This is a genomic window from Antribacter gilvus, from assembly GCF_003946865.1.
Lineage (GTDB): Bacteria > Actinomycetota > Actinomycetes > Actinomycetales > Cellulomonadaceae > Antribacter > Antribacter gilvus.
The window spans coordinates 742697-825155 of the sequence record NZ_QXTH01000001.1; the positions used below are offsets into that span (position 1 = coordinate 742697).

The window sequence follows — 82459 nt, forward strand, 5'->3', positions numbered from 1 at the left end:
CGTCGCGGCACGAGCTGACGCGCTGGGCGGCGGCGCGGCGGCTGCTCTGACGCCCCCCGCGCCGGTGCCGGGTGATCAGGCCGTCGCGGTCCAGTGGGGCGACAGGCGGACCACGTCGCCCACCACGATGATCGCCGGCGGGCGCACGCCCGCGGCCTCGGCGAGGGCGGCGATCGTGCCGAGGGTCCCGACCGTGACCCGCTGGCGCGGCCCGTAGCCGTCCTCGATCACGGCGACGGGCGTCCCGGCGGGCCGCTCGTCCGTGACGAGCGTGGCCGCCGCCTCCGCGAGCCGCGACACGCCCATGAGCAGCACCAGGGTGTGGTCCGGTCCGCCCGGGACGGACCCCGTGTCCTCGTGCCCGGTGAGCACGCTGAACCCGCGCGCCACCCCGCGGTGCGTCACGGGGATCCCGGCCGCCGCGGGCACCGACACCGCCGACGTCACGCCCGGCACCACCTCGACCTCGATCCCGTGCGCACGGCACGCGGCGAGCTCCTCGCCGCCCCGGCCCAGCACGTAGGGGTCGCCACCCTTGAGCCGCACCACGTCGCGCCCGGCCAGCGCGTGCTCGACGAGCAGGGCGTTGATCTCGTCCTGCGGCACCGGGTGGTTCCCGCTGGTCTTGCCGACGTCGATCACGAGGACGTCGTCGGCCAGCTCCTCCAGCAGCATGCGGGGCCCGAGGCGGTCGGCCACCACGACGTCGGCCTGTGCCAGCAGGACGCGGCCACGGGCGGTGATCAGGCCCGGCGCGCCCGGCCCGCCGCCCACCAGCGCCACGCGCCCGGCCCGGGAGCCTGTGGCGCGGACGCGGCGGAGCGGGAGCGCACCTGTCTGCAGCTCGGCAGCCACGGCGTCCCGGACGGCCACGGCGCGTCGCGGGTCGCGCCCGGCGCTCACCGCGACGGTGACCTCGTCGCCGCCCGACCCGACCCGCCCGACGGCGGGGACCCACCCCGTGCCGAGCGTCGCGTCGCCGGCGGTGACGCAGAACGTGCGTGCCGCCTCCGCGTCGGCCGCCACGCGGGCGTCGACGGCGGGGTCCCCCGTCGCGGTGTGTACCAGCCAGACCCCGTCGACGTCGCCGGTGCGGTACTCGCGCAGGACGAGCTCGACGGTGGCGCCGCCCGTGCCCGGGCCGCCCGCACCCGCTGCCAGCGACGCCAGCTCCTCGCACGCCTCGGGCGCCACCACCCGCACGACGGCCCCCGCTTCGACCAGGCCGCGGGCGCGGCGGGCCGCGACGGGCCCGCCGCCCACGACCAGCACGCGGCGGCCGGAGAGCCGGAGCCCCAGCGGGTAGAGGTCGCTCATGAGTTCCTCGGGTCGGTGGTCAGCGATGGTGGAGTGAGAGGGGTCAGATGTGCAGGCCGCACTCGACCTTGTCGGTCCCGGCCCAGCGGCCGGACCGCGCGTCCGCGCCGTTGCGCGGCCGGGCGGTGCACGGCTCGCAGCCGATGGACGGGTAGCCGTCGGCCAGCAGGGGGTTCGCGAGGAGGCCGTTCGCCGCGACGTACGCGGCGACCTCGTCGTCCGTCCAGGCCGCGAGGGGGTTGAGCTTGACCACCCCGTTCTTCGCGTCGTACGTGACGAGCGGGGCGTTGGCCCGCGTCACGGACTCCCCACGCCGCAGCCCTGTGGCCCACGCGTCGTAGTCGCGCAGCGCGTTCCGCATCGGCTCGACCTTGCGCATGGCGCAGCAGTAGCTCGGGTCCCGGGCGAACAGGTCCTTGCCGTAGGCGGCGTCCTGCTCCTCCACGGACAGGGAAGGCCGGACGTCGACCACCACGACGTCGAGAGTGTGCTCGACGGCGTCCCGTGTCCCCGTCGTCTCGGCAAAGTGGTAGCCGGTGTCGCCGAACAGCACGTCGACCCACGGGAGCTGCTGGGACACCAGGTGCGCCAGCACCGGGTCCTGCATGGACGACGCGACGGCGAGCCCCGGCCCGAACTCCTTGACCGCCCATGCGATCACCTCGAAGGCGTCCGCCTCGTGGGTGCGCGCGCCCGGTGCGCCCTCGGGAAGGGCGCCCGGCTGGCCCGGCGCGTGGAGCAAGGCCTGGCCGCGCGCCGCGACGTCCCGCAGCTCGTCGGCCGTCCGACGGGCCCGCTGACCCCCGTCACGGACGGACCGGTGGGCCTCCCGGGCGGCGGCCCGCGCCGTCTCGCGTGCACGGGCCCGGGCGCGGAGCTGCTCGAGGCGGCCGTCGCGAGGCAGCGCGTCGGCCGCGGCGACGGGAGAGACGGGTGTGTCGACCTCGGTCATCGCAATGCCTCCTCGTCGGCCCGGTGCGCCCACTGCGCGAACGTCTCTTCGCCGTCGCGGTCCTTGTCGAACCGCCGGACCACGCGCTCCACGTAGTCGCCGATGCCGTCCGCGGTCACCTTGAGGCCGCGGACCGTGCGGCCCAGACCTGCTTCGCCGCGGTCCTGCGACGCCAGCCCGCCGCCCAGGTGCACCTGGAACCCCGGGACCTGCTCGCCGTCGTCGTCCGTCACGAGCTGGCCCTTGAGGCCGATGTCGGCCGTCTGGATGCGCGCGCACGAGTTGGGGCAGCCGTTGACGTGCAGGCTGATCGGCTTGAGCCGCGAGATGTCGCCGAGGCGCTCCTCGAGCTGCGTGATCGCCGTCGCGGCCGTGGCCTTCGTCTCGACGATGGCGAGCTTGCAGTACTCGATCCCCGTGCACGCGATGGTGCGACGGCGGAACTGGCTCGGGTTCGCCTGGAGGCCGAGCGCGTCGAGCTCCGCGACGATCGAGTCGACGCGTTCCGCCGCGACGTCGAGGACCAGGAGCTTCTGGTGCGGGGTGAGGCGGACCCGCTGCGAGCCGTGCGCCTCGGCGACGTCGGCCACCGCGGCCAGGATGTCGCCCGAGACGCGGCCCACCACCGGCGTGACGCCGACGAAGAAGCGACCGTCCTTCTGCTCGTGCACGCCCACGTGGTCGCCGGGCTGGTCCGGGACAGGTGCCGCCGGGCCGTCCGGCAGGGCGCGGCCGAGGTACTCGGTCTCGAGGATGTGCCGGAACTTCTCCGGACCCCAGTCCGCCATGAGGTACTTGAGGCGGGCCTTGTTGCGCAGGCGGCGGTAGCCGTAGTCGCGGAAGATGCGGACCACGCCGTACCAGACCTCCGGGGCGTCCTCCGGCCGGACGAACGCGCCGAGGCGCTCCGCGAGGTGCGCCGCCGTGGAGAGGCCACCGCCCACCCACAGGTCGTAGCCGATCCCGAGCTCCGGGTGCTCCACCGCGACGAGCGAGATGTCGTTGATCTCGTGGACCACGTCCTGGCTCGGGTGGCCGGTGATGGCGCTCTTGAACTTGCGGGGCAGGTTCGCGAGCTCCGGGTCGCCGATCCAGCGCTGCTGGATCTCCTCGATGATCGGCGTCGGGTCGATGAGCTCGTCCTTCGCGACACCGGCCACGGGGCTGCCCAGGATCACGCGGGGGACGTCGCCGCAGGCCTCCGTGGTGCTCAGGCCCACCGCCTCGAGCCGCCGCCAGATCTCCGGCACGTCCTCGACCTGCACCCAGTGGAGCTGGATGTTCTGCCGGTCGGTGATGTCTGCCGAGCCGCGGCCGAACTCGTGGCTGATCCCGGCGATCGTGCGGAGCTGCTCCGTGGAGAGGGCGCCGCCGTCGATGCGGACGCGGAGCATGAAGTAGCGGTCCTCGAGCTCGTGCGGCTCCAGTGTGGCCGTGCGGCCGCCGTCGATCCCCGGCTTGCGCTGGGTGTACAGGCCCCACCAGCGGAACCGCCCGTGGAGGTCGTCGCCCGGGATGGAGTCGAAGCCGTCGCGCGAGTACGTCTGCTCGATGCGCTCGCGCACCAGCAGAGGGTCGCTCTCCTGCTTGAACTCCTCGTTGTGGTTCAGCGGGGTCGTGCCGTCGACCTTCCACTGACCGTTCGGCTTCGCGGCGCGCGGCGGGCGCACGGCGGCGCGCTCGGCGGGCGCGGCGTGGGAGACGGCGGGGGGAGCGGCGGGGACCTGCGTCATGGGTGTCTCGTCCTCGGTCGGGGCGGGACGCGCGGCGCTGGTTTTCAGCCCGCCCCGGGTGGGCGCGAGGGGCTGAGGACCGACGGCGCGCGCCGCTTCTCAGGGGGGATGCCGGCCCGCACCGCCCGGTGGGCCGGTGCCGGTCGACGGCTGAGGGGGCGCGTCAGCTGCGACAGCAGAGACAGCTGCAGCGAGCGCGACACATTCGCTGCCCACGGCCGACGGCCGTGGGTGTGGTGTGCGCTGCCGTGGTCATGCCGATGACGGTAACCCGGGGAGTTCCTGGGCGGAACCACCCGTCCACATAGTGGAAGTCGATGGGACGCATTGAGGTGGTCGATGGGACGGCCTGGTCGGCGGGCCGAGCCTCCGGCTGGTGGACGTGGGTGTCTGTGGCTGCCGATAGGCTGCCCGCCATGGAGTTCCTCTACGACGTGTTCGTGTTCGTCCACTTCGCGAGCTGGGCGCTCGTGCTCGGCGGGACGATCGCCTCCATGCGGTCCAAGGCCCTGTACAAGGCCGTGTCGCACGGGGCGTGGGGCGCGGTCGGCGCGGGCGTGATCATGACCGGGATCGCCGAGATGTCCGACCTCTGGGCTGACGGTGGGCCGTCGATGGCCAAGATCGGCGTCAAGCTCGCCGTCGCCGTCGTGGTCGCCGTCCTCGCGACGCTCGCGGTGCGCAAGGGCGAGGACGTCTCGCCGGGCCTCAAGAGCGCGGTGCTCGGCCTGACGGTCGTCAACATGGTCGTCGCGGTCTTCTGGCACTGAGCATGAGCTCGTCGGGCATCACCGAGAACAAGGAGAACTGAACAGTGGAGTGGTGGGGCGAGTTGCTCGTCGGCCTGGCGATCCTGATCGGTCTGGTCGGCATCGTCGTCCAGATCCTGCCGGGCAACATCCTTGTCGTCGGCGCGATCCTCGCGTGGGCCTGGATCACCGGCGGTACCGGCGCCTGGGTGGTGTTCGCGATCGCCGTCGCCGCGATCGCCGCCGCCGAGGTGGGCCAGTGGCTGGTCGCCGGCAAGCACATGAAGCGTGCCGAGGTGCCCTGGACCACTCTCGCCGTCGCCGGCATCGCCGGCATCATCGGGTTCTTCCTGATCCCGGTGGTCGGCCTCTTCATCTTCTTCGTGGGCGCGATCTTCCTCCTCGAGCTCGCTCGCCGGAAGGACCGCGGCGCGGCCTGGTCGGCCACGAAGGTGGCCGTGCAGGCCACCCTGATCACCATCGGCGTGCAGCTCGTGGGTGGTCTCTTCGCGGCAGGCACCTGGGTGATCGGCGCGCTGGTCGTCGGCTGACGCCGGGGCCCGCACCCCGGTCTGCACTCCGGCGGGGGCGGGCCCTCGTCCCGGCCGCGGGGAGCGGGTCGGCACCCTAGTCTTCGTGCATGAGCGGAACCACGCCCGTGCTCGCCGAGGAGTCGCCGTCGGGCCCGGTCCCCATCACGGGCACTCTCCGCCGCCTGCTGTGGTGGCTGCTGCCGGCCAACGCGTCCGTCTTCCTGCTGTGGGGCGCCATCCCCGGGACGCTGCTCGCGTGGCAGGTGCAGGACCTGGACGCGGCGAACAAGGAGCACAACCTCGCGATCGTGGCGACGGTCGGGGCCATCGCGGCCCTCCTCGCGCAGCCCATCGCCGGGACCGTCTCCGACCGCACACGGTCACGGCTGGGGCGTCGTGCGCCCTGGATGATCGCGGGCGCCGTCGTGGGTGGTCTGGCCCTCGGGGCCATGGCGCTCGCGCCGACGGTGATCGTGCTCGCGGCGGCATGGACCGTGGCGCAGATCGCCTTCAACTTCGTGCAGGGCCCGCTGTCGGCCGTGCTTCCGGACCGGGTGCCGCGCTCCGTCCGCGGCTCGTTCTCCGGCGTGATCGGCGCCGGGACGATGCTGGGCATGACCCTCGGCGCCGTCGTCGGCAACGCGATGCAGCGCTCCGTGCCGGTGGCCTACCTGCTGCTCGCCGCGGTCGTGATCGCCGTGATGGTGGTGTTCGTCGTCGCCAACCCGGACCGGCCGAGCACGGGCGACCGGTCCGAGCCCTTCCGGCTGGGGACCTTTCTCCGCACGTTCTGGGTGAGCCCCACCCGCCACCCCGACTTCTTCTTCGCGTTCAGCGGCCGGTTCCTGCTGAACATCGGCTACAACGCGGTGACGCAGTACCAGGTGTACCTGCTGCAGGACTACATCGGCCTCTCCCGCGACGCCGCGGCCGGGCTCGCGATCGTGCTCAGCGGGATCGCGGCGGCCGTGATCACCGTGACCACGCTGCTGCTGGGCCGGCTCTCCGACCGGGTGGGCCGCCGCAAGATCTTCGTCTTCGGCTCGTCGGTGACGATCGCGATCGCGCTCGCGATCCCGTGGCTGTCGCCCACCGTGCCCGCCATGTTCGGCTACGCGGTGGTGATGGGGATCGGGTTCGGTGCGTTCCAGGCCGTGGACACGGCCCTGATCAGCGAGGTGCTGCCCTCCGCGCAGGACTACGGCAAGGACCTCGGCGTGGTCAACATCGCGGCGACGCTCCCGCAGGCGGTCGCCCCCGCGCTCGCAGGCGCGATCGTGGTGGGGCTGGGCTACGCGGCCCTGTTCCCGTTCGCGATCGGGGTGATCCTCCTGGCCTCGGTGGCGGTGTTCGGCATCAAGTCGGTCCGCTGAGGCCCTGCGGTCCGACGGCGGCGCGCGGGTCTGTGAGGAGCTGATCCACCGGGCAGCGCAGACGGCGCCATGTCGCCAGGTCAGCGTCCAGCCAGCGCATGAGCTGGTCGACATCCCGGTGGAGCTGTGCGAGGTCGCGGTTGAAGATCGGTTCGTGGTGAGCGATCCGGTTCCTGAGGTCGTTCAGCCGCTGGAGGAGCTTGCTCACCTGGCGCAGGGTTGCATTCAGGTGAGGGAAGGCGCGGTGGAGGCCGACGCGCCACAGCGTGCGGTCGTACTTTGCGGAGACGAGGTAGCGCCAGAACCCGAATGTCAGCTCTGCGATCACGCGCCCCTCGGTCTCGGTTCGGCCGTTCCGCGTCGCGCGGTCGCGTGCGCTCGCAACGTCCGCCTGCGCCCGGAGGTCCAGGAGCGGGGCGAGGCTCACATACCAGGGATCGGAGAAGCGGCGGTCCTGTGCGATCCGGCTGAGCTGTTCGTGCAGGGCATTCCGCAGAACCACCTCCGCGTAGCCGAGGCATGCGTGAAGGGCGCCCCCGACCTCACCGTTCCACTCGTAGAGCGCGAGCCCGTCATCGTCGGACCCGGCTCGGCGGACGTACGGGCCGAGCCGGTCGCGGGAGAGGACGGCGATAACTTCCTCGGTCTTCATGCTGCGGTTGACCTCCAGAGGATCGTGGGATTGAATTGCTCACGAAGACCCCGGTCGCCTCTGACGCTCACGCGTTATGCCGCCGGGGTTCTGCCTTTCCCGGCGACTGTGATGAGCGGCCGGGGCACCTGCCGTCTCTATATGTCTATCCAAGACTAGGGCGAAGGATCCGGTCCCGCGCGGGTTCCACTCGCGGCGCTGTGGATAACCCCCTGGACCTGTCGGGACCACCGCGGGAGACATCACCAGCGCCCCTTCGGCGCGCTCCTGATGGCCGGTACTGTCGCCCCATGCAAGCAGTCGACCTGCCCCTCATCAACACCGTCTCCACGCCTGCGGTGCACCCCTCCGGCGACTTCGCCGTCGTGGCCGTGACCCGGCCAGACCTCGACGCCGACGCCTACGTGGGCCAGCTCTGGACGGTTCCCCTCGTCGGCGAGGAGCCCCCACGCCGCCTCACCCGCGGGTTCCGTGACTCGGCGCCGCAGATCTCGCCCGACGGCTCGGTCGTGGCGTTCCTGCGTGCCGAGCCCAAGAAGGCTCCGCAGCTCTTCGTGATGCCTGTGCTGGGCGGCGAGCCGGTGCAGGTCACCGACCGCAAGCTCGGCGCGGGGGAGTTCCGCTGGTCGCCCGACGGGACCCGCCTCGCCTTCACGAGCCGCGAGCCCGAGCAGGGGCGGTACGGCTCGGTCGAGGGCCTGGACCCCGCCGCGGAGTCGCCGCGCCGCGTGACCACGTGGCAGTACACCCGCAACGGGCTGGGCTACCACCTGGACCGCCCGCAGCAGGTCTTCCTCGTGGACGCGCCCGACGTCTGGGCCGAGCCCGTCGTCCAGCCTGCGCCCACCGCCGACGGCAAGCCCGAGCCACGCCCGCTCGTGGCGGAGCCCCGCCAGATCACGGAGGCGCTGACGGACCACTCGTCGCCCGTCTTCTCGCCCGACGGCGGGACGCTCGCCGTCGTCGCCGCCGTGCACCCCACGAGCGACGAGGACCTGCGGTCCACCGTCCTGCTCCTCGACGTCGCGGTCACGGACGAGCCGGTCGACGGCCCGGCCAAGGCCGTCGACGCTCTCGGCGGGGAGCCCCTCGACCTCAGCGTCGGCTCGACCGCGTTCGGCGACGACGGCACGCTCTACCTCCTGGCGGGCGAGGTGGGCCCCGACGGCAAGGACTTCGTGGCGCGCAACCCCGGCCTCTTCCGGGTCGAGGCGCCGGGCAGCCCCGAGGCCGCCGCCCGCCGGCTGACGGACGCGGAGACGCTCTCCGTGGACGGACCGATCGTCCCCGTGACCGACGGCGTCCTCGTCACGGTCCTCGACCGAGGTGCCCAGCACCTGGTCTTCGTCTCCCCCGAGGGTGACGTCCGGCAGATCACGAACGGTCCGGTGGCGGTCGCGGGCATGAGCGCCGGCCGCTGGGGCGAGGTCGACGTCGTCGCGTTCTCGTACGCCGACCCGGAGACGTACGGCGACGTCGCGTCCTTCACGTTCGGCGGGACCAGCGAGGACGGCGAGGCGGTGCTGGCAGGCGAGTTCCGGCGTCGGACCGACTTCTCCGCCGCGCTCCGCGAGGCGGGCGTGGTGCTCCCCACCGAGCTGACGGTGACGGGCCGCGACGGCTACCCGGTGCACGGCTGGGTCGCCGTGCCCGAGGGCGAGGGTCCGCACCCCACCCTGCTGATGATCCACGGCGGGCCGTTCGCTTCGTACGGCGTGGCGCTCTTCGACGAGACGCAGGTGCTCGTCGACGCCGGGTACGCGGTCGTGTACTGCAACCCGCGCGGGTCGGCCGGGTACGGCGAGGCGCACGGCCGGGCGATCCGGCAGGCGATGGGCACCGTGGACCTGCACGACGTGCTCGACTTCCTCGACGGCGCCGTCGCCTCCGAACCGCGCCTGGACGGGACGCGGACCGGCGTGCTCGGCGGGTCGTACGGCGGGTACCTCACCGCGTGGACCATCGCGCACGACCACCGGTTCGCCGGCGCGATCGTCGAGCGCGGGTTCCTCGACCCCGAGGTGTTCTTCGGGACGAGCGACATCGGCTGGTTCTTCGGCCAGGAGTACGTGGGGACCACGCCCGAGGCCGTGGCGGCACAGTCGCCGCAGGCCGTGGCGGACCAGGTCCGCACGCCCACGCTCGTGCTCCACTCCGAGCAGGACCTGCGTTGCCCCCTGTCTCAGGCCGAGCGGTACTACGCCACGCTCAAGCGGCACGGCGTCCAGACCGAGCTCGTCATCTTCCCGGGCGAGAACCACGAGCTGTCCCGTTCGGGCCGCCCGCGGCACCGGGTCGAGCGGTTCGAGGTCATCCTCGACTGGTGGAAGCGGTACCTGCCGGTGTAGCCGCCTGGTGTGCGCGCCAGACTGCTTCCAGGTCCGCCTCAGGATCGTGAGGCGGACCTGGAAGCAGCCTCGCGCGCACGCCAGCGAGCCCGGTGCGGTCAGGACGGCCGTGTCCGCTCCGGCCGGACCAGGCCCGCCTCGTACGCCGCGACGACGAGCTGGACCCGGTCGCGGCAGCCGATCTTGCGCAGTACCTCCTGACGTGCGGCCGCGTGGGACCATCGGCGGGTGCAGACAGACACCTCCGAGATCCTCGTCGCAGCCCTCGCGGACCTCGACCCCGTCGTCGCCTACGGGGTCTGGAAGCTGCGGCAGGACGTGTTCGTCGTCGAGCAGGACTGCCCGTACCACGACCTCGACGGCCGTGACCTGGAGCCGGCTACGCGCCAGGTCGTCCTCCTTGCCGGTGTCCCCGGCAGCGTGCCGGGCCGCCCGGCGGCAGCCCGCGTGATCGGCACCGCCCGCGTGCTGGACGACGGCGCCGTGTGGCGCGTCGGGCGGGTCGCTCTCGACCTGTCCGCACGGGGCCGTGGCCTCGCCGACGAGCTGATGCAGGCCGCGCTGGCCCATGTGGAGGCGCACGGCGACGGGCGGGACGTGGTCCTCGATGCCCAGTCGCCGCTGGCCGGCTGGTACGGCAAGCACGGCTTCGAGCCCGACGGGCCGGAGTTCCTCGAGGACGGCATACCGCACACGCCGATGCGCCGCCGCCGGTGAGTCTCCGCGCCGTGGGCCTCGGTGTCGGTGAGGACGCCTAGGCTTGTGCCGATGACTTCGCTCTTCGACTCCCTGCCTCTTCCCGGCCTGAACCTTCCGGTTCCGCCGGGCGACGAGTCGCGCCTGCCGCGCACCGCCCCGAGGTGGGACGACGAGCACGGGGACCCGGGCGAGGCGGCCGTACCGGCAGAGCCCGAGTGGCTCGCGGGCCTGCCGCACGAGGACGCGCCGCGCGCTCGTGGCGGGGCGTTCGCCCACCTGGACCCCGACGAGCTCCTCGACGGCCTCAACCCGCAGCAGCGGCTGGCCGTGGTGCACGAGGGCGGGCAGCTGCTGATCGTGGCGGGCGCCGGGTCGGGCAAGACGCGGGTGCTGACGCACCGCATCGCGTACCTGCTGGCGACCGGGTGGGCGCGAGCTGGCGAGATCCTTGCCATCACGTTCACGAACAAGGCCGCCGCGGAGATGCGTGAGCGTGTCGAGAGCCTGGTGGGCCCGGCAGCGAAGCGCATGTGGGTGTCCACGTTCCACTCGGCCTGCGTGCGGATCCTGCGCCGCGAGGCATCGACGCTGGGCCTGCGGTCGAGCTTCAGCATCTACGACTCGGCGGACAGCCAGCGCCTCATCACCCTCGTCACGCGAGAGCTGAACCTCGACCCCAAGAAGTACCCGGCGCGCGGGCTCGCCAACAAGATCAGCGACCTGAAGAACGAGCTGGTGGACCCCGAGACGTACGCGCTGGAGTCGGGGGCGCGGGCCACGGAGGAGGGGCAGGCCGAGCGAGGGGCGAAGGTCCCCGAGTTCGACCAGGTCCTCGCGGACGTCTACACGCGCTACCAGGCGCGTCTGACGCAGGCGCACGCGCTCGACTTCGACGACATCATCATGACCACCGTCAACCTGCTGCAGGCGTTCCCCAACGTGGCGGAGCACTACCGGCGCCGGTTCCGGCACATCCTCGTGGACGAGTACCAGGACACCAACCACGCCCAGTACGTGCTGGTGCGCGAGCTCGCCGGCGTCACCGAGGACTCCGCGGCGGCGCACGCCGGCGAGAACCCGCAGGCCGTGGCGCTGGACCCGGCGGAGCTCACGGTGGTGGGCGACGCAGACCAGTCGATCTACGCCTTCCGTGGGGCCACGATCCGCAACATCCTCGAGTTCGAGGCCGACTACCCCGACGCCACCACGGTGCTGCTGGAGCAGAACTACCGCTCGACGCAGAACATCCTGACGGCGGCCAACGCGGTGATCTCACGCAACCGGGACCGCAAGCCCAAGCGCCTGTGGACGGACGCGGGGGCCGGGGCCAGGGTCATCGGCTACGTGGCGGACGACGAGTACCAGGAGGCCCGGTTCGTCGCCGAGGAGATCGACCGGCTCGGCGACACGGAAGGTGTCCGGCCGGGCGACGTGGCGGTCTTCTACCGCACCAACGCCCAGTCGCGCGCCCTCGAGGAGATCCTGATCCGCGTCGGCCTGCCCTACAAGGTGGTGGGCGGCACGCGCTTCTACGAGCGCCGCGAGGTCAAGGACGCCGTCGCGTACCTGCGGGCGCTTGCGAACCCGGACGACGACGTGAACGTCCGCCGGGTGCTGAACGTCCCCAAGCGCGGCCTGGGCGACCGGGCCGAGGCGCTCGTCGCGGCGCGCGCGGAACGGGAGCGCATCTCGTTCGGCGCAGCCCTGGAGCAGGCCGAGGACATCCCCGGGATGACCACGCGGACGCTCAAGCCGCTGGTGGGCTTCCGGGAGCTCATGGCCGGTCTGCGAGAGCTGGTCGACGACGGCGCGTCGCCCGCGATGATCCTCAGCGCGGTCCTGGACCGCACGGGGTACCTGGCGGAGCTGCGCGCGTCGGACGACCCGCAGGACGCGTCCCGCGTCGAGAACCTCGCCGAGCTGCACGCCGTCGCCGTCGAGTTCGGCGAGTCCGACCCTGAGGGCAGCCTCGCGGACTTCCTGGAGCGGGTGTCGCTCGTCGCGGACAGCGACCAGATCCCCGACGAGGACGTGGCCGACGGTGAGGCCGAGGCCCACAAGCACGACCAGGGCGTCGTCACCCTCATGACTTTGCACACCGCCAAGGGCCTGGAGTTCCCGGTGGTGTTCCTCACGGGTCTGGAGGACGGCACTTTCCCCCACATGCGCTCGCTGCACGACGACGCGGAGCTGGCCGAGGAACGCCGGCTCGCCTACGTGGGCATCACCCGGGCGCGGGAGCGGCTGTACGTGTCGCGGTCGGCGGTGCGGGCGGCGTGGGGGATGGCGAACGAGTTCCCGCCGAGCCGGTTCCTCGACGAGATCCCGGAGGAGCTGTGGGACTGGCGGCGGCGCGAGTCGTCGACCCAGGCGATCCGGTCCGGCGCGTCGTCGTGGGGTGGCGGGCGCGGGAACGGCTGGTCGGGCAGCCGCTCGGGAACGTCCGGCTCGGGCTCTGGTGCCTCGGGTGGGTCCGGGGCGAGCGCGCGGGCGCCGCGTCGCAGCGAGGGGTCGGGCTTCGGGTCCCGTCCCGGTGCGGCTACTGGCGGGGCGTCGTCCGGCGGGGCGCGCTTCGGGTCCGTCAACGTCCGCAAGGACGTCGAGATCCCCGCTCTGGCGGTGGGCGACCGCGTGACCCATGACGCCTACGGTCTCGGCCGCGTGGTGGACGTGGAGCCCAATGCCGTGGTCAAGATCGACTTCGGTAGCGCCGGGACCAAGCGGATCGCGCTGAAGTACACGGTGGTCACCAAGCTCTGAGCCCCAGGAACCCGGGTGCGTGAGTGTCCATGCGCGCCGAGACTCGAGGGGTGAGAGCCCTGACGGTCGCCCCCAGGAAGCCCGGTTCGCTCGAGGTGACGGAGGTCGCGGACCCGGTCCCGGCCGACGGAGAGCTGCTCGTCGAGGGAGTCGCCGTCGGCGTGTGCGGCACCGACCGTGAGATCGCGGACGGGGAGTACGGCTCGGCGCCTCCGGGGCGCGACCGGCTCGTCCTCGGCCACGAGTCGCTGGGGCGCGTCCGGCAGGCGCCGGAGGGCAGTGGCTTCTCGCCAGGAGACCTGGTGGTTGGCGTAGTCCGCCGGCCCGACCCGGTGCCGTGCGGGGCCTGCGCGCGGGGCTTCTTCGACATGTGCCGCAACGGCCGCTTCACCGAGCGCGGGATCAAGGAGCTGGACGGCTGTGCGAGCGAGCTCTGGACGGTCGAGGCGGACTACGCCGTCGGCCTGGACGGGTCCCTCGAGGACGTCGGGATGCTGCTCGAGCCCACCACCGTGGTGGTGAAGGCGTGGGAGCAGGTGTTCGCCGTCGGGGAGCGTTCCTGGTTCGAGCCCGAGACCGCCCTGGTCACCGGAGCGGGGCCCATCGGGCTGCTCGCCGCGCTGGTCGGCGTGCAGCGCGGGCTGGACGTGCACGTGCTCGACCGGGTCGCCGACGGACCCAAGCCGGACCTCGTCCGGGCGCTGGGCGCCACCTACCACGCGTCCTCCGTGGACGACGTCGCTGCCAAGGCCCGGCCTGACGTCGTCATCGAGGCGACCGGCGCCAGCTCCGTCGTCTTCGACGCGATCGCGGCGACCGGCACCTACGGCGTCACCTGCCTGACCGGCGTCACGTCCGCAGGCCGGCGGCTCCGGGTCGACGCCGGCGCGATCAACCGCGAGCTCGTGCTCGAGAACGACGCGGTGGTCGGGACCGTCAACGCCAACCTCAGCCACTTCCACGGCGCCGCCGAGGCGCTCGCCCAGGCCGACCTGGACTGGCTGCGCGGGATCGTCACCCGGCGCGTCCCGCTGGAACGGGCGCCGGAGGCCTTCGCGGCCCAGGACGGCGACGTCAAGGTGGTCGTGGACCTGACCGCGGGCTGACCCCTCCGCGATGCCGAGGTAGTCACCTCGTCCGACGAACTGACTACCTGGGCGAGACGAGCGGTGCCGAGGTAGTGACTTCGTCGGACGAGGTGACTACCTCGGCGTCGGTGGGGCGGCCCGCGAAGGCGGGGATTCGGGCGTTCCGGACAGGCCAGCGGGGCGAGTTCGAACGGGCAACGGTGTGCGGGTACCGTCCGGGCATGCAGTCGCAGCACGACGACACGATCGGCACCGCAGCCGGTTCTCGCGACGATCCCGGACCGGCGCGTCCCGGACCCGCGCGGCAGGAGACCGAGCACACCGGCGCCCGCCGCGCGACCCCGCGCGACCCGTCCCGGGTCCGCGGTCTCGACGGCCTGCGCGCCATCGCCGTCCTCGCGGTGGTGGTCTTCCACCTGGCGCCGCTGTGGCTCCCCGGCGGCTTCCTCGGCGTGGACCTGTTCTTCGTGGTCAGCGGCTTCCTCATCACGACGCTGCTCCTGCGGGAGGTGGCGCGCCGCCGTCGGATCGACCTGCCGCGCTTCTGGCTGCGCCGAGCCAGGCGGCTGCTTCCGGCCCTGATCCTCGTGGTGCTCGTGTCGGTGCCGGTGGCGCGGCTCGCAGAGCCGGACCTGACGGTCGGCATCGGACGCCAGGTCCTCGGCGCGCTCACGTTCAGCACGAACTGGCTCGAGATCGGCGCGGGGACCGACTACTTCGACGAGACGTCGCCCGAGCTGCTGCGGCCGTTGTGGTCCCTCGCCATCGAGGAGCAGTTCTACCTGCTGTGGCCACTCGCCCTGGTGCTCCTGCTCGTCGCGGTCCGTTCGACGGCGGTCCGGGCCCGTGTCGTCGCGGGGCTGGCCGCGGCGTCGGCCCTCCTCATGGCCCTGCTGGTCGTGCCGGGCGCGGACCCGACCCGCGTCTACTACGGAACCGACACGCACGCTTTCGGCCTCCTCCTGGGGGCGGCGCTCGCCTTCCACCTCGCGCGCCGTCGCCCGGGCGAACGCCCCGGCGGTCTCCTGACGGGCCGGGTCGCCCTGTACGCGCCCCCCCTCGCCCTGGTGGCCCTCGGGTTCCTCTTCACGGCCCTGCGCGCAGACTCCGTGCTGACGTACCGCGGCGGGCTGGTGACCGCCTCGCTGCTCGGGGCGCTGCTCGTCGCGGTGTGCGCGGGACCGGCGACGCCGTTCGTCCGGGCGCTCGAGGTGCGGCCGCTGGAGTGGGTGGGGGAGCGGTCCTACGGCATCTACCTCTGGCACTGGCCGGTGATCCGCGTGGTGGACGCGATGGTCGGCGCACAGCTCGGTACGGCCCGGTGGTGGCTGGGCGCCGTGGTGGCGCTCGCGGTGACGTTCGGCCTCTCCGCGCTCTCGTACCGCTTCGTCGAGATGCCGGTCCGCACCCTCGGCTTCCGCGGTGCCTGGCGCGCCTTCGCGGAGCGGGTGGCGGCCCTGCTGGGCAGCGCCCGGGTGCCCGACGCCGTCGGGCTGGCTCCGCGCGTCGCCCTCGCCGCCGTGGTGCTCGCCGTCGTGGGGACGGGGACCGCGGTCGCGACGGCGCCGGAGCGCACGGCCGCAGAGGACGCCGTCGCGCAGGGCCTCGCGGGGCTCCGGACGCCGGCGGGCGTGGCGGGCGACGCAGGCGAAGGCGAGGGCCGGCCCGCGGACCCGACGTCCGACCCGGCCGCGCTCCCGCCGTCGGACGAGGGCTCCACGGCGGGCGAGGGCCCGATCACGCGGCGCGCCGTGCGGGCCGCGGACCCCTCGTCCGACCCGGGCGGCGACCTCAGCGCGTTCGGCGACTCCGTGCTCTCGGCGGCTGTGCCCGCCCTGCTGAACCGCTATCCGGAGGCCGCCATCGACGCCGTGCCCAACCGCACGTGGGCCGACGCGCCGGCGCTCGTGGAGGCTGCGGCGGCGGACGGCACGCTCCGGGACCGCGTGATCCTCGCCTTCGGCACCAATGCCGGCTTCCAGCGGGACGGTTCCGTGGACGCCGCCAAGGCTGCGCTCGACCGGATCGGGCCCGACCGGCAGGTGGTGCTCGTGAACGTGGTGGGCATCAGCTACTGGGTGCCCGACGCGAACGCGCAGCTCGCCGCGCTCGCCGAGGGACGGCCCAACGTGGCCGTCGCGGACTGGAACGCGCTCACGCGGGAGGTGCCGGGCCTGCTCCACTCGGACAGCACGCACCCGAACATGGAGGGGATCGCCGCGTACACGGACCTCGTGGAGCGGACGTTCCGGAACCTGTCGATGCGCTGACCTCCACCCGCTTAAACGATTCGGGATCACTTCAGCCACTTACCTTAGTAACTCTCGGACGCTAGATTGGGCCGGTCCCATCCCGATGCGGCCGGCGCCGACGCCGGTCAGCGAGGTGACCCGGAGGTTCGGCGTTGAGCCCCTTTTCCCGTGCACGTGACGACCGCCCGGCCGCGCCGGGCCTGACCGCACCCGACAGACCAGGCCGCGCTCCGGCGTCGGGCACCAGGATGCCGGGCGCCAAGAAGCTGATGGCCGGGCTGGCCGCCCTCGCCGTGACGGGCTTCGGCGTGGTGCCGCTCGCGACGACCGCGGCCGCCGTGCCGGTCCCGATCACCGACCCGGCCGTCGACCTGGTCGACGCCGACGCGACCCCCGAGACGCGGAGCCTCTTCGCGTACCTGCGCGACGTGCGCGGCCAGGGGATCCTGTTCGGGCACCAGCACACGAACGACGTGGGCGAGACGTTCACCGAGCCCGACGGCGTCTCGTCGGACGTCCTCGCCGCGACGGGCGACCACCCGGCCGTCTTCGGCTTCGACACCCTCGTCATCGAGGGGAACATCAAGCCCGGCGTCTACGGGGGACCCCGGGACCAGAACGCGCTGCTGCTGGCCCAGGGCATCCGCGAGGCGCACGACCTCGGCGGCATCAGCACCCTGTCGATGCACATGGAGAACCCCGTCACCGGCGGCGACTTCTACGACACCTCCGGCGACACGCTGCGCGCCGTCCTGCCGGGCGGCTCGCACAACGCCGACCTGCGCGCGTACCTGGACCTCGTGGCGCTCGCGGCCGACAACGCGCGCGACGCCGAGGGCAACCACATCCCGATCGTCTTCCGGCCCTGGCACGAGAACTCCGGGTCGTGGTTCTGGTGGGGCGCCGCCTACGGCACGCCCGGCGAGTTCAAGGAGCTCTTCCGGTTCACGGTGGAGTACCTGCGCGACGTCAAGGGCATCAACAACCTGCTGTACTCCTGGTCGCCCAACGGCACCTTCGGCGGCGACGCGGAGACGTACCTGCGCACCTACCCGGGCGACGAGTTCGTCGACGTGCTGGGCTACGACTACTACGACGACTCGGGCGCCTCGGCGGCCCGCCTCGCCACCGTCGTGGCTGACCTCGGCATGATCGCGGACGTCGCGGACGCGCGCGGCAAGATCAGCGCCTTCACGGAGACCGGGCCGACGGGCGGCATGAAGCCCGACGGTGAGAACGCCAACACGTCCTGGTTCACCGACCTCCTCGCCGCCATCAAGGCCGACCCGCGCGCCTCGCGCAGCGCGTGGATGCTCACGTGGGCCAACTTCGGCGGGTCGAACACCCCGTGGACGCCCACCGAGGGCGAGATGCTGCCCGACTTCCAGGCGTTCCACGCGGACCCCTACACCTACTTCGCGGACGAGGTCGAGGGCGCCTTCGACGCCGTCACCGCGCCCGTGGCGGCGTCCCCGGTGGCGCACCTCGCGTCGCCGTCGGACGGCTCACGGGTCGCCTCCGGGCCGACGACGCTGCGCGCCACCATCTCGGGCATCGATGCCGAGCGGGCCTTTGTGACGGTGGGTGGTGCCGTGGGCGAGGTCGAGCTCACCCCGCCCGCTGCGGGCGAGCTGTGGTGGACCGGCGAGTGGGCGGTCCCCGCCGACGAGCTGGGCAACGCCACCCGCGCCCTGACCCTCCATGTCGTCACCGCGTCCGGCGAGGTGACCGTGCCGTCGGCGGTGGTCCTCGGGCCCAAGCCGGTCTTCCCGCCCGGAGTGATGGACGACTTCGAGGGCTACGGCGACAACATCGCGCTGCGCGCCGAGTACGTCCAGTACAACGCCAACACGATCACGCTCGAGCAGGCCGCCGCGGGCGGCTCCGTCGGGTCAGGCGGCAACGCGATGCGCCTGGCCTACGACTTCGCGGGCCAGTCGTACACGGGGGTTGGCCGCCAGGTGGGCGCCGACTGGTCCGGCAACTGGGACTTCTCCCTCTGGGTGGACCCCGACACGTCGGGCAACAAGCTCGTGCTGCAGCTCGTCGCGGGCGGCGTCTCGTACGAGGCGTACCCCTCGCTCGCCGGGGACGCGCCGTACGTGGCGACCATCCCGTTCGCGGACTGGCGCCCGGCGCCGTGGGACACCGCCAACGCCGACCGGCGGATCACCCAGGACGACCTCGAGAACGTCAGCCAGTTCAACGTGTACGTCAACGCCGCCGAGGGCGGTGCCACGTCGGGCGCGATCGTCGTCGACGACCTGAAGGCCGTGCTCGGCACCCCGCCGCCGCCCGTCTTCCGCGACACGCCGCGCACGATGCCCGAGTACGAGGCGATCGAGTGGCTCGCCGAGGAAGGCCTGGCATCGGCCGTGGGCTGGGGCGACCGAGGCGGCCGCTTCTACCCGACGCGCGCCGTCAAGGCGGGCGAGCTGGCGGCGCTCCTGCGCGCGTACGACCCGGAGGGCGACATCGCCGACCACGCCGCGCCCCGCGCCGGGGCCACCAAGCTCGCGGTCGCCGAGGCGTTCTGGCGCCTCTACGGCTCGCCCGCCACGGACGTCACCACGGTGTACGACGACGTCCCGGCCGCCTCCGCGGAGGCCGTCGCCTGGGCGGTGGGAACCGGCGTGGTGCCGACGCCGTCGTCGACGTGGTTCGGGGTGGGCTACACCGTGAAGCGGTCCGCGCTCACCGCGATGCTGTTCCGGTTCGACGCGCTGCCGTCGCCGCTCCAGCCTGCCGTCATCGCCGACTTCGAGTCCGGTGACCAGGGCTGGGCGGTGCCGAGCTGGTCGAACGGGACGGCGTCGGCGTCCGGCGGCCTCCTGGTCGTCGAGGCCGGGACCGACGGGGCGTGGGTGTCCGGACCCGGTGGGATCGACCTCACCGGTCGCACCGAGCTCCGGCTCGACGTGGCCGCGACCACCGGTTTCGACACCAAGGTGGCGCTCCAGCTCGGCCCCGACTGGACCTGGTGCGAGACCGGCCAGGCCGGCTGGGTGCAGGAGCCCGGGGAGGTGGTGGTCGACCTGACCACGCTGTCGCCGGAGTGCCAGGCGCTCGTGGGCACGGTCCACGGCGTCAACGTGTTCCTCAACGGAGGCACGCACCGGCTGGACGCGATCACGGTGCACTGACCCGCTCCGCTGTTGGCCTTCTCGCCGAGATAGTGCGCTCGTCCGGGGTGGCGATGACCATCGCCACCCCCGGACGAGGACGAGCGCACTACCTCGGCGAGGAGGCCCAGCGCAGGGTGGGGTGTCCGTTACGGCATCATGTGCGGCATGCGTGAGTCTCTGTCCGTCCTCTTCCGTGCCGGCCGTCTGCTCGGCGCGCACTGGCCCGCGCTCGTCGTGCTGGGCCTGCTCGGCGTGGCGGTGCGCAACGGGGCGCTGTGGGGAGCCGTCGAGCTGAGCCAGTGGAACTCGCCCGTGGCGCAGATCCTGCTGATCGTCGCCCCGCTGGGATATCTCGTGCCGGTCGTCGCGATGCTGCTCATCTGCTCCCGCTCCTTGCCGAACCTCGCCCGGGCACGTGCCGCTCAGGCGCCGATGCTGCCCTCCGAGCGACGCGAGCGGCGGCTGATCGACGTCGCCCTGTCGGTCCTCGTGCCGTTTCTCCTGATCTACGAGGTCGAGGGCAACCTCCAGGCGGACCGCGCGCGGTTCATCAACGAGGTGTCCGCCGACGAGCTCTTCAACGACCTGTTCGCCGCCGAGGGTCAGTTCGACCCCGGGAGCCGCATCGGTGTTCTCGACGGGCCGACCCTCATCGCGATCGTGATCGGGGTGTTCGTGCTCAGGTGGTTGCTCGGCCTCCTCGAGAGCAAGGTCCGGTTCCTGGGGTTCGCCATCCTCGGCGGGTGCATGGAGATCTACTGGACCGGACAGGCTGCGGCCCACCTCGAGCGTCTGAGCATCAAGCTGGAGCCCTTCTTTGAGGAACGCCAGCTCGTGGCGACGGCGACGGCGGCCTTCGGTACCGTCGAGGAGCGTGTCGGGCCCGACGTCGAGGCCGTCCTCGGCATGGCGAGCACGGCTCTCGGCACCGCGATCGAGTCCGTCGACGTCGCGCTCGTCGCGCCGCTCGCCTGGCTCGCGATCGGCGCCGTGGTGCTGGGGCACAAGCTGATGGACCCGCCGTCCACGGAGCACCGGATCCTCGACCGGCTCGGGTGGCTGCCCGCGGGCATCCGGGAGATCCTCGCGTCCCTCACGGAGGACCTGCGCGCCCGGTTCAGCGCGCTGTGGCAGGGGATACGGCTCATCGGGCGCGGGGGTCTCGGCCCGATCGTTCTCTTTGTCCTGGGCTACCTCCTGGCCATGCGCGCCACCGCCGGGGTCGGCTGGCTCGTGCGGGGTATCGGCGGCCCCGTCGAGACCACGACCTGGACGACGTTCTCCGCGATGGAGGTGGGCGCCGGGCTCGTGATCGCGATGGTGCTCGCGGCGGTGCTGATCGCGGCCTCGGTGGACGCGCTGGTCGAGCGGGGCCTCGCGGTACCCGACGACGACAGAGCCGACGCGGGGGGCGGTCCGGCCGCCCCGGCCGCCCCGGCCGACGCCCCGACCGGCCCCCTGGCCGACGCTCCGGCCGACGACCGCACCGACGCGACCGACGAGATCGACGACGTCACGCACGTCCGGTACCCCCGGCCGCCGGTAGCGCCGCCGGTAGCGCCGCCGGTATCCGGGCCGGCGCGCGGTCACGCGCCCCTTCCGGCGGGCCTCCTGCCCGGCTACGGCACGTCGAACGTCACGTAACCAGGTCCGCCGAACCCGAACCGCACCTCGGTGATCACGGCGTCCTCGTCGACCAGGATCGGCGAGGTGATGCTCCACTCCGGCTCGGTGCTGAGGGGGTCGTCGGCGTCGGGGGGCAAGCAGCGGTTCGAGCTGCCCAGCACGTCGGGGCTCTTCTCGCCGTAGCGCGCGCCGTCGTCCCCCAGCAGCACGATCGTGCAGAGCGCGAGGTCGGTCCGGGGCACCGCCGCGAGGCGAAGACTCACCAGGTACGGCACTGCGCCGTCGGGCACCGGGACCGGGTCGCCGTAGTCGGGCTCCGGCAGCTCGTCCACCCGCGTCACGGAGAGGACTTCGACCTCGACGTCGCGCTGTACCCAGGTGTTGGCCCGCTCGGGCACCTGGAAGCCGACGTCGTAGTACTCCTCGGAGTGGCGGGCCGTCTCGCCCGCCCCGACGTGCTGGATCTCGTGGTGCAGGCCGTTCGGCCACCAGAAAGCCCAGATGCGGAACGACGACGCCCCCGCGGCCACGACGAGCGCGACCGGCAGGAGCACCAGCCAGACCGCGTTCCGACGCCACCAGCCCACCGCGGCCGGCGCCTCGACCGGGTTCTCGGGCAGGGTCGTCATCCTTCGCCTTCCTCGTCAGCGTTCGTCGTCGCGGAGGCGAACCCTGGCGCGTCGACGTCGATCTCGTCGGTCGCCTCCCAGAGCTCGTCCGCCTCCTGCCGGGTGATGCCGAGGTCGACGACGGCCACCGCGTCGCGCCGCTGGCCCGCCTGGTCGTCGTGGACGTGCGTACCCCGGGCGAGCCGGACCGTCGCGCCCGCCAGCGCGTCGCGCGGCACGTCGAAGCAGTAGGTGGTCCGCCAGGCGTATCCCGGCTGGGAGCCCGTCCCCTCGGTGCACCCGCCCCGGCTCGTGGGCCAGTGGGTGCGCCCCTGGGAGTCGACCACCTCGGCGCCCGCAAAGTACGTCTCTCCCTCTGTGGCCTCCCACGTCGCGTCGATGACCAGGAAGGTACCTGCGGCCACAGCCGGCTGGGACGATGCGAGGGTGTCCGCCGTGCGGACCTCGGTCACGGTGAGCTCGGCGTAGTCGAGGTCGAGGGTCTCGCCGACGTGCCCGTCGACCAGGAACGGTTGCTCGAGGATCGTGCCCTGGGGCATCACGTTGACGAGGGCGCACGCGGCGCCGAAGGCTACGACGAGGAGCGTGGTGCTGCGCCAGGTGACGCGCCGACCGGAGTGGCTCATTGATCATTCCCCGTCTCCACGGCGAGCCTGCCGCGGTAGAGCACCTCGCCGTACGCGAACCACCGCTGGTCGTCCAGCTGGAACGTGGTGTCCTCCTCGATCCAGGTCAGCTCGGCGACGTCGACGGTGATCTCGTCCTGCGCCCACGCACCGTCCTGCTCCCAGATCAGTGCCATCCGGTAGGGCAGCCCTGGGTTGAACACGTCGACGGAGGTGGCGTCCGCCACGCCGAGGACCGTAGGCAGCAGCTCCTGCGTGTCGCGCGGAACGATCCCGGCGTCCGCCGGCGGGGGGATGGCGTCGACGAGCGTTCCTTGATGCGCAGGCTTCTCGCCCTGGTTCGACACCTCGACCACGACGGCAAGCAGGCGGTTGCCCTCTTCGAGCGGCTTGACGAAGCCCAGCTCGTCGGCGACGACCGCTCGCACCACCGTCAGGTCGAAGGGGCCAACCTCGATCTCCTCCCCGGCGACGAGCGGCTCCGGTTCGACGACCACCGCGTCCCAGGCGCCGAAGGGGGTGAGGGCGAAGACTCCCGCGATCCCTCCAACCACGACCCGCTGGGTCGTGGACATGCCGTCGACGACGGCGTCGGCCACGGCGTGGAGCAGGCGGAGCACCAGATCGGCGTCCGCGTTTCGGGCATGCTTCATGGCGCCAGATCGTAGCGACCCGCGACGTATGCGTGGTTTGCCCGCCGCCCCCAGGCGCCCCCGCCGTCGCGCGGTGATCATGTCGGTGATGGTCACGACCGATCTGACGACGACCGGGCACCTGCGGGACGTCCCGCGGGTCCTCGTGCTGGCCGCCCGCCTGGTGGCGGGCCACTGGCCGGCGCTGGTCGTCCTGGCGTTCACCGGCGTCGCGGTCCGCTCGGGGGCGGTCTGGGCGGCGGTCGAGGTGAGCGACCACGTCCCGGCGCTCGCGCAGATGCTCCTCCTGCTCGCCCCGCTCGGGTACCTCCTGCCGATGATCGCGATGCTGCGGATCCTCGGCGCGTCCCTCCCCGGCGTGCATGCGGCGATGTCGGCCACCGCGCCGGACCAGCCCACCGAGCACCGGCCTCGCCGCCTGGTCGACGTCATGGTGAGCGTGTTCGTCCCGTTCCTGGCCGTGTACTCCTCGTACGGGCTGCTGGCGGCGGACCGGGACCGGTTCACCAACGAGGCCGCATGGGACGAGTTCAACCAGACCTTCACGCAGGGCGGCACCGACTTCACGTCCCGGCTCGCCATCACGTCGATCCCCGTGCTGCTCGGGCTCGTGGGTCTCGCCTGGGTGGTGCGGTGGGCGCTCGGCCGGTTCGAGCTGCGGACGCGGTTCCTCGCGCTGGCCTTCGTCGGTGCGCTCGTCGAGGTCTACTGGACCGGGCAGGCCGCGAGGTTCCTCGCCGCCCAGCAGGAGAACCTGCGCGACTGGTTCCTCACGCGTCGCGCCGTCCAGGACCTGACCGAGGTGTACACACAGGCGACGGAGCTGCTCGGCCCGCTCACGGACCCCGTCCGTGCGTTCACGTCCTGGGCCTTGGGGCTGCTCGGCTCGCTGGACGCCGTCGTCGTGGTCCCGGTCGCGTGGCTCACGGTGGGCGCCGTCGTGCTGGGCCACCGCCTGATGCCCGCGCCGCCGCTCCAGCACCCGCTCCTCGACCGGCTCGCCATCGTGCCCGAGCCCGTGCGCCGGGCCGCAGGCTCCCTCACGACGGACCTGCGCGGCCGGTGGGTCGCCTTCTGGAACGGCCTGCGGATGCTGGGCAACGCGGGCCTCCTGCCGATGCTCGCGTTCTGCCTGACGTTCCTCGTGGTGATCCGGCTCCCCGCCATCGTGTCCGAGGTGGCCCGGGTGCTCGTCGGGCCGGTGCCCGCGGAGACGTTCCGGGCGTTCGTGCCGTGGGAGAGCGCGGTGGGGCTCGCGCTGAGCATGGCCCTCACCGCGCCGATGCTCGCCGCAGCGGTCGAGTGGTTCGTGACGCCGCGGACGCCGGCCGCGAGGGCCGCGCCGGCCCCCGCGCTGCCGGAGCCGGAGCCGGAGCCTCAGGGCACCTCGAGCGACACGTAACGGTTGCTCCCGTCCATCGTGACCCACACCTGGGTGATCTCGGCGCCCGCCGCCGTCACCACCACGGGCGCGGCGGACCAGGGAGTGCGGGGCGTCTCCAGCTCGACCGACCCGTCGTCGCCGGCCGGGTGGCACTGCGGCATCTGCCGGAACGGATCGCCGTCGCCGTACCGGTTCCCGTCGGTGTCCACGAGGATCACCTGGCAGCCGTACAGGTTCGACTCGCCCGCGCGCTCGAACGCCAGCGTCACCCGGTAGCCGTCGGACCCCTCCGGTACGGGCAGGGGGTCGTCGTTCCACCGTGGCACGAGGGTGGCGGGCGACAGCCCCTCCAGCCGGACCCGGAAGTCCGTCGTCACCGTCTCGAACGTGAACGGGTCCTCGTACGAGTCCGTGTACCGCGCGGGATCCCCGGGGGCGGCGTGCGCGAGGCGGTGGCGCAGGTCGGCCTCCCACCAGAAGTCCTGCAGGCGGTAGGAGCTTGCGCCGAGCCCGGCCACCACCGCCACGGGCACGAGGACGAGCCAGACCCGGTTGCGCCGCCACCACGTCGCCGCCCGACGGCGGTGCTGGTCGCCTCCCGCCGTCATGGCGCCTCCCGCTCGGGGGACCACGGCCGGGTGTCGTACGGCTCAGGCCCGGGCAGCCAGGTCGCGTAGGTCTCGGTCGACGCCGCGAGCTGGGCCGCCCGGTCGGCGGTGAGGGCCAGATCCACGTGCACCACCTCGTCGCGCGCCTGGTAGTAGCCGTCGAGGTCGCCCCCGCCGCGAGCCACGACGAGGTACGCGCCCTCGAGCACGTCGGGCGCCACGTCGAAGCAGGCCATGGCGTGCCAGTCGACCCCCGCGGGCGCGAACATGCCCGTGGCGCACCCGCCCCGGGCCGTGCCCTCGTGCCGGAGCCCCTCGGCGTCCACGAGGTAGAGACCGTCGATGTTCTCCGTGCGGCGCGTGGCGCGCACCGTGACGTCCGCGACGAGGAACACGCCACCCGCCGTCGCTGCCGGAGGCTCCGACAGGCCGCCCGTGACCAGGGTCCGCGCCGCCCGGACCCCGTCCACGGTGATGGTCGCGTACTCGGTGCGGACCGGCTCGGCCACGGCGCCCGACCGGACGAACGGCGCCGTCGTCACGTCGTTCACGGGCCAGGTCTCGGTCACGACCCGGCCGAGCGCCATCGCGGCGATCACCGCGGCGGCGACGGCCGTGCCGCGGCCGAGCGGGCTCACGGCTCCGCCACCGTCAGCAGCCCCGGCACCACGGGCAGGGTGGCGCTGTACACGGGCTCGTCCAGGTCGTTCCAGCGCTGGGGCATGAGGCCGATCGAGTCCTCCTCGACCCATGTCAGCCCGTCGAGCGTCACCGTGACGGAGTCGCCCGACCAGGAGCCCTCCTGCTCCCAGGCGAGCACCACGGTGTAGGTGACCCCGGGGTTGAGCCGGTCGAGGTTGCCGGACTCCACCGCGCCGTCGGACACGACGGCGAGCGCGGCCTGTGCCGCGCCGTCGGAGCCCCGGAGGGGGAAGTCGCCGCCCTCGCCCACGGCGACCACGCCGCCGTCGGCCGGTGGCCGGACGGCACCCGAGAGGGTGACGCCGTACTCGGGGCGGTCGCCCACCGTGGTGACCTCCGCGAGGACGCAGAGCACGCGGTTGGTCTCGGCGGCGTTCACGACGCCGCCCACGTACGGGAGGGTCGTGGCGCCGCGGAGCGTCACCTCGAAAGGGCCCACCCGGACGGCCTCGCCGACGGCGAGGTCTGCGGGCCCGGGCGGCGGCGCGCCCGCCAGCCCGCCGAACGGCGCGCTGAGCAGCACGGCGCCCGCCCCCGCCCCGAGAGCCTTCTGCTTCAGGCTCCGGGACCCGACGTACGACCCGAGCCCTCGGGCAGCGCCCTTGGCGCGTGCCGGCAGGCTCCGCCCCCCGGCGTCCCCCATGCAGCCGATGGTAATTCTCGTCGCCCGGTCCGTCGCCCGGTCCGTCGCCCGCTCCGTCACCGACCGACGCCGGGACCGAGCGTGCCAGGGCCTCGCACAGCGGGCGACACCTCCCGCCAAGCTCTCAGGCGGCCAGGTTCTCCAGCTGGTGACGCAGCCGCTCGGGGTGCGCTCCGGCGTCGGACAGGGCGCGGGCGCCCGGGCCGTTCTCGTCGCGGAGGAGGCCGAGCAGGAGGTGCCTGCTGTCGATGCCGCGGTGCTTGAGGCGGAGCGCCTCGCGGAGCGAGAGCTCGAGCGCCTTCTTGGCGTCCGGGGTGAACGGGATGTGACCCGTGGCCTTGCGCCGGGCCCAGAGGCGCCGCGACGACCCGGCGCGGTCGAGAGAGCCCTCGCCGAAGAGCGCGTCCGTGCGTGCGCGGACGGCGTCCAGGTCGATGCCGAGGGCGGCGAGCGACGTGCCGTCCAGGGGGTCGCCCGCCCGGATCGCGCCGCGGACGCTGGTGCTGACCTCCGCGGGGTCGAGCCCGGCGTCCGTCAGGGCCCCGGCGGCAGGCCCGTCGGACTCGGCGAGCGAGACCAGGAGGTGGCGGCCGTCGATCGACCCGGAGTGCTCCTCGCGCGCGACGTGCTGGGCGTGGACCACGACCTGTCGGGCTTCCTTGGTGAACTTCTCGAACATCAGATCCTCCTGCCGTGCTTCTTGTGGACTGCCTGCTTGCTGACGCCCAGCGCTTCGGCGATCTCCTGCCACGACCAGCCGAGGGACCTGGCCCGCTCCACCTGGAGCGTCTCGAGCCGGTCGGCGAGTTCGCGGAGGGAACGCACGGCGCGCAGGCCGTCGCCGGGATCGTCGCCCGACGCCGCGGTGACGAGGGTGCTCTGTGTCATATCGTCAACTATGGTTGACGCTACGCCAGGTTGTCAACCCTGGTTGACGTGTGACCCCAAGGATGTGACACACGCACGTGACGTGAGCCGCAGGGCGCTCGCTTATGCGGCGTCCCGCCCGCGGGCTACCCTGTACGGGGATGTCTTGATGTCGAGACATCGCTCATGCCGGGCCTCGCCGATCCAGGCGATCGCGGGGCGCATCCCGATGGAAGGACGCAGCAGGGTGGACCTGTTCGAATACCAGGCGCGCGATATCTTCGAGAAGCACGGCGTGCCCGTGCTGGGCGGAGTCGTCGCGACGACGCCCGAGGAAGCTCGTGAGGGCGCCGAGAAGCTGGGCGGCGGGACCGTCGTGGTCAAGGCCCAGGTCAAGACCGGCGGCCGTGGCAAGGCGGGCGGCGTGAAGCTGGCGCACTCGCCCGAGGAGACTGCGCAGAAGGCCGAGGAGATCCTCGGCATGGACATCAAGGGCCACACCGTGCACCGCGTGATGATCGCGCAGGGCGCCAAGATCGCCGAGGAGTACTACTTCTCGGTGCTGCTCGACCGGTCCAACCGCAACTACCTCGCGATGTGCTCCGTCGAGGGCGGCATGGAGATCGAGCAGCTCGCCGTCGAGCGTCCCGAGGCGCTGGCCAAGGTCGCCGTGGACCCGATCGTGGGCATCGACGCCGCGAAGGCCGCCGAGATCGTGGAGACCGCCGGCTTCGCCGAGGAGCTCAAGGCCCCCGTTGCGGCCGTCATCCAGAAGCTCTGGACGGTCTTCAAGGCCGAGGACGCCACCCTGGTCGAGGTGAACCCGCTGGTCCGCACCGAGGACGGGGAGATCGTCGCCCTGGACGGCAAGGTGACGCTGGACGAGAACGCGGCGTTCCGGCACCCGGATCACGAGGCGCTCGAGGACAAGGCCGCGGCGGACCCGCTGGAGGCCAAGGCCAAGGAGAACGACCTCAACTACGTCAAGCTCGACGGCGCGGTCGGCATCATCGGCAACGGCGCGGGTCTGGTCATGTCGACCCTCGACGTGGTCGCCTACGCGGGCGAGAAGCACGGCGGCGTGAAGCCGGCCAACTTCCTCGACATCGGCGGCGGCGCCAACGCGCAGGTCATGGCCGCCGGCCTCGACGTCATCCTCAACGACGAGCAGGTCAAGGCGGTCTTCGTGAACGTCTTCGGCGGCATCACCGCCTGCGACGAGGTCGCCAAGGGCATCGTCGGCGCGCTCGACCTGCTGGGCGACGCGGCCACCAAGCCGCTCGTGGTCCGTCTCGACGGGAACAACGTCGACCTCGGCCGGCAGATCCTGCAGGAGCGCAACCACCCGCTCGTGACCCTTGCCGACACCATGGACGGCGGCGCCGACAAGGCTGCCGAGCTGGCCAACGCCTGATCGCCCGGACGCTGAAAGAGCAGGAAACTCAAGACATGTCGATCTACCTGAACAAGGACTCGAAGATCATCGTCCAGGGCATCACGGGCGGTATGGGTGCCAAGCACACCGCCCTGATGCTCGACTCGGGCGCGACGATCGTGGGCGGCGTCAACGCCCGCAAGGCCGGCACCACGGTCACCCACAAGGACCACGCGGGCAACGGCGTCGAGCTGCCCGTCTTCGGCACGGTCAAGGAGGCCATGGCCGAGACCGGCGCGGACGTCTCCGTCGTCTTCGTGCCGCCGGCCTTCACCAAGGACGCCGCCATCGAGGCCATCGACGCGGGCATCGCCCTGCTCGTGGTCATCACCGAGGGTGTTCCCGTCCAGGACACGGCCGAGGTCTGGGCCTACCTGGAGGGCAAGGAGACCCGGATGATCGGGCCGAACTGCCCCGGCATCATCACCCCGGGCGAGTCCCTGGCCGGCATCACGCCGCACACCATCACGGGCAAGGGCCCCATCGGCCTGGTGTCGAAGTCGGGCACCCTGACCTACCAGATGATGTACGAGCTGCGCGACCTGGGCTTCTCCACCGCCATCGGCATCGGCGGCGACCCGATCGTCGGCACCACGCACATCGACGCCCTCCAGGCCTTCCAGGACGACCCGGAGACGCAGGCGATCGTGATGATCGGCGAGATCGGCGGCGACGCCGAGGAGCGGGCCGCCGCGTACATCAAGGAGCACATCACGAAGCCGGTCGTCGGCTACGTGGCGGGCTTCACCGCGCCGGAGGGCAAGACCATGGGCCACGCCGGCGCCATCGTGTCCGGCTCGGCCGGCACGGCGCAGGCCAAGAAGGAGGCCCTCGAGGCCGTCGGTGTCAAGGTCGGCAAGACGCCGTCCGAGACGGCGTCGCTGATGCGCGAGATCCTCACCTCGCTCTGATCCGTCTCTCCGGGCACCGTTGTGCGTGCCACGTGATCGGCAAAACGTCGCATGATCGGCAGTTCAAGCTGCCGATCATGCGACGTTTTACCGATCACGCCGAGGTGGTCCGGGCCGACACGCCCGGATTGTCGTTCTAGGACGCGCCGGGGCCGGTTGCCCCGGTCCACCCCTCGCCACGGGAGACCATGACCGCGTGAGTGCTCCACCCCGGCTCCGGCCGCCACCCCGTAACGCCCCGCCGGCCCCGGAACCCGAGGCGGCGCCGTTCGCGGACGCGCTGGCCGGGATCCTCGCCGCGGTGCAGGCCCTCGTGCTGACGCTGGCGCTACCCGTCCTCCTCGCGCTCACCGCGTTCCTCGTCGCCACCGGGGCCTCCACCACGGACCCTGGCGGTGCCGCCTCCGCGGGCGGCGACGCCGGCTGGCGCGGCCCCGTCGCCCTGGCCGCGGGACTGTGGCTCCTGGGTCACGGCGTCCCGTTCGCCACGGCCGAGGTCACGTTCACGCTGGTGCCCCTGGGCGCCACCGCCCTCGTCGTCTTCGCCTGCTATGTCGCGGGCAAGCGGCCGCTGCGTCCGTCGGTCGGCTCGTGGGTCGCGGGGGCAGCGGCGTACGGCACCGGGACGACGGCGGTCGCGGCCTTCGCGGGCACCGCGCCCGGGTGGTCGCTCGCCTGGGCGCCCCTGTGCGGGGTGGTCGTGGGCGGTCTCGGGCTCGGGTTGGGGATCCTGGCGCGGCCGGACAGGCCGGAGCTCGCCTGGCTGGGGGCGCGGGCGGAGCGGTTCGCCCCGGCCGTCCTGCGCCTCGGCGCGCGCGCAGGCCTCGTCGCCGCGGCACTCGTCACGGGCGCTGCGGCGCTCCTCGTGACGGCGTGGGCCGTGGCGGGCCGGGCGACGTCGTCGGACATCGTGACGGCGCTCGCGCCCGGGTGGGCCGGCGGGATCGTCCTGGCCGTGGCGCAGCTCGCCCTGCTGCCCGACGTCGTGGCCTGGGCCGCCGCCTGGCTCGCCGGACCCGGCTTCGCCGTGGGGGAGGGCACGCGCTTCGCCGTCTTCGGGACGGAGTCCGGGCCGCTCCCGGCGCTGCCGCTCCTCGGCGCCCTCCCCGGGCCGGACTGGTCGAACGCGGTGTCCGCGTGGTCGCCTGCCGTGGTGGTGGCGTGCGGGGTGGTCGCGGGGATCTTCGCGTGGCAGCGGCTGGAGCCGACCCTGGTGCGCTGGGCCGACGTCGGCTGGGTGCTCGGAGGGCTCACCGGCGCCGTGGGTGCGCTCACGCTCGTGGTCCAGTGGGCGGCGTCCGGCGCCGGCGGCCCCGGCCGGCTCGCGACGGTGGGGGCCGACCCGCTGATCACCGCCGGGCTCGTCGCGGCCGAGGTGGGTGGGGGAGCGGCGGTGGCCATGGTCGGCGCGCGGCTCGACCTCGCCCGGCGCCGTGACGACCTCTCGGCCTGGCTGGCGGACCGCCGCACCCGGTCCGCCGAGGTAGTGGCTCCGTCCGACGAGGCCACTATCTCGGCCGAGGGCTCTGGTCGAGACGGTGCCTTCGTCCTCGCTGAGCCGGGCGACCCGGGGCAGGCGCCCGCGTAGGCTTGGCGCCGTGCAGACGCCGTCCGGTCACCCCGTCGAGTCCACCCCCGCCAAGCGCCTGGTCGTCCTGGTGTCCGGAGGCGGTTCCAACCTCGCCGCCCTGCTCGCGGCGCACGACGACGGCGCCTACGGCGCACGCGTGGTCGGTGTCCTGACCGACAACCCGGCCGCCGGCGCCCTCGAGCTGGCGCGCGACGCGGGGGTCGCGTCCGTCGTCGTCTCCCCGAAGGACTTCGAGGACCGCGCCGCGTGGAACGACGGCGTCGCCGAGGCCGTGGCTGTCTTCCGGCCCGACCTCGTCGTGCTGGCGGGCTTCATGCGCATCCTCGCGCCCTCCTTCGTGCGCCGCTACGAGGGCCGGCTGATCAACACCCACCCCGCGCTGCTGCCCTCGTTCCCGGGTGCGCACGGCGTCCGCGACGCGCTCGCCCACGGCGTGAAGGTCACCGGCTGCACGGTGCACCTGGTGGACGACGGCGTCGACACCGGCCCGATCATCGCCCAGGTGGCGGTGCCCGTCCTCGACGGCGACGACGAGCACGCGCTGCACGAGCGCATCAAGGTGGCCGAGCGGGCGCTGCTGGTGGAGACCGTGGGGCGCGTGGCCCGCGAGGGGCTCTACGTGGTGGGGCGCAAGGTCACGATCGGCTAGCTGTCGCCGTCGGCGTGAACCTGCGGGTCCTGATGGTGCGACATACCGTGGACCCGCCAGCATGCTCAGGTTGCCGGAGGAGAAGCCCGCGATGATGCCCAGCCCGTCGACGCAGGAACAGGCCGAACCCGGGGTCTGGCAGAGGCTGGTCCCGGCCCCGCGAGTCTTCGTCCCGGCGGCCTGTCTCGTCGTCCTCTTCGTCGCCGCGACCGCGATCTTCCCGGTCCAGGTGGGCGACTGGATCGGGGTCGCGAACGACACCGTCGTCGGGGAGCTCGGCTGGTGGTACATCGGGGTCGTCGCGGGCTTCGTCTTCTTCTCGATCTGGGTCGCGGTCTCCCCGATGGGGAGCATCGTGCTCGGCAAGAACGACGACGAGGAGCCCGCGTTCAAGATCCACTCGTGGTTCGCGATGCTCTTCGCGGCAGGCATGGGGATCGGACTCGTCTACTGGGGTGTCGCGGAGCCGCTCAGCCACTTCAGCTCACCGCCCCCCGGTGCGGCGGCCGGGAACCCCGCCGCGGCCGCGCGTTCGGCGATGGACGTGACGTTCCTCCACTGGGGGCTGCACGCGTGGGCGATCTACGTCGTCGTGGGTCTGGCGATCGCCTACTCGGTCCACCGGCGCGGAAACCCGATCTCGCTCCGCTGGGCGCTCGAGCCGCTCCTCGGCGAGCGGATCAAGGGCTTCTGGGGCGACGTGATCGACGTCGTGGCGGTCCTCGGCACCCTCTTCGGCGTCGCGACGTCCCTCGGCCTCGGCGTGAGCCAGGTGGCCGCCGGCCTCGGGTACCTCGGCGTGATCGACGGGCCGACGACCGGGATCCTTGTGGTCCTCATCATCGTGATCAGCGCGATGGCCCTGGTCTCGGTGGTGTCAGGGGTCGAACGCGGCATCAAGTGGCTGTCGAACACGAACATGTTCCTCGCGGGCGGGGTCGTCGTGTTCGTGCTCGTCGTGGGGCCCACCGTCTTCGTCCTGAGCGACTTCCTCACGCAGGTCGGGTCGTACCTGCAGAACTTCTTCAGCCTGACGTTCAACGCTCGCCCGTTCGAGGCGGAGGGCCGAGCGTGGCTCGGGTCGTGGACCACGTTCTACTGGGGCTGGTGGATGAGCTGGGCGCCGTTCGTGGGCGTCTTCATCGCCCGGATCTCCCGCGGCCGCACCATCCGTGAGTTCGTCTTCGGCGTGCTGCTCGTGCCGACCCTCGTGACGTTCCTCTGGTTCTCGGTGCTCGGCGGCACCGCGCTGTACCAGGAGATCTTCGGCGGGGGCGGGCTCGTCGCCGACGACGGCACCGTCGACACGAGCACCGCACTCTTCCAGCTGTTCGACCAGCTTCCCGGGAGCGCGGTCCTCAGCGTGCTCGGCATCGCGGTGATCGTGATCTTCTTCGTGACCAGCTCCGACTCCGGGTCCTTCGTGCTCGGCATGCTCTCGTCGGCCGGCGACCAGCACCCGAGCGTCTGGAACCGGGCGTTCTGGGCCGTCATGTCGGGCGCCGTGGCCGCGGTGCTGCTCGTCGCGGGCACTCTCTCCGCAGGAGCCGACCCGCTCACCGCGCTGCAGACCATGGCGATCCTTCTCGCGCTGCCGTTCAGCGTCGTCATGGTCCTCATGTGCGTCGCGACAGGGCGGCTGCTGCTGGCCGAACAGAAGGTACGGGAGCGCGAACGACGCCGGTGGTTCGCCCAGCAGGTGGTGGAGCACGTGGAGCGGCGCAGGGAGCCTGCGCCGCCCGACGTCAGACCGCCGACCAGCCGCCGTCCGAAGCGATGATCGCGCCGTTGAGGTTCACCGAGTCCTTCGACAGGAGGAAGGTGATGGACGCGGCCAGCTCCTCCGCCATGGCGAGGCTGGGGATGTTGCCCTGGTAGCCGCCGAGGACCGGGGCGCCGTGCGCGGCCTGGCCGGGGACGTGGATCCCGGTGGCCACACCGCCCGGCGCCACCGCGTTGGTCCGGATGCCGCTCTTGGCGTACATCACGGCAGACGACTTCGTCAGGCCGATCACCGCGTGCTTCGACGCGGTGTACGCGACGCCGGCCGCAGAGCCGCGCAGCGCGGCCTCCGAGGCGACGTTGACGATGCGCCCCTCCTTCGCCGCGAGCATGCCGGGCACGACGGCGCGCGTCAGCCGCATGGTCCCCTCGACGTTGACGCGGAGCACGCGCTCCCACATGGCGTCCGAGACCTCGTGGACCGCCGACATGTCGTCCATGATCCCGGCGACGTTCGCCAGCGCGTGCACGCGGACGCCCGCCGCGTGGACGATCCGGGCCACGTCCTCCTCGTTCGAGATGTCGCCCGCGACGGCGACGATCTCGGCCCCCTCGGGGAGGGCGTCGGTGAGCGAGGCGGCGAGCTCGTCGAGCTTGTCCGCCGAGATGTCGGCGGCGATCACCCGGCCGCCCTCGCGCGCGACGCGGGAGGCGACGGCGCGGCCGATGCCGGAGGCGGCGCCCGTCACGACGACGGTCTGGCCGGTGAAGCGGCCCGGCGTGATCTCCTCGGTCCAGCCCCCGGTGGCTGCCGACGCCTCGGCGTCGGCGGCCTCGTCGGGGGCGGCCTCGCGGTAGGCCGCGAGGAGCGCGTCGAGCGCCTCAGCGGGGAACTTTCCTCCGGACAGGGCCACGAGCTGCTGCAGCGGCAGGCTGCGGGCAGGCCCGAGCGAGTCCGGCGTCGCGCCGCCCCGGGCCAGGAGCTCGCCGAGGATCTGCCCGCCGACGGGGTGGTCGAGCCACTCGCCGACGGTCGAGTGAGCGGTCAGTGCCATGGTCTTCTCCTGCGGTCTGTCGGGTTTGCCTAGATCCGGACAACGCTGTCCGGATCTAGGATACCTGGCATGTCTCCTGCCCTCCATGACTCCCGTCTCCGTGACGGTCCCCGCAGCCCCGGCCGCCGGGGCGGGGCGCCCAACCTCGGCCCCCGGGCCGCGGCGGCCAACCGTGCGGCGCTCCTCGAGGCAGCCCGCGAGATCTTCGCCGCCGACGGCGTCAACGCGCCGCTCAGCGCGGTGTCGCGCCGGGCCGGCGTCGGTCAGGGCAGCCTCTACCGGCACTTCCCGGACCGGCTCGCGCTCGTCGTGGCCGTCTTCGAGGAGCAGGTCGAGCTGGTCGAGGCGGCCGCCGAGGAACCCGGCGTCGAGCTCGCCGACCTCCTCGGGCTCGTCACCCGGCACGCCGTGCTGTCGGCAGCGTTCGTCGACCTCGTGAGCGCCCAGGCGCCCGACATGCGCGTCGCCGCCCTCGGACGCCGGGTCGGCACGGCGCTCGCCGGGCACCTGCCTGCGGCGCAGGCCGCGGGCAAGGTCCGTCCGGGCCTCACCCCGGACGACCTGATGCTCGCCGTGTCCATGGTTGCCGCCGCGGTCACCCACGCGCCCGAGGGTGAGCGCGACGCCGTCGCCCTGCGCGCGTGGGAGCTGCTGAGCCTGGAGGTGCGGTTGCCGGAGGGCCCGTAGCCGGTCAGGAGCCGGGTGCCGCCGCGAGCTCGGGGATGGGCTCGTCGAGGAAGTCCTCCGTCGAGGCCAGGTAGCAGGCCGCTACCGAGAAGCCGGGCGACCCCCAGTGCGCCGCGCCCGGCGTCAAGGAACCCACCTCCAGCCGGCCGTCCTCCAGGTGGGCCAGGCCCAGGCGCGCCAGCTCCGCCCGGCACACCTCACGGCCGGCGCGCTGCTGACCGGAGTCGCCCGGGTACTCGGTGTCCGGGAGCGGGACCACGCCGAACACCTCGGCAGCATGGAACCGGTCGCAGGGTCGCAGCGGGACGGACACCGCGGACCCTCCGCCGACGTGCGCCGCCGCCGGGTCGAGGCAGTGCCCGGGCTCGAGGTTGGCGAACGACTCCTCGGCGGCTCGTGCCCAGGGCCCGAGCCATGCCCCCGTGACGGTGTCGCCCTCCCACTCCGTGTCGGCGACACAGACGATGATCCGGTCGCCGTACTGCCACGACTCCTCGGAGGGCGAGTAGAACCAGACGTAGGTCCGCTCCCCGGGGTCCTCCGTCCTCGCCAGCGCCTCGTGCTCGGCGAAGCAGTACCGCTCGGCCATGTGCTCCGTCGCGAGGTCGCCCGGGAACGCGTCGTCGGGCACGGTGGCCTCGGCGAAGACCTCGCTCGAGTGCGGGTCCGCGCACGGCCGGAGGTCGAGCAGCGCCTCGCCCTCCGCGGGGTAGTCGAAGCAGTCGCCCAGGGTCAGCTCGTCGGGATAGACCTGTGCCAGCGGGTCGGCTTCGTCCTCGATCGACGGGGAGAAGTCCTCCGAGTCCAGGACGCCCTCGTTCTCCACGAGCCACGCCGCCCCGGCGACCCCGCCCGCGAGGACCGCCAGGGCCCACACGCTGCCGACCACGACCGCCCACACGCCGAGGGTCCTGGTCCGCCGCGAGTATCGCTCGAGCTCGGCCGCGTCGCCGCGGTCGTGCGCGCTGAGGGCGCGGTCACGGGCGAGGTGCGCGGCGATGCCGAGAGGCCAGCAGACGATCCACGCCGCGACCACCCAGGCGAGGTGCGCGGACGGGCGAGCCGGCCGGGCCGGGTGTCCCGGCGCCCAGGGCCCGTGCATCGGTGCCGCGTAGGGGGAGGCCGACGGCGGGGCGTGCGTCGTGGGGCTCGCCCCGGGCGGGGCGAAGGGCTGCAGGTCGTCGGTCATGGGGCGTCCTCAGTGTGCGGTCCGGTACACCGCATCCCGGCGTTCCCGGGGGATTTCTACCAGATCCGGCACGGCGTGCGTGACGCGTCCGACCCTGGACCCCGGGCGGGCCCGTGGCCGCCGTCGGTAGACTGGCGGCGGTCGCGACTGGCGAGGGTGGGTCACCACCGGGGAGCGACCGGATGGACCTGCTGGTGCGTCGTCCGCCTGGGCGCCTGGGTGTCGATGACGTCCCGTCCCCGATTCCAGGAGGAACCACCGTGTCCGGTGCCCCGTCCGCTCCCGACGTGCAGCTCGCAGACGACGCCCAGCGTCCCGTCCGTCGCGCCCTGCTGAGCGTCTACGACAAGTCCGGCCTGGTCGAGCTGGCCACCGCCCTGCACGACACCGGCGTCGAGCTCGTCTCCACCGGCTCCACCGCGAGCACCATCGCCGACGCCGGTGTCCCCGTGACCCGCGTCGAGGACCTGACCGGCTTCCCCGAGTGCCTCGAGGGTCGCGTCAAGACGCTGCACCCCCGCGTCCACGCGGGGATCCTCGCCGACTCCCGCAAGGCCGACCACCTCGCCCAGCTCGCCGACCTCGAGATCGAGCCCTTCGAGCTCGTCGTCGTGAACCTCTACCCCTTCACCGAGACCGTCGCGAGCGGCGCCGGCCCGGACGCCGTCGTCGAGCAGATCGACATCGGTGGGCCCTCCATGGTGCGTGCCGCGGCGAAGAACCACCCGAGCGTCGCCGTGGTGGTGGACCCGGACGCCTACTCCGCCGTGGTCGACGCCGTCCGCGCCGGCGGCTTCACCTACGCGCAGCGCAAGGCGCTCGCCGCGCAGGCGTTCGTGCACACCGCCACCTACGACGTGGCCGTCGCGTCCTGGATGGGGTCCGTCGTGGCGCCGTCGGACGAGGTCGTCGTGGACGGCGAGGTCCAGCACTCCGGCTTCCCCGCCTGGGTGGGCGGCACCTGGGTCCGCGCGGACGTGCTCCGCTACGGCGAGAACCCGCACCAGAAGGCGGCCCTCTACACGCGGGGCGACGGCGTCACAGGGCTCGCCCAGGCGCAGCAGCTGCACGGAAAGGCGATGAGCTACAACAACTACGTGGATGCTGACGCTGCGTGGCGTGCCGCCTGGGACCACCCCGAGCCCGCCGTCGCGATCATCAAGCACGCCAACCCGTGCGGCATCGCGGTGGGCGACGACGTGGCGCAGGCGCACGCCCGCGCGCACGCGACCGACCCGGTGTCCGCCTACGGCGGCGTCATCGCGACGAACCGCCCGGTGACGAAGGGAGCCGCCGAGCAGATCGCACCGGTGTTCACCGAGGTGGTCGTGGCGCCGTCGTTCGAGCCGGAGGCGCTGGAGGTTCTCCAGGCCAAGAAGAACCTCCGGCTGCTCGTCGTCGAGGGCGAGCCGTCCGCCCAGGTCGAGAGCCGGCCGGTCTCGGGCGGTCTGCTGCTCCAGCAGGTCGACCGGTTCCAGGCCGCGGGGGACGACCCGGCGTCGTGGACCCTGGCAGCCGGCGACGCTGCCGACGAGGCCACGCTGGCCGACCTCGTGTTCGCCTGGCGGGCCGTGCGTGCTGCCAAGTCGAACGCGATCCTGCTGGCCCGTGACGGTGCGGCCGTCGGCGTCGGCATGGGCCAGGTCAACCGGGTCGACTCGTGCCGCCTCGCGGTGGAACGCGCGAACACGCTCGCCGAGGGCGACGAGCGTGCCCGGGGCGCGGTGGCCGCGTCGGACGCGTTCTTCCCCTTCGCGGACGGCCTCCAGGTCCTGCTCGACGCCGGCGTGAAGGCCGTCGTGCAGCCCGGCGGCTCGATCCGTGACGAGGAGGTCGTGGCCGCGGCCCAGGCCGCCGGCATCACGATGTACCTCACGGGTACGCGCCACTTCGCGCACTGACGCCCGGCCTCCGGCCCGCCGGGACAGGGGCCGACCCGACCCTGTCCCGGCGGAGCGGAGCGCCTCAGCCCTGGATCACGTGCGGGACGAAGCGCGCCCCCGCGTCCGTGACCGGCCCGTCCGACTCCCGGAACCCGCACCCGGCCGCCCTGCCCACGCCGCCGGCGTCGGCCACGACCCAGGACCCGAGCACCACGTGCCTGCCGCCGAACCGGGGCAGCTCGTCGGCCTCCTGGTACACGACCAGGCCCTCGAGCGTGGGCGGGGTGTACGGCGCCTGCGGGCCCGGGAGGTCGGCCGGCCGGGGGAGGTGCTGCCCGGGCGGCGGACCCCAGGCGGGGGTCGGCGGAACCGTCCGCCGGTCGCTGAACGTCACGCCCGCGCCCTCGCGGCCCATGAGCGGCTTCGTCACCCACCGGTCCAGGTCGCGCGGCCCGTCGAGGTAGGCGGGGAGCAGGTTCGGGTGGCCGGGGTGGAGCTCCCACAGGACGGCGAGCAGCGCCTTGTTGGACAGCACCACCTTCCACAAGGGCTCCACCCAGCGGGTCGGCGTCGCCGGGTCGAGTGCCAGCCGCCCGTACGGCTCTTCGAGCATCCACTCCCACGGGTAGAGCTTGAAGCACAGGTCCACGGGTTCGTCGCCGTCGTCGACGAAGCGCCGACCGTCCCAGCCCAGGAGGTGCAGCGGGACGATCCGGACGTCGAGTCCGGCCTCCACGGCGGTCTCCGCGTGGTACGAGGTGTTCATGAGGTCCTCGCCGTGGTTGTCGTCCGCCCAGGCGAAGTGGACAGGGCCGACGCCGGACGCCGTCCCGACGGCACGCCACCGCTCGACGAGCCGTTCGTGCAGGCTGTTCCACTGGTCCAGGTGGGGATGGGTGTCCTGGAGCCAGTACCACTGCACGATCGCCGCCTCCACGAGTGACGTCGGGGTGTCGGCGTTGTACTCCAGGAGCTTTGCGGGGCGCACGCCGTCGTAGCGGAGGTCGAACCGGCCCACGAGCGACGGCTCGTCCCGGTCGAAGGAGGCGACGACGGCGTCGTGCGCCCACTCCGGCACCCCGAGCTCCGCCAGGCGACCCTGCCGCACCACGTGGCGTGCCGCTCTCAGGCACAGGTCGTGGAGCTCCTCGGTGACCTCCTCCAGGGCCTCGACCTCGGCGAGCGTCAGCGTGTAGCAGGCCGACTCGTCCCAGCAGGGGCCGGGAGAGCCCGGCGACTCGACGTAGACGAGACCCTGCTGGGCGACGACGTCGCGCCAGCCGGTGCGCGGCACCGACAGGTCGCGGCGCATCAGCTCCCGCCGCCGCTGCGGAACCCGAAACCGCCACGGCTCGGGACGTCGAACGACCCGCCCGACACCGTGTCGCCGATGGTGGGTACCGTGCTGCCCGACGGCACGTAGTACCAGCGGGCGCCTCCCCCGCCGCCGCCCCCGCCGCCCCCGCCGCCGGCCGAGGTGCTGTCGTCGCCGTCGTCTGCGCAGGCCGACTGGATGACCCGGCGGCCCTGCGAGTCCACGCAGTAGCGGTCGTGGGCCCCGCCGGAGCCGGAGCAGGCGTAGAGGACGGCCACCAGGCCCAGGACCCCGGCCGTGCCGTAGGCGACGGGCTTGACGCCCGCCTTGCGGCCGCCGACGGCGGGAGTGTGCTTGGCCACGAGCCCGGGAATCGGCTCATTCGGGGCACGGCGGGACATCTATCTCCTCATCGTCAGTGTGACGGGAGACTACAACGGCAGCATCCGGCCCACGACGTGCCGCCGCACGACCACGAAGACATGGACCGCCAGCGCGGCGAAGAAGCAGAGGTGGGCCGCGACGTGGAGCGGGACCAGGTCGTCGGTCCCGACGACGAGCGCGATGCCCGTCGCGGGGACCACGATCAGCAGGCCGAGCAGCACCGGCTCCACGACGTGGAGCACGCGGCGGTCGGCGTCGGTGAGCCGGGGGTCCCAGGGCGGCAGCGGCGTCGTCCGGCGCCAGACGATCCGCGTCGCGCCGACGGCGATGATCGAGAGCCCGAGGAGCACGTGCCACTCGGGCAAGGTGAGGCCGTCGCCGAGGGCGTCTCCCGACCACAGGTCGGACCAGGCGGTGCCGACCGCGTCGTCGGCCTCGTCCTCGCGGCGGTCCTGTGCCGCCTCGCACCGGTCCTCCAGGAGGTCCAGCTGCTCGTCCTCGGCGTCGGAGGTGTCGCCGCCGCTCCGGTCCTCGCCCGCTGGGTCGCACGCGACGTCAGGTACGTCGGTGTCGGTCTCCATGGTGTAACCCACGGTGAACTGGGCGGCGAGGAGGGCGACGGTCAGCCAGTGCAGGAGCTTGGTGACGGCGCCGTAGCCGTGCTCGCCGTTACGGAGCCTCATGTGGGGGGCTTCATGGCCGGGGACCTCACAGGGCAGCGTCCTTCAGCCGGACCGTCGGGTCGAGCGCCTTGTCGAGATCGATCTCGAGCGGGGCGTCGCGGTTCATGAGCTTGCGCACCGCCGCGACCTCGCGCGGCGAGTCCACCAGCAGGACGGCGCGCACCGTGGCGATCCGGTGGCCCTCCGGCGTGGTCCGGCGGTGCCGGTCCAGCGCGCTCTCGAGGTAGAGCGCCGCCCAGGGGGTCGTGCCTCGGGCGCCCGGTGCGCCGTCGCGCAGTGCCACCTCGTCGAACGGCGAGGGGACGCCGAAGAGCGCCAGGTCGTGGCCGAGCTGCTTCGAGAACACGTACGGCGCGTGCAGCGGCACGGGCTCCAGGCCCAGCCGCGACCTGACGTGCTGGGGCTCTGCGGCGCGGACGTCGATACCGAGCAGCGCACGGACCGTCAGGTCCGGGTCCTGGAGAGCGGCCGACCAGTGCCCGCCGGGCACGGGCCCGAAGACCGGGTGCTCGCGGGTCGCCGCGTCGCCCACCGCCCACACGCGGCGGAGCGCGTCGATGTGCAGCCGCCCTGCGGACTCCCGCGGTGACGCCATCCCCATCAGGCGTCCGGCACGGTTCACGCGGAGGCCACCCCGGGCATCGAGCGGGAGCGTGCCACGTAACCAGTCCGATGCCGGCCGCGCCCCCACCGCAGCGAGCACCACGTCGGCGGCGAGCTCCCGGCCGTCGGCCAGCGAGACCAGGACGTCGCCACCCGGCCCGCGCTGCACCGTGCTCACGGGGACGCCCGTGACCAGGGTGACGCCGGCGGCGTCGTACCAGGCGGCCAGACGGGAGCCGACGAAGCTCCCGAGCTGTCGCTCGAGGGGTGTGGACGCGGCCTCGACCACCGTCACCTCGGCGCCCGCGCCGGCAGCGACACCCGCGACCTCGGCGCCGATCCAGCCCGCCCCCACAATGACGAGGCGCAGGCCCGGTGCCAGCACGGTGCGCAGGGCCGCGGCGTCCGCGGCAGTGTGCAGCACCGACGCCGCCTCCCAGCCGGGAGGGAGCACGGGCTCGGAGCCGTAGGCCAGCACGACGGCCCCGGCGGTGACCCGGCTGCCGGACGCCGTCTCCACGGTCACCTCTTCCCGGCCCGGCTCCAGCCGCACAGCCGGGTCGGCGAGCCGGAGGTCGTCGACGAGGGACCCGACGTCGACCGCGAGGTCCTCGGCGAGCCACAACGGCTCCGTCCGGGTGAGCAGCTCCTTGGAGAGCGGGGGCCGGTCGTAGGGCGGCAGCCCCTCGGCGCCCAGAAGGGTGACGGGGCCGGGATAGCCGTGCCGTCGCAGGGCCGCCACGCTCTGCAGGCCCGCGAGACCCGCGCCCACCACGACCACGCCATCCGAAGGATCGTCCCGGACATGTCGGGTTCGCGTGGGCATGGACCTCACGGTAGCGCGCCTGCGGGTACCTGTTGCGATCCGGTATCGGCAGGTCCCGTTCATGAGGTCGTGACGTTTCGGCGGTAGGCTCTCAGTGTGGAACTCAGCGCGATGCGCACCGACGACCGTACCGAGAGCGCCTCCGGTGCCACGTCCACGCTGCTCGCGCCGACCTGGCGCCGGGTGGACGGGCAGGAGGCCCCGGCCGGGAGCGCGGTGCGGCCGGACGGACCCGACGACGCGCCCCGTGAGGACGCGGAACCGGCCCCGGCCGGGCCTGTCGCGCAGCGCAGCAACCTCGCGATCTGGCTGGTCCTGGCCGCTGTGGGCATCTCCGTCCTGCTGGGCGTGGTGGCCGACGCGCGGGTCGGCGTCCTGGGGATCAGCGCCACCCTCGCCGCCGGCGGTGCTATCCGTGCCGTCGCCCGGACCGCTCCGGTCGGACTGGCCGTACGCAGCCGGAGCGTGGACGTCTTCATGTTCTGGACGCTGGCCGTGGTGATCGCCGTGCTCGGCGTCGTCGCGCCCGACGTCTGAGCCAGCCCGCCGTAGGGTGCGGCCCGCCGTAGCGGGCCGCCGTAGGGGGCGGGCCGCCGTAGCGGGCCGGCCCCGCGGCCCTCAGCGGCCGACACCCTCCTGGCTCCGGCGCACGTCCTGCTCCGACTCCACGACGCAGGCCACCCGGCGGTCGCCGGTGGCCCAGCTCTCCTCCGACGGCACGATCGGCCAGTAGAGGAGCGACGACGTGCCGTAGGCCGCGCCCACGAAGGCCTCGAACTCCGGCAGGCAGTACTCGTGCGCGGCGTTCGAGAGGGTCTCCGGCGACGGCGCCCTCCCGCTCGTGCCGAGCCGGTCGTCCACCGTCGTCTCGGCGAAGACCTCGGCCCCGTGAGCCGTGGTGCACGGCACCACCCGCACCGTGTAGAGCACCGTGGCGTCCTCGATGCCGTCGGTGTCGAAGCAGTCGCCCACCTCGAGGTCCGGGATCTTGGTGCCCTCCGGGTCGACCGGGCCGACGGAGCCCGTGCCGTCCGCCGGTGCGTCGCCGTCCCCGAGGCCGCCGATGCCGGTGGGGTCGTCGAGGCCCGTGCCTTGCCCGGGGCGGCCGGTGCTGGTGCCGCCGGTGCCGCCCGTCGGGTTGCCCGCGCTCTCCGGGAGCGGGTCCGCGGAGGAGGGAGTGCTCGGCGGGTAGCCGGTGATCGCCCGGAGGAGCCCTGCCGGTACGTAGCCCTCGGCGCGAGCCGCCATCGCGGGCGTGACGTAGGTGGGGGCGAGCGCCACGGCCAGCACCAGGGCGAGGATCGTGAAACCGCCCACGCAGACGCCGCCGAGCGACAGGTCGAGCGTGCGGAGCGACTGCTTGCGGGCTTCCTCGTGGCGACCTGCGCCGTTCGCCTCGGACGCCCGCACCGACGACCGGAGCGCTGGGATGGCGAGGGGCCAGAAGAGGAGGAATGCCGCCACTACCCAGCCGGTCCGCGGCGAGACAGGTGCGTTGGCGTGGTGCTCCGGCTCTGACTGGAGGTCCGGCTCGTCGGCATCTCCGGGCGGCTCGCTCTCGGCGTCGCCGGAGGACTTGCTCTCGGCCTCGCCGGACGGGTCGCTCTCGGCCTCTCCGGTGGAGTCCGACTCGTCGACCGCTTTCTCGGCCGCTTCGTCAGCTGCCTTCTCCGCGGGGTCGTCGCCGGCGTCCGTCGGGTCCTCCGGCTGGTCGGCCAGGTTCTCCGGCTGGTCGGCCGTGTCCGCCGGCTGGTCGGCCGTGTCGACCGCTTCGACCGTGTCGTCCGCCGTCGCGTCGTCTGGGCGCTTGCGCTTCCGGATGGCCATGGGGCGCGATCGTAGCGGGTCCGGCTGTGCTGACCTGCAGCCGGACCCGCTGCGAGATCAGTACGCGGCGCCCTTGAGGGTGCCCGTCACCACGTCACCGTCGTAGCTCTCGATGATGCACGTGATGTTGTGGTTGCCGGCCGCCCAGGCCTCCTCGGAGGGCATCTCCGACCAGTACTCCAGCGCCGACTCGAGGTAGGCGATGCCGGCGAACTCGTCGAACGCCGGGGCGCACAGCTCGTACTCGGCGAGGAAGGCCTCGTCCGTGGTGGGGTAGGTGTCCTGTGTGAGGGGCAGCTGCGCGTAGACCTCGGCGCCGTGCGGGATCTCGCACGGGACGACGTGGAGAGTGTCCTCGCCTCCGGTCATGCTGGTGCTGAGCAGGCACTGACCGACGGTGAGGTCCGACGGGCTGGTCTCGACGGCCTCCGCCGGCAGCTCGGTCGACGGGTCGCCCTCGACCAGGCCCTCGGTGATCTCCTCGAGCGGGGTGCCCGACTCGGAGCTGGACAGCCCGTCCTCGAGGTTCTGCATGTTCGCCAGGAAGAGCCCGGCCAGCGCGACCCACATGATGACGTAGAGCACGATCATCGCCGCGGCCACGATGATCGCGACGATCCCGCGCTTCTTGGCCGACGCGGCCTCGGTGGCGGCTGTCTGCAGGTCGCCGGCGCCGATGGCGCGCGAGGCCCGCAGCGACGGGAAGAGGGCGGCGATGCCCATCGGCCAGAACAGCAGGAACCCCGCGATGACCCAGCCGCGCGAGTCGCTGGGCTCTGCCGGGCCGCCCGGGTAGGGCGTGCCGACGACGCCGGTGGTGGTTCCCGGGGTGCCGCCGTAGGGCGTGGGCTCGTACGCACCGGGGGCCGTGGCCGCGGGGTACGCGCCGGGGGCTGCCGCCGCCGGGTACGCACCGGGTGCGGTGGCCGCCGGATACGTCGACGACGGCTCGTAGCCGATCTTCTGGGTGACCTGCTCGCCGGGCTTCTCGGGCTCTGGGGTACGGGACGGCGGGGCGAACGGATCCGACATGACAGGCCTCTTCGGTCAAAGGGTGGGGACTGCGCGTTCCTCGGTCCCCGCACCTTGTGCCGGGTGTCACACGCTGCCACATGTATAACAGCAGCCGCCGACACGGTCCCCGCGAAGCGATGGGGAGAAGTACACACGGCCCCGGCAGGACGAGGTCCGGCCGGGGCCGTGGTGCGGGAGCGCTGGGAGGGCTCCCGGTCGATGCTGCGGGTCGGCGAGCGGCCGGCCTCGAGAGGTCAGGCCTTGTCGCCCTTGGCCTCGGTGGTCGCAGCGGTGTCAGCGGTGTCGGTGTCGGACGAGCCGGCCTCCGGCGTCGCCTCGTTCGTCTCGGTCGTGGTCTCGACGGCGGACTCGTCGAGCGCGGTCTCCTCGACCTCGTCGGCCTCGACGTCCGTCCCGACGAGCTCCGGCTCGTCCTCGCCCCCGAAGGCGCGGACGAAGAGCGCGGCGAGCGCGGCACCGATCAGCGGTGCGACCCAGAAGAGCCAGAGCTGGCCGCTGACGCCCCAGGAGTTCACGCCGTCGGCGAAGGACCAGTCCATCGCGAGGATCGCGGAGGCCGTGGAACGGGCGGGGTTCATGGCACCGTTGGACACCGGCCACGACACGATCAGGAGGGCGGCGAGCGTGCCGCCGATGACGGCGGCGGACGGCGCGGTGCTCCGGCGCGAGATGGCGAGGATGACTCCCACGAACACGGCGCTCATGACGATCTCGACGAGCAGGGCGGGCACCAGGTCGAACTGGACCTGTCCCTGGGTGCTCGTGTACATCGGCGAGTTGATGCCGAAACCGTTGGCGGTGGCGGCGAAGACGCCGAAGGTGTCGTCCTTCTGGAGACCGGCGACCAGGGAGGTCGGGATGGTCGCGAGGAGGATCGCCCCGGCGGCCATCGCGCCGACCAGCTGAGCGGCCATGTAGGGCAGCACGTCTGCCCAGGAGAAGCGGCCGGCGACGGCGGCGCCGAACGACACGGCGGGGTTGAAGTGCCCGCCGGACACGTGCCCCACGGTCGAGATGGCGGCGAACAGCGCGAGGCCACCTGCCAGCGCGACCGTGAGGATCATGTTGTTGTTGAAGATGTTGTACAGGGCCGTCCCGACGATGCCGAGCACCAGCAGGAAGGTGCCGAAGGCCTCGGCGGCGAGGCGGTTCAGGAGCGGGTGGACGCGCTCGGTGCCCGTCTCGGTGACGCCGCGGTACGCGGCGGTGTCCTGGGACATGAAGACTGTTTCCTTTCGGGGGCCGGCACCACGGCGGTGCCGGACGGCGGAGCCACCCTGGTCCACCCGCCTGGAGGAAACCTGGACGAGGCGATGACCTGGCGTGATCCGTGAGCAAACGTGACCCCCGCACGCTACCGCGTCCTGGTCTGCTCCGGTGGTCCTGTTTGTGACGTGGAGCACCCCGCCGCGGCGTGCCCGCCCGGCGCGCCGCGCCAGGGGGCCGGGCGTGTCGCGGGCCGTGGTGCCAGAGTGGTCCTATGACTGCACCCGTGAACGTCACCGTCACCGGAGCCGCAGGACAGATCGGGTACGCGCTGCTCTTCCGCATCGCCGCGGGCGAGATGCTCGGCGCCGACGTACCTGTCCGACTGCGGCTCCTCGAGATCCCGGCAGCGGTCGCTGCTGCCGAGGGCACCGCGATGGAGCTCGACGACTGCGCCTTTCCTACGCTCGCCGGCGTCGACATCTTCGACGACCCCGCGAAGGCGTTCGACGGCGCCAACGTCGCGCTCCTGGTCGGTGCCCGGCCCCGTGGCCCGGGGATGGAGCGGGCCGACCTGCTCGCCGCGAACGGCGGGATCTTCGGGCCCCAGGGCCGGGCGATCAACGACGGCGCCGCGGACGACGTGCGCGTCCTGGTGGTGGGCAACCCCGCCAACACCAACGCTCTGATCGCCGCGTCCCACGCGCCGGACGTACCGCCGGAGCGCTTCACGGCGATGACCCGGCTCGACCACAACCGGGCGCTGGCGCAGGCCTCCCGGCGGTCCGGCGTCCCGGTGGGCGACATCCGGCGCATGACGATCTGGGGCAACCACTCCGCGTCCCAGTACCCCGACCTCTTCCATGCCGAGGTGGGCGGCACGCCCGGTTCCTCGCTCGCGGAGGACCGCAACTGGCTGGAGAACGACTTCATCCCCACCGTCGCGAAGCGCGGGGCCGCGATCATCGAGGCGCGCGGCGCCTCCTCGGCCGCGTCCGCGGCCAGCGCGGCCATCGGCCACGTGCACGACTGGGTGCGCGGCACCCCTGCGGGCGACTGGACGTCGGCGGGCGTGTGGTCGCGCGGTGAGTACGGCGTGCCCGAGGGCATCGTCTCGTCGTTCCCCGTGACGTCGTCGGGCGGCGCCTGGGAGATCGTGCCGGACCTGGAGGTCGGCGAGCTCTCCCGGGCCCGGATCGACGCGTCCGTCGCCGAGCTGGTCGAGGAGCGCGAGGCCGTCAAGGCGCTCGGCCTGCTCTGAGCGGTGCCCGACGCCGGATGGGTCGCCTTCCCGCAGAAGGTGACCCGTCCGGCGCCCGGCCCCAGACCCGCGAAGGCTGCGGTATCAGGTATCTTGATATCAAGATACCCGCACCGAATGCCCCGACCGGCAGGAGTCTGTACCCCTCATGGCCAAGATCATCTATACCCACACGGACGAGGCGCCGCTGCTCGCGACGTACTCTCTCCTGCCGATCGTGTCGGCATACGCGGCGCAGGCCGGTGTGGACGTCGAGACCCGGGACATCTCGCTCGCGGGCCGCATCATCGCTCAGTTCCCCGAGCGTCTCACCCCGGCGCAGGCGCAGGCAGACGCCCTGGCGGAGCTCGGCGAGCTCGCCACGCGGCCCGAGGCCAACATCATCAAGCTGCCCAACATCTCCGCCTCCGTGCCGCAGCTCAAGGCCGCGATCGCCGAGCTGCAGGAGCAGGGCTACGACCTGCCCGACTACCCCGAGAGCGCCGAGACGGACGAGGACCGCGAGATCCGCGCGCGCTACGACCGGGTCAAGGGCTCGGCCGTCAACCCGGTGCTGCGCGAGGGCAACTCGGACCGCCGGGCGCCCGCTTCGGTCAAGGCCTACGCCCGCAAGCACCCGCACAGCATGGGTGACTGGTCCGCCGACTCGAAGACGCGGGTCGCGACCATGGGCCAGGACGACTTCCGCTCCAACGAGCAGTCCGTCGTGATCCCGGCCGACGACACCCTGCGCATCGAGCACGTGGCCGCCGACGGCACCGTCACCGTGCTCAAGGACTCGCTCACGGTCCTCGAGGGCGAGATCGTCGACGGCACCTTCCTCAGCGTCGCCTCGCTCCAGGCGTTCCTCACCGACGCGCTCGCGGCAGCGAAGGCCGAGGGCGTGCTGTTCTCCGTGCACCTCAAGGCCACGATGATGAAGGTCTCCGACCCGATCATCTTCGGCCACGTGGTGCGGGCCTACTTCAAGCCGGTCTTCGACACGTACGGCGACCAGCTCGCCGCTGCGGGCCTCTCGCCCAACGACGGCCTCGGCGGGATCCTCGACGGGCTCGGCGAGCTCGACAACGGCGCCGAGATCCAGGCCGCCTTCGAGGCCGCCCTGGCCGAGGGCCCGCGCCTGGCGATGGTGAACTCCGACAAGGGGATCACCAACCTGCACGTCCCGTCCGACGTCATCGTCGACGCCTCCATGCCCGCGATGATCCGCATCGGCGGCCACATGTGGGGCCCCGACGGCGAAGAGGCCGACACCCTCGCGGTGATCCCCGACTCGTCGTACGCCGGCGTCTACCAGACCGTCATCGACGACTGCAAGGCCAACGGAGCCTACGACCCGGCCACCATGGGCTCGGTACCGAACGTGGGCCTCATGGCCAAGGCGGCCGAGGAGTACGGCTCCCACGACAAGACGTTCGAGGCCCCGGCCGACGGCGTCATCCGGGTCGTGAACGCTGCCGGCGAGGCCGTCGTCGAGCACGAGGTCCGTACCGGCGACATCTGGCGCGCCTGCCAGACCAAGGACGCCTCGGTCCGCGACTGGGTCAAGCTGGCCGTCAACCGCGCCCGCGCGACCGGCGTGCCGGCCATCTTCTGGCTCGACGAGGACCGCGCGCACGACGCGAACATCATCGCCAAGGTGCGCACGTACCTGCAGGACCACGACACCACGGGCCTCACGATCGAGATCATGGACCCGGCCGCCGCCACCGCCTACTCGGTGGAGCGCATCCGCCGCGGCGAGGACACCATCTCGGTGACCGGCAACGTGCTGCGCGACTACAACACGGACCTCTTCCCGATCCTCGAGGTGGGTACCTCCGCCAAGATGCTCTCGATCGTCCCGCTGATGAACGGCGGCGGCCTGTTCGAGACCGGGGCCGGCGGCTCCGCGCCGAAGCACGTGCAGCAGCTCGTGCAGGAGAACTACCTGCGCTGGGACAGCCTCGGTGAGTTCTTCGCCATCGCGGCGTCGTTCGACCACCTCGCCGAGGTGGAGGGCAACGCTCGTGCCAAGGTGCTCGGCGAGACGCTCGACCGCGCGACCGGCACGTTCCTCGAGCAGGACCGGTCCCCGGGCCGTCGTCTCGGCACCATCGACAACCGCGGCTCGCACTTCTACCTCGCGCTCTACTGGGCGCAGGAGCTGGCCGGGCAGTCGGACGACGCCGAGCTGGCAGCCGCGTTCGCCCCGCTCGCCGAGGCCCTCGTGAAGAACGAGGACGCCGTCGTGGCCGAGCTGCTCGCGGTCCAGGGCACGCCGGCCGACATCGGCGGCTACTTCCGCCCCGACGAGACCAAGGTCTCGGCGGTCATGCGCCCGAGCGCGACGTTCAACGAGGCGCTCGCGTCGCTCTGACGTAGTGCTGCCCGACGCCGGGCCGGTCGCCTTCTGCGGAAGGCGTCCGGCCCGGCGCCGGTCACCCCGTGCGGCGCCTCCACCGGCTTGCGATGTACTCGTCGACCCAGGCCAGGGTGCTGCGCCAGTGGCCGTCATCACCGCGTTGAGCGTTCAGACGTCCTCGCTCGGCGGCAGCGCGGAGCGCCGTCACGCTGATGTCTGCCGTGGCGAGAGAGGCCAGTGGCACAAGTCGCGCGGGACCGGCGACAGCTGGCACGACGAACCGGTAGACGTTGTCCAGGACAGTTCTCGCGAGAAGTTCGGCGAGAGGTCCAAGGTTCCCTCGGTCAGCGCGCCTGAGCGCCGTAAGGTAGCGCGTACGCTCGCGCTTCTGGATGATTGCCGGCGCGTAGCCGAGTCGAACAAGGACGAGGTTGAGCAGGAGCCTGCCGGTGCGACCGTTTCCGTCGAGGAACGGATGTACTTGTTCGAACCGAACGTGGACCTCGGCGAGACCCTCCATCAGATGTCCCGGCCGACTCCTCACGGTGTTGGCGAGATCGAGCCAGTCGCGCATTGTCGCGTCGACGAGTGCATGCGATGGCGGGCGCATCCCATCGGGGAAGGCGCGGATGTCGTGCTTCCGGAAGCTGCCAGGACTCTCCTCGGCGCCCGCTTCGGGGTGCGGGGCTACCGACCAAACCGGTCCCATTGCAAGCTCGTGCACGTATCGCACCTCGGTCAGTGTGACCAGCTCACCGTCGCCGAGTGCTGCCGGATCGATCGCCTGGCGATAGACCCATCGAGCTGCGTCGCTGTAGCCCTTGACCTCCATGTACTCCGCCAGGTCCTTGCTACCGACGGCACGCCCTTCGACGAGAAGGTGCTCCACTTCGCGCAGAACCAGTGTGTTGCCCTCGATGGCGGTCGAGTTGTGAGCCTCGTGCACCCAGATGTCATCCCAGATCGCAGCGGCTTCCTGAGGGTTGGGCAGGCCGCCGAGCCGCTCGCCGAGTTCGGTCATGGCCTGATCGAGCCGGTCATAGACGTCTTGACGGGTCGGTCGTCCGCGAGAGTTGTTGCGTTGGGCCACGATTAATTGGAACACAACAATCTTCCGAGCGCCCGCTGACTTGTCGAGGACGTAGGAAGTTAATCGCAACACGACAAACGTGCGCGGGCCTGTGGAAAAACCTTGGGGAGTTGTCGGTAGCGCGACGTAGTGTCGAGAACGATGTCCGAGACAACCCTCACCCGACCTGCCCCGGCGGCGCCCACCCCGGCGCCCCGCCAGCACCTCGACGACCCTGCCCGCCGGCTCGACTGGCGGCGACTGGCCGCGCCCGCGGCAACGGCCGCGCTGGTGGCGCTCGCGGTGGGCGCCCTCGGACAGACGTTCGGCGCCGTCGCGGCCGGCCGGCTCGGGCAGAACGCTACGGTGGCGGGGCTCGTCGTGCTCGCCGCGTGCGTCGTCGGCGGCGCGCTGATCGACAGCGTCGGGCAGGTGGTCTGGGCCGGGGTGGTGGACCGTGCGGAGGGCAAGCTCCGCGGCGACCTGCTCACGGCAGCCCTGAGCCAGCCGCTCGGGACCCTCACGGAGCAGGCCGTGGGCGAGATCCTGGACCGGGTGGACGACGACACGCACGCGGTCGGCACGCTGGTGCGCCGCCAGCTGTGGGGTATGGGCCGCACGCTCGTGGGCGTGGTCCCGATGTGGATCGTCGCCGGGCTCACCTGGTGGCCCGCCTGGTTCGTCTTCCCGGCCCTCACCGCCGTCGTGGTCGCCGTGATCCGGCCGCTGCTGGCGGAGATCTCCCGCCGCAAGGTGATCGAGGAGGAGGCCTGGACCGACCACGCGGCGGCTTTCGAGGAGGCCGTCGCCGCGCGGGACGACCTGCGGACCAGCCTCGGCCAGGCCTTCGCCGTGCGGCGCCTGGCGCACCTGTCCGCGCGCATCCACCAGAAGTTCCGGGACGTGCTCGTGCTGGAGCGGTCGCTCATCATGCGGGGCGAGGTCCTGCTGCACGTCATGCTCGGCGCCGTGGCGGCCGCGGGCGTCACGGTCGCCGCCGCGGGCAGCCTGAGCGTCGGCGAGCTCATCACGCTGTTCCTGGTGACCAGCATGGTTGTCGGCCAGGTGTCGAACATGGTGCACAACCTGCCCGACCTCCAGGAGGGCATCGGCGCGGTGATACGCCTGCGGCAGCTGCTCGACGTCCCGGCCGAGCCGGCCGGCGGCGCGCCGGTACCCGACGGACCTCTGCGTCTCGAGGTGCGCGACCTGCACTTCTCCTACGCCGAGGGCACCTTCGCCCTGCAAGGCGTGTCGCTCGACGTGCCAGCAGGGCAGACCATCGCCCTCGTGGGGCGCACCGGCTCGGGCAAGTCGACGGTGGCGGCGCTGCTCTCACGGGCCGTCGAGCCCGACCCGGGAACGGTGTTCCTGGGCGGGACGGACGTCCGCGACATCGACCTCGAGCACCTGCGCCGGGCGGTCGGCGTGGTGACGCAGCGCACCGAGATTCTCGCCGGGACGCTCGCCGAGAACATCGCGCTGTTCGCGCCCGTCCCGCGCGCCGAGATCGAGGCCGCCGTGGCGGAGCTCGGCCTGACCGACTGGGTCGACGGCCTGCCGGACGGTCTGGAGACCCCGCTCGGCCCCGGGGGCACCCGGCTCTCGGCCGGGGAGGAGCAGCTCGTCGCCTTCGCGCGGCTGCTCGTGCGGCACGTCCAGGTCGTGGTCCTCGACGAGGCCACCGCGCGGATGGACCCGTTGACCGAGGCGCGCGTCGTCGCCGCGTCCGAGCGGCTCCTGACGGGGCGCACGGGCGTCCTCATCGCCCACCGCCTGTCCACCATCGAGCGGGCGCACCTGGTAGCGGTCCTCGACCACGGCCGCGTCGTCCAGCAGGGCGACCGGGCTGCCCTGGCGCTCGTCGAGGGCCCCTTCCGCGAGCTCGTCCGGGCGGGAGCGGCCCACCACGGCGCCCTCGACGACCAGGGAGAGCTTGTCGCGGCCCGCACGGCCTCGGCCTCGGCCCTCCCTGCCGCCCCGGCCACCGTTGCTCCGACTACCGCCACCCCCGGCGGCGAGCCGGAGCCGGAGCCCCGCGCCCAGGAAGCCGTCGGCACCCGGCGCCGCCAGGGCTCGCCGCCCGACGTGCCGGTCGTGGGGGACGGGCCCAGCCTCTGGCGCGGCGTTCTGCACATGCTGTTCGTGCGCCCGGTCTGGGGCCTGGTGCCGGGCGCGCTCTTCCTGGTCGCGAGCCTCATCGGGGCGCAGGGTGCGATCACCGGCTTCCTGTGGGGCCGGATCGTCGAGTCGGTGCGCGAGGGAGACCACCCGACCGCGCTGCTGGTCGTGCTCGGGGTGCTGGTGATCCTCGCTCCGATCAGCCTGGCCTGGGCCATCTACGGGTACCCGCGCTGGTGGATCGAGAACAGCCTCCGGGTACGCATGCGCGTGCTGCACGGGCAGACGCAGCAGCACCGCCTGCCCGCCACCGCGCCCGGCGAGGTCGTGGCTCGTGCCATGGACTCCGACCGGTACGTCCGGTACACCGACCGGTGGGTCGACTTCGGGAACGGCATCGTCATCGCGCTGGTCACCGCGCTGATCGCCCGGTCCTGGCTCGCGGGCGGCGTCCTGGCGGGGGTCATGCTGATCTCGGCGGCGGCGTCCGCCGTGGGCCGCCCGATCGCCGGGCGCAGCGCGGCCGGGTCCTCCGCGGCGCGCGCCCGGTTCGGCCGGTCGCTCGTGTCGGCGCTGGACGCCGCCCGGACCGTCAAGCTGGCCGCGCGCACCCACGACGTCCACGAGCACCTGCGGCGCGTGGACTCGGGCCGCGTGGACGCGGCGATCTTCGAGCACCGCGTCCAGGCCGTGCTCGACGGCGTCCCGATCGTCACCCTGAACCTCGGCATGGTCGCGGCGTGGGGTCTGTACCTCGGCGGCACCTGGGACCTGGCGACGACGCTGCTCGTGGCCAACGCTGTTCTCGGCTTCGGGTGGTTCGGGACCGTGGCGGGCGCGGTCGTCACGGAGGCACCGGGTACCCGGGCGTGGCAGGTCGCCACGGCCCGCCTCGCCGGCGGCACCGACCTCGTCGCGCCGGTCCCCGGCGTCGACCTCGTGACGGGCTCCGCGCCGGAGCCGCCGGCAGTGACCCGCGAGCCCCTCGTGACCCTCGACCTGCAGGGCGTCACAGCGGTGCACGACGACGGCACGCTCGGCGTGTCCGGCGTCGACCTCACGGTGCCGCGCGGCGAGCTCGTGCTCCTGCTCGGCCAGGTGGGGTCCGGCAAGTCGTCGCTCCTGTCCGCCCTGGCGGGCCTGATGGAGCACACGGGCCAGATCCGTTGGAACGGCACCCCGGTCACCGACGCGCAGGCGTTCCTGCGGCCCGGCCAGGTCGCCCACGTCGCACAGGTTCCGCGCGTCATGTCCGGTACGTTCGCCGAGAACGTGCGCCTCGACCACGACCGCGACCTGGACGGCCCGATCAGCGGCGCGCGCCTCGAGCGGGACGTCGCCGACGCGGGTGGTTCCCACGCCCTCGTCGGGCACCGGGGCGTCCGGCTCTCCGGCGGTCAGGTCCAGCGGCTCGCGCTGGCACGGGCGCTGGCGGCCGAGACCGAGCTGCTCCTGGCGGACGACGTGTCGTCGGCCCTGGACGCGCGCACGGAGATCGAGCTGTGGGACTCGCTCCGCGAGCGGGGTACCACGGTGATCGGCTCCACCTCCAAGCGCGCCGCGCTGGCCCGGGCAGACCGTGTGGTGGTGCTCGAGGACGGCGCGGTGGCCGACGTAGGCCCGTGGCGCGAGCTCTCGGCCCGCTGGTCCCACCTGGCGGGCTGACCCGCCCGACGGCATCGTTGCTCCATGGCCAAGATCACGTCCAGCCTGTTCATCGCTCTCGACGGCGTCGTGGAGGTCGGCGACGGCGCCTGGCACTTCCCGTACTACGACGACGAGATGGGCGCCGCGGTCGACTCGGGGCAGGGGTCGGCCGACACGATGCTGTTCGGCCGGGTGACCTATGAGAGCTTCGCCGGCGCCTGGCCCGAGCGTGAGGAAGCGGGCGACGTGGACGCCGACTTCGCCCGGAGGCTCGGTGACATGCGCAAGATCGTCGTCTCGAGCCAGCCGCTCCGGTTCTCGTGGCGCAACTCCGAGCAGCTCCGCGGCGCCCTGGTCGACGCGGTCCGGGAGCTTCGGCGGCAGCCGGGTCACATCGCCCTGAGCGGCTCGCCCTCAGTGGTGCGGCAGCTCCTGGCGGCCGGGCTGATCGACGAGCTGCACCTCTTCGTGCACCCGATCGCGGCGGGCAGCGGCGCGCGGCTCTTCGACGACGACGGCCCCGTGCTCCCGCTGCGGCTGCTCTCGGCGAAGCCGTTCGACACCGGCGTGCTGCACCTCGTCTACGGCCCGGACACGGCCGCGCGCCAGGGTTCGTACGACGAGGCCAAGCAGCACCTGGCCAAGGGCTGACCGGACGCCACGAGCGGGCGCGACCCGCCCACGGCCCCGGCCACCGCCGATCAGCGCCGGACCTGCCGCGGCAGGGCGAACACGAGCGCGAACGCCAGCACGGCGAAGGCCGCGCTGAGCGACATCGCCACGGCCGCCGAGTGGCCGAAGGCGTCGGCCAGGTCCGCGGGGCTGGGCCGCCCGGCGGGCAGCGTGAGCGTGCCGAAGAAGACGGACCCCACGATGGCGATGCCCGCCGCGGACCCGATCCGCTGGATCGTGCCGAGCACCCCCGAGGCGGCCCCCGCCTCGGGGCGGTCCACCGTGGCGATGATGAACTGCGCGTTGGGCGCGATGAACAGCCCGTTACCCACACCGGCCACGAGGAGGGGCACCAGCAGCTGCCAGTGGTTGAGGTGGGCGCTGGGCACCAGGACGAGGATGAGCCAGACCGCGATCAGCCCGGCGGCGACCATGCTCGTGCCGAGCACGAGGACGGTGCGCCCCAGCCGTGCCGCGAGCTGGTTGCTCGTGGCCGCGCCGACGATGCTCCCCAGTGCGAAGGGGATGGACACGATGCCGGACTCGAGGGCCGTGTGGCCCAGCCCGGCCTGCCAGAAGATCGAGATGACGAAGAAGATGCTGGTGAACGACGCGAAGTAGACCATCGCGAGGATGACGCCGCCCGTGAACGACGCGTGGCTGAACAGGTGCGGTGGGACCAGCGGCGAGCGGCCCCGGCGCACGGTCCGCACCTCCCAGAGCGCGAACAGCACGAGGAGCAGCACGCTCCCGCCGAGCGACAGCCAGGTCCACAGCGGCCAGCCCAGGCCCTCGCCCTCGATCAGCGGGACCAGCAGCGCCACGAGCGCGACGGTGAGCAGCACGAGGCCGACGCCGTCGACCCCCGTTCTGGGCCGGTCCTTCCGGACCACGATGCCCGGCAGCAGCCAGACCGCCGCTGCCACGCAGATCACGCCGAACGGCAGGTTGACGAAGAAGATCGAGCGCCAGCCCTCGGCCTCGCCGAGCGCCTCGATGAGGAGCCCGCCCACGATGGGGCCGAGCGCGGTGGCCACGCCGATCGTGGCGCCCATGACGGCCAGCGCCTTGCCCCGGGACCCGCCGGTGAACATCAGCTGGATCATGGCGTTGACGGCCGGGAAGAAGATGCCGCCCGCGAGGCCCTGGGCGACGTGGGCGACGACGAGCTCGGTGCCGCCGGACGCGAGCCCGCACCAGAGGCTCGCGAGCGTGAACCCGGTCAGACCGACGACGAACACCCACTTGTGCCCGAACCGGTCGCCGACCCGGCCCGCCGGGATCAGCGCGAGGCCGTAGGCCAGCGCGTACCCCGAGATGATCCAGGACAGGGTGGCCTCGGACGCGTCGAGGGACGTCCGGATGGTCGGCAGCGCGACGTTCACGATGGTGGTGTCGAGCAGGGCCATGCCGATCCCCAGCAGGAGGACCGCGAGGGCGAGCCAGGAGCGTCGCGTGGGGGCGTCTCCGGCTCCGGCGTCCGTCGGGGTGGTCACGCGGGTCAGCGTACGGCGGGCGGGCCGGGGCGGCCCGCCCGGGCGGGCCTGCCCAGCAGCCTTGCTGCACGTTTCTGCAAGCGTTACAGTCAGGCGCGGATCACGCTGCCGGACCACACTGAACGTGGCACCACCCGGACGACGAAGGAGTCTCCATGTCTCGCGCTGCACGCGGCCTACCCCACCTCCCCCCAGGGCGGCTCCTCCGACTACGGCGCCCGACGGCGGTGCTCGCCTCCGGCGCGCTCCTCGCCGTCGCCGGGCTCGCCGGGATCGCCGCCACCACCGCCTCCGCCGCGGACCGCACGGCGGCCCTCGTCGGCAACCTCCAGGACGAGCTCGGCTGCGCCTCCGACTGGGACCCGGCCTGCGCCGCCACGGAGCTCGCGCCCGCGGCTGACGGCACGTTCACGGCCGAGTTCGACCTCCCGGCCGGTTCGTACGAGTACAAGGTCGCCCTGAACGACACCTGGGACGAGGCGTACGGGCGCGACGGCGGCGCCGACAACGCCCCGCTGACCCTCGGCGGCCCGGCGACCGTGCGGGTCACCTACGACGACACGACGCACCGCATCGCCCTCACCCCGCTGACCCTCGCGGGCGAGTACTCGGAGGCCGACGCCGCCCTCGCGGCCGCCCCGGTCCGCCAGCCCGGCTCGGACGAGCGCTTCTACTTCGTCATGACCGACCGGTTCGCCAACGGCGACCCGGCGAACGACACGGGCGGCGTGGCCGGCGGCGCGCTCGACCACGGCTTCGACCCCACCAACAAGGGCTTCTACCAGGGCGGCGACCTCGCCGGCCTGCGGCAGAACCTCGACTACGTCGAGGGTCTGGGCACGACGGCGATCTGGCTCACCCCCAGCTTCCTCAACCGCCCGGTCCAGGGCACCGGTGCGAACGCGAGCGCCGGGTACCACGGCTACTGGATCACCGACTTCACGCAGATCGACCCGCACCTCGGCACCAACGAGGAGCTGCGCGCGCTCATCGACGACGCGCACGCCCGCGGGATCAAGGTCTACTTCGACATCATCACCAACCACACGGCGGACGTCGTCGACTACGCCGAGGGTCAGTACTCGTACGTGGACCAGGCGACGGACCCGTACCGCGACGCGGCGGGAACCGTCTTCGACCCGGCCACCTACGCGGGCACGGACACGTTCCCCACGCTGGACCCGGCGACGTCGTTCCCGTACACCCCCGTGGTGGCGCCGGCGGACCAGGACCTCAAGGTCCCGGCCTGGCTCAACGACCCCACGCTCTACCACAACCGGGGCAACTCGACGTGGACGGGCGAGTCGGTCACCTACGGCGACTTCGACGGCCTCGACGACCTCATGACGGAGCACCCTACGGTGGTGGACGGCTTCGTGCAGGTGTACCAGGCCTGGATCGACCTGGGCATCGACGGCTTCCGCATCGACACCGTCAAGCACGTGAACAAGGAGTTCTGGCAGGAGTGGACCACCGAGGTCCTCGACTACGCGCACGCCCAGGGCAAGGCTGACTTCTTCATGTTCGGCGAGGTCTACGACGCCGACGCGACCAAGACGGCCCCGTACGTCCGCGACACCGACATGAGCTCGGTCCTCGACTTCTCGTTCCAGGCGGCGGCCACCAGCTTCGCGAGCGGCAACAGCGCCCGCGGCCTGGCGAACCTCTTCGCGAGCGACGACCACTACACCACCGCCGACAGCAGCGCCTCGGCGCTGCCGACCTTCCTCGGCAACCACGACATGGGCCGCGTGGGTTACATGCTGCGCAGCAGCGACGACCCGCTGGCCCGCGACGAGCTGGCGCACGAGCTCATGTACCTCACGCGCGGCCAGCCGGTGGTCTACTACGGCGACGAGCAGGGCTTCGCGGGCACGGGCGGCGACAAGGACGCCCGGCAGACGCTGTTCGCGACCCAGGTGTCCGAGTACGCGAACCAGCCGCTCGTCACCGGCGAGAACGCGGGCAGCGTGGACCGCTACGCCACCGACGCGCCGCTCTACACGCACATCGCGGGCCTGGCGGCCCTGCGCGAGTCCCGCCCGGCGCTGAGCACCGGCGCCCAGGTGGAGCTCTACGCGGAGAACGGCGCGGGCGTCTACGCCTTCGCCCGCGTGGACCGTACCGAGAAGGTGGAGCACCTGGTCGCGGCCAACAATGCGGCCGAGGCCCGGACTGCCACGTTCGGCACCCTCACCCCGGGCGCCACCTATACGGCCCTCCACGGCACGGACACCCCCGTCACGGCCGACGCCGAGGGCTCGGTCACGCTGACCGTCCCGGCCCGCTCCGCCGTCGTCCTGGTGGCCGACCGCCCCGTGGGCGCGGACACCGCGGGCACCCTCTCCGTGACCGCCGGGGCCCGCCCGGGCGCCGCCCTGAGCGGCACCGCACCGGTGTCCGCCGCCATCGACCACGCCTGGGCCGAGACGTCCTTCGCCTGGCGCCAGGTGGGCACCGCGGAGTGGACGGCCCTCGGCACCGCCGAGGACACCACGCCGCGCGTCTTCCACGACGTGACCGGTCTGCCCCAGGGCACGCTGGTCGAGTACCGCGCCGTCACCACGGACGCCGACGGCGACCGCGCCGCGGCCTCCACGTTCGCCTCCGTCGGCGTCGACGTCAGCGGCGTCCCCGGCGACGTGGAGCCCGAGCCGGAGATCGACATGGTCACCGTGCCCGGTTCGCACAACAGCGAGATGGGCTGCGCCGGGGACTGGACCCCGGACTGCGAGGGTGCCCGCCTCACCCAGCGCGCCGACGGCGTCTGGGGCGGCACCTTCGACCTCCCCGCCGGCGACTACGAGTACAAGGTCGCCATCAACGGGTCGTGGGCGGTCAACTACGGCGTGGGCGGCGCGCCCGGCGGCTCGAACGCCACGTACCACCACGACGGCGGCCCCGTCACCTTCTACTGGGACCCCGTGACGCACGACTTCTCGTCCACCGCGCAGGGCCCGATCATCACCCTCCCCGGCTCCTACCAGGACCAGGTGGGCTGCCCCGGCAGCTGGGCCCCCGACTGCCTCGCGACGTGGGCCAAGGACCCCGACGGTGACGGCGTCTACACGTGGAGCACCGACGACCTCGCCGGCGGCGCCTACGAGGTGAAGGTGGCCCACGGCCTGAGCTGGGCCGAGAACTACGGCCAGGGCGGCGCGCCCGGCGGCGCCAACTACAGCTTCTCGGTGTCCGACGGCGACCTCGTGAACTTCTCCTACGACCTCGCCACCCACGTCCTCACCATCGAGACGGCCAACCCGCCGCTGCCCGGCACCGGGCAGCAGGCCGCGCACTGGGTCCGCGAGGATCTCGTGCTCGTCCCCGCCGACCTCGGCACGGGCGACGCCTGGACCCTCTGGACCGCCCCCGAGGGCGGGCTCGAGGTGACCGACGGGGAGGTGACGGGCCCCGCCGAGGGCGAGGCCCCGGCGTCGTACACCCTGGTGGCCGCCGACGGCGTGCCCGACGACGTGGCCGCGGACTTCCCGGCGCTCGCGGGCTACACCCCGCTGCGCGTCGAGGGCCTGGACCGGGCCGCGGCCGAGGCCGTGCTGACCGGTCAGCTCCTGGTGACCCGGGCCGACGGCGACGTCCTGACCGCTGCCACCGGTGTTCAGGTGCCGGGCGTGCTCGACGACCTGTTCGCGACGGACCGCACGCTGGGCGTGACCGTGCACGGGAGCAAGAAGTGGGCGTCGTTCGCGCTGTGGGCGCCCACGGCCAAGGACGTGGACCTGCTGGTCACCCCGGCGGGAGCCGCGCCCGACGCCGAGCCGCGCCGCATCGACGCGAAGCGTCAGGCGGACGGCACGTGGACCGTCGACGGCAAGGCCGTCGACAAGAACTACCCCTGGTACGGCGCGAGCTACCGGTACGAGGTGCGGGTCTACGTGCCCTCGACCGGGCGGGTGGAGACCAACGTGGTCACCGACCCGTACTCCGTGGGGCTCGCGCTCAACTCGACGCACTCGGTCGTGGTGTCGCTCGACGACAAGGCGTTCCAGCCGCGCGTGTGGCGCACCACGCCCGCACCGGTCGTGGAGCGGCCGGTGGACCAGACCATCTACGAGCTGCACGTGCGGGACTTCTCCGTCTCGGACGAGACGGTGCCGGAGGAGCTGCGCGGGTCGTACCTGGCGTTCGGCGTCGAGGACTCGGACGGCATGCAGCACCTGCGCACCCTGGCCGACGCCGGGATGACCACCGTGCACCTGCTGCCCACCTTCGACATCGCGAGCATCGAGGAGGACCCCGCGGCCCAGGCCACGACCGGTGACCTGAGCGGGTTCGCGCCCGACTCGGCCGAGCAGCAGGCGGCAGTGGCCGCGGTCCAGGGCCAGGACGCCTTCAACTGGGGCTACGACCCGTACCACTTCCTGGCGCCGGAGGGCTCGTACGCGGTGTCGCCGCACGGCGGCGAGCGGGTCGCCGAGTTCCGCACCATGGTGGGCTCGCTGCACGCCGCGGGTCTGCAGGTGGTGCTCGACCAGGTCTACAACCACACGGCCGCGTCCGGGCAGGCCGGGAAGTCGGTGCTGGACCGGGTGGTCCCCGGCTACTACCAGCGCCTCAACCCCGTGACGGGTGCGGTCGAGACCTCGACCTGCTGCCAGAACGTGGCGACGGAGCACGAGATGGCTGAGCGGCTCATGGTCGACTCCGTGGTCACCTGGGCGCGCGACTACCGCGTGGACGGCTTCCGGTTCGACCTCATGGGCCACCACTCGGTGGACAACATGCTGGCCGTGCGGGCCGCCCTCGACTCCCTGACCCTGGACGACGACGGCGTGGACGGGTCTTCCGTCTACCTGTACGGCGAGGGCTGGAACTTCGGCGAGGTGGCGAACAACGCGCTCTTCGAGCAGGCCACCCAGGGCCAGCTCGGCGGCACGGGGATCGGCACGTTCAGCGACCGGCTGCGCGACGCCGTGCACGGCGGGTCCCCGGTTGACGGGGCGTCGACGTTCACGCAGGGCTTCGGCACCGGCCTCTTCACCGCCCCGAACGGGCGTGAGGCGCGGGCCGGGGACCCGTCGTCGGTCAACGACGGGGGCGCCGACGAGGCGGCTGACCTGGCGCACCAGACCGACCTGGTCCGGCTTGGCCTGGCCGGGAACCTTCGGGACTACACGTTCCTCACGTCGAGCGGCACCGTGCAGCGCGGCGAGGAGCTCGACTACCGCGGCGCGCCCGCCGGGTACGCGGACTCTCCGGAGGAGGTCGTCACGTACGTCGACGCGCACGACAACGAGACGCTGTTCGACCTGCTCACGCTGAAGCTGCCCGTCGCCACCTCGATCGAGGACCGGGTCCGGATGAACACCGTGTCGCTCGCGACCGCCGCGCTCTCCCAGACGCCGTCGTTCTGGCACGCCGGCACGGACCTGCTGCGGTCCAAGTCGCTCGACCGGAACTCGTACGACTCCGGTGACTGGTTCAACGCGATCGACTGGTCGGGCCAGGACAACGGGTTCGGCCGCGGTCTGCCGCTCGCGGCGGACAACGAGGAGAAGTGGCCCATCATGGCGCCGCTGCTCGCCGACCCGGCGCTCAAGCCCGGCGCCGACCAGATCGCGGCGTCGGAGGCAGCGGCGCTCGACCTGCTGGAGCTGCGGTCCTCGACGCGGCTGTTCCGGCTCGGTACGGCCGACCTGATCCAGGAGAAGGTCACGTTCCCGGGCTCCGGCCCGGACGCGGCACCGGGCGTGGTCGTCATGTCGGTGGACGACCTCGCTGGTACTGCGGACGTGGACCCCTCGCTGGACGGGGTGCTCACGGTGTTCAACGCGTCGCCGTCGCCGGTGACGATCACCGTGGCCGGGCTCGCCGGGCGTGACTTCGCGCTGTCGCCGGTCCAGGCCGGTGGCTCCGACGCGGTGGTGCGGGAGACCACCTGGGACGCGGCGACCGGGACCGTGACGGTCCCGGCGCGCACGGTGGCGGTGCTGGAGGACCCGCAGGGCTGACCCTGTCTTGCCAGTCCGCTTCGAGAACGTCATCAGGTACCGCCACCAGGGAGGTGGCGGTACCTGATGACGTTCTCGAAGCGGACCTGACGAGATCGTCAGCGGAAGACCACCGTGCGGTGGCCGTCCAGCAGCACCCGGTGCTCGGCGTGCCACCGCACGGCGCGGGCCAGGGTGCGGCGCTCCACGTCCTCGCCGATGGCCACCAGGTCCTCGACCGCCCGCGAGTGGTCCACGCGCTCCACGTCCTGCTCGATGATGGGCCCTTCGTCGAGGTCGCCCGTGACGTAGTGCGACGTGGCGCCGATGATCTTCACGCCGCGGTCGTGGGCCTGCCGGTACGGCTGGGCGCCCTTGAACGACGGCAGGAACGAGTGGTGGATGTTGATGATCCGCCCCTCGAGCTTGCGGCACAGGTCGTCGGACAGGATCTGCATGTAGCGGGCGAGGACCACGACCTCGACGTCGAGCTCCTCGACGAGCCGCAGCAGCTCGGCCTCGGACGCGGGTTTCGTCGCGGCGCTCACCGGCACGTGGTGGAACGGCTTGCCGTAGAACGTGGCCATGTCCTCGAGGTCGCGGTGGTTGCCCACCACGCCGACCACGTCGATGGGCATGTTCTGCGACCGCTCGCGGTAGAGCAGGTCCACGAGGCAGTGCGCCGCCTTGGACACCATGACGAGGGTGCGCACCCGGCGCCCGACGAGGTCGAGGTGCCACGTCATCGTGAACTCCGCGGCGACGGGCGCGAGGGCCGCCTCGAGCTCCTCGCGTGACGCGCCGGACTCGACCTGCACCCGCATGAAGAACAGTCCCGACACCGGGTCCCCGAACTGCTGCGACTCCGTGATGTTCCCGCCGTGCTCGGCGAGAACTCCCGCCACGGCGTGCACGATCCCGGGACGGTCGGGGCAGGACAGGGTCAGGACCCAGTGCGGGTTGGTGCTGGACACCCCCACAGGCTATCTACCGCGGCCGAGGCGTGCCCTCGGGTCCCGATCTCTGACACGATGGACCCATGAACGACGCCACCACGACGATCCGGCTGGTCGAGGACGACCAGGCGGGCGAGCTGCTCACGCTGCGCCGCGCGGCGTTCGTGAGCGAGGCCCAGCTGTACGACGACCCGCACATCCCGCCCCTCACCCAGAGTCTCGCGGAGCTCCGGGCAGACCTGGCGCGCGAGGACGTCGTCACGATCGGCGCGTGGGAGGGCCACCGGCTCATCGGCTCCGTGCGCGTCGAGGTCGAAGGGGAGAAGGCGACCCTCGGGCGCCTCGCCGTCGCGCCCGACAAGCAGGGCCGTGGTATCGGCACCCAGATGCTCTTCGCGGTGCTGCCCTACCTGCCTGAGCAGATCACGGAGATCTGGGTCTTCACCGGCAAGGACTCCAAGCACAACCTGCAGATGTACACCAAGAACGGCTACGAGGAGCAGTTCGACAAGGCGGCCGGCGACCTCACCTACACCTACCTGCGGCGGGTGCTCGGCCAGATGGACGCCCGCAAGGCGGGCGGCTCCGCGTAGCCGGTCCCCCGGGCCTCAGCACGGTGCAGACTGGAGCTGCGGGCCGTGACGGGACCCGCAGCCACAGGAAGGCTCGACCATGACGGACCGGACGAACATGCTCGGTCTCCTCGCGCAGAGCCTTGCCCACGCCGACAAGGACGAACCGTTCGCCGCGCGGCTGTGCCGGGCGAGCGTCGAGGTGATGGGCGCGGACGGCGGTGCCCTCACGCTCGCTTCCACGAGCCTGGAGCGGCTCACGGTGAGCGCGTCGAACGACACGTCGGCGATCATCGAGAACCTCCAGGAGGTCCTCGGCGAGGGGCCCGGCCAGACGGCCTTTCGTGAGAACCGCGCGGTGATCACCGCCGTCGACGGCAAGCGGGGTGGTCCGTACCCCGTCTTCACCGAGCTCGCCGGGACCGTGGCGGGTGCGCTCACGGTCTTCGCCATCCCGATGCGGCCGTCGGGGAACACGATCGGGGTGCTCACCCTGTACGCCACCTCGGGAGACCTGCGGTACGGCGTCGCGGACGCACAGTTCCTCGCCGACGCGGTGGGCACCGCGCTCCTGGCCGACCCGGACTCCGCCGTCACGGAACCGCCCAGCTGGCCGCGACGGGCGCGGGTGCACCAGGCCACGGGCATGGTGGTCGCCCAGCTGGCCGTCAGCACCGAGGACGCGTTCGCCCTGCTCCGCGCGCATGCCTTCGCCTACGACAGGACGCTCGACGACGTGGCCGCGGACGTGCTGGAGGGGCGCCTGAGATTCAGCGCCGACCGCGACCAGGACGACCGGATCTCTTCGAACGACAACCAGGGAAACGAGGAGCGATGAGCACCCGGACCTCCGCCCAAGCGCTCGCCGAGACCACCTCCGCGCTGCTGCGCGACCACGACGTCCCCAGCCTCCTCGTCCAGCTCCTCCGCGACGTGAGTGCCTTTGTGCCGGCCGACGCGGCGGCCGTGCTCGTCCGCGACCCCCACGGGGAGCTCGAGCTCCTCAGCGCCACCTCGCACCGGGCCGCCGAGCTCGAGGTCTTCCAGGCCCAGACCGACGAGGGGCCGTGCGTCGACGTGATCGCGGCGGTCAAGCAGGTCAGCGAGGTCGGGCCGGCGGCCGTCGTCGCCCGCTGGCCCCGGATCGGCCCGCAGATCGTCGCTGCGGGCTTCGGGACCGTCCACGCGTTCCCTCTCCGGTGGCGGGACCAGGCCGTCGGTGGGTTGAACCTGTTCTCCGGCGGTTCCGTCGAGCTGGGCGACGACGCGCGCGAGCTCGCCCAGGCGTTCGCCGACGTCGCCACGCTGGCCCTGGTGCAGCCGCAGCGGCTCCAGGAACGGGAGCTCGCCAGCAACCTCGTCCGCGCGCTCGAGGGCCGGGTCGTGATCGAGCAGGCCAAGGGAGTCCTGGCCCACCACCTCGGGGTCGACCTGTCGGACGCCTACGACGAGCTGCTCCGGCGTGCGGACGAGGACGGCAGGAACGTCACCGAGACCGCTGAGGCGGTGATCCGCGCGGCGCAGAGGCGCTAGCCGTGAAGGAGACGGGGTGTCGGCGAGTTGATCGCGAGCAGGTCCTCGTGTCGGGGGGTGCAGCCCAGGCTTGTCCACTAGAGTTGCTGTTTGTCCGGTCGGAAGAGGTGGTCGTAGTGACGCAGCAGTTCGAGTTCCGGCTGCAAGGGATGCCCCTGCCCCAGGGGGAGATCGCTCTGGTCGACCTCGCTGCGATCGGTGGTCGCCTGCAGGAGCTCTCCACCCGGGTGAGCCGGTGGGTCGCAGACATCGACCGTGCAGGTCGGTCACCGAGCCTGGTAGAGAGCGCCGCCGCGCTGCGGCTGGCGGCGACGCGTCCCGGCAGCACAATCCTGGAGATCCGGGCAGGGACGCACGACACCCTCGACCTCGATCTTCCGTTCGAACGTGAGGTCACGACCAAGTTCTGGGAGATCGTCACGGCGCTTGGGAGCGACGCGCCGCCTGCGGACACGCCCGCCTCTGTGCGAGAGACAGCCGTCCAGCTCCTTGACGCGTTGCAGCACGCGGCGCCTGTGGTCAGTGTGACGCGACAGGACGGTGCGTGGATCGAGTTCCGTCCAGCGGAGAAGGACCGCACGGTATGGCGGGTCGCGGCGACTGAGCCGGCAGCGGAGCCGGTGACAGTCGTCGGCCGCCTCGAAGCCGTCGACCTGCGTACCAACCGGTTCCGCATCGTCGACGATCTCGGTCACCGGATCGCGTTGCGTGATGTCGAGGACGCTCAGAACGTGGCACGGCTCATTGACCGGCGTGTACGGGCGAGTGGCCTGCCCACCCCGGACTCACGTGGTCGGTTGGTGTCGATCTCCGAGCCGGTTCTCACTGGTGTGACCCTTCCTGACCTGTTCCGACAGCACCTTGACCCCTCAGAATGGTCGCCGCCGACGAACTACGTCGGGCCGGACCCTGATGGTGGTGTCGACCTTGACGACGACGAGTGGGCGGACTTCCTGTTCATGGTGACCGGCCAATGAGCGCGAGCGGCAGCGACGCACGCATCGTCATTCTTGATACCGACGTGTGGTCCCACATCTTCGTCCGCAAACAGAAGTCCGACGAGACCGAGAAGTGGCGCGAGGCGCTGACCGGCCGGACCGTCGTCATCGCCACCCAGACGCGGGCTGAGGTGCTCTACGGTCTCCTCTCCAGCAACTGGGGCGAGTCTCGTCGAGCGGTGGTGCAGGACGTCCTGGACCGTACCGCGACGGTTCCGGTGACGAACGACGTCGTCGTGGCGTACGCAAATCTTGCGTCCGACTCCCGGCGTGGGGGTCACGGGCTCGCGTCGAAGGTCCACACGGGTGATCGCTGGGTCGCTGCAACTGCCATCGCGCTGGGCGCACCGCTCTTGGCCGCGGACAAGATCTACCGGGGAGCGCCAGGCCTGGATCTCTTGAGCCTTTCCTGACAGCTTTGCTGTGCGCGGAAGCGCTAGCCAGCGACCGCCGTCGGCCGGCTCGCTCCGGTGATCGCCGCGATGACCTCCTCGTAGGAGGCCCCGGCGGAGGAGAACGAGCCGTTGTTGCGCCCGTGCCGGAGTACCTCGACGCGGTCGGCGACCGCGCGCACGTCGGTCATGTTGTGGCTGATCAGGATCACGGCGTGGCCCAGGTCGCGCAGGGACTCGATGTGGGTGAGCACCTCCGCCGTCTGGGACACGGACAGGGACGCCGTCGGCTCGTCGAGCACCACGAGCCGGGGGTCGCCGAGCAGCGTGCGCGCGATGGCCACGGTCTGCCGCTGCCCGGCGGACAGCACGGACACGGGCGTCCGGACCGACGGGATGCGGGACGTGAGGCTGCGCAGGATCTCGCGGGCCCGGTCCTCCATGGCCGCCTCGTCGAGCGAGCGCCCGCGGCGCAGCTCCTGGCCGAGGTAGAGGTTCTGCACCACGTCGAGGTTCTCGCACAGGGCGAGGTCCTGGAACACGCTGGCGATGCCGAGGCTGCGCGCGACCGAGGCCGACGGGATGGTCACCGGCCGGCCGTCCACCTCGATCAGCCCGGCGTCGGGGGAGAGCACCCCCGCGACGATCTTGGCGAGCGTCGACTTGCCGGCGGCGTTGTCGCCCACGAGCGCGACGACCTCTCCGGCATGGACGTCGAGGTCCACGCCTGACAGGGCCTGGACCGGCCCGAACGCCTTGTCGATCCCGTGCAGCGAGAGTGCGGGCGTCGTTGACCGCCTCATGGCGTGGTCACCTCTTCTCCTGGTCGTGCGTCCATCTTGCGTCGGCGGGCCTCGTCGTGGGCCACGTCGGTCTCGCGGCGGGCCAGAGCGAGGGCGCCCAGCATCTCCGCCCGGTCGCCGAGCTCGCTCGCGACCACCTCCAGCGGGGCGATGCGGTTCGGCAGCGCCTGCCGGGACATCGTCTCGCGCAGCGCGTCGATCAAGGTATCCCCTGCGCGCGCCAGCTCGCCGCCCACGACGACCACCTGCGGGTTCAGCACGGTGACGAGCCCGGCAACCACCAGCCCCACGCGGTGCCCGGCGTCCGCGACGGCCCGGTTGCAGCCGGGGTCGCCCTCGCGGCAGAGCGTCACGACGTCGCGCAGCGTGAGGTCGCCGTGGCTGGTGCGCAGCAGGCCGAGGAGGGCTGCCTCGCCCGTCACGGTGTCGAGGCAGCCGCGGTTGCCGCAGCGGCAGATCTGGCCCTGGGGGTCCACCTGCACGTGCGCGATCTCGCCCGCCGTCCCGGCGAACCCGCGGTGCAGGTGGTCGTTGAGGATGATGCCCGCGCCGGTCGTGTACGAGACACGGACGTAGACGGAGTCGCTGTGCGTCCGGGCGGCGCCGAGGTCGTGCTCGGCGAGCGCGCCGAGGTTCGCGTCGTTGTCGACGAAGACCGGCCGCGCGAGCCGCTTCGACAGCACCTGGCCGATGTGCAGGTCGTCCCAGCCGCGCATCGTGCCGCGCACGGAGATCATCCCGGTGGCGGAGTCGACGGGTGCAGGGAGGGCGACGCCGACGCCCAGCAGCTCGTCGAGGTCTGCGCCGACGCGCTCGAGCAGGTCGACGATCAGCAGGGCGGTGCGGTCGAGGGTGGTGTCGACGCGGTGGTCCGACGGCAGGGGGAGCTGCTGGTCGGCGACGACTTCGAGCCCCAGGTCGCTGAGGGCCACACGCAGGTGCCGGTGCCCGACGTGCACGCCCGCGACGAGGCCCACGCGGCGGGCGATCGTGACCCGGGTGGCGCGCCGTCCGGAGCGGGAGGTGGTGTGGGTGTCGACGACGCCGGCTCCGGTGAGCTCTTTGACGATCGTCGACACCGTTGCCGTGGAGAGGCCCGTGGCCTCGGCGAGCTCGACCTGCGTGAGGCCCCCGAACCGCTTGACCGCCTCGACGATGCGGCCACGGTTCGCCTCGCGCAGAGAGGTCTGCGACCCGCTCGTGGACCGGCCGTCGTTCACCCAGGGAGCGTACCTTGCCGTGGCTTGACTTTGAGTCTCGAACACAATTTGGTCACGACCTCGCATCTCTGGTCAACAAGCGAACTCAAGGTGATATGTTCTCCGACTGCAGGCGCTCTGACGCGCCGGTATCACGATTCGACGACGAAGAGGTATGACGATGATGTCGATGCGTAGGACGCTCGGCCGTGCTGCGGCCGGCTTCGCGGCCGCCACCCTGGCGCTGACGGGCCTCGCCGCCTGCAGCGCGGAGCGCGAGGGCACGACCGGTGGCGAGAGCGCCGCCGCCGAGGAGACGATCGTCGGCATCGCGATGCCGACCCGCAGCCTCGAACGCTGGAACAACGACGGCGACCACCTGAAGGCGCTCCTCGAGGAGGCCGGCTACAAGGTCTCGCTGCAGTACGCCGACAACAAGGTCGAGCAGCAGATCACGCAGATCCAGAACATGGTCAACGAGGGCGCCGACATCCTCGTCGTCGCCTCGATCGACGGCACGGCGCTCGCGCCGGTCCTCGCGGACGCCAAGGCCAAGGACGCCACGGTCATCGCGTACGACCGCCTGATCAACGGCACCCCGGACGTGGACTACTACGCCACGTTCGACAACGAGCTCGTCGGCACGCTCCAGGGCCAGTTCATCGAGGAGCAGCTCGGCCTGAAGGACGGCGAGGGCCCGTTCAACCTCGAGCCCTTCGCCGGCTCCCCGGACGACAACAACGCCAAGTTCTTCTTCAAGGGCGCCTGGGACGTGCTTCTGCCCTACGTCGAGTCGGGCCAGCTCGTGGTCCCGTCCGGCAAGTCCCCGGCCTCGGTCGACGAGTGGACCAGCATCGGCATCCAGGGCTGGGAGTCGGCCAAGGCCCAGTCCGAGATGGAGAACCGCCTCAACTCGTTCTACCAGGACAAGAAGGTCAACGTCGTCCTGTCGCCGAACGACTCGCTTGCCCTCGGCATCGCGCAGGCCCTGGAGAGCGCCGGCTACGCCCCGGGCGCCGAGTACCCGGTCATCACCGGTCAGGACGCGGACCTCGCGAACACCAAGAACATCCTGGCCGACAAGCAGTCCATGTCCGTCTGGAAGGACACGCGCACCCTGGGCAACCAGGTCGCGAAGATGGTCGACAGCATCGTCGCGGGCGAGGAGCCCGAGGTGAACGACACCGAGACCTACGACAACGGTGAGAAGGTCGTCCCGTCGTTCCTCCTCGAGCCGCAGGTCGTGACGAAGGACGACGTCGAGTCGGCCCTCGTCGAGTCCGGCTTCTTCGACGCGTCGGAGCTCGGTCTCTGATCGTAAGTCCCCACGACGCACCGGCTCGCCCTGGTCTGTCGCCTCGCCCCCGGTGAGGCGACAGACCAGGGCGAGCTACCGCCGTCGGGCCACCCGCGGCGGACGAACGACGCTGGAGAAGGCGATGAACGAATCGAAGGCCGAGGACCGGCCGGAGGACTTTGTCCTCCAGATGCTGGGGATCACCAAGGAGTTCCCGGGCGTCAAGGCGTTGCAGGACGTCACGCTGGAGGTGCGGCGCGGCGAGGTGCACGCGATCTGCGGCGAGAACGGGGCCGGGAAGTCGACCCTGATGAAGGTGCTGTCCGGCGTCTACCCTCACGGCTCGTACGAGGGGGAGATCCTCGTCGAGGGCGCGCCCGCGCGCTTCGGCGGGATCAAGGACAGCGAGGCCGAGGGCATCGTCATCATCCACCAGGAGCTGGCGCTGATCCCCTACCTCTCGATCGCGGAGAACATCTTCCTGGGCAACGAGCGGGCGAGCGGCGGCGTCCTCGACTGGGGCACCACGCGCTCCGAGGCGGCCCGCCTGCTCGCGGAGGTGGGCCTGGCGGAGAAGCCGGAGACCACGCCGTCGGACCTGGGCGTGGGCAAGCAGCAGCTCGTCGAGATCGCCAAGGCGCTGTCCAAGCGCGTCAACGTGCTGATCCTCGACGAGCCCACCGCGGCCCTGAACGACGAGGACAGCGCGCACCTCCTGGACCTGATCCGGAACCTGCGCGAACGCGGCATCACCTGCATCATCATCAGCCACAAGCTGAACGAGATCACCGCGATCGCCGACCGGGTCACGGTCATCCGCGACGGGCGCACCATCGAGACGCTCGACCTGCACGGCGAGGGCATCACCGAGGACCGCATCATCCGCGGCATGGTGGGCCGTCCGCTGGACAGCCGCTTCCCCGACCACGAGTCCACCCTCGGCGAGGAGGTGCTCCGGATCGAGGACTGGACCGTGCACCACCCGGTCGACACGGAGCGCAAGGTCGTGGACGGGGCCACCATCACCGTGCGCGCGGGCGAGATCGTCGGCCTCGCGGGGCTCATGGGCGCAGGACGGACCGAGCTCGCGATGAGCGTCTTCGGGCACTCCTACGGCACCCGCATCTCGGGCCGCCTGTACAAGGGCGGCACGGAGATCCACGCGCGCAACGTGTCGCAGGCCATCGCCCACGGGCTCGCCTACGCCACCGAGGACCGCAAGAAGTTCGGGCTCAACCTCATCCAGACCGTCCGCGAGAACATCTCCACCTCGGCGCTGGGCAAGCTCGCGTCCTGGTGGGGTGTCATCCGCAGCGAGGAGGAGGCGGGCGTCGCCGAGAAGTACCGGCAGGACTTCCGGATCAAGGCGCCTACCGTCGAGTCCGTCGTCGGCAAGCTGTCCGGCGGCAACCAGCAGAAGGTCGTGCTCAGCAAGTGGGTGTTCTCGGACCCCGACGTGCTGATCCTCGACGAGCCGACGCGTGGGATCGACGTCGGCGCCAAGTACGAGATCTACGGGATCATCAACGCCCTCGCCGATGCCGGGAAGGCCGTGATCGTCATCTCCTCGGAGCTGCCCGAGCTCATCGGCCTCTGCGACCGCATCTATGCGATGTCGCAGGGCAGGATCACGGGGGAGGTGCCGCGCGAGCGGGCCACACAGGAAGAACTGATGCGTTACATGACGATGGAGAAGACCCGATGAACGTGGTGCGGGAGTACCTCGGCCGCAACGTCCGCCAGTACGGGATCGTCGCGGCGCTGCTCGTGATCGTGCTGCTGTTCCAGGTCCTCACGGAGGGCCGGCTGCTGTACCCGGACAACATCGCGAGCCTCATCCAGCAGAACGCCTACGTGATGATCCTGGCCATCGGCATGGTCATGGTGATCGTCGCCGGCCACATCGACCTGTCGGTGGGGTCCGTGGCGGCGTTCGTGGGCGGCCTGGCGGCCATCATGCTGGTCGACTGGGAGCTGCCCTGGTTCGCCACGGTGCTCGTCGCCCTTCTCGTCGGCGCTCTCGTGGGCGCCTGGCAGGGGTTCTGGATCGCGTACGTGGGGATCCCCGCGTTCATCGTGACGCTCGCGGGCATGCTCATCTTCCGCGGCCTCGCGATCGTGCTCGTGGGCACCACCGTGGCGGGCCTGCCGGCGGAGTTCAACGCGATCGCGGGCGGCTACCTGCCGCCGCTGCTCGGTTTCGCCGGGCAGGCGGACGGGCTGACGCTCGTCATCGGCCTCGTCGGCATCGCGGGCCTGGCCTGGTCGCAGTGGCGTGCCCGCCGGGCGCTCATCAAGCACCAGCTCACCGCTGAGCCCCCGGTCATCTTCGTGGCCAAGCTCGTGGTGATCGCGCTCCTCATCGGCGTGGTCACGTACTGGCTGTCGCTCAGCGCGCGCGGCACCCCGATCGTGCTGCTCATCGTGGGCGCGCTCATCCTGGTGTTCTCGTTCGTGCTCAACCGCACCGTGTTCGGCCGGCACGTCTACGCCGTGGGTGGCAACCGCCACGCGGCGATCCTGTCCGGCGTGAACGCCCAGCGCACCGACTTCGCGATCTTCGTGAACATGGGCCTGCTCGCGGCGGTGGCCGGCATCATCACCACCTCGCGCGCGGGCGCGGGCGTGGCGGCGGCCGGCACCAACTTCGAGCTCGACGCCATCGCCGCCTGCTTCATCGGTGGCACCGCAGTGGCGGGCGGCGTGGGCCGCATCTCGGGCGCCATGATCGGCGCGCTCATCATGGGCGTGCTGAACATGGGCCTCTCGATCCTCGCGGTGGACCCGGCGTGGCAGCAGGTCATCAAGGGTCTGGTGCTGCTGCTCGCGGTGGCGCTGGACATCGTGAGCAAGCGGCGGGGCCGGCTGACGTAGCCCCTGCCGTCCCGCGCACATCACGTCGGCACTTCGTCGTCGGATCGGCACGTCGAACTGCCGATCCGACGACGAAGTGCCGACCTGATGTGCGCGTTCCCAGTCGCCGACGGGTTACGCCAAAGCCCGCAGCAGCTCCGTCTCGCCCTCGGCCTGTGGGGCCGACCGGCGCAGCACCCACCCCACCCCGGCCAGCGCCGCGAGGGTGAGCGCGAGCAGCACCGTGGAGACCGCCGCGACCTCGGGCCGCAGCCCGGTACGCAGCGACCCGAGCACGTACACCGGCCACGGCGTGGACCCCGGCACCTGGACGAACGACGACACGATCGTGTTGTCGAGGCTCAGCGTGAACGCCAGCAGCGCCCCCGCCAGCACGGCGGGCGCGGCGAGCGGCAGCGTCACCTGGGTGAACCGGCGCCAGGGGGTGGCGCCGAGGTCGGCCGCTGCCTCCTCGAGGGAGCGGTCGAGCCCGGCGAGCCGGGCGCGCACCACGAACGTCACCGTCGCCAGCGCCACGCTCGTGTGGGCCACGACGAGGCGGACCAGCCCGTCGTTGAGCAGCACCAGGCCGCCGTCGGTCCCGAGCGTGACGAGCCACGGCAGGAGCGACACGGCGTCCATGATCTCCGGCGTCACGAGCGTGACGGCGAGCAGCGCCGTCAGCGCCGACGCCCACAGGGCCCCCGGGCGGGCCCGCGCCAGCGCGAGGCCGCCGAGCGTCCCCAGCACCGTCGCGACGAGCGACGCGAGAGCCCCCGTCACCAAGGACGTCCGCACGGCGCCCACGATCGTCGCGTTCTGGAACGCCCGCACGTACGCGTCCGGCCCGAAGCCCGTGAACGCCCCCAGCAGCCGTCCCGTGTTGAACGAGTAGCCCACGATCACGGCGATCGGCAGGAAAAGGAACACCAGCACCAGCACGCCCCACCCGCCGAGCAGCACGCGGGTCCAGTCCCACGGCGCCCGCGCCCCGGAGCCCCACGGCGCCCGACGCCGGACCCCCGGCCGGGCGGTCATCCCGCCCCTCCCCGGGGCGCCGGCTCCACCCGCCGCACCCGGCGCACCATGCCCCGGCCGACGAGCCCCAGAGCCCCGACGACGAGCACCGTCGCGAGCACGAGCCCCATGAGGGTGAACGCCATCGCGGACCCGAGCGCCCAGTCGTTCGCGGCGCCGAACTGCTGCGCCACGAGCTGCCCGGCCATGATCCCGTCGGCGCCGCCCAGCACGGAGGCGGTCAGGTAGTCGCCCATGAGCGGGACGAAGACCAGGAGGCAGCCGGCCGCGACCCCCGGCGCGGCCTGCGGCAGCGTGACGGTGAGGAACGTCCGGAGCCGCCCGGCGCCGAGGTCCCGCCCGGCCTCGCGCAGCCGGGGATCGGTCCGCTCGAACGCGACGTACAGCGGCAGGATCATCAGCGGCAGGTAGTTGTAGACCACGCCGAGCTGCACGGCGGCCCGCGTGTAGAGGATCCCCACCTCGTCCCCGGGCCCCATCAGGTGCAGGAATGACAGCACCTCGTACAGCAGCCCCTGCTTGGCGAGGATCACCTGCCAGCCGATCGTCCGCACCAGGAAGTTGGTCCAGAACGGGACCAGCACGAGCGCCAGCAGCAGCGGCCGGCGCCGGGCGGGCACCAGCACCGCCAGCCAGTACGCGAACGGGACCGCCACCAGGAGGCACAGGAGCGTTCCCGTCACGCCGATCCGGAGCGTGGCCCAGAACGTCGTCAGGAAGACGGGGGACAGCACCTCGGCGTACCGGTCGAGCGACGGCGTCGTGACGGCGACGGGGGAGAACAGGCTGGGTTTCTGGCCGAGCGAGTACCAGGCCACGAGGCCGAGCGGCACCACGACGAAGAACGCCAGCCACGCCCACAGCGGGAACGCTGCGAGGGCGGCGTGGTCCGCCCTCGCCTCGACCCCGGGCCGACGGCGGAGCGTCATGCCGTGCCCGCCGCGGCCTGCACCCGCCCGAGGATCTCCACGAGAGTGGTCTGCGCCTCGGTGACCTGCCCGGCGGTGAGCCGCCCGAGGACGTCGTCGGGCGGGAAGACCATGCCGGGCAGCTCGAGGCCCTCCTCGGCCGCGCGCTCGGCGAGCCCGGCCACGCCCGTCGGGTAGCCGTTCCAGTCCATCTCCCAGTAGGAGACCTCGGGGTCGAGCATCGAGTCGATGAACACGTGCGCGGCGTCGGGGCTCTGGCACCCCGCCGTGATCGCCCACGTGTCCATCCAGCGGTTCGCACCCTCGGCCGGGTAGACCCAGCGCCAGGCGTCGGTGTCGCCGTCGAGCATGCCCCAGCGGGCGTCACCGTTGTACGCCTGGATCAGCGCGAAGTCGTTGTTCACGATGTTCTGCTGCGGCGTCGAGGCGAACGCGCGCACGTGCGGCGACAGCCCCGCGACCAGCGCCTCCGCGCACTGCGCGAGCACCGCCTCGTCGGTCGTGTTCAGGTCGTGCCCGTTGGCGAGCAGCCAGATCGAGGCCACCTCGATGGCATCGTCCAGCACCGCGACCGAGCCCGACGCCTCGTTCGCCGCCGCGTCCAGGAAGTCCGCCCAGCCGGTCAGGTCGCGGGTGATCACGCGCGTGTCGTAGACGAAGCCGGTGGTGCCCCACGCCTTGGGCACCGTGTACGCGTTGCCCGGGTCCCAGGGCTGGTCGCGGTACTGGTCCTCCACGTGGGCGAGGTTCGGCAGCAGGCTGTGGTCCAGCGTCCCGAGCAGCCCCGCCGACACCATGGCCGGCACGTACACGCCCGTCGGCACCACGACGTCGTAGCCGCTCGTGCCCCGTGCGGCGGTCAGCTTCGCGACCAGCTCCTCGTTCGACGCGAACGCGTCGATCTGCACGGACACGCCGGTCTCGTCCTGGAACGACTGGACGTTGTCGGGCGCCTCGTAGTCGCCCCACGAGTACACGTTGAGCGACTTCTCGAGCTTGCCGTCCGGCGCGACCGGCCCGGCCGCCGCGCCGGACGCGCACGCGGACAGGACGGACGCGCCGCCCAGCACGGCGAAGCCACCCAGCAGCGCCCGCCGCGTCACGCGCGGGGCGCTCGCGGCGGACACCAGGATCCTCAGGTCGGGTGCGGGGCGCGTGGCGCGCCCTCGGGTACTGGCGCTCACGCGGCCTCCTCGTTCGTGATGTGCCCGGCGGCGAGGTCGCCACCGGGGTCCCCGCAAGGTTCCGCAGCGGAGCCAGGTCCTTGCGGGGCCGAGGCGGCGGTGCTCGCCTCGGGAGTCTGGGTCGCCCCGGCGCGGGGCTGGTTCGCGGCGCTGTCGTGCTCGGCGGGGTACACCCGCACGGCGTCGTCCTGCCAGCTGCACCAGGCCGGTGCGCCCGGGACCAGAGGCTCAGCGGGGGCCGCGGTGCCGCCGTCGCCCGCGGTGCCTGCCGGGACCCGGGCCAGGACCTCCTGGCCGCCGGCGACGACGACGTGCTGCACCACTGAGCCGAGGAACGAGCTGCCGGCCAGCACGCCGGGGCGCACGTTCGCGGTGAGCGCCGGGCGGGTCGCGGACACGCGGATCGCCTCGGCCCGGACGGTGAGCGTGACCCGGTCGCCGGCCGCGAACGGCCTCAGCTCTGCCGGGGACGGGCGGAAGGTGACGCCGTCGCCCGAGGTGACCGTGCCGTCGTCGGACACCGTGCCGTCCGTGCGGTGCTGGGTGCCGGTGAAGCCGGCCACGAACGCCGTGGCGGGGCGCTCGTACACCTCCTGCGGCGTGCCGAGCTGCTCGATGCGCCCGTCGCGCAGCACGGCGATGCGGTCGCTGAGGGCGAAGGCCTCGTCCTGGTCGTGGGTGACCAGGACGAACGTGATGCCCAGGCGGCGCTGCAGGAGCTTGAGCTCGACCTGGACCTGCTCGCGGAGGCTGCGGTCCAGCGCCGACAGGGGCTCGTCGAGGAGCAGGACGTCGGGCTCGTTGACGATCGCGCGGGCCAGGGCGACGCGCTGCGCCTGGCCGCCGGAGAGGGTGCGGGGCGCGCGGTCGGCGAGGCCGGTGAGCCGGACGAGGGCGAGGGCCTCCCGGACGCGCTCGGCGACCTGGGCGCGGGTCAGGCGCGGACGGCCCGGGTGCGGCTGACGCAGGCCGAACGCGACGTTCTCCGCGACGGACAGGTGCGGGAACAGGGCGTACGACTGGAACACCGTGTTGACCGTCCGCCGGTGTGGCGGGACACGCGTCACGTCCGTGCCGTTGATGGCGATCGTGCCGGTGGTGGGTTGCTCGAAGCCGCCGATGAGACGGAGCAGCGTGGTCTTGCCGCAGCCCGACGGGCCGAGCAGGCACAGGAGCTCCCCGGCCCGGACCTCGAGGTCCACGCCGGCGACGGCAGGGGTGCCGCCGAAGAACTTGGTCACCCCGCTGAGGGCGACCACAGGCACGTCGGTCACGACGACTCCAGGAACTGGGTGGGGACGGGTCCGCAGGCCGGATCCCGGGCGACGCGCCGAGAACGCGCCGAGCAATTTTCCTACGTCCGGAGGGATGCTCCGTGCGCTGTGCCGCGGCGTGCGGCGGGCGCCCGTCGCAGCGTCCACGGAGGGGACCTGTCCCGCGGTGCGACGGGCCCCGCTGCTAGGCTGTGACGCGTCGCGACTGGCGCAGACCCGGGCCTTGCACCGAGCCCGGACGGGTGGACCAACCACCGGGGAGCGGCGTGCTGTGCAGACGACGGGTCGTTCGCCTGGGCCCGGGGTCACCTCGTGGAAGGTGCGCGCCCCGGTTCGGTCGCAGGTGCGTGCCTGACACGATCAACCGTCAGTCAGCCCAGAACCGAGGAGACGCAGTGAGCGCCCAGACTCCTGACCTTTCGAGCGACGTCATGAACGTCCCGCTCGCCGAGCTCGACCCTGAGATCGCCGCCGTCCTCGACGGGGAGCTCGCTCGCCAGCGGGACACCCTCGAGATGATCGCGTCAGAGAACTTCGTGCCGCGGGCCGTCCTGCAGGCGCAGGGCTCCGTCCTCACGAACAAGTACGCCGAGGGGTACCCCGGCCGCCGGTACTACGGCGGCTGCGAGCAGGTCGACATCGCGGAGAACCTTGCCATCGCCCGCGCGAAGTCGCTGTTCGGCGCCGAGCACGTGAACGTCCAGCCGCACTCCGGCGCGCAGGCCAACGCCGCCGTGCTGCACGCCCTCATCAACGCGGGCGACAAGATCCTCGGCCTCGAGCTGGCCCACGGCGGCCACCTCACGCACGGCATGAAGATCAACTTCTCCGGCAAGCTCTACGACGTGGGCGCCTACGGCGTGGACCCGCAGTCGCACCGCGTCGAGATGGACGAGGTGCGCAAGAAGGCGCTCGAGCACCGTCCCGACGTGATCATCGCGGGCTGGTCGGCCTACCCCCGGCACCTCGACTTCGCGGCGTTCCGCGAGGTCGCCGACGAGGTCGGGGCCAAGCTGTGGGTCGACATGGCGCACTTCGCCGGGCTCGTCGCCGCGGGCCTGCACCCGTCGCCGGTGCCGCACGCGGACGTCGTGTCGTCCACGGTGCACAAGACGATCGGCGGGCCGCGCTCCGGCTTCATCCTGTCGAAGGAGGAGTACGGCAAGAAGATCGACTCCGCCGTGTTCCCGGGCCAGCAGGGCGGGCCGCTCATGCACGTCATCGCCGCGAAGGCCGTGTCGTTCAAGGTCGCGGCCACGGACGGGTTCCGCGACCGGCAGGAGCGGACGCTGCGCGGTGCCTCGATCATCGCGGCGCGGCTCTCCGAGGCCGACGTCGCGGGCGCGGGCGTCTCCGTGCTGACCGGCGGCACAGACGTGCACCTGGTCCTCGTCGACCTGCGGAACTCGAGGCTCGACGGCCAGCAGGCGGAGGACCTCCTCCACGACGCCGGCATCACCGTGAACCGCAACGCCGTGCCGTTCGACCCGCGCCCCCCGCGCGTCACGTCCGGCCTGCGTATCGGCACGCCGGCGCTCGCCACGCGCGGCTTCGGCGACGCCGAGTTCACCGAGGTGGCCGACATCATCGCGATCGCCCTGCGCGACGGGGCGACGGCGGACGTCGACGCGCTGTCCGCCCGCGTCGCCAAGCTGACCGCCGAGTTCCCGCTCTACCCCGGGCTGGCCCAGTGACGGCCGCGGTGCTGGACGGCAAGGCCACCGCCTCCGTCATCAAGAAGGAGCTGGCCGAGCGGGTGGCCGTGCTGCACGCCGCTGGTGTGGTGCCGGGCCTCGGCACGCTGCTCGTCGGCGAGGACCCGGGTTCCCAGTGGTACGTCGCGGGCAAGCACCGCGACTGCGCCGAGGTGGGCATCGCCTCCATCCGCGAGGACCTGCCCGCCGACGCCACGCAGGAGGACGTGGAGGCCGCCGTCGCGCGCCTCAACGCCGACCCGGCGTGCACCGGCTACATCGTGCAGCTGCCCCTCCCGAAGGGGATCGACACCAACCGGATCCTGGAGCTGATCGACCCGGCCAAGGACGCGGACGGGCTCCACCCGGTCAACCTGGGGCGGCTCGTGCTGCGCGTCTCCGAGGAGATCGACTCCCCGCTGCCGTGCACGCCGCGCGGCATCGTCGAGCTGATCGAGCGGCACGGCATCTCGCTCGCCGGGAAAGAGGTGGTGGTGCTGGGCCGCGGGGTCACCGTGGGCCGGCCCATCGGCCTGCTGCTGACGCGGCGCGCGGTCAACGCGACGGTGACGCTGACGCACACGGGGACGGCCGACCTGGCCTCGCTGGTGCGGCGGGCCGACGTGGTCGTGGCGGCCGCCGGTGTCCAGGGCATCGTGGCGGGCGACATGGTCAAGCCGGGTGCGGTGCTCATCGACGTCGGTGTCTCTCGGGCGGTGGACCCCGAGACCGGGAAGTCCCGGGTCGTGGGTGACGTGTCGCCGGAGGCCGCGGCCGTTGCCGGGTGGGTGTCGCCGAACCCCGGCGGGGTGGGGCCCATGACGCGGGCGATGCTGCTGGCCAACGTGGTGGAGGCGGCGGAGCGCGCGCTGGGCTGAGCCGGGTTCCGCTGGACCCCTCGTGATCGGTAAGACGTCGGATGACCGGCAGCCCGGGCTGCCGGTCATCCGACGTCTTACCGATCAGACGGTGGCCTGACGCCCTTCCCGTGTTCGCGGGTGAATCCTGGCCGTCGATGTCAAGAATTCTTGACACCGGCTCGCCGCTGGAGGATCGTTCGGGGTGTCAAGAATTCTTGACATCGGAACGTGACGAGGGCGGTGGCGGCGTGGAGCCTCTGGAGAGAGCGGCGTGGGTGCAGGCGGTGGTCGCGCCGGTGGGATGGCTGGTGTACGTCGGCCTGCTGCTGGCGAGGGCCGGCAGCGAGCCGGTCGTCTCCGTCCAGTACTGGGACCTGGTGGCCTGGACCATCGGCGGGGCCGTCGTCGTCTCGATGGTGGCGAACATGGTCCTCGGCGGGTCCGACGGGACCAAGCCCGACCCGCGGGACCGGGAGATCGACGGCCGCGCGCAGCAGATCGGGAACTCGCTGCTGGTCGCCGGAGCGCTGGCCGCGATGGTGCTGGCGATGTTCGACGTGGACGGCTTCTGGATCGCCAACGCCCTGTACCTCACGTTCGTGCTCTCCAGCCTGCTGACGTCGATCGCGCAGATCGGCTTCCGCAGGGTCGGGGTGCCCGGATGGTGAGGCCGCCCACCCGCGTCACCAACCGGATCAAGGACCTGCGCACCGAGCGCGGGGTCACCCAGGCCGAGCTTGCGGCCCGGCTCGGCGTCACACGGCAGACGGTCATCGCGATCGAGCAGGGGCGCTACTCGCCCACGCTCGAGCTGGCCTTCCAGATCGCGCACGTCTTCGGCGCACGGCTCGACGACGTCTTCGGCTATTCCCAGGAGGAACAATGAGAGCGATCGTGCAGCACGTCTACGGCGGGCCTGAGGTGCTCCGGCTCGATGACATCGAGGTGCCCGAGCCCGGCAACGGGCAGGTTCGGGTGAGAGTGCTGGCCGCCGCGCTCGACGCCGGGGTCTGGCACATCACCACGGGCACACCGCCCGTTGCGCGGCTCGGGCTCGGCCTGACCCGCCCGCGTGGCCGGGTCTCCGGCCAGGAGCTGGCCGGCGTGGTCGACGCGGTGGGGCCAGGCGTGACCCGGTGGTCCGTGGGTGACCGGGTGTTCGGTCAGGGTTCGGGCGCGTTCGCCGAGTACGCCGTGGCACGGGAGGACAGGCTCGCGGCGCTGCCCGACGGCGTCGCGCCCGAGGCCGCGGCCACGCTCGCCGTCTCGGCGTCCACGGCCCTGATCGCCGTGCGTGCCGGCCGGGTGGCGGCCGGGCAGCGCGTCCTGGTGATCGGTGCGGGCGGCGGCGTGGGGTCGTTCGCCGTCCAGATCGCGGTAGCGCTCGGCGCCTCGGTGACCGGCGTGGCGAGCGGCGGCAAGGAGGACCTGGTGCGGAAGCTGGGCGCCGAGCGGTTCCTCGACTACACGGCCGAGCCTCTGACGGCGGCCGGTCAGCACGACGTCGTCATCGACACCGCCGGGAACAGGCCTCTCGGGGAGCTCCGGCCGGTTCTCGTGCGGAGCGGTACGGCCGTGCTGGTCGGGTCGGGCGTGGCCACGGCGGGGTGGCTCGCCGGGATGGACCGGGCGATGGCGAGCGGTCTCGTCTCGCTGTTCGTGCCGCAGCGCCTCGTGGCGGTCATGGGGGTGACCCGGTCCGCGGACCTCGCCGAGCTTGCCGCGATGGTGGTGGACGGCTCGATCGCGCCGGCGATCGGCCGGGTGGGCGGGCTGGAGGAGGTGCCCGACGCCGTCGCGGAGCTGGGGCGCGGCCACATGACGGGCAAGGCGGTCTTCCTGCCTTGACCTCCGCTGTGCAGCCCGGGACGCTGGCGTGATCGGTAGTTGGTTGCATGATCGGCAGTTGTGAAGTCTCAGGACATCGTGCGCGGTTGTGTCTCAGGACATCGTGCACGGTCTGTCTCGGGACATCGTGCACGGTTGCTCATGGTCAACT

Annotated in this window: 69 protein-coding genes and 2 riboswitches (1 of these 71 only partly in view); of the genes, 38 read left to right on the plus strand and 31 right to left on the minus strand. The window is 72.4% G+C overall.

Going from position 1 to position 82459, the window contains the following annotated elements; translation table 11 throughout:
- Positions 1–50, plus strand: partial view of a response regulator gene (locus D1350_RS03240; RefSeq protein ID WP_125773731.1) — the final stretch only. It extends 637 nt beyond the left edge of the window; 50 of the gene's 687 nt are visible here — the last part of the coding sequence; the start codon falls outside the window, past its left edge; it ends in the stop codon at positions 48–50.
- 25 nt (positions 51–75) lie between these two features.
- Here D1350_RS03240 and cobA read toward each other — a convergent pair whose 3' ends face one another.
- The 3 genes from cobA to D1350_RS03255 are packed head-to-tail and all read right to left on the minus strand — an operon-like array spanning position 76 to position 4002.
- The gene (cobA, locus tag D1350_RS03245) at positions 76–1317 is read right to left on the minus strand and encodes a uroporphyrinogen-III C-methyltransferase (RefSeq protein ID WP_125773733.1); all 1242 of its coding nucleotides are present in this window, start codon (positions 1315–1317) and stop codon (positions 76–78) included.
- Positions 1318–1360: 43 nt separating this feature from the next.
- Positions 1361–2269: a phosphoadenylyl-sulfate reductase gene (locus D1350_RS03250; RefSeq protein WP_125773736.1), complete on the minus strand. Its 909-nt coding sequence runs from the start codon at positions 2267–2269 to the stop codon at positions 1361–1363.
- Complete coding sequence (locus D1350_RS03255) at positions 2266–4002, minus strand: nitrite/sulfite reductase (protein ID WP_125773738.1); 1737 nt, start codon at positions 4000–4002, stop codon at positions 2266–2268. The genes D1350_RS03250 and D1350_RS03255 overlap by 4 nt, the downstream gene beginning before the upstream one ends.
- Positions 4003–4418: 416 nt before the next feature.
- On the opposite strand from D1350_RS03255, the gene D1350_RS03260 reads away from it, so the two are divergent.
- The 3 genes from D1350_RS03260 (at position 4419) to D1350_RS03270 (ending at position 6657) form a co-directional block, all read left to right on the plus strand.
- A complete protein-coding gene (locus D1350_RS03260; RefSeq protein ID WP_125773740.1) occupies positions 4419–4772 on the plus strand; it encodes a hypothetical protein in 354 nt (117 codons plus the stop codon).
- Between the two features lie 44 nt (positions 4773–4816).
- Positions 4817–5302, plus strand: coding sequence for a DUF456 domain-containing protein (locus D1350_RS03265; protein WP_125773742.1), 486 nt, complete (start codon positions 4817–4819; stop codon positions 5300–5302).
- A gap of 89 nt (positions 5303–5391) precedes the next feature.
- Complete coding sequence (locus tag D1350_RS03270) at positions 5392–6657, plus strand: MFS transporter (RefSeq protein ID WP_125773744.1); 1266 nt, start codon at positions 5392–5394, stop codon at positions 6655–6657.
- Here D1350_RS03270 and D1350_RS03275 read toward each other — a convergent pair.
- Positions 6641–7309 (minus strand): hypothetical protein, encoded by a 669-nt coding sequence (locus tag D1350_RS03275; protein WP_125773746.1) that lies wholly within the window; start codon positions 7307–7309, stop codon positions 6641–6643. The genes D1350_RS03270 and D1350_RS03275 overlap by 17 nt on opposite strands.
- Positions 7310–7599: 290 nt before the next feature.
- Between D1350_RS03275 and D1350_RS03280 the strand changes: the two genes are divergently transcribed.
- Positions 7600–9657 (plus strand): S9 family peptidase, encoded by a 2058-nt coding sequence (locus D1350_RS03280; protein WP_125773748.1) that lies wholly within the window; start codon positions 7600–7602, stop codon positions 9655–9657.
- Between the two features lie 98 nt (positions 9658–9755).
- Here D1350_RS03280 and D1350_RS03285 read toward each other — a convergent pair whose 3' ends face one another.
- Positions 9756–9899, minus strand: a complete 144-nt coding sequence (locus tag D1350_RS03285; protein WP_240643837.1) for a helix-turn-helix domain-containing protein — start codon at positions 9897–9899, stop codon at positions 9756–9758.
- On the opposite strand from D1350_RS03285, the gene D1350_RS03290 reads away from it, so the two are divergent.
- The 6 genes from D1350_RS03290 (at position 9886) to D1350_RS03315 (ending at position 21225) form a co-directional block, all read left to right on the plus strand.
- Complete coding sequence (locus D1350_RS03290; RefSeq protein WP_125773750.1) at positions 9886–10374, plus strand: GNAT family N-acetyltransferase; 489 nt, start codon at positions 9886–9888, stop codon at positions 10372–10374. The genes D1350_RS03285 and D1350_RS03290 overlap by 14 nt on opposite strands.
- Before the next feature lie 51 nt (positions 10375–10425).
- Positions 10426–13116, plus strand: coding sequence for a DNA helicase PcrA (gene pcrA, locus D1350_RS03295; protein WP_125773752.1), 2691 nt, complete (start codon positions 10426–10428; stop codon positions 13114–13116).
- 50 nt (positions 13117–13166) lie between these two features.
- Complete coding sequence (locus D1350_RS03300) at positions 13167–14222, plus strand: glucose 1-dehydrogenase (RefSeq protein ID WP_125773754.1); 1056 nt, start codon at positions 13167–13169, stop codon at positions 14220–14222.
- Positions 14223–14425: 203 nt separating this feature from the next.
- Positions 14426–16474, plus strand: a complete 2049-nt coding sequence (locus D1350_RS03305; RefSeq protein WP_125773756.1) for an acyltransferase family protein — start codon at positions 14426–14428, stop codon at positions 16472–16474.
- 134 nt (positions 16475–16608) lie between these two features.
- Positions 16609–19599 (plus strand): glycosyl hydrolase, encoded by a 2991-nt coding sequence (locus D1350_RS03310; RefSeq protein ID WP_125773758.1) that lies wholly within the window; start codon positions 16609–16611, stop codon positions 19597–19599.
- 147 nt (positions 19600–19746) lie between these two features.
- On the plus strand, positions 19747–21225 hold the full coding sequence (locus tag D1350_RS03315) for a hypothetical protein (RefSeq protein ID WP_125773760.1): 1479 nt from the start codon (positions 19747–19749) through the stop codon (positions 21223–21225).
- Here the strand turns inward: D1350_RS03315 and D1350_RS03320 are convergent.
- Genes D1350_RS03320 through D1350_RS03330 form a run of 3 tightly spaced genes read right to left on the minus strand, consistent with a single transcriptional unit; the run spans position 21201 to position 23115 of the window.
- Entirely contained in the window at positions 21201–21836 is a 636-nt protein-coding gene (locus D1350_RS03320; protein ID WP_125773762.1) for a hypothetical protein, read from the minus strand. The two genes, D1350_RS03315 and D1350_RS03320, sit on opposite strands and share 25 nt — an antisense overlap.
- Positions 21833–22462 (minus strand): DUF4352 domain-containing protein, encoded by a 630-nt coding sequence (locus D1350_RS03325; protein ID WP_125773764.1) that lies wholly within the window; start codon positions 22460–22462, stop codon positions 21833–21835. Before D1350_RS03325 ends, D1350_RS03320 begins: the two co-directional genes overlap by 4 nt.
- Positions 22459–23115 carry a hypothetical protein gene (locus D1350_RS03330; protein WP_125773766.1) on the minus strand — a complete coding sequence of 219 codons (657 nt, stop codon included), beginning with the start codon at positions 23113–23115 and terminating at the stop codon, positions 22459–22461. Before D1350_RS03330 ends, D1350_RS03325 begins: the two co-directional genes overlap by 4 nt.
- Before the next feature lie 88 nt (positions 23116–23203).
- Between D1350_RS03330 and D1350_RS03335 the strand changes: the two genes are divergently transcribed.
- Positions 23204–24517 (plus strand): hypothetical protein, encoded by a 1314-nt coding sequence (locus D1350_RS03335; protein WP_125773768.1) that lies wholly within the window; start codon positions 23204–23206, stop codon positions 24515–24517.
- Here the strand turns inward: D1350_RS03335 and D1350_RS03340 are convergent.
- The 5 genes from D1350_RS03340 to D1350_RS03360 form a co-directional block, all read right to left on the minus strand.
- Entirely contained in the window at positions 24493–25107 is a 615-nt protein-coding gene (locus D1350_RS03340; RefSeq protein WP_125773770.1) for a hypothetical protein, read from the minus strand. The two genes, D1350_RS03335 and D1350_RS03340, sit on opposite strands and share 25 nt — an antisense overlap.
- Entirely contained in the window at positions 25104–25745 is a 642-nt protein-coding gene (locus D1350_RS03345) for a DUF4352 domain-containing protein (RefSeq protein WP_125773772.1), read from the minus strand. Before D1350_RS03345 ends, D1350_RS03340 begins: the two co-directional genes overlap by 4 nt.
- Complete coding sequence (locus D1350_RS23555) at positions 25742–26452, minus strand: hypothetical protein (protein WP_164545002.1); 711 nt, start codon at positions 26450–26452, stop codon at positions 25742–25744. The genes D1350_RS03345 and D1350_RS23555 overlap by 4 nt, the downstream gene beginning before the upstream one ends.
- Before the next feature lie 124 nt (positions 26453–26576).
- The gene (locus D1350_RS03355; protein ID WP_125773774.1) at positions 26577–27131 is read right to left on the minus strand and encodes a Clp protease N-terminal domain-containing protein; all 555 of its coding nucleotides are present in this window, start codon (positions 27129–27131) and stop codon (positions 26577–26579) included.
- Positions 27131–27340 carry an RNA polymerase subunit sigma-70 gene (locus tag D1350_RS03360; protein WP_125773776.1) on the minus strand — a complete coding sequence of 70 codons (210 nt, stop codon included), beginning with the start codon at positions 27338–27340 and terminating at the stop codon, positions 27131–27133. The genes D1350_RS03355 and D1350_RS03360 overlap by 1 nt, the downstream gene beginning before the upstream one ends.
- Before the next feature lie 226 nt (positions 27341–27566).
- On the opposite strand from D1350_RS03360, the gene sucC reads away from it, so the two are divergent.
- The 5 genes from sucC to D1350_RS03385 all read left to right on the plus strand — a co-directional run bounded on the left by sucC (position 27567) and on the right by D1350_RS03385 (position 33685).
- Entirely contained in the window at positions 27567–28733 is a 1167-nt protein-coding gene (gene sucC / locus D1350_RS03365) for an ADP-forming succinate--CoA ligase subunit beta (protein ID WP_125773778.1), read from the plus strand.
- 35 nt (positions 28734–28768) lie between these two features.
- Complete coding sequence (gene sucD, locus D1350_RS03370) at positions 28769–29665, plus strand: succinate--CoA ligase subunit alpha (RefSeq protein ID WP_125773780.1); 897 nt, start codon at positions 28769–28771, stop codon at positions 29663–29665.
- Positions 29666–29861: 196 nt separating this feature from the next.
- Entirely contained in the window at positions 29862–31253 is a 1392-nt protein-coding gene (locus tag D1350_RS03375) for a cell division protein PerM (protein WP_125773782.1), read from the plus strand.
- A 10-nt stretch (positions 31254–31263) separates the two neighbouring features.
- Entirely contained in the window at positions 31264–31905 is a 642-nt protein-coding gene (purN, locus tag D1350_RS03380; protein WP_125773784.1) for a phosphoribosylglycinamide formyltransferase, read from the plus strand.
- Between the two features lie 61 nt (positions 31906–31966).
- Positions 31967–33685: a BCCT family transporter gene (locus D1350_RS03385; RefSeq protein WP_125773786.1), complete on the plus strand. Its 1719-nt coding sequence runs from the start codon at positions 31967–31969 to the stop codon at positions 33683–33685.
- On the opposite strand, the gene D1350_RS03390 is transcribed toward D1350_RS03385, so the two are convergent.
- The gene (locus D1350_RS03390; protein ID WP_125773788.1) at positions 33651–34682 is read right to left on the minus strand and encodes an SDR family NAD(P)-dependent oxidoreductase; all 1032 of its coding nucleotides are present in this window, start codon (positions 34680–34682) and stop codon (positions 33651–33653) included. The genes D1350_RS03385 and D1350_RS03390 overlap by 35 nt on opposite strands.
- 69 nt (positions 34683–34751) lie before the next feature.
- On the opposite strand from D1350_RS03390, the gene D1350_RS03395 reads away from it, so the two are divergent.
- Positions 34752–35369: a TetR/AcrR family transcriptional regulator gene (locus D1350_RS03395; RefSeq protein WP_125773790.1), complete on the plus strand. Its 618-nt coding sequence runs from the start codon at positions 34752–34754 to the stop codon at positions 35367–35369.
- A gap of 4 nt (positions 35370–35373) precedes the next feature.
- Here D1350_RS03395 and D1350_RS03400 read toward each other — a convergent pair whose 3' ends face one another.
- The gene (locus D1350_RS03400) at positions 35374–36558 is read right to left on the minus strand and encodes a septum formation family protein (protein ID WP_125773792.1); all 1185 of its coding nucleotides are present in this window, start codon (positions 36556–36558) and stop codon (positions 35374–35376) included.
- 133 nt (positions 36559–36691) lie between these two features.
- A riboswitch (ZMP/ZTP riboswitch) is annotated at positions 36692–36778 on the plus strand.
- A gap of 40 nt (positions 36779–36818) precedes the next feature.
- Between D1350_RS03400 and purH the strand changes: the two genes are divergently transcribed.
- The gene (purH, locus tag D1350_RS03405; RefSeq protein ID WP_240643838.1) at positions 36819–38459 is read left to right on the plus strand and encodes a bifunctional phosphoribosylaminoimidazolecarboxamide formyltransferase/IMP cyclohydrolase; all 1641 of its coding nucleotides are present in this window, start codon (positions 36819–36821) and stop codon (positions 38457–38459) included.
- A 64-nt stretch (positions 38460–38523) separates the two neighbouring features.
- On the opposite strand, the gene D1350_RS03410 is transcribed toward purH, so the two are convergent.
- Genes D1350_RS03410 through D1350_RS03425 form a run of 4 tightly spaced genes read right to left on the minus strand, consistent with a single transcriptional unit; the run spans position 38524 to position 42252 of the window.
- On the minus strand, positions 38524–39753 hold the full coding sequence (locus D1350_RS03410) for a glutathionylspermidine synthase family protein (protein WP_125773796.1): 1230 nt from the start codon (positions 39751–39753) through the stop codon (positions 38524–38526).
- A complete protein-coding gene (locus D1350_RS03415; protein ID WP_125773798.1) occupies positions 39753–40157 on the minus strand; it encodes a hypothetical protein in 405 nt (134 codons plus the stop codon). The genes D1350_RS03410 and D1350_RS03415 overlap by 1 nt, the downstream gene beginning before the upstream one ends.
- A 30-nt stretch (positions 40158–40187) precedes the next feature.
- Complete coding sequence (locus D1350_RS03420; protein ID WP_125773800.1) at positions 40188–40823, minus strand: cytochrome b; 636 nt, start codon at positions 40821–40823, stop codon at positions 40188–40190.
- A gap of 25 nt (positions 40824–40848) precedes the next feature.
- Positions 40849–42252: an NAD(P)/FAD-dependent oxidoreductase gene (locus tag D1350_RS03425; RefSeq protein ID WP_125773802.1), complete on the minus strand. Its 1404-nt coding sequence runs from the start codon at positions 42250–42252 to the stop codon at positions 40849–40851.
- 96 nt (positions 42253–42348) lie between these two features.
- On the opposite strand from D1350_RS03425, the gene D1350_RS03430 reads away from it, so the two are divergent.
- The gene (locus D1350_RS03430) at positions 42349–42789 is read left to right on the plus strand and encodes a DUF3017 domain-containing protein (protein WP_125773804.1); all 441 of its coding nucleotides are present in this window, start codon (positions 42349–42351) and stop codon (positions 42787–42789) included.
- 81 nt (positions 42790–42870) lie between these two features.
- Here D1350_RS03430 and D1350_RS03435 read toward each other — a convergent pair whose 3' ends face one another.
- The 3 genes from D1350_RS03435 to D1350_RS03445 all read right to left on the minus strand — a co-directional run bounded on the left by D1350_RS03435 (position 42871) and on the right by D1350_RS03445 (position 46334).
- A complete protein-coding gene (locus D1350_RS03435; RefSeq protein ID WP_125773806.1) occupies positions 42871–44079 on the minus strand; it encodes a septum formation family protein in 1209 nt (402 codons plus the stop codon).
- Positions 44080–44136: 57 nt separating this feature from the next.
- Positions 44137–45111 carry a CD225/dispanin family protein gene (locus tag D1350_RS03440; RefSeq protein ID WP_125773808.1) on the minus strand — a complete coding sequence of 325 codons (975 nt, stop codon included), beginning with the start codon at positions 45109–45111 and terminating at the stop codon, positions 44137–44139.
- A 236-nt stretch (positions 45112–45347) separates the two neighbouring features.
- Positions 45348–46334: an MIP/aquaporin family protein gene (locus D1350_RS03445; protein ID WP_125773810.1), complete on the minus strand. Its 987-nt coding sequence runs from the start codon at positions 46332–46334 to the stop codon at positions 45348–45350.
- A gap of 260 nt (positions 46335–46594) precedes the next feature.
- On the opposite strand from D1350_RS03445, the gene D1350_RS03450 reads away from it, so the two are divergent.
- The gene (locus D1350_RS03450) at positions 46595–47581 is read left to right on the plus strand and encodes a malate dehydrogenase (RefSeq protein WP_125773812.1); all 987 of its coding nucleotides are present in this window, start codon (positions 46595–46597) and stop codon (positions 47579–47581) included.
- 148 nt (positions 47582–47729) lie between these two features.
- Positions 47730–49940 carry an NADP-dependent isocitrate dehydrogenase gene (locus D1350_RS03455; protein WP_125773814.1) on the plus strand — a complete coding sequence of 737 codons (2211 nt, stop codon included), beginning with the start codon at positions 47730–47732 and terminating at the stop codon, positions 49938–49940.
- Between the two features lie 61 nt (positions 49941–50001).
- On the opposite strand, the gene D1350_RS03460 is transcribed toward D1350_RS03455, so the two are convergent.
- A complete protein-coding gene (locus D1350_RS03460) occupies positions 50002–50946 on the minus strand; it encodes a Fic family protein (RefSeq protein ID WP_125773816.1) in 945 nt (314 codons plus the stop codon).
- A 210-nt stretch (positions 50947–51156) separates the two neighbouring features.
- On the opposite strand from D1350_RS03460, the gene D1350_RS03465 reads away from it, so the two are divergent.
- Positions 51157–54780 carry an ATP-binding cassette domain-containing protein gene (locus tag D1350_RS03465; protein ID WP_125773818.1) on the plus strand — a complete coding sequence of 1208 codons (3624 nt, stop codon included), beginning with the start codon at positions 51157–51159 and terminating at the stop codon, positions 54778–54780.
- A gap of 24 nt (positions 54781–54804) precedes the next feature.
- The gene (locus tag D1350_RS03470) at positions 54805–55413 is read left to right on the plus strand and encodes a dihydrofolate reductase family protein (protein ID WP_125773820.1); all 609 of its coding nucleotides are present in this window, start codon (positions 54805–54807) and stop codon (positions 55411–55413) included.
- A gap of 50 nt (positions 55414–55463) precedes the next feature.
- Here D1350_RS03470 and D1350_RS03475 read toward each other — a convergent pair whose 3' ends face one another.
- Positions 55464–56930 carry an MFS transporter gene (locus D1350_RS03475; RefSeq protein ID WP_240643839.1) on the minus strand — a complete coding sequence of 489 codons (1467 nt, stop codon included), beginning with the start codon at positions 56928–56930 and terminating at the stop codon, positions 55464–55466.
- Between the two features lie 155 nt (positions 56931–57085).
- On the opposite strand from D1350_RS03475, the gene pulA reads away from it, so the two are divergent.
- Positions 57086–62899, plus strand: coding sequence for a pullulanase-type alpha-1,6-glucosidase (pulA, locus tag D1350_RS03480; RefSeq protein WP_125773822.1), 5814 nt, complete (start codon positions 57086–57088; stop codon positions 62897–62899).
- A 98-nt stretch (positions 62900–62997) separates the two neighbouring features.
- Here pulA and purU read toward each other — a convergent pair whose 3' ends face one another.
- A complete protein-coding gene (gene purU / locus D1350_RS03485) occupies positions 62998–63858 on the minus strand; it encodes a formyltetrahydrofolate deformylase (RefSeq protein ID WP_420807794.1) in 861 nt (286 codons plus the stop codon).
- Positions 63859–63917: 59 nt separating this feature from the next.
- Here purU and D1350_RS03490 point away from each other — a divergent pair, with 59 nt between their 5' ends.
- From D1350_RS03490 to D1350_RS03510, 5 genes are all read left to right on the plus strand, one after another.
- On the plus strand, positions 63918–64427 hold the full coding sequence (locus tag D1350_RS03490; RefSeq protein WP_125773826.1) for a GNAT family N-acetyltransferase: 510 nt from the start codon (positions 63918–63920) through the stop codon (positions 64425–64427).
- A gap of 79 nt (positions 64428–64506) precedes the next feature.
- Complete coding sequence (locus tag D1350_RS03495; RefSeq protein WP_125773828.1) at positions 64507–65244, plus strand: GAF and ANTAR domain-containing protein; 738 nt, start codon at positions 64507–64509, stop codon at positions 65242–65244.
- Positions 65241–65939: a GAF and ANTAR domain-containing protein gene (locus D1350_RS03500; protein WP_125773830.1), complete on the plus strand. Its 699-nt coding sequence runs from the start codon at positions 65241–65243 to the stop codon at positions 65937–65939. The genes D1350_RS03495 and D1350_RS03500 overlap by 4 nt, the downstream gene beginning before the upstream one ends.
- A gap of 116 nt (positions 65940–66055) precedes the next feature.
- Positions 66056–66916 (plus strand): hypothetical protein, encoded by an 861-nt coding sequence (locus D1350_RS03505; protein WP_125773832.1) that lies wholly within the window; start codon positions 66056–66058, stop codon positions 66914–66916.
- The gene (locus D1350_RS03510) at positions 66913–67350 is read left to right on the plus strand and encodes a PIN domain-containing protein (protein ID WP_125773834.1); all 438 of its coding nucleotides are present in this window, start codon (positions 66913–66915) and stop codon (positions 67348–67350) included. The genes D1350_RS03505 and D1350_RS03510 overlap by 4 nt, the downstream gene beginning before the upstream one ends.
- Positions 67351–67373: 23 nt before the next feature.
- On the opposite strand, the gene D1350_RS03515 is transcribed toward D1350_RS03510, so the two are convergent.
- Both D1350_RS03515 and D1350_RS03520 read right to left on the minus strand, forming a co-directional pair.
- Positions 67374–68132 carry an ATP-binding cassette domain-containing protein gene (locus D1350_RS03515; RefSeq protein WP_125773836.1) on the minus strand — a complete coding sequence of 253 codons (759 nt, stop codon included), beginning with the start codon at positions 68130–68132 and terminating at the stop codon, positions 67374–67376.
- A complete protein-coding gene (locus D1350_RS03520) occupies positions 68129–69352 on the minus strand; it encodes an ROK family transcriptional regulator (RefSeq protein WP_240643840.1) in 1224 nt (407 codons plus the stop codon). The genes D1350_RS03515 and D1350_RS03520 overlap by 4 nt, the downstream gene beginning before the upstream one ends.
- A 169-nt stretch (positions 69353–69521) precedes the next feature.
- Between D1350_RS03520 and chvE the strand changes: the two genes are divergently transcribed.
- From chvE to mmsB, 3 genes are all read left to right on the plus strand, one after another.
- Positions 69522–70646 carry a multiple monosaccharide ABC transporter substrate-binding protein gene (gene chvE / locus D1350_RS03525; protein WP_420807795.1) on the plus strand — a complete coding sequence of 375 codons (1125 nt, stop codon included), beginning with the start codon at positions 69522–69524 and terminating at the stop codon, positions 70644–70646.
- A 124-nt stretch (positions 70647–70770) separates the two neighbouring features.
- The gene (mmsA, locus tag D1350_RS03530) at positions 70771–72333 is read left to right on the plus strand and encodes a multiple monosaccharide ABC transporter ATP-binding protein (protein WP_125773839.1); all 1563 of its coding nucleotides are present in this window, start codon (positions 70771–70773) and stop codon (positions 72331–72333) included.
- Complete coding sequence (mmsB, locus tag D1350_RS03535; RefSeq protein ID WP_125773841.1) at positions 72330–73502, plus strand: multiple monosaccharide ABC transporter permease; 1173 nt, start codon at positions 72330–72332, stop codon at positions 73500–73502. The genes mmsA and mmsB overlap by 4 nt, the downstream gene beginning before the upstream one ends.
- Positions 73503–73616: 114 nt before the next feature.
- Here the strand turns inward: mmsB and D1350_RS03540 are convergent, their stop codons facing one another.
- The 4 genes from D1350_RS03540 to D1350_RS03555 are packed head-to-tail and all read right to left on the minus strand — an operon-like array spanning position 73617 to position 77906.
- Positions 73617–74519 carry an ABC transporter permease gene (locus tag D1350_RS03540; RefSeq protein ID WP_125773843.1) on the minus strand — a complete coding sequence of 301 codons (903 nt, stop codon included), beginning with the start codon at positions 74517–74519 and terminating at the stop codon, positions 73617–73619.
- Positions 74516–75448, minus strand: coding sequence for an ABC transporter permease (locus D1350_RS03545; protein WP_125773845.1), 933 nt, complete (start codon positions 75446–75448; stop codon positions 74516–74518). The genes D1350_RS03540 and D1350_RS03545 overlap by 4 nt, the downstream gene beginning before the upstream one ends.
- Positions 75445–76632, minus strand: a complete 1188-nt coding sequence (locus D1350_RS03550) for a polyamine ABC transporter substrate-binding protein (RefSeq protein ID WP_164545003.1) — start codon at positions 76630–76632, stop codon at positions 75445–75447. The genes D1350_RS03545 and D1350_RS03550 overlap by 4 nt, the downstream gene beginning before the upstream one ends.
- A complete protein-coding gene (locus D1350_RS03555) occupies positions 76629–77906 on the minus strand; it encodes an ABC transporter ATP-binding protein (protein WP_170180907.1) in 1278 nt (425 codons plus the stop codon). The genes D1350_RS03550 and D1350_RS03555 overlap by 4 nt, the downstream gene beginning before the upstream one ends.
- A 191-nt stretch (positions 77907–78097) precedes the next feature.
- Positions 78098–78212, plus strand: a riboswitch (ZMP/ZTP riboswitch).
- 125 nt (positions 78213–78337) lie between these two features.
- Here D1350_RS03555 and glyA point away from each other — a divergent pair.
- The 5 genes from glyA (at position 78338) to D1350_RS03580 (ending at position 82308) form a co-directional block, all read left to right on the plus strand.
- Positions 78338–79600, plus strand: a complete 1263-nt coding sequence (gene glyA / locus D1350_RS03560; protein ID WP_125774027.1) for a serine hydroxymethyltransferase — start codon at positions 78338–78340, stop codon at positions 79598–79600.
- Complete coding sequence (locus tag D1350_RS03565) at positions 79597–80478, plus strand: bifunctional methylenetetrahydrofolate dehydrogenase/methenyltetrahydrofolate cyclohydrolase (protein ID WP_125773849.1); 882 nt, start codon at positions 79597–79599, stop codon at positions 80476–80478. The genes glyA and D1350_RS03565 overlap by 4 nt, the downstream gene beginning before the upstream one ends.
- 197 nt (positions 80479–80675) lie before the next feature.
- Complete coding sequence (locus tag D1350_RS03570; protein ID WP_125773851.1) at positions 80676–81128, plus strand: hypothetical protein; 453 nt, start codon at positions 80676–80678, stop codon at positions 81126–81128.
- Positions 81122–81346 carry a helix-turn-helix transcriptional regulator gene (locus tag D1350_RS03575; RefSeq protein ID WP_125773853.1) on the plus strand — a complete coding sequence of 75 codons (225 nt, stop codon included), beginning with the start codon at positions 81122–81124 and terminating at the stop codon, positions 81344–81346. The genes D1350_RS03570 and D1350_RS03575 overlap by 7 nt, the downstream gene beginning before the upstream one ends.
- Positions 81343–82308 (plus strand): NAD(P)-dependent alcohol dehydrogenase, encoded by a 966-nt coding sequence (locus D1350_RS03580; protein ID WP_125773855.1) that lies wholly within the window; start codon positions 81343–81345, stop codon positions 82306–82308. Before D1350_RS03575 ends, D1350_RS03580 begins: the two co-directional genes overlap by 4 nt.
- The last annotated feature ends 151 nt before the right edge of the window (positions 82309–82459 follow it).

Coding starts and splice junctions, on each gene's coding strand:
- cobA (WP_125773733.1), bottom strand. CDS start 1,317: ATGAGCGACCTCTACCCGCTGGGGCTCCGGCTCTCCGGCCGCCGCGTG.
- D1350_RS03250 (WP_125773736.1), bottom strand. CDS start 2,269: ATGACCGAGGTCGACACACCCGTCTCTCCCGTCGCCGCGGCCGACGCG.
- D1350_RS03255 (WP_125773738.1), bottom strand. CDS start 4,002: ATGACGCAGGTCCCCGCCGCTCCCCCCGCCGTCTCCCACGCCGCGCCC.
- D1350_RS03260 (WP_125773740.1), top strand. CDS start 4,419: ATGGAGTTCCTCTACGACGTGTTCGTGTTCGTCCACTTCGCGAGCTGG.
- D1350_RS03270 (WP_125773744.1), top strand. CDS start 5,392: ATGAGCGGAACCACGCCCGTGCTCGCCGAGGAGTCGCCGTCGGGCCCG.
- D1350_RS03275 (WP_125773746.1), bottom strand. CDS start 7,309: ATGAAGACCGAGGAAGTTATCGCCGTCCTCTCCCGCGACCGGCTCGGC.
- D1350_RS03280 (WP_125773748.1), top strand. CDS start 7,600: ATGCAAGCAGTCGACCTGCCCCTCATCAACACCGTCTCCACGCCTGCG.
- pcrA (WP_125773752.1), top strand. CDS start 10,426: ATGACTTCGCTCTTCGACTCCCTGCCTCTTCCCGGCCTGAACCTTCCG.
- D1350_RS03305 (WP_125773756.1), top strand. CDS start 14,426: ATGCAGTCGCAGCACGACGACACGATCGGCACCGCAGCCGGTTCTCGC.
- D1350_RS03315 (WP_125773760.1), top strand. CDS start 19,747: ATGCGTGAGTCTCTGTCCGTCCTCTTCCGTGCCGGCCGTCTGCTCGGC.
- D1350_RS03320 (WP_125773762.1), bottom strand. CDS start 21,836: ATGACGACCCTGCCCGAGAACCCGGTCGAGGCGCCGGCCGCGGTGGGC.
- D1350_RS03325 (WP_125773764.1), bottom strand. CDS start 22,462: ATGAGCCACTCCGGTCGGCGCGTCACCTGGCGCAGCACCACGCTCCTC.
- D1350_RS03330 (WP_125773766.1), bottom strand. CDS start 23,115: ATGAAGCATGCCCGAAACGCGGACGCCGATCTGGTGCTCCGCCTGCTC.
- D1350_RS03335 (WP_125773768.1), top strand. CDS start 23,204: ATGGTCACGACCGATCTGACGACGACCGGGCACCTGCGGGACGTCCCG.
- D1350_RS03340 (WP_125773770.1), bottom strand. CDS start 25,107: ATGACGGCGGGAGGCGACCAGCACCGCCGTCGGGCGGCGACGTGGTGG.
- D1350_RS23555 (WP_164545002.1), bottom strand. CDS start 26,452: ATGGGGGACGCCGGGGGGCGGAGCCTGCCGGCACGCGCCAAGGGCGCT.
- D1350_RS03355 (WP_125773774.1), bottom strand. CDS start 27,131: ATGTTCGAGAAGTTCACCAAGGAAGCCCGACAGGTCGTGGTCCACGCC.
- D1350_RS03360 (WP_125773776.1), bottom strand. CDS start 27,340: ATGACACAGAGCACCCTCGTCACCGCGGCGTCGGGCGACGATCCCGGC.
- sucD (WP_125773780.1), top strand. CDS start 28,769: ATGTCGATCTACCTGAACAAGGACTCGAAGATCATCGTCCAGGGCATC.
- D1350_RS03385 (WP_125773786.1), top strand. CDS start 31,967: ATGCTCAGGTTGCCGGAGGAGAAGCCCGCGATGATGCCCAGCCCGTCG.
- D1350_RS03390 (WP_125773788.1), bottom strand. CDS start 34,682: ATGGCACTGACCGCTCACTCGACCGTCGGCGAGTGGCTCGACCACCCC.
- D1350_RS03395 (WP_125773790.1), top strand. CDS start 34,752: ATGTCTCCTGCCCTCCATGACTCCCGTCTCCGTGACGGTCCCCGCAGC.
- D1350_RS03400 (WP_125773792.1), bottom strand. CDS start 36,558: ATGACCGACGACCTGCAGCCCTTCGCCCCGCCCGGGGCGAGCCCCACG.
- D1350_RS03410 (WP_125773796.1), bottom strand. CDS start 39,753: ATGCGCCGCGACCTGTCGGTGCCGCGCACCGGCTGGCGCGACGTCGTC.
- D1350_RS03415 (WP_125773798.1), bottom strand. CDS start 40,157: ATGTCCCGCCGTGCCCCGAATGAGCCGATTCCCGGGCTCGTGGCCAAG.
- D1350_RS03420 (WP_125773800.1), bottom strand. CDS start 40,823: ATGAGGCTCCGTAACGGCGAGCACGGCTACGGCGCCGTCACCAAGCTC.
- D1350_RS03425 (WP_125773802.1), bottom strand. CDS start 42,252: ATGCCCACGCGAACCCGACATGTCCGGGACGATCCTTCGGATGGCGTG.
- D1350_RS03435 (WP_125773806.1), bottom strand. CDS start 44,079: ATGGCCATCCGGAAGCGCAAGCGCCCAGACGACGCGACGGCGGACGAC.
- D1350_RS03440 (WP_125773808.1), bottom strand. CDS start 45,111: ATGTCGGATCCGTTCGCCCCGCCGTCCCGTACCCCAGAGCCCGAGAAG.
- D1350_RS03445 (WP_125773810.1), bottom strand. CDS start 46,334: ATGTCCCAGGACACCGCCGCGTACCGCGGCGTCACCGAGACGGGCACC.
- D1350_RS03450 (WP_125773812.1), top strand. CDS start 46,595: ATGACTGCACCCGTGAACGTCACCGTCACCGGAGCCGCAGGACAGATC.
- D1350_RS03455 (WP_125773814.1), top strand. CDS start 47,730: ATGGCCAAGATCATCTATACCCACACGGACGAGGCGCCGCTGCTCGCG.
- D1350_RS03460 (WP_125773816.1), bottom strand. CDS start 50,946: ATGACCGAACTCGGCGAGCGGCTCGGCGGCCTGCCCAACCCTCAGGAA.
- D1350_RS03465 (WP_125773818.1), top strand. CDS start 51,157: ATGTCCGAGACAACCCTCACCCGACCTGCCCCGGCGGCGCCCACCCCG.
- D1350_RS03470 (WP_125773820.1), top strand. CDS start 54,805: ATGGCCAAGATCACGTCCAGCCTGTTCATCGCTCTCGACGGCGTCGTG.
- pulA (WP_125773822.1), top strand. CDS start 57,086: ATGTCTCGCGCTGCACGCGGCCTACCCCACCTCCCCCCAGGGCGGCTC.
- D1350_RS03490 (WP_125773826.1), top strand. CDS start 63,918: ATGAACGACGCCACCACGACGATCCGGCTGGTCGAGGACGACCAGGCG.
- D1350_RS03495 (WP_125773828.1), top strand. CDS start 64,507: ATGACGGACCGGACGAACATGCTCGGTCTCCTCGCGCAGAGCCTTGCC.
- D1350_RS03500 (WP_125773830.1), top strand. CDS start 65,241: ATGAGCACCCGGACCTCCGCCCAAGCGCTCGCCGAGACCACCTCCGCG.
- D1350_RS03510 (WP_125773834.1), top strand. CDS start 66,913: ATGAGCGCGAGCGGCAGCGACGCACGCATCGTCATTCTTGATACCGAC.
- D1350_RS03515 (WP_125773836.1), bottom strand. CDS start 68,132: ATGAGGCGGTCAACGACGCCCGCACTCTCGCTGCACGGGATCGACAAG.
- chvE (WP_420807795.1), top strand. CDS start 69,522: ATGCGTAGGACGCTCGGCCGTGCTGCGGCCGGCTTCGCGGCCGCCACC.
- mmsA (WP_125773839.1), top strand. CDS start 70,771: ATGAACGAATCGAAGGCCGAGGACCGGCCGGAGGACTTTGTCCTCCAG.
- mmsB (WP_125773841.1), top strand. CDS start 72,330: ATGAACGTGGTGCGGGAGTACCTCGGCCGCAACGTCCGCCAGTACGGG.
- D1350_RS03540 (WP_125773843.1), bottom strand. CDS start 74,519: ATGACCGCCCGGCCGGGGGTCCGGCGTCGGGCGCCGTGGGGCTCCGGG.
- D1350_RS03545 (WP_125773845.1), bottom strand. CDS start 75,448: ATGACGCTCCGCCGTCGGCCCGGGGTCGAGGCGAGGGCGGACCACGCC.
- glyA (WP_125774027.1), top strand. CDS start 78,338: ATGAACGTCCCGCTCGCCGAGCTCGACCCTGAGATCGCCGCCGTCCTC.
- D1350_RS03575 (WP_125773853.1), top strand. CDS start 81,122: ATGGTGAGGCCGCCCACCCGCGTCACCAACCGGATCAAGGACCTGCGC.
- D1350_RS03580 (WP_125773855.1), top strand. CDS start 81,343: ATGAGAGCGATCGTGCAGCACGTCTACGGCGGGCCTGAGGTGCTCCGG.